General features: G+C 64.0%; 103 protein-coding genes, 2 tRNA genes, 1 other RNA gene and 6 pseudogenes (2 of these 112 only partly in view). 60 read left to right on the top strand and 52 right to left on the bottom strand.

Annotated elements, in window-relative coordinates:
* Window positions 1-408, bottom strand: partial view of a Crp/Fnr family transcriptional regulator gene (locus tag GA0071312_RS02870; RefSeq protein WP_165603940.1) — the 5' portion only. The gene continues 138 nt to the left of window position 1, outside the view; the window shows 408 of its 546 coding nt (coding positions 1-408); the start codon lies at window positions 406-408; the stop codon falls past the left edge of the window.
* A gap of 67 nt (window positions 409-475) precedes the next feature.
* On the opposite strand from GA0071312_RS02870, the gene GA0071312_RS02875 reads away from it, so the two are divergent.
* Window positions 476-1,054: a Spy/CpxP family protein refolding chaperone gene (locus GA0071312_RS02875; RefSeq protein ID WP_074443538.1), complete on the top strand. Its 579-nt coding sequence runs from the start codon at window positions 476-478 to the stop codon at window positions 1,052-1,054.
* Between the two features lie 46 nt (window positions 1,055-1,100).
* Here the strand turns inward: GA0071312_RS02875 and GA0071312_RS02880 are convergent, their stop codons facing one another.
* The 11 genes from GA0071312_RS02880 to GA0071312_RS02930 all read right to left on the bottom strand — a co-directional run bounded on the left by GA0071312_RS02880 (window position 1,101) and on the right by GA0071312_RS02930 (window position 14,399).
* Window positions 1,101-3,215 carry a copper-translocating P-type ATPase gene (locus GA0071312_RS02880; protein WP_083204252.1) on the bottom strand — a complete coding sequence of 705 codons (2,115 nt, stop codon included), beginning with the start codon at window positions 3,213-3,215 and terminating at the stop codon, window positions 1,101-1,103.
* 515 nt (window positions 3,216-3,730) lie between these two features.
* Complete coding sequence (locus tag GA0071312_RS02885; RefSeq protein WP_074443539.1) at window positions 3,731-5,800, bottom strand: acetate--CoA ligase family protein; 2,070 nt, start codon at window positions 5,798-5,800, stop codon at window positions 3,731-3,733.
* Window positions 5,797-6,174 (bottom strand): Zn-ribbon domain-containing OB-fold protein, encoded by a 378-nt coding sequence (locus GA0071312_RS02890; RefSeq protein WP_074443540.1) that lies wholly within the window; start codon window positions 6,172-6,174, stop codon window positions 5,797-5,799. Before GA0071312_RS02890 ends, GA0071312_RS02885 begins: the two co-directional genes overlap by 4 nt.
* Window positions 6,175-6,176: 2 nt before the next feature.
* The gene (locus tag GA0071312_RS02895) at window positions 6,177-7,328 is read right to left on the bottom strand and encodes a thiolase family protein (RefSeq protein ID WP_074443541.1); all 1,152 of its coding nucleotides are present in this window, start codon (window positions 7,326-7,328) and stop codon (window positions 6,177-6,179) included.
* A gap of 101 nt (window positions 7,329-7,429) precedes the next feature.
* Window positions 7,430-8,125, bottom strand: a complete 696-nt coding sequence (locus GA0071312_RS02900) for an RraA family protein (protein ID WP_074444167.1) — start codon at window positions 8,123-8,125, stop codon at window positions 7,430-7,432.
* A gap of 65 nt (window positions 8,126-8,190) precedes the next feature.
* Window positions 8,191-9,237 (bottom strand): LacI family DNA-binding transcriptional regulator, encoded by a 1,047-nt coding sequence (locus GA0071312_RS02905; protein WP_238947069.1) that lies wholly within the window; start codon window positions 9,235-9,237, stop codon window positions 8,191-8,193.
* A gap of 37 nt (window positions 9,238-9,274) precedes the next feature.
* Window positions 9,275-10,801, bottom strand: a complete 1,527-nt coding sequence (locus GA0071312_RS02910) for a tripartite tricarboxylate transporter permease (RefSeq protein ID WP_074443542.1) — start codon at window positions 10,799-10,801, stop codon at window positions 9,275-9,277.
* Window positions 10,798-11,247 (bottom strand): tripartite tricarboxylate transporter TctB family protein, encoded by a 450-nt coding sequence (locus tag GA0071312_RS02915; RefSeq protein WP_083204255.1) that lies wholly within the window; start codon window positions 11,245-11,247, stop codon window positions 10,798-10,800. The genes GA0071312_RS02910 and GA0071312_RS02915 overlap by 4 nt, the downstream gene beginning before the upstream one ends.
* Window positions 11,244-12,419: an alpha-hydroxy acid oxidase gene (locus GA0071312_RS02920; RefSeq protein WP_074443544.1), complete on the bottom strand. Its 1,176-nt coding sequence runs from the start codon at window positions 12,417-12,419 to the stop codon at window positions 11,244-11,246. Before GA0071312_RS02920 ends, GA0071312_RS02915 begins: the two co-directional genes overlap by 4 nt.
* Window positions 12,420-12,432: 13 nt before the next feature.
* The gene (locus tag GA0071312_RS02925) at window positions 12,433-13,362 is read right to left on the bottom strand and encodes an NAD(P)-dependent oxidoreductase (protein ID WP_074443545.1); all 930 of its coding nucleotides are present in this window, start codon (window positions 13,360-13,362) and stop codon (window positions 12,433-12,435) included.
* Window positions 13,363-13,439: 77 nt separating this feature from the next.
* On the bottom strand, window positions 13,440-14,399 hold the full coding sequence (locus GA0071312_RS02930) for a Bug family tripartite tricarboxylate transporter substrate binding protein (RefSeq protein ID WP_074443546.1): 960 nt from the start codon (window positions 14,397-14,399) through the stop codon (window positions 13,440-13,442).
* Between the two features lie 700 nt (window positions 14,400-15,099).
* On the opposite strand from GA0071312_RS02930, the gene GA0071312_RS02935 reads away from it, so the two are divergent.
* Window positions 15,100-15,975 (top strand): beta-keto acid cleavage family enzyme, encoded by an 876-nt coding sequence (locus GA0071312_RS02935; protein ID WP_074444169.1) that lies wholly within the window; start codon window positions 15,100-15,102, stop codon window positions 15,973-15,975.
* A 713-nt stretch (window positions 15,976-16,688) separates the two neighbouring features.
* Window positions 16,689-17,030 carry a hypothetical protein gene (locus tag GA0071312_RS19525; protein WP_131817687.1) on the top strand — a complete coding sequence of 114 codons (342 nt, stop codon included), beginning with the start codon at window positions 16,689-16,691 and terminating at the stop codon, window positions 17,028-17,030.
* 271 nt (window positions 17,031-17,301) lie between these two features.
* On the opposite strand, the gene GA0071312_RS02945 is transcribed toward GA0071312_RS19525, so the two are convergent.
* On the bottom strand, window positions 17,302-19,164 hold the full coding sequence (locus GA0071312_RS02945; RefSeq protein WP_074443548.1) for an ABC transporter ATP-binding protein: 1,863 nt from the start codon (window positions 19,162-19,164) through the stop codon (window positions 17,302-17,304).
* A gap of 150 nt (window positions 19,165-19,314) precedes the next feature.
* On the opposite strand from GA0071312_RS02945, the gene GA0071312_RS02950 reads away from it, so the two are divergent.
* The 11 genes from GA0071312_RS02950 to GA0071312_RS20535 all read left to right on the top strand — a co-directional run bounded on the left by GA0071312_RS02950 (window position 19,315) and on the right by GA0071312_RS20535 (window position 29,200).
* A complete protein-coding gene (locus tag GA0071312_RS02950; RefSeq protein WP_074443549.1) occupies window positions 19,315-20,292 on the top strand; it encodes a LysR family transcriptional regulator in 978 nt (325 codons plus the stop codon).
* A gap of 413 nt (window positions 20,293-20,705) precedes the next feature.
* Window positions 20,706-22,250 carry an ABC transporter substrate-binding protein gene (locus tag GA0071312_RS02955; protein WP_074443550.1) on the top strand — a complete coding sequence of 515 codons (1,545 nt, stop codon included), beginning with the start codon at window positions 20,706-20,708 and terminating at the stop codon, window positions 22,248-22,250.
* A 67-nt stretch (window positions 22,251-22,317) separates the two neighbouring features.
* A complete protein-coding gene (locus GA0071312_RS02960; RefSeq protein WP_074443551.1) occupies window positions 22,318-23,325 on the top strand; it encodes an ABC transporter permease in 1,008 nt (335 codons plus the stop codon).
* A complete protein-coding gene (locus GA0071312_RS02965) occupies window positions 23,288-24,214 on the top strand; it encodes an ABC transporter permease (RefSeq protein ID WP_074443552.1) in 927 nt (308 codons plus the stop codon). The genes GA0071312_RS02960 and GA0071312_RS02965 overlap by 38 nt, the downstream gene beginning before the upstream one ends.
* 4 nt (window positions 24,215-24,218) lie before the next feature.
* Window positions 24,219-25,493, top strand: coding sequence for an MFS transporter (locus tag GA0071312_RS02970; protein WP_074443553.1), 1,275 nt, complete (start codon window positions 24,219-24,221; stop codon window positions 25,491-25,493).
* Window positions 25,486-26,244: an isochorismatase family protein gene (locus GA0071312_RS02975; RefSeq protein WP_074443554.1), complete on the top strand. Its 759-nt coding sequence runs from the start codon at window positions 25,486-25,488 to the stop codon at window positions 26,242-26,244. Before GA0071312_RS02970 ends, GA0071312_RS02975 begins: the two co-directional genes overlap by 8 nt.
* Before the next feature lie 4 nt (window positions 26,245-26,248).
* Window positions 26,249-27,013 carry an isochorismatase family protein gene (locus tag GA0071312_RS02980; RefSeq protein ID WP_074443555.1) on the top strand — a complete coding sequence of 255 codons (765 nt, stop codon included), beginning with the start codon at window positions 26,249-26,251 and terminating at the stop codon, window positions 27,011-27,013.
* Between the two features lie 55 nt (window positions 27,014-27,068).
* Window positions 27,069-27,602, top strand: a complete 534-nt coding sequence (locus GA0071312_RS02985) for a permease (RefSeq protein WP_074443556.1) — start codon at window positions 27,069-27,071, stop codon at window positions 27,600-27,602.
* A complete protein-coding gene (locus GA0071312_RS02990) occupies window positions 27,599-28,111 on the top strand; it encodes a hypothetical protein (RefSeq protein ID WP_074443557.1) in 513 nt (170 codons plus the stop codon). The genes GA0071312_RS02985 and GA0071312_RS02990 overlap by 4 nt, the downstream gene beginning before the upstream one ends.
* 21 nt (window positions 28,112-28,132) lie before the next feature.
* Window positions 28,133-28,846 (top strand): isochorismatase family protein, encoded by a 714-nt coding sequence (locus GA0071312_RS02995; protein ID WP_074443558.1) that lies wholly within the window; start codon window positions 28,133-28,135, stop codon window positions 28,844-28,846.
* Window positions 28,847-28,975: 129 nt separating this feature from the next.
* Window positions 28,976-29,200, top strand: coding sequence for a transposase (locus GA0071312_RS20535; protein WP_420819956.1), 225 nt, complete (start codon window positions 28,976-28,978; stop codon window positions 29,198-29,200).
* Between the two features lie 160 nt (window positions 29,201-29,360).
* Here GA0071312_RS20535 and GA0071312_RS20540 read toward each other — a convergent pair whose 3' ends face one another.
* The gene (locus GA0071312_RS20540) at window positions 29,361-29,645 is read right to left on the bottom strand and encodes a cation efflux transmembrane domain-containing protein (RefSeq protein ID WP_074443559.1); all 285 of its coding nucleotides are present in this window, start codon (window positions 29,643-29,645) and stop codon (window positions 29,361-29,363) included.
* Between the two features lie 284 nt (window positions 29,646-29,929).
* Between GA0071312_RS20540 and GA0071312_RS19530 the strand changes: the two are divergent.
* Window positions 29,930-30,858, top strand: a pseudogene (locus GA0071312_RS19530) (IS3 family transposase); the annotation flags it as partial.
* 62 nt (window positions 30,859-30,920) lie between these two features.
* On the opposite strand, the gene GA0071312_RS03025 reads toward GA0071312_RS19530, so the two are convergent.
* Complete coding sequence (locus tag GA0071312_RS03025; protein ID WP_074443563.1) at window positions 30,921-31,856, bottom strand: LysR substrate-binding domain-containing protein; 936 nt, start codon at window positions 31,854-31,856, stop codon at window positions 30,921-30,923.
* Between the two features lie 139 nt (window positions 31,857-31,995).
* On the opposite strand from GA0071312_RS03025, the pseudogene GA0071312_RS03030 reads away from it, so the two are divergent.
* The 3 genes and pseudogenes from GA0071312_RS03030 to GA0071312_RS03040 form a co-directional block, all read left to right on the top strand.
* Window positions 31,996-32,631: pseudogene (locus GA0071312_RS03030) on the top strand (transposase); the annotation flags it as partial.
* A gap of 84 nt (window positions 32,632-32,715) precedes the next feature.
* Entirely contained in the window at window positions 32,716-33,738 is a 1,023-nt protein-coding gene (locus GA0071312_RS03035) for an IS110 family RNA-guided transposase (protein ID WP_074444170.1), read from the top strand.
* A 264-nt stretch (window positions 33,739-34,002) separates the two neighbouring features.
* Window positions 34,003-34,632 (top strand): annotated as a pseudogene (locus tag GA0071312_RS03040) (transposase); the annotation flags it as partial.
* Window positions 34,633-35,004: 372 nt separating this feature from the next.
* On the opposite strand, the gene GA0071312_RS03045 reads toward GA0071312_RS03040, so the two are convergent.
* From GA0071312_RS03045 to GA0071312_RS03070, 6 genes are all read right to left on the bottom strand, one after another.
* Window positions 35,005-36,210 (bottom strand): IS256 family transposase, encoded by a 1,206-nt coding sequence (locus GA0071312_RS03045; protein WP_074444054.1) that lies wholly within the window; start codon window positions 36,208-36,210, stop codon window positions 35,005-35,007.
* A gap of 311 nt (window positions 36,211-36,521) precedes the next feature.
* Complete coding sequence (locus tag GA0071312_RS03050) at window positions 36,522-38,171, bottom strand: IS1634 family transposase (protein WP_074443290.1); 1,650 nt, start codon at window positions 38,169-38,171, stop codon at window positions 36,522-36,524.
* Window positions 38,172-38,324: 153 nt separating this feature from the next.
* On the bottom strand, window positions 38,325-38,660 hold the full coding sequence (locus tag GA0071312_RS03055) for a very short patch repair endonuclease (RefSeq protein ID WP_476707470.1): 336 nt from the start codon (window positions 38,658-38,660) through the stop codon (window positions 38,325-38,327).
* Between the two features lie 9 nt (window positions 38,661-38,669).
* Window positions 38,670-41,435 (bottom strand): hypothetical protein, encoded by a 2,766-nt coding sequence (locus GA0071312_RS03060; protein WP_238947072.1) that lies wholly within the window; start codon window positions 41,433-41,435, stop codon window positions 38,670-38,672.
* Between the two features lie 475 nt (window positions 41,436-41,910).
* Window positions 41,911-42,936 carry an IS110 family RNA-guided transposase gene (locus GA0071312_RS03065; RefSeq protein ID WP_074443356.1) on the bottom strand — a complete coding sequence of 342 codons (1,026 nt, stop codon included), beginning with the start codon at window positions 42,934-42,936 and terminating at the stop codon, window positions 41,911-41,913.
* A gap of 33 nt (window positions 42,937-42,969) precedes the next feature.
* Complete coding sequence (locus tag GA0071312_RS03070) at window positions 42,970-45,537, bottom strand: hypothetical protein (protein ID WP_238947073.1); 2,568 nt, start codon at window positions 45,535-45,537, stop codon at window positions 42,970-42,972.
* 861 nt (window positions 45,538-46,398) lie between these two features.
* Here GA0071312_RS03070 and GA0071312_RS03080 point away from each other — a divergent pair.
* The 3 genes and pseudogenes from GA0071312_RS03080 to GA0071312_RS03090 all read left to right on the top strand — a co-directional run.
* Window positions 46,399-47,199, top strand: a pseudogene (locus GA0071312_RS03080) (IS256 family transposase); the annotation flags it as partial.
* Window positions 47,200-47,284: 85 nt separating this feature from the next.
* A complete protein-coding gene (locus GA0071312_RS03085) occupies window positions 47,285-48,310 on the top strand; it encodes an IS110 family RNA-guided transposase (RefSeq protein ID WP_074443356.1) in 1,026 nt (341 codons plus the stop codon).
* A 270-nt stretch (window positions 48,311-48,580) separates the two neighbouring features.
* Window positions 48,581-49,048 (top strand): annotated as a pseudogene (locus tag GA0071312_RS03090) (transposase); the annotation flags it as partial.
* Between the two features lie 790 nt (window positions 49,049-49,838).
* Here GA0071312_RS03090 and GA0071312_RS20220 read toward each other — a convergent pair.
* The 6 genes from GA0071312_RS20220 to rsmI form a co-directional block, all read right to left on the bottom strand.
* Complete coding sequence (locus GA0071312_RS20220) at window positions 49,839-51,074, bottom strand: hypothetical protein (protein WP_238947074.1); 1,236 nt, start codon at window positions 51,072-51,074, stop codon at window positions 49,839-49,841.
* Between the two features lie 876 nt (window positions 51,075-51,950).
* A complete protein-coding gene (locus GA0071312_RS03105; protein ID WP_083204265.1) occupies window positions 51,951-53,393 on the bottom strand; it encodes a DNA cytosine methyltransferase in 1,443 nt (480 codons plus the stop codon).
* A gap of 12 nt (window positions 53,394-53,405) precedes the next feature.
* Window positions 53,406-53,588 (bottom strand): type II toxin-antitoxin system prevent-host-death family antitoxin, encoded by a 183-nt coding sequence (locus tag GA0071312_RS03110; RefSeq protein ID WP_013653334.1) that lies wholly within the window; start codon window positions 53,586-53,588, stop codon window positions 53,406-53,408.
* 393 nt (window positions 53,589-53,981) lie between these two features.
* A tRNA-Ser gene (locus tag GA0071312_RS03115) sits at window positions 53,982-54,071 on the bottom strand.
* A 131-nt stretch (window positions 54,072-54,202) separates the two neighbouring features.
* The gene (locus GA0071312_RS03120) at window positions 54,203-54,640 is read right to left on the bottom strand and encodes a YraN family protein (RefSeq protein ID WP_083204266.1); all 438 of its coding nucleotides are present in this window, start codon (window positions 54,638-54,640) and stop codon (window positions 54,203-54,205) included.
* Window positions 54,640-55,650, bottom strand: a complete 1,011-nt coding sequence (gene rsmI, locus GA0071312_RS03125; protein WP_083204268.1) for a 16S rRNA (cytidine(1402)-2'-O)-methyltransferase — start codon at window positions 55,648-55,650, stop codon at window positions 54,640-54,642. Before rsmI ends, GA0071312_RS03120 begins: the two co-directional genes overlap by 1 nt.
* A 190-nt stretch (window positions 55,651-55,840) precedes the next feature.
* On the opposite strand from rsmI, the gene GA0071312_RS03130 reads away from it, so the two are divergent.
* From GA0071312_RS03130 to GA0071312_RS03150, 5 genes are all read left to right on the top strand, one after another.
* Window positions 55,841-57,094, top strand: a complete 1,254-nt coding sequence (locus GA0071312_RS03130) for a penicillin-binding protein activator (protein WP_083204269.1) — start codon at window positions 55,841-55,843, stop codon at window positions 57,092-57,094.
* A 175-nt stretch (window positions 57,095-57,269) separates the two neighbouring features.
* The gene (locus GA0071312_RS03135; RefSeq protein WP_074443565.1) at window positions 57,270-57,461 is read left to right on the top strand and encodes a twin transmembrane helix small protein; all 192 of its coding nucleotides are present in this window, start codon (window positions 57,270-57,272) and stop codon (window positions 57,459-57,461) included.
* A gap of 153 nt (window positions 57,462-57,614) precedes the next feature.
* On the top strand, window positions 57,615-58,823 hold the full coding sequence (locus GA0071312_RS03140) for an aspartate aminotransferase family protein (protein WP_074443566.1): 1,209 nt from the start codon (window positions 57,615-57,617) through the stop codon (window positions 58,821-58,823).
* On the top strand, window positions 58,820-59,788 hold the full coding sequence (gene argF / locus GA0071312_RS03145; RefSeq protein ID WP_074443567.1) for an ornithine carbamoyltransferase: 969 nt from the start codon (window positions 58,820-58,822) through the stop codon (window positions 59,786-59,788). Before GA0071312_RS03140 ends, argF begins: the two co-directional genes overlap by 4 nt.
* Window positions 59,785-60,771, top strand: a complete 987-nt coding sequence (locus GA0071312_RS03150) for an Hsp33 family molecular chaperone (RefSeq protein ID WP_074443568.1) — start codon at window positions 59,785-59,787, stop codon at window positions 60,769-60,771. Before argF ends, GA0071312_RS03150 begins: the two co-directional genes overlap by 4 nt.
* A 25-nt stretch (window positions 60,772-60,796) precedes the next feature.
* Here the strand turns inward: GA0071312_RS03150 and GA0071312_RS03155 are convergent, their stop codons facing one another.
* From GA0071312_RS03155 to yddG, 3 genes are all read right to left on the bottom strand, one after another.
* Entirely contained in the window at window positions 60,797-61,888 is a 1,092-nt protein-coding gene (locus GA0071312_RS03155; protein ID WP_074443569.1) for a 5-(carboxyamino)imidazole ribonucleotide synthase, read from the bottom strand.
* A complete protein-coding gene (gene purE / locus GA0071312_RS03160) occupies window positions 61,885-62,409 on the bottom strand; it encodes a 5-(carboxyamino)imidazole ribonucleotide mutase (protein WP_074443570.1) in 525 nt (174 codons plus the stop codon). Before purE ends, GA0071312_RS03155 begins: the two co-directional genes overlap by 4 nt.
* 103 nt (window positions 62,410-62,512) lie before the next feature.
* The gene (gene yddG, locus GA0071312_RS03165; protein WP_074443571.1) at window positions 62,513-63,394 is read right to left on the bottom strand and encodes an aromatic amino acid exporter YddG; all 882 of its coding nucleotides are present in this window, start codon (window positions 63,392-63,394) and stop codon (window positions 62,513-62,515) included.
* A 300-nt stretch (window positions 63,395-63,694) separates the two neighbouring features.
* Here yddG and GA0071312_RS03175 point away from each other — a divergent pair, with 300 nt between their 5' ends.
* From GA0071312_RS03175 to GA0071312_RS03205, 7 genes are all read left to right on the top strand, one after another.
* Window positions 63,695-64,375 carry a GcrA family cell cycle regulator gene (locus GA0071312_RS03175; protein ID WP_074443573.1) on the top strand — a complete coding sequence of 227 codons (681 nt, stop codon included), beginning with the start codon at window positions 63,695-63,697 and terminating at the stop codon, window positions 64,373-64,375.
* Window positions 64,376-64,576: 201 nt separating this feature from the next.
* Window positions 64,577-66,667: a flagellar biosynthesis protein FlhA gene (flhA, locus tag GA0071312_RS03180; RefSeq protein ID WP_074443574.1), complete on the top strand. Its 2,091-nt coding sequence runs from the start codon at window positions 64,577-64,579 to the stop codon at window positions 66,665-66,667.
* Window positions 66,664-67,419: a flagellar biosynthetic protein FliR gene (locus tag GA0071312_RS03185; protein ID WP_108721789.1), complete on the top strand. Its 756-nt coding sequence runs from the start codon at window positions 66,664-66,666 to the stop codon at window positions 67,417-67,419. Before flhA ends, GA0071312_RS03185 begins: the two co-directional genes overlap by 4 nt.
* A 3-nt stretch (window positions 67,420-67,422) precedes the next feature.
* Complete coding sequence (locus tag GA0071312_RS03190; RefSeq protein ID WP_074443575.1) at window positions 67,423-67,911, top strand: hypothetical protein; 489 nt, start codon at window positions 67,423-67,425, stop codon at window positions 67,909-67,911.
* Between the two features lie 54 nt (window positions 67,912-67,965).
* Entirely contained in the window at window positions 67,966-68,754 is a 789-nt protein-coding gene (locus tag GA0071312_RS03195) for a rod-binding protein (protein ID WP_074443576.1), read from the top strand.
* Between the two features lie 14 nt (window positions 68,755-68,768).
* Window positions 68,769-69,374: a hypothetical protein gene (locus tag GA0071312_RS03200; protein WP_131817688.1), complete on the top strand. Its 606-nt coding sequence runs from the start codon at window positions 68,769-68,771 to the stop codon at window positions 69,372-69,374.
* Window positions 69,371-69,823, top strand: a complete 453-nt coding sequence (locus GA0071312_RS03205; RefSeq protein WP_074443578.1) for a hypothetical protein — start codon at window positions 69,371-69,373, stop codon at window positions 69,821-69,823. Before GA0071312_RS03200 ends, GA0071312_RS03205 begins: the two co-directional genes overlap by 4 nt.
* A 109-nt stretch (window positions 69,824-69,932) precedes the next feature.
* Here the strand turns inward: GA0071312_RS03205 and GA0071312_RS03210 are convergent, their stop codons facing one another.
* The 5 genes and pseudogenes from GA0071312_RS03210 to ftsW all read right to left on the bottom strand — a co-directional run bounded on the left by GA0071312_RS03210 (window position 69,933) and on the right by ftsW (window position 75,331).
* Window positions 69,933-70,655 carry a hypothetical protein gene (locus tag GA0071312_RS03210; RefSeq protein WP_074443579.1) on the bottom strand — a complete coding sequence of 241 codons (723 nt, stop codon included), beginning with the start codon at window positions 70,653-70,655 and terminating at the stop codon, window positions 69,933-69,935.
* Window positions 70,656-70,710: 55 nt separating this feature from the next.
* Window positions 70,711-71,685, bottom strand: a complete 975-nt coding sequence (gene murB, locus GA0071312_RS03215) for a UDP-N-acetylmuramate dehydrogenase (RefSeq protein ID WP_074443580.1) — start codon at window positions 71,683-71,685, stop codon at window positions 70,711-70,713.
* Window positions 71,631-73,048, bottom strand: a pseudogene (gene murC, locus GA0071312_RS03220) (UDP-N-acetylmuramate--L-alanine ligase). Before murC ends, murB begins: the two are co-directional and overlap by 55 nt.
* Before the next feature lie 22 nt (window positions 73,049-73,070).
* Window positions 73,071-74,180 carry an undecaprenyldiphospho-muramoylpentapeptide beta-N-acetylglucosaminyltransferase gene (gene murG, locus GA0071312_RS03225; RefSeq protein WP_074443581.1) on the bottom strand — a complete coding sequence of 370 codons (1,110 nt, stop codon included), beginning with the start codon at window positions 74,178-74,180 and terminating at the stop codon, window positions 73,071-73,073.
* Window positions 74,181-74,182: 2 nt separating this feature from the next.
* Window positions 74,183-75,331, bottom strand: a complete 1,149-nt coding sequence (ftsW, locus tag GA0071312_RS03230; RefSeq protein ID WP_074443582.1) for a putative lipid II flippase FtsW — start codon at window positions 75,329-75,331, stop codon at window positions 74,183-74,185.
* Between the two features lie 260 nt (window positions 75,332-75,591).
* Here ftsW and GA0071312_RS20440 point away from each other — a divergent pair, with 260 nt between their 5' ends.
* From GA0071312_RS20440 to GA0071312_RS19845, 3 genes are read left to right on the top strand one after another with little or no spacing between them, the layout of a single operon-like run.
* A complete protein-coding gene (locus GA0071312_RS20440; RefSeq protein ID WP_275261836.1) occupies window positions 75,592-76,227 on the top strand; it encodes a SidA/IucD/PvdA family monooxygenase in 636 nt (211 codons plus the stop codon).
* Window positions 76,227-76,889, top strand: a complete 663-nt coding sequence (locus GA0071312_RS20445; RefSeq protein ID WP_275261837.1) for a SidA/IucD/PvdA family monooxygenase — start codon at window positions 76,227-76,229, stop codon at window positions 76,887-76,889. The genes GA0071312_RS20440 and GA0071312_RS20445 overlap by 1 nt, the downstream gene beginning before the upstream one ends.
* Before the next feature lie 33 nt (window positions 76,890-76,922).
* Window positions 76,923-77,069, top strand: coding sequence for a hypothetical protein (locus GA0071312_RS19845; protein ID WP_165603942.1), 147 nt, complete (start codon window positions 76,923-76,925; stop codon window positions 77,067-77,069).
* Between the two features lie 39 nt (window positions 77,070-77,108).
* On the opposite strand, the gene GA0071312_RS03240 is transcribed toward GA0071312_RS19845, so the two are convergent.
* From GA0071312_RS03240 to rpe, 3 genes are all read right to left on the bottom strand, one after another.
* A tRNA-Val gene (locus GA0071312_RS03240) sits at window positions 77,109-77,183 on the bottom strand.
* Between the two features lie 34 nt (window positions 77,184-77,217).
* Window positions 77,218-77,739 (bottom strand): hypothetical protein, encoded by a 522-nt coding sequence (locus GA0071312_RS03245; RefSeq protein ID WP_074443583.1) that lies wholly within the window; start codon window positions 77,737-77,739, stop codon window positions 77,218-77,220.
* A gap of 6 nt (window positions 77,740-77,745) precedes the next feature.
* Window positions 77,746-78,435 carry a ribulose-phosphate 3-epimerase gene (rpe, locus tag GA0071312_RS03250; protein WP_074443584.1) on the bottom strand — a complete coding sequence of 230 codons (690 nt, stop codon included), beginning with the start codon at window positions 78,433-78,435 and terminating at the stop codon, window positions 77,746-77,748.
* A gap of 241 nt (window positions 78,436-78,676) precedes the next feature.
* Here rpe and GA0071312_RS03255 point away from each other — a divergent pair, with 241 nt between their 5' ends.
* A complete protein-coding gene (locus GA0071312_RS03255) occupies window positions 78,677-79,891 on the top strand; it encodes a cell wall hydrolase (RefSeq protein WP_074443585.1) in 1,215 nt (404 codons plus the stop codon).
* A gap of 13 nt (window positions 79,892-79,904) precedes the next feature.
* On the opposite strand, the gene GA0071312_RS03260 is transcribed toward GA0071312_RS03255, so the two are convergent.
* Window positions 79,905-80,972: a patatin-like phospholipase family protein gene (locus GA0071312_RS03260; protein ID WP_074443586.1), complete on the bottom strand. Its 1,068-nt coding sequence runs from the start codon at window positions 80,970-80,972 to the stop codon at window positions 79,905-79,907.
* A gap of 115 nt (window positions 80,973-81,087) precedes the next feature.
* Here GA0071312_RS03260 and GA0071312_RS03265 point away from each other — a divergent pair, with 115 nt between their 5' ends.
* Both GA0071312_RS03265 and GA0071312_RS03270 read left to right on the top strand, forming a co-directional pair.
* Window positions 81,088-81,315 carry a hypothetical protein gene (locus tag GA0071312_RS03265; protein ID WP_074443587.1) on the top strand — a complete coding sequence of 76 codons (228 nt, stop codon included), beginning with the start codon at window positions 81,088-81,090 and terminating at the stop codon, window positions 81,313-81,315.
* 461 nt (window positions 81,316-81,776) lie between these two features.
* Window positions 81,777-83,531: a methyl-accepting chemotaxis protein gene (locus GA0071312_RS03270; protein ID WP_074443588.1), complete on the top strand. Its 1,755-nt coding sequence runs from the start codon at window positions 81,777-81,779 to the stop codon at window positions 83,529-83,531.
* Between the two features lie 73 nt (window positions 83,532-83,604).
* On the opposite strand, the gene rpsA is transcribed toward GA0071312_RS03270, so the two are convergent.
* The 9 genes from rpsA to GA0071312_RS03305 form a co-directional block, all read right to left on the bottom strand.
* Window positions 83,605-85,326: a 30S ribosomal protein S1 gene (gene rpsA / locus GA0071312_RS03275; protein WP_074443589.1), complete on the bottom strand. Its 1,722-nt coding sequence runs from the start codon at window positions 85,324-85,326 to the stop codon at window positions 83,605-83,607.
* Window positions 85,327-85,710: 384 nt separating this feature from the next.
* Window positions 85,711-86,391: an exopolysaccharide biosynthesis protein gene (locus GA0071312_RS03280; protein ID WP_074443590.1), complete on the bottom strand. Its 681-nt coding sequence runs from the start codon at window positions 86,389-86,391 to the stop codon at window positions 85,711-85,713.
* Window positions 86,392-86,393: 2 nt separating this feature from the next.
* The gene (locus GA0071312_RS03285; protein ID WP_074443591.1) at window positions 86,394-87,215 is read right to left on the bottom strand and encodes a TIGR00282 family metallophosphoesterase; all 822 of its coding nucleotides are present in this window, start codon (window positions 87,213-87,215) and stop codon (window positions 86,394-86,396) included.
* A 74-nt stretch (window positions 87,216-87,289) separates the two neighbouring features.
* A complete protein-coding gene (locus GA0071312_RS03290; protein WP_238947075.1) occupies window positions 87,290-87,841 on the bottom strand; it encodes a 5-formyltetrahydrofolate cyclo-ligase in 552 nt (183 codons plus the stop codon).
* A gap of 89 nt (window positions 87,842-87,930) precedes the next feature.
* Window positions 87,931-88,086, bottom strand: a non-coding RNA gene (ssrS, locus tag GA0071312_RS03295) — 6S RNA.
* 130 nt (window positions 88,087-88,216) lie between these two features.
* Window positions 88,217-88,372, bottom strand: coding sequence for a hypothetical protein (locus GA0071312_RS19850; RefSeq protein WP_165603943.1), 156 nt, complete (start codon window positions 88,370-88,372; stop codon window positions 88,217-88,219).
* 13 nt (window positions 88,373-88,385) lie between these two features.
* A complete protein-coding gene (locus tag GA0071312_RS03300) occupies window positions 88,386-88,859 on the bottom strand; it encodes a DUF411 domain-containing protein (protein WP_074443592.1) in 474 nt (157 codons plus the stop codon).
* On the bottom strand, window positions 88,856-88,978 hold the full coding sequence (locus GA0071312_RS20450; protein ID WP_275261838.1) for a hypothetical protein: 123 nt from the start codon (window positions 88,976-88,978) through the stop codon (window positions 88,856-88,858). The genes GA0071312_RS03300 and GA0071312_RS20450 overlap by 4 nt, the downstream gene beginning before the upstream one ends.
* Window positions 88,979-89,263: 285 nt before the next feature.
* A complete protein-coding gene (locus GA0071312_RS03305) occupies window positions 89,264-90,160 on the bottom strand; it encodes a LysR family transcriptional regulator (RefSeq protein ID WP_074443593.1) in 897 nt (298 codons plus the stop codon).
* A 115-nt stretch (window positions 90,161-90,275) separates the two neighbouring features.
* Between GA0071312_RS03305 and GA0071312_RS03310 the strand changes: the two genes are divergently transcribed.
* From GA0071312_RS03310 to GA0071312_RS03325, 4 genes are all read left to right on the top strand, one after another.
* Window positions 90,276-91,295 carry a DMT family transporter gene (locus GA0071312_RS03310; protein ID WP_074443594.1) on the top strand — a complete coding sequence of 340 codons (1,020 nt, stop codon included), beginning with the start codon at window positions 90,276-90,278 and terminating at the stop codon, window positions 91,293-91,295.
* Window positions 91,296-91,342: 47 nt separating this feature from the next.
* The gene (locus tag GA0071312_RS03315) at window positions 91,343-92,017 is read left to right on the top strand and encodes a hypothetical protein (protein WP_131817689.1); all 675 of its coding nucleotides are present in this window, start codon (window positions 91,343-91,345) and stop codon (window positions 92,015-92,017) included.
* 81 nt (window positions 92,018-92,098) lie between these two features.
* Complete coding sequence (locus GA0071312_RS03320; RefSeq protein ID WP_074443596.1) at window positions 92,099-93,232, top strand: ISAs1 family transposase; 1,134 nt, start codon at window positions 92,099-92,101, stop codon at window positions 93,230-93,232.
* 90 nt (window positions 93,233-93,322) lie between these two features.
* Window positions 93,323-93,856, top strand: coding sequence for a CBS domain-containing protein (locus tag GA0071312_RS03325; protein WP_131817690.1), 534 nt, complete (start codon window positions 93,323-93,325; stop codon window positions 93,854-93,856).
* Window positions 93,857-93,910: 54 nt separating this feature from the next.
* Here GA0071312_RS03325 and GA0071312_RS03330 read toward each other — a convergent pair whose 3' ends face one another.
* Together GA0071312_RS03330 and GA0071312_RS03335 are read right to left on the bottom strand one after the other, a co-directional pair.
* The gene (locus tag GA0071312_RS03330) at window positions 93,911-95,011 is read right to left on the bottom strand and encodes a 2'-deoxycytidine 5'-triphosphate deaminase (RefSeq protein WP_074443598.1); all 1,101 of its coding nucleotides are present in this window, start codon (window positions 95,009-95,011) and stop codon (window positions 93,911-93,913) included.
* A gap of 86 nt (window positions 95,012-95,097) precedes the next feature.
* On the bottom strand, window positions 95,098-96,162 hold the full coding sequence (locus GA0071312_RS03335; protein WP_074443599.1) for a permease: 1,065 nt from the start codon (window positions 96,160-96,162) through the stop codon (window positions 95,098-95,100).
* A 672-nt stretch (window positions 96,163-96,834) separates the two neighbouring features.
* Here GA0071312_RS03335 and speD point away from each other — a divergent pair.
* The 14 genes from speD to fliQ all read left to right on the top strand — a co-directional run bounded on the left by speD (window position 96,835) and on the right by fliQ (window position 109,573).
* A complete protein-coding gene (speD, locus tag GA0071312_RS03340; protein ID WP_420819947.1) occupies window positions 96,835-97,164 on the top strand; it encodes an adenosylmethionine decarboxylase in 330 nt (109 codons plus the stop codon).
* Window positions 97,161-98,009, top strand: coding sequence for a polyamine aminopropyltransferase (gene speE, locus GA0071312_RS03345; protein ID WP_074443601.1), 849 nt, complete (start codon window positions 97,161-97,163; stop codon window positions 98,007-98,009). The genes speD and speE overlap by 4 nt, the downstream gene beginning before the upstream one ends.
* Before the next feature lie 193 nt (window positions 98,010-98,202).
* Complete coding sequence (locus tag GA0071312_RS03350; protein ID WP_074443602.1) at window positions 98,203-99,222, top strand: 30S ribosomal protein S2; 1,020 nt, start codon at window positions 98,203-98,205, stop codon at window positions 99,220-99,222.
* Between the two features lie 166 nt (window positions 99,223-99,388).
* The gene (tsf, locus tag GA0071312_RS03355) at window positions 99,389-100,312 is read left to right on the top strand and encodes a translation elongation factor Ts (RefSeq protein WP_074443603.1); all 924 of its coding nucleotides are present in this window, start codon (window positions 99,389-99,391) and stop codon (window positions 100,310-100,312) included.
* Between the two features lie 364 nt (window positions 100,313-100,676).
* Window positions 100,677-101,015 (top strand): P-II family nitrogen regulator, encoded by a 339-nt coding sequence (locus GA0071312_RS03360; RefSeq protein ID WP_074443604.1) that lies wholly within the window; start codon window positions 100,677-100,679, stop codon window positions 101,013-101,015.
* A 34-nt stretch (window positions 101,016-101,049) separates the two neighbouring features.
* Complete coding sequence (gene amt / locus GA0071312_RS03365) at window positions 101,050-102,375, top strand: ammonium transporter (RefSeq protein WP_238947128.1); 1,326 nt, start codon at window positions 101,050-101,052, stop codon at window positions 102,373-102,375.
* 242 nt (window positions 102,376-102,617) lie between these two features.
* On the top strand, window positions 102,618-104,051 hold the full coding sequence (locus tag GA0071312_RS03370) for an NAD-dependent succinate-semialdehyde dehydrogenase (RefSeq protein WP_074444178.1): 1,434 nt from the start codon (window positions 102,618-102,620) through the stop codon (window positions 104,049-104,051).
* Between the two features lie 222 nt (window positions 104,052-104,273).
* The gene (locus GA0071312_RS03375; protein ID WP_074443605.1) at window positions 104,274-105,533 is read left to right on the top strand and encodes a flagellar hook protein FlgE; all 1,260 of its coding nucleotides are present in this window, start codon (window positions 104,274-104,276) and stop codon (window positions 105,531-105,533) included.
* 47 nt (window positions 105,534-105,580) lie between these two features.
* Window positions 105,581-106,996 carry a flagellar hook-associated protein FlgK gene (gene flgK, locus GA0071312_RS03380; protein WP_074443606.1) on the top strand — a complete coding sequence of 472 codons (1,416 nt, stop codon included), beginning with the start codon at window positions 105,581-105,583 and terminating at the stop codon, window positions 106,994-106,996.
* A 15-nt stretch (window positions 106,997-107,011) separates the two neighbouring features.
* Window positions 107,012-108,064 (top strand): flagellar hook-associated family protein, encoded by a 1,053-nt coding sequence (locus tag GA0071312_RS03385; RefSeq protein WP_074443607.1) that lies wholly within the window; start codon window positions 107,012-107,014, stop codon window positions 108,062-108,064.
* 7 nt (window positions 108,065-108,071) lie between these two features.
* The gene (gene flaF / locus GA0071312_RS03390; RefSeq protein WP_074443608.1) at window positions 108,072-108,419 is read left to right on the top strand and encodes a flagellar biosynthesis regulator FlaF; all 348 of its coding nucleotides are present in this window, start codon (window positions 108,072-108,074) and stop codon (window positions 108,417-108,419) included.
* Window positions 108,416-108,874 carry a flagellar biosynthesis repressor FlbT gene (flbT, locus tag GA0071312_RS03395; RefSeq protein ID WP_238947076.1) on the top strand — a complete coding sequence of 153 codons (459 nt, stop codon included), beginning with the start codon at window positions 108,416-108,418 and terminating at the stop codon, window positions 108,872-108,874. Before flaF ends, flbT begins: the two co-directional genes overlap by 4 nt.
* A gap of 13 nt (window positions 108,875-108,887) precedes the next feature.
* Window positions 108,888-109,310 (top strand): flagellar hook assembly protein FlgD, encoded by a 423-nt coding sequence (gene flgD, locus GA0071312_RS03400; RefSeq protein WP_074443609.1) that lies wholly within the window; start codon window positions 108,888-108,890, stop codon window positions 109,308-109,310.
* Window positions 109,307-109,573, top strand: a complete 267-nt coding sequence (gene fliQ / locus GA0071312_RS03405) for a flagellar biosynthesis protein FliQ (protein WP_074443610.1) — start codon at window positions 109,307-109,309, stop codon at window positions 109,571-109,573. The genes flgD and fliQ overlap by 4 nt, the downstream gene beginning before the upstream one ends.
* Window positions 109,574-109,582: 9 nt before the next feature.
* Here the strand turns inward: fliQ and GA0071312_RS03410 are convergent, their stop codons facing one another.
* Window positions 109,583-111,067, bottom strand: coding sequence for an ABC transporter substrate-binding protein (locus GA0071312_RS03410; RefSeq protein WP_074443611.1), 1,485 nt, complete (start codon window positions 111,065-111,067; stop codon window positions 109,583-109,585).
* Window positions 111,068-111,306: 239 nt separating this feature from the next.
* Window positions 111,307-111,528 (bottom strand): hypothetical protein, encoded by a 222-nt coding sequence (locus GA0071312_RS19535; RefSeq protein ID WP_131817691.1) that lies wholly within the window; start codon window positions 111,526-111,528, stop codon window positions 111,307-111,309.
* Here GA0071312_RS19535 and GA0071312_RS20225 point away from each other — a divergent pair.
* The 3 genes from GA0071312_RS20225 to GA0071312_RS03430 all read left to right on the top strand — a co-directional run.
* The gene (locus GA0071312_RS20225) at window positions 111,523-112,266 is read left to right on the top strand and encodes an ImuA family protein (RefSeq protein WP_074443613.1); all 744 of its coding nucleotides are present in this window, start codon (window positions 111,523-111,525) and stop codon (window positions 112,264-112,266) included. The genes GA0071312_RS19535 and GA0071312_RS20225 overlap by 6 nt on opposite strands.
* Entirely contained in the window at window positions 112,250-113,809 is a 1,560-nt protein-coding gene (locus GA0071312_RS03425; protein ID WP_275261937.1) for a Y-family DNA polymerase, read from the top strand. Before GA0071312_RS20225 ends, GA0071312_RS03425 begins: the two co-directional genes overlap by 17 nt.
* Window positions 113,810-113,919: 110 nt before the next feature.
* Window positions 113,920-114,099: the 5' portion of a type II toxin-antitoxin system PrlF family antitoxin gene (locus GA0071312_RS03430; protein WP_074443614.1), read on the top strand. 147 nt of this gene lie beyond the right edge of the window; only the first 180 of its 327 coding nucleotides appear in the window; it begins with the start codon at window positions 113,920-113,922; its stop codon lies beyond the right edge, outside the window.

A 114,099-nucleotide genomic window follows, 5' to 3' on the forward strand; every position in this document is an offset into this window, starting at 1 on the left:
GAGGCGATCCGCCAGACGCGGAAGTGAACGGATTTCCGCTTTCAAACGTGCGCCCTGAAGGGCATGCGCGAGGTCCATCGCAAACGCGTTTGCCAGCTCGGAATTGCGTGTCATTTCGGTCCGGAACCAGCGTCGGGGGATGACCGCGACTTCGGCATCGTCGAGCGCCTGCGCATCACAATGATAGGCCGGCGACCAGACCGACGCCTCCGCCAGCATCATGCCCGGGCCGGCAATGTGCAGGAAGAGCGGTGCGCCGCTCTCGCGATTTCGACGAACGAGAACAATCCGGCCCGCACGTACCAGGAAGATTGATTGCACCGGATCACCGGTAAGGAAAAGCCTCTGGCCGGCTGGAAGCGCCTGCGTCCGGGCTTCGGAGAAAACCTGGTCGAGAATGCGTGACATGATCCTGATCATACGCGTGAAAGTGCGCAAGGGATAGAACGCCATCAGATTGACCTGGAGGTACACCATGCTTCGCGTTGCGATTCTGCTCGGCGCCCTGGCCATTCCGTTTGCTGCATCGGCCCAGCACGGGGGGCATTCCCCTTATGCCGGGATGGAAACGCGGGAGATCAAGAGCCTGTCGGAAACCGATATCGAGGAATTGCGCCGCGGTGGAGGCTGGGGCCTGGCGCTCTCGGCGGAACTCAACGGGGTCCCCGGGCCGGCTCATCTGCTTGAGCTGCGCGACGAAATCGGCCTCTCGGGAGAACAGGTGACGGCAATCGAGGCGATCTTCGAGGCAATGCAGGCTGAAGCACGTCTTCTCGGTGAGCAACTGATCGACGCGGAGATGGCGATCGAGGATGCGTTTCGCAATGATGACCTTGATGAGGATACGTTGCGTGAATTGATCGAAAACGCCGAAACGGTCCGTGCCGAACTGCGTTTCGTGCATCTGTCGCGTCATTTGTCGACGCCGCCGCTTCTGACTGAAGAGCAGATTGCCACCTATAATCGCCTGCGCGGATATGGTTCGGATCCGTGTGCGCAGGTGCCGGAAGGCCATGATCCGCAGATGTGGCGTCGCCATAACAACTGCGATTGAGCCGGCGAGGCGGCAATGATCCGCGCAGGTCTTTCCCGCTGCCGCGTCAGATCTTCGTGCGGCGCATGAGCTGGGCGTTGATGGCGACGACGACCGTGCTGGCGCTCATGAACAGGGCACCGACGGCTGGTGACAGGACGATACCCCATGGTGCCAGGACGCCGGCAGCGGCGGGGAGGGCGAGGATGTTGTACCCGGCCGCCAGCCACAGGTTCTGTACCATCTTGCGGCGGTTGAGCCGGCTCAGGCGCAGGATCCGCACGACATCGAAGGGCTGGCTCCTGACGAGAATGATCCCGGCCGACTGAACCGCGACATCCGTTCCGCTGCCGATCGCGATGCCGACATCGGCACGGCTGAGGGCAGGGGCGTCGTTGATGCCGTCCCCGACCATCGCAACCTTGCGGCCCTGCTCCTGAAGCGCGCGAATCCGGTCATCCTTGTTTTCGGGCAGCACGCCGGCAAACCATTCCTCGATGCCCAGATCCTCCGCGACCGCACGGGCCACATCCTCGCTGTCGCCGGTCATCATCACGACGCTGATGCCTTCCTCGCGCAACCGCTGCACGGCTTCCCGGCTGTCCTCGCGGGGGCGATCGGCCATGGCGAATGCGGCGAGGACGGCCTCGTTCCGGACGAGATAGACGACCGTATGCCCCTTCTCGCCCTGGTCCTGCGCGAAGCTGTAAAGTGTCTCGCCTGGCTCCAGATCGAGCCCGTCCAGCATGTTGGGGCCGCCGACACGCCATTGGGTGCCATCGATTTCGGCGCGCACGCCGCGCCCCTTGCTCGCCTCGAAGCCCGAGGCGCGTGGCACGTCGCGTTCTTCCTCCTCGGCGGCGCGGCGCAAGGCGCGGGCGATCATGTGCTCGGAATCGCCCTCTACGGCCGCCGCCAGCGCGACAGCCCGGTTCCGATCCAGATCCTCGGCGGTTTCGATGGCGACCAGGGAATGCTCGCCTTCGGTCAGCGTGCCGGTCTTGTCGAAGACGATGGTGTCGAGCGTCCGCGCTTCCTCCAGCGCCATGCGGTCATGCACGAGGATGCCGGCCTTGGCGCCCATCGCGGTCGTGTTGGCGAGGACGAGCGGCACGGCCAGCCCCAGTGCATGCGGACAGGCGATGACAAGGACGGTGGCCACCCGCCGCAGGATCGAAATATCCCAGCCGAGCACGAACCACCAGGCGATCGCCGTCAGCACTGCGACGCCGATCGCGACATAGAACAAGGCTGCGGCGGCGCGATCGGCCAGCATCTGGCCGCGAGACTTGGCCTCTTGCGCTTCCTCCACGAGCTTCATGATCCCCGCCAGCGTCGTCTCGTCGCCGACGGCCCCCACTTCGATCCGCAAGCTGCCGTCCCCATTGACGGTTCCACCCACGACGTCATCGCCGGATTTCCTGGGAACGGGCCGGGATTCCCCCGTGATCATGGCCTCGTCGACCTCGGATTCCCCCTCGCTGATGGAGCCATCGACCGGAATACTGGCACCGGGGCGCACGAGCACCAAATCGCCTTCGCGCAGTTCGGAGACGGGGATCTCTTCGGTCTTGCCGTCTTCGCCCAGACGTTTCGCCTTGTCGGGGAGAAGCTGTGCCAGCTTGTCGAGCGCGCCCGATGCCTGGCGCACACTGCGCCTTTCGATCCAGTGCCCGAGCAGCATGACGTCGATCAGCGTCACCAGTTCCCAGAAGAAGGCCTCGCCCTTAAGCACGAACACGGTCGCCATGCTGAAAACGAACGCAACCGTGATCGCGAGCGAGATCAGCGCCATCATGCCGGGTTTGCGCGCGCGCAGCTCCGACCAGGCCATCTGGAGGAACGGCAACCCGCCAACGACGAAGACGATCGTCGAGAAAACCGGGCCGACCCAGCCGTCACCCGGGAATGGCGGCAGGCTGAAGCCGAGCCATCCCTGCAGCATCTCGCTGGTCAGGAGAACGGGAATCGACAGGGCGAGACTGATCCAGAACCTGCGCCGGAACATCTGCTCGTGTCCGGAATGATCATGAGAGCCATTGTCATGATCGCCACCATCATGGCCGGAATGACGTTGCGCGGGGCGATCGCTCTGCGAACGATTGCCGGCTTGCTCCTGCGCGGCCTGATCCTCTGCCGCAGGGACGCGATCATGCGTTTCGTCGTGGTTGTTCCGGCTCATCGGAATCCTGCCCGGTTGCTGTGCAATGCAAGTCGTGGCTTGCGCGTGAGCGACAGCCCATGCCCTGCCCGGCACCTGTCGGCATCGGGCGCGACGGGTCAGGGGATGTCATGCCGAACGGGCCAGTCTTTGCTGATCGAAGCGCCCGGAGCCCTTCACGATTCTGCGGCTGCCGTATTTCGCGGTATGACAACTCCCGAGTTTTCAGAAAGTTCTGCGGCTTCATCATACGAGGCTCCTGGACCTGACTCGCAACTCACAGCCCGTGCGCATACGAGGGTCGTTATGCCGGAAAGGCCGGCAAGGGGCTGGTGGCGCGAATCCACCATGGTGAAAGATTATCGAGCCACATCATGCAGGCCGCGCCTCGGTAGCCGGGAGGCTGGCGGCGAAGCTTTCGCAGGGAGAGACCGGACCGATCATCGCGCCGCGCAACCCGTGATGTGGCTTTCCACCCGCAAGTGACGACATGCGACGTTGTTCAACATGACGTGTGCCGTGCTTTGGCTGTGCGATCAGCTCGCCACGCATTCCTCGACCAGTGCGTCCACCGCGACCAGACCCTCGGCATCCGCGATCAGCGGGTTCATGTCGAGGGATCGAATGCGGCGATCCTGCATGATGGCGCCAGCGGCCATGACTGCTTCGACGACACTTTCCCGATCGATCCGGATGCGTCCGCGGATCTCTTCGAACATCGGCGCAAGGCGCAGCTTCGCGAGTTGCGCTGCCACTTCTTCGCGGGTGAAGGGCGGCAGCAGGAGGATGTTGTCGGGCATTGCCTCGACGAGTTCACCGCCATCGCCGACCATGACGACAGGGCCGAAATGCGGGTCGATATGGCCACCGATGACGAGTTCACGCTCGCCGCGCACCATTTCGCCGATCAGGATCCCGGAGATCTCCCAGCCGCCGGCTTTCACCCGGGCCGTAATATCGTCATAGGCGCGCGCGACATCCTCCTCGGTGGAGAGATGTGTCCTGACGAGGCCATGATCGCTCTTGTGGGGGATTTCGGCCGAGCAGGCCTTGAGCACGACCGGGCCGCCATTGCTGCGCAGAAATGCGAGCGCCTGATCGAGGTCCGAACACAGCCGCCTGCGCATGCAGGCAATACCGTATTCCTCCAGGATCGCGAGGGAGCGGCTTTCATCCAGAACACGGGACGCGCGATCGGGGAGCGCTTTCGGGACAAAAGCCTCACGCGATGCCGCAGCCGCGATCTGCTCATGGTGGCGCGTGAACCGGCCAAGCGCCGTGACCGCCTGCTCGTCTGTCGGGAAACAGGGTATGCCCAGTTCGGTGAATGCGGCGCGCACCTTCGGCTGGGGAATCGCCGCCACGAGGGGTATTGCGAACCGATCGACGAAATCGCGCGCATCCCGAGCGAAACGCGGATAATCATAACCCTCGCCGCTCACCGGAATGCCGACGATCAGGGCGTCGACGGCATCGTCCGCACCGAGCGCCGGCAGCACCTGGCCGAACAGCCCGCTATTGCTCAAAAGCGCTGCGGTGATATCGATGGGGTTCACGGTTGCGGCGAATTCGGGAAGGATCTCGCGAAGGTTCGCGACAGTCGCGTCACCCAGCCGCGCAAGCTGGAATCCCTCCCTCTCCGCAGCATCCGCCGAGAGGACGCAGGTCGCTCCCGAATTGCTGACGATCGCCAGATTGCGCCCGCGCGGCGGCGCGGCCTTCAGATAAAGTTCGGCGCAATCCACCAGATCTGCCGTTCCCGTGGCACGCCAGATGCCGATCTTCTCGAAGAACGTGTCCACCAGACGGTCGGAGGTGGCGATCGCGCCGGTATGGGATGCCGCGGCGCGGCGCCCGTCATCCGAACGCCCCGATTTCACGGCGATCAGGCGCACGCCGCGCGCATGCGCGAGACGCGCCGCCTCGGCCAGATTCGCTGGATCGGAAAGGCTTTCGAGATAGAGCAGGACGAGCCTGATATCGGGGTCCTGAACGACGGAAATCGCCAGCTCCGAAACGGTGACATCGACGTCGTTACCGGTCGAATGGACATGGCGGACACCGATCCCGCGCTCGCGCAGCAGGCCATAGGGAACGACGCTCATGGCGCCGCTCTGGCTGATGCAGGCGACCGGACCGTCGGCGGGCGCAGCCTCCAGGAACATCGTCGCGAAGGACAAAACCGCACCATTGCCGAAATTCGCAACGCCGAGGCTGTTGGGCCCGATAAGACGCATGCCGGCCTTGTGCGCGATGGCGCGCATCTCCTGTTCGAGCGCCTTGCCGGCAGCGCCGGTTTCGCCGAATCCGCTGGCCATGATCACCGCTGCGCCCACCCCCAGCTCGGCGCAGGCCGCCACGGCTTCCTTCACCGCAGCGCCGGCCACGGCGATGATCGCCGCATCCGGTGTCTGTGGCAGATCGGAAACGGATTTGTAGGCCTTGAGCCCCTGCACTTCCGTGCGGGCCGGATTGATCGGATAGATCTCACCCTGAAAGCCGAACATGCGCATGAAGCGAATGGGGCGTCCGCCGATCTTGTTGGGGTTGTCCGAGGCGCCGATGATCGCGACGGAGGCGGGGTTGAGCAGGCGGTCAATCGTCATCGGTCTTCATCTCCGGTTGCGGTGAATTGCAGAAGATAGGCCTCGCCGCGTTCCGCAAACGACAGTTCCACATGGTCACCGACTGCGATGCCAGGGCTGCAATTGCCCATCACACGCACGCCCTCCTCGAGATCGACGAGACAGATCCCGTACGGCACGCGCGCGCGGTATTGCGGGTCGGGGGCGATATGGGCCACGGTGATGGCAGCGACGACACCGCGCCCTCCGGCGCGCACCGTTGAAGGGTCCGGGGCGCCGCAGCGCGGGCAGAAATCGCGCGCGAACGCTTCCAGTGCCCCGCATTCCGAACATTTGAAAAGACGCAGCTCGCCCTTGCGGCAGCCTTCGCGATAGAGATCCTTGGCGGTGCCCATTCTCATTCTCCCTGCAAGACCAGACTGACGTGGGACGAGAGCACACCGCCATCGGCGTGAACGAAGCCGCGTGATTTTCCGGCAAGCTGCCGGTCACCCGCCTTGCCACCGATCTGACGCGCGATCTCGGCGATATGCGCCAATCCCCCCGCGACCCCGGAATGGCCGAAGGAGAGCAGCCCGCCATGCGGATTCAGCGGCAGGCCGCCGTCGCGTCCGTAGAGCCCGGCGCGCAGATCGGCGGCCGCCTTGCCGCGAAGCGAGAAACCGATCTCCTCGAGCAGGACGCAGAGCGTGATCGTGAAGGAATCGTAGATCCCCAGAATATCCACCTGATCCGGTCTGATCCCGGCCTGCGCGAAGGCCCGCTGCGCCGCATGGCGCGCGCCGTAATCCGACACATCCGTCGCAGCGCTGATATGCTGGTGCTGATGCGCCTGCCCTGCCCCGGCGATACGCACAGCGCCCTCCCCCGCCACCTTGCCGATGACCAGCGCCACGGCACCGTCGGAGATCGGGCAGCAATCGAGGAGCTTCAGGGGCGTCGCGATCGTTCTGGATGCCAGCACGTCCGCGACCGTCACCGGCTTCGTCAGATGCGCATCGGGATGCGTGGCGGCGTTGTCGCGCATGAGCACGGCAAATTCCGCCAGATCCTCTTCGCAAACGCCGTAGGCGGCCATGTATTGTGACGCAAGCAAGGCGTAATAGGCCGGAATGGTCGCGCCGTAAGGCACTTCATGGAGTGCATGCCCGACCTGCGCGAGCGTCGAGATCGCCCCTTCACGCCCGCCAGGTGCAGTGAGCCGGTTCTCGCCGGCGACGACCAGAACACGCTCCGCCGTTCCCGATTCGACGAGCATCCTGGCGAGCATGACCAGCGCCGCGCCGGTCGCACCACCGACCTGCACGCCATGGCAGTAAATGGGTCTGACACCGAAATGCTCCGCAAAGAGCGTGGCGAGCATCAAATGCGGCATCGCGGTCGAATAACCGGTCAGGACCGCATCGATCGCCGGGCGCGCGGTCCCGGCATCCCGGACAGCTGCCTCGGCAGCCTCGCTCATCAGGGACAGCGTATCCGTACCCTCGAGCCGTCCGAATCGTGTGCTGCCGATGCCCTGGATGAAGGCTGCGGGTCTTGCATCTGCCATACCGGATTTTCCCTTCGGACCAGGCTGCGTCCTGATTGAGGCGATCGGGCGAGGGCTCTGCGGACAAAGCCTCGAAGCTCAGCGCGGGATTTCGCCGTGTCTCACGTGCGCGCCTTCTCGAAGGCCGCCCACGCTTTTTCGAATGCGGAGAAGTCGAAATTCGGGGCGCGCGCCGGGCCGAGGACGATTTCCTCGGTTGCCTGCATCTTCGCGATGGCCTTCGGCAGTTCCGGCAGCACGTCGTCGGGAATGACGAGGGCGCCATGGCGGTCGGCGTGGATGAGCTCGCCCGGGTGGATGGTCAGGCCGAAGACCGTCACCGCGCCCCCGATTTCGCGAACATGGACGAAGGCGTGGCTGGGGCCCACGGAGCCGGCAATGACGGGAAAGCCGTCCGGCAGCGCGTCGAGGTCGCGCATCACGCCGTTCGTCAATGCGCCCCCAATGCCGAATCCCTTGTGGACCGTCGTATTCACCTCGCCCCAGAAAGCCCCGACGCATGCGGGATAATCCACATCCTCGACGACCGCGATGCCGGGGCGCGGCGCTTCGGCCATCATCCTGTAATACGCCATCCGGCGTTCCCTGATGACGCCCGGATCCTCGGCGGGAGGCGTGCGCCCCGCGATCCTCGCGGTGATCGCATGGCCGACGATCGGAGCCGCATTCGCGTGGGACGACAGAACCGTCCCGCGCGTATAACGGTCAAATCCCCGCTTGCCCTGCACGACTTCGATCGCGTTGCAGATTGACGGCGTATCGACGCTCTTCAATGCCGTCATGAGTTCCTGCTGCATTGCCTTGTCCCCCTGCTGCCGTTCCGGGTGCTGCCGGCGCCGCGCGCCGGTGCCCGGTGGTCGATTCATCGAATAGCGTCACCAGCGGTCGAGCGCCTGATGACGAGATCGTTCCTGATCTTTACTTTCGAGACTTCCGCCACCTCCGCGATCTGCGCGGTCAGAATCGCCACCGTCTTGTCGACCATCACCTCGATCGGCTGTCGGACGGTCGTCAGTTCGTAGCTCTTCCAGGATGCGATCGGCACATCGTCATAACCGGCGATAGCGACGTCTTCCGGGATACGAAGCCCAACCTCGAACCGGATGTAATCCATCACCGCGAAGGCCATGTAGTCACTCCCGACGAATATCGCGTCGGGCAGCGTCTTCTCCTGGAAGAGTGTGCGCGCCGCCGCGACGGCCTTGTCGCGCGCATAATCGCCGCCGAGGATTGCGAGCGGCGCGATGCCGGACTCTTCGAGGCCGGCGAGGAATCCGGCGGTTCGGTCGACACCGGTCGAGGCGCCCTGCCAGCCGGCGATATGCGCGATCCGGGAGCGCCCGGTCGAGGCCAGATGCCGCGCGACGTCGCAAGCGCCGCTGTAATTGTCGGAGGTGACCTCGGATACCCGCCTTCCCTGCTGGCTGCGGTTGAGCATAACGATCGGAATCCCCGCAGCCTCACAGCGCCGGGTGATCTTGTCGTCGAGCGATACCGAGGCGGTGACGATCGCATCGACCTGATAATCGAGGAACTCGTCGACAATCGAGCTGACCCTGGACATCGGCTTTTCGGCGAGAAAAACCAGAATATGCAGCCCCTTCTCCTGCAGACGCCGCGACAGGGTCTCGACGAGGATCGAGTAGAACGGGCTCTCCAGATAGGACACGACCAGGCCGATGATCTTGGTCTGGCCGGTATTGAAACTGCGCGCGATGATGTTGGGGCGGTATCCGAGCTTCTCTGCGGCCTCGCGCACACGCGCCGCTGTCGTCGCGGACACGGATGCGCCCTGCCGAAAGGTGCGGCTGACGGCGGACTGGCTGACACCGGCCAGTCTTGCGACATCGATCGAAGTAGCGCGTTTTCCGTTCACCATGCTCTCGGGCCCGAACTCGTTCAGATACATCGCATTTCTGGCAGATGAGCCGGATCGGGACCAGACTTCAGTCATGACGCTGGGTCACATTCCGGTTCCGACCCTTGTCTCGCGCCATCTGCAGCAGCGCGAGAATGATCGGCACGACGATGAGCGCAAGCGTGGCAATCAGCAGCGTCAGGCTGACGGGGCGCGTGACGAAGACATCATAGTCGCCGCGCGACAGGACCAGGGCCCGGCGGAAGTTCTCCTCCAGCATCGGCCCGAGAATGAAGCCGAGCATCAAGGGGGCCGGCTGGAAACCCAGCTTGAAGAGGAACCAGCCAAGCGCCCCGATTGCCGCGACGACATAGACGTCGAACGGGTTCATGCTCGCGCTCAGAGCACCGAATGCGATGAAGATCATGATGGCGGGAAACAGGTAGAGCCGCGGGATCGACAGCACCTTGATCCAGACCCCGATCAGCGGAATGTTGAGAATGACCAGAAAGATGTTGCCCACCACGAAGCTCATCACCAGGCCCCAGAACAGACCCGGTTCCTGGGCGATGAGCAATGGCCCTGGCGCGATACCATGGATGATGAGGGCGCCCAGCATCAGGGCCATGACCGCATCACCCGGAATCCCTAGGGTCAGCGTCGGGATGAAAGCCGTCTGAATGGCAGAGTTGTTGGCCGATTCCGATGCCGACATCCCCTCCAGGGCCCCATGCCCGAATTTCTCGGGATGGCGCGAGATGCGCTTCTCCACCGCATAGGAGATGAACGATGCGATCGTGCCGCCCACACCGGGCAGCGCGCCGAAGAAGCCGCCGATCCCGGCGCCGCGCAACATCGGCGCCGCGGTGGATCGCAGCTCCTTGCGTGTCGGGATCATCGAGCGCCACGTCACCGTGGGCAAGCCCTCCTGCGCGCCCTTCCCGGCTGAGGCGTTGATCACCTCGGTAATCCCGAACAGGCCCATCGCGATCGCGACGAGGCTGATCCCGTCGAGCAGCGAAGCATGCCCGAAGGCGAAGCGCGTGACGCCGGTATGCACATCGGTCCCGATGGTGCCGAGCAACAGGCCGATCACCACCATCACGATGCCCTTCACGCGCGAACCGGTCGACATCGTGCCGGCGGCGGTCAGCGCCAGAGCCATCATCATGACGTAATCGGCCGGCCCGAGCATCAAACCCAGCTGGGAAATGCCGGGTGCCAGGGCAGCAAGGAGCACGAAGCCGATCATCGAGCCGACGAACGAAGCAATCGTCGTGATGAAAAGGGCGAGCCCGCCTTTCCCCTGCTGCGAGAGCGGATACCCGTCGAGGCAGGCGACGGCGGCCGAGGGAACGCCGGGCAGGTTCAGGAGGATCGCCGCCGTCGAGCCGCCATAGACCGTTCCGTAATAGACCCCGGCCAGCATCACCAGCGAGGCCGTCGAATCGATGTAATAGGTCACCGGCAGCAGAAGCGATATCGCCGCGAGAGCGCCGAGGCCGGGTATCACGCCGACGAAGGTCCCCAGCGTCACGCCGGCCAGGCAGTAGAACAGGTTCTCCAGCGTCAATGCCGTCTGAAGACCCAGGGTCACATTGTCGATCAGGTTCATAGCAGACGCCCGAAGAGCCGGAGATTCATGCCGAGTGCGTAGACGAAGATCGCTGCGGCGATCGTTGCCACCGTCACCGACAGGCTGAGTCTTTGAAGAAGCGTGGCGTCACGATGCGCGAAGGAGGCAACGAGGGCCGCGATGAAACTCGCAGGGATCACACCTGCCGGGCGGATCAGGAGCGCGATGAGGATGACGCTCGCAATCGAGAAGACGAAGGCCCTCACTTCGGACCATGACAATGTCACGCCCCCCGCATCCTCGGCATCGGGCACGAAGAAGACCAGGATTCCCAACAGGACAAGCAGAGCCGAGAGCATCTGGGGGAAGAAACCCGGGCCGATCCGCGCAACCGTGCCGAAACCATAGCGCTGCGCGTATAGAAGGACCGCAGCGCCGATACAGGCGATGACCATCCCGGCCAGTCTGTTTTGTCTCAGGATCATGCATGAACTCCACGGTTCAGGGGAGCGGCGCGCTGGAGGACGCCCTCGCAGTGCAGCGCCTCCAGATGCGCCGTTCCCAGCAAGGCCATGTCCGTCAGGAGTTCCCGGCGAATGATGTCGATGACATGGTCGACACCACGCTGTCCGGCGACGGCGGCGCCGTAGAGGAAGGCGCGCCCCGCAAAGACAAATTGCGCGCCGAGTGCGAGCGCCATGAGGACATGCGTGCCGCGCGTAATCCCGCCATCGAAGAAGACCGCGATCCGGTCGCGCGCTGCAGCGATGACGGCTTCGAGGGCTGCGAGCGTCGAGATGGTGTAATCGAGCTGCCGCCCGCCATGGTTCGATACCACGATGGCGTCCATGCCGAGTGCGCAGGCCTCGAGGGCATCCTGCGGATGCAGGATGCCCTTCAGGATCAGCCTGCCGCGCCACCTGTCGCGCAGCCATGACATTGTGCGCCAGGACAGCCTGTCGCGACCGCCACGAAAACCCTGGGGCGGATCTTCGGTGATCCGCGTGCCGATCTCTTCATAGAGGTTGGCGAAACGCGGGATTCCGCGCGTGCGCAGGGTCGGCAGCAAGGTGCCGGCCATCCAGCGCGGATGCAACAGGCCGTCGAGCGCCAGCGAAGGCGTCATCCGGAACGGGATGTCGAAATCCCGTCGCTTGATATTCTCCCGATTGGCCGCCACCGGAACATCGACCGTCACGATCAGATTCGTGATGCCGCAGTTCTCGAGCCGCGTGCAGATGCGATCAATGCGCTCCCTGTCGTCGGGAAAATAGGCCTGATACCAGGCGCCGGGGGCGTGTTTGACCAGCTCCTCCATCGGAACGACCGACGAGGCGCTGATCACATACGGCAAGGCGTTCTCGTGGAACGCCTTTGCGATGAGGACGTCGCAATCATGGCGCATCATGCCGGCGAGACCGGTCGGGGCCATGCCCACGGGCAGGCTGTAGCGCGCACCGAAGAGTTCCGTGGCCATCGAGGGCGCGGACACGTCGCGCAGGATGCGGGAGGTGAATGCGAAGTCGTGGAATGCCGATCTGTTGCGATCGCGGCTGAGCATGTCTTCCGTACCGCCCTGCAGGTATTCCCAGACACAACGCGGAAGCAGCCGTCGCGCGGCCTGTTCATAATCGGAAACCGAGTACATCCGCGACATGACAGCAGCTTTCTCAGACGATGATGTCTTGTTCGAGCAGGGCGCCGTCGAAGAAGCGCACGATATTCGTGGCGGCGTGGACGGCCATGCGCCGGTTAGTTGTGTCGGAAAGCGCCGCGACATGGGGCGTCAGTACGCTTCGCCCATTGTCCGGCAATGACGGGCGCCCCTGCAGCGGCTCCTCTTCGAACACATCCAGACCGACGGCAGCGACATGCCCGGATTCGAGAGCCCGCGTCAGAGCCTGCTCATCAATGAGGCCGCCCCTCGCGGTATTGATGATGATAACACCCGGCTTGCAGGCGAACGGATCGACAAGATAGCGCGTGGCGGGCATCAGCGGCACATGCAAAGTGACGATATCGGCTTGCGCGAGGGCTTGTGGCAGGTCGCTCACGCGTGAGCCGAATTCCGGCTCGGGCGCGGCGACGAGCGCCGGGTCATGATATCCGACATCGCATGCGAACCCGGAAAGCCGCTGCATCACGCCCTGTCCGATCTTGCCGGCGCCGATGACCAGAACCCGCTTGCCGGCAAGATCGGAAATCGTCGGCAGATCGCCGTGCCATTTGCCCGCGCGCACGCTCGCATTCGCCCCGACCAGCCCCTTCAGCGTCGCAAGTATCAGTGCAACCGTATGCTCTGCCACCGCGACGGCATTGGCGCCATTGGTGATCGTCAGCCGGATCCCGCGCCGGCGCAGCGCATCGACATCGACACTGTCATATCCGACGCCATGCCGGGAGACGATCCCCAGACCGGGGGCATGCTCCAGATGATCCGCTGTGAGGGGCCGATACTTGAGAATCGCCCCGGATGCCGTTTGCAACTCTGTCGCGAACCTGTGCGCGTCATTCGATTCCACGACACGGACCTCGAAACGCGGCAGCAGGATATCCAGCCCGCTCTGGTCTATCGGGCCGCAGACAACGATTTTCTCCACGGTGCGCTCCTGGCTGCATCTCGGGAATGGATTGGCCGGCACCGCCTGATGCCGGCCTCGTATCCATCATGTGCCGGTCAGTCGGAGCCTGCCGCGCGTTCCAGCAGCGGGCCGAAGACATCCTCGGCTGTTGCGAGTCGCTCGACGACGGCCTCGTCATCGGTCACGTTCAGGAGAACACCCTGCTCGGCGAGCGCCGCGCGAAGCTCTTCATCCTGCCCGACCACTGCCATGGCCGACCGAAGGCGCTCGACCACATCGTCGGGCGTGCCGGCCGGGGTGACCAGTGTTTGCCAGAACACGGCCTCGAAGAAATCGAGATCCATCGCCTCTTCGACGGTCGGAAGCTCCGGCGCGGCATCGAGCCGGTCCCGTGTCGTGACGGCAATGCCGACCGTGCTCTCCGCCTCGAGGAGCGGAAGCACTTCGAGCGTCGCGGCAAACATCATGTCGATATTGCCGGCGAGCAGATCCTGGCGCGCGGGAGCGCCGCCCTGATAGTGAACGATGGCGAGATCAAGATCGCCGACATCCACCCAGAATTCCGTGGCGAGATGGTTCACGGCGCCGATGCCCGATGTGCCGATGGCATAGGTGTCCGGGTTCTCCCGAATCTTCGCGAGCAGTTCATCCATGGTCGATACTTCGAGCGACGGATGGACGTGCAGGATGAACGCGGAGTCGATCCAGCCGGAAATGTAGGTGAAGTCATCGAGCGTATAATTCACTTCATCCTGGATGAGGTGATTCAGCGCCATGGATACTGCAGCGGCGTAAATCGTATAGCCATCCGGCTCCTGCTCGGCGACCCAGTTGCTCGCCACCGTCGTTCCGGCGCCTGCGCGGTTCTCGATCACGACAGGCTGCCCGAGTTCTTCCGACAGACGCTCTCCGATCAATCGCCCGCTGGTATCGGTCAGGCCACCCGGCGAATAGGGGATGACCAGTGTCACTGGCTGTGTCGGATAATCCGTGGCCCATGCCGCCGTGCTGGCGAGAAGCGCCGAGGCTCCGAGTATGCTCGCGAAAATACGCATCGTTTCCTCCCTTTTTATTCGGCTTGCATGCCGATTGGGCGAAGGATTGACTACGTATGCAAGCAAGTCAATTGCGCAACGAAAGCCCTGTCCGGAGGATGCGACGCGGCGGTGGAGCCGCATCCCGTATCGGGTTCACACCACGCGTCGCAGCGCAGCATGGGCGGTTCCTGATTGTTCACAGGCGGTTTCGCTGCAACGATCGCTGCAATGCAAGGCGCAATCACGAGGGGTTTTGCGCAATATTATTTCGATTTTGGCCATATATGCGAATTCTCGGAATCGCGCATTGGGATCATTCACATATTCGGAGATGAAATTGCTTGAAAACGGCAAGAAAACGCCTTCTTGTGCCGGATTTCGGGTGGTCTCTATCAGTTGATCTGCTTTCCTCGGGTAAAGATCACTTCGAATCGCACCGGGCAGAAATCGCTCTGCTACCGATCTTTATCTGAATGACCTTCGATCCGGAATACCATGTTCGGATTGTGCCGCGTTGCTGCGAAACATATTGCATGGGGATACGCTCCGGATCTTGAGGCTGGAAAAATCCGGTAGCGTTTTGCGCGTGTCCAATGCGTATCTGCCTTGGCGGTCTTTGTGTTTGTTTCGCATAGGCGGTTTGGGCGGATGCGCCTTGGCTTCTGATTGGTCGGATGCATGCTGCTCGTCTTGCATGATTGATATTGGAGACGATGCGATGAGGCCGACGATCCTGAGCTGCGCCGTGACGGGGACGTTTCCGACGCGCGCGCACAACGAGAATCTCCCCGTCACACCGGAGGAAATCGCGGGCGCTTCCATCGACGCCGCGCGGGCCGGCGCCGCGATCTGCCATATTCACGTGCGCGACCCGCAGACGGGGCGCCCGAGCATGGAGCTTGAGTATTATCGCGAGGTCATGCGGCGGATCCGCGAGAGCGACGTGGACCTGATCGTCAACCTGACGACCGGACCGGGCGGGCGCTATGTGCCCGATCCCGAGGACCCGGCCAGGGCCGCGCCCGCCACCACGCTCACCAATGCCCGCATCCGCACCGAGCATGTGGTCGCGCTCAAGCCGGAAATGTGCACCCTCGATCTCAACACGATGTGGTTCGGCGGCGGCGCGGTGATCAACCACCCCGACAGCGTGCGCGAAATGGCGGGTCGGATCTATGCCGCAGGGGTGAAGCCGGAACTCGAGGTCTTCGATACCGGGGACATCAAGCTGGCGAAGGCGCTGATCGCCGACGGCACGCTGCGTCTGCCGGCCCTGTTCCAGCTGGTCATGGGCGTCGACTACGGCATGCCCGCAACGCCGCAGGCGCTGGCCTTCTTCCAGTCGATCCTGCCGCAGGAATGCGAATGGGCGGCCTTCGGTGCGAGCCGCATGGCTTATCCGATGCTCGCGCAGGCCTTCCTGCTTGGCGGCCATTGCCGCATCGGCATGGAGGACACGGTCTATCTTTCACGCGGCGTCAAGACGCCCGACAATGCCGCGCTCGTCGAAAAATCCGTCAAGCTGATCGACCTGCTCGGCGGACGCGTCGCGCGCGTCGCAGAGGCGCGCGAGATCTTGAAACTCGCCGGATGATGCCCGGAATTTGCTGCACTTTATCGCGCGAATGGTCTCTCGGTGCAGGCTCGGCGCCGGAGTGCCAGGTGGACCTTCCGATCGAACAGGGTCATTCGAAAACGCTTGAAGGCCGCTTTCGCATGATCACAGCCATGGTTTAACGGCTCGATGGCGATCTTGCGTTCCGACAAATCAGCCAATGCATTCATTCTCGCACAGATTCTGATCACAGGATTCGGGTTTGGCGCTTCTTGACAAGACAGGCGCGTCCGATGCGCCCCCAGACCCATGGATGACAATGGTGGGCAGATTGCCCCGCCGCAATGCGAAGGTTTTCCCGATCACAAGCACCGTTCGGGGCAAATACCCGTTGATCCGCTGGACTCTTTGAGCGATCTTGCGGCCAAGCTTCAGGACATTCGGGCCATCTTGGCCCAATCAACGGGACCAAGCAATGTTCATTAAGACACGCCGGCTTGCCCACTTGTTATGGCAAGCAACAATAGGACGATCCGGTTTTTTATTTCATGGAAACGACGAGCTATTCAAATCCCTGGCCAAGGATGCAAACGTTTACGGCGAGTATGGCGTTGGGAAATCAACGGTGTGGATTGCCAACAACACTTCCGCGAAAGTGATTGCTGTTGACACTTCAGAAAAATGGATTAATAAAGTAACAAAAAGAACTAAGCGGAGAAAAAATATTTATATACATCACTCTGATCTAGGCGATGTCGGCTTCATGGGGCGACCTAAGAACTATTCAAGGCGCGATTTTTTTTTTCGATTATACAAATTATCTGTGGGATCAAGAAGAAAAACCTGATCTTATCCTGATTGATGGTAGATTCAGAGTCTGTTGCTTCCTGACAAGCCTGAAATTTGCTGAGGAAGGCGCAAAAATCATATTCGATGATTATGTGAATCGACCCCACTATCACGTTGTTGAAAGGCATGTTGCGCGCACTGAAGAATGTGGAAGGCAAGCATTATTTGTTGTACCGCCAAAAGAATGTATTGACCTGCAGGAACTGGATAAGGACATAAATGATTTTCGCAATGTAATGGATTGATATCTGACAACATTCACAGGCAAATCTGGCCCCCAGGCGCACCGGCTCGGTGCCAAGCGGCATCAGACCGCATGGTCAACCTTCTGATCAAACGGAATCAGCCGATACCAGCGCTCATTTCCACACTCGCCGGGATGCCTGCCCTTCCCCACAAGGCAAGGCATCGATGCAACGCGCACCTTCGGAAATTTTTCCTGAACATGCCGGCAGAGAGTGAATGCCCCGCTTGCGCGAAACGGCGACACGGTCGATTGAGAGGGTTCACGCGGAATCAGGACATCTGCAGATAGTGTTCATGGCCGATCTCGATCAGGGGGTGGACGACCGGCGGGTCTCCGAGCGGGCGTACGGGACTGGGGATCTCGGAATGGTCCAGCGCACGTTCGCGCTGCCGCGTGGGGTCTGCGACCGGGACGGAGTCCAGCAATCGACGCGTATAGGCGTGCGCAGGATTGCGAAATACGGCCTCACGCGGACCGATTTCGACGATCTGGCCAAGATACATGACTGCGACACGGTGGCTGATACGCTCGACCACGGCCATGTCATGGCTGATGAAAATCAGCGCAATACCCAATTCGGCCTGAAGCTCGAGCAGCAGGTTCACCACCTGCGCCTGAATCGATACGTCGAGCGCGGAGACCGCCTCATCCGCGACGATGATGCGCGGGTTCAGCATCAGGGCCCGCGCAATCGCGATGCGCTGGCGCTGGCCGCCCGAAAACTCGTGCGGATAGCGTCGTCGGCTGCTGCGCGGCAGGCCCACCCGGTCCAGGAGCATATCGATCCGCGCCGCGCGTTCGACCGGCTTCAACGGCATCAACCGGCGATGGATCATCAGGGGTTCGAGCAGAATGTCTTCCACCGTCATGCGCGGATTCAGCGAGGCATAGGGATCCTGAAAGATCATCTGGATACGGCTGCGGAAGGGTAGCATGAGGTTCGGGCTCAGAGCCGTGACGTTCTGCCCTTCGATGATGATGTCCCCCGCCGTGGGTTCGACGAGTTTCATGATGGATCGTCCGCATGTGGACTTGCCGCAGCCGGACTCGCCGACGAGAGCCAGCGTTTCGCCCTCATGCAGGGAGAAGCTGACTTCCTCGACGGCGTGAACCATGCCGGTGATGTGCCGCAGGATTCCCTTGCGCACGGGAAATCGCGTCGTCAGCTTGTGCACCTCGAGCACCCGGGTGCGGCGCTTGTTGTGGGTTGCGGCCGGGAGCGCCCCAAGCGGGCGCGCGAGGCTCTGCGCATTCGCGGGATCGAGCACGGCGAAGGGCTCGGGTGCCGGCTTTCCGGCCATGCTGCCCAGCCGCGGGATCGCCGAAAGCAGGGCACGGGTATAGTTGTGGCGTGGCGCGGCAAACACCTCTTGCGTCGGGCCGTCCTCGACCTTGCGCCCGTGATACATGACGACCACGCGGTCTGCGACCTCCGCGACGACGCCCATATCATGCGTGATGAAGAGCACCGCCATGCCGATTTCGGCCTGCAGGGATCTGATCAGCTGCAGGATCTGCGCCTGAATGGTGACATCCAGAGCCGTGGTCGGCTCGTCTGCGATCAGCAAGGCCGGGCGGCAGGCAAGCGCGATGGCGATCATCACACGCTGGCGCATGCCGCCGGACAGCTCATGCGGGAACTGCGCAAGACGCTTTTCCGCTTCGGGAATCCGAACGAGCTTCAACGTCTTCAGCGCAATGCGCCGCGCTTCCTTCTCCCCGACGCCCTGATGAAGCCGGATCACCTCGGTAATCTGCTGCCCGATGCCGAGGACAGGATTGAGTGATGTCATCGGCTCCTGGAAAATCATGGAAACCATGTTGCCGCGAAGACGGCGCATCTGCGACTCGGGAAGGCCGACGAGATCGCGCGTTTGCCCGTCCACGCACAGCCGCACCTCGCCCTTGCGTATCTCGCCGCCCATGAAATCGATCAGCCGCATGATCGAGCGGGCGGTGACCGACTTGCCAGACCCGGATTCCCCGACCAACGCCACCGTCTCTCCAGGTCTGATCTGGAAGGACACGTCATCAACGGCGACGACATCACCATCGACACTGGGGAACACGGTCGTAAGGCTGCGAACGTCGAGCAGGGGGGCTGTGCCGATCTTGCGGTCCACATGGTTCATCGCTTGGTCTCCAATGTCATACGGGCCATAAGCACGGGGTTGCGGCGCCGTCGATTGCCGTGAACCATCGCAGCAAGGAGTATGCCAGGATGCACGCTTACCGGTCTCATCGCGTCGCGCCGGTCGACAGCCACCCTCTGGAGGATCAACATGGTGACGGGTAAAGCAGGGGTTTTCTCGACGGAACTGACGACGCGGGCGCTCGAGACGTTCCTGACGGTCTGCGAGACCGGGACCATGAGCGCAGCCGCAGGCGCCCTCGGCATCAGCCAGGCGGCGGTATCGCAACAGACGGCACGGATCGAGCGGATTCTCGATGTGCGCCTGTTCGAGCGGACCGGTGCCGTGCTGATCCTGACGCCGGCCGGCCTGCAGCTGCGCTACCATGCGATCCGGATCCTTGAAGCCGCCCATCAGGCAGAAGTCGCAATGCTGCGCTATCAGGGGGTGCTGGTGCCGCGCATCAGCATCGGATTGATGGAGACGATGGCCGATGTGCTGGAACTGCCGATCATCGAGACGCTCAAGCCATTGGCGGAGCAGATCACGATCGCCGCGTTGCCGCAGCCCAAATTCGAAGAAGCCCTGCTGGATGGTCGCCACGATATCGTCGTGCTCGCGCAGGACGGCATGGTCGAGGGGATGCGGTGGTTCGAACTGGTGACGGAGCCGGGCGTCCTGCTCGCACCCAAGGGCTTCTTTCGCGGCGAAGTCGCGATCGAAGCACTGGCCGAGAGGCTGCCCATGGTGCGCTTCAGTTCCCAGCGCAGGCTGGCGCGTCTGATCGACACCTACCTGCGGCGTATCACGCTGGGTGTTCCCCGGCGCTTCGAGTTCGACCGGGTATCGATGATCGCGCATACCGTGGCGGCGGGCGATGCCTGGGCGATCACGACGCCTTATGGGCTGCTGCAGGCCGGTGACAACCTCGAGCGGATCGACGTTCATCCCCTGCCGGCGCCGGGGCTGAGCCGAACGATCGTTCTCGGTGCGCGCGGCGCGGAGCTCCTGAACATTCCCGACAAACTCGCACAGCAATGTCGTCTGGCCTTGCGCCGCGCCCGCGACACCCGGATCTCTCGCTTCGCCCCGAGGACTGTTCAGGACATTCGAATTCCCGGAAGCTGACGCCCACCAGAGCAAAACAAGGCGATTCCATGGGCAGGGGGCATAATATGAACTTATGATCCAAATTAACTTATTGAATTAACTATCTTTATAGCTTTCCAGCCGCCTTTGCAACGGCGCTCTTCATGCCCATGAATCAATCAGACCGTCAGGCCCGCGCCATCGCCGGCGAGCCGGCGAGCGCGATGCCGTGCCCTCTGTCGGACGCGACCGGGGGATGGATTGGGCGCCAGGCCACAAATTCATATAAAATATCAATTAAAACAATGGCTTAAAATAAATAAAGATAAGTTGGCACGGCTTGTGCAATGCATCAATCGAGCGCGCTACCTTCCACAGCCCAACCTTATTCCGCAGCGGGCGGGCGAGGCGGCAGGCAGCAGAAACAGATGCAAACCACAGGAGGTTCTATAATGCCAGCTAAACGCAGCTTCGCGATCGCCCGCAGCCTCGGGGCCACAGCCATGCTCGGCGCAGCCGTGGGTCTTGCCGGCCCGGCCAGCGCCACAGACGACCCGGCGCCCACGCGTGTGACCGTCGCCGTGACCGAGACGATCGCGGGTCATAACCCCCATGCCGACAGCGTCTCGCTGATGAACGGCATCTGGTGCAAGGTCTATGGTTGCCTGGTCACCTATGATTTCGAGACCGGCACATTCGATTCCTACATGCTGGAAAGCTGGGGCCTCAAGGATCCCGACGAGCCGACCGTCTGGGCACTCGAGATCAAGGACGGTCTCATGCGTCACAACGGCGAGCAGCTGGTGGCCGCCGATATTGCCCATTCCATCGACCGCATTGCCAACGATCCGAACTCGCGACAGACGCAGAATGTGCGCCAGGTGGTCGAAGTGCGGGTCATCGACGATCTCAATCTGGAAGTCGTCACGGACCAGCCCATGGTGACGCTGCCGACATACATGCAGAACTGGATCGTCACGTCCAAGGCGCTCTACGACGAATACGGACCCGAAGTGGCGGATCGCGAGCATCCGCACGGTATCGGACCGTATCGCCTCGCGGATCTCAGCATCGGCAACTACCTCGTCCTGGAGAAAGTCCCCGATCATCCGCGTGCGCATCCCGACAATCCCGACGAGGTGATGCTGCGTATCATGCCCGAGCCGGAGCAGCGGGTGACGGCCCTGATGAACGGTGAAGTGCAGGTGGCCCAGTTCATACCGCCACAGCTGGTTCAGCGGGTCGATCAGGCGTCGCATCTGGATATCGCCTGGGTTGATGCCATGGAGATCATGTTCCTCGCCATGAATCCCGAGACCCCGCCCTGGGATGATGTTCGCGCCCGCCAGGCGGTCGCTCATGCCGTCAATCGCGACGCGCTGGTGCGGGCCCTTCTGGGCGGACAGGCGACGATCCTGAACGGGCCTGCCGGCCCCGGTGTCGTCGGTTACGACCCCGACATGCCCACTTTCTATGAATACGACCCCGAGAAGGCGCGTTCCTTGCTCGAAGAAGCCGGGCTGGTCGGCGTCGAGGTGGATTATTACGCGACGGTGGGTCGCTACATCGCGGATCGCCAGATCAGCGAAGCCATCGTGCCCATGCTGGAGGAAGTGGGCTTCAAGGTGAACTTCAATACGCCGGAATGGTCCACGCTCTGGGCCGATGTGCAGGATGGTGGCGTGCCGTTCTACTATATGGGTCGCGGCAGTGTCGTGGATCCGTCCGCCGCGCTGTCGCAGTATTTCGAGACCGGCGGATCGCCGCGCATCGCCTATTCGAACCCGGAGCTGGACGAATTGTTCCGGCTCGAGCGCGCCGAATTCGATCCCGATCAACGCAACACGCTGCTGCGGGAGGTCTTCACGCTGCTCGCCGAGGATGCGCCGGCCCATTTCCTGTGGCGCCACCGCATGGCCTGGGGCGTGTCGAAAGACATCGCATACGCACCACGCCCCGATGCCCGGCTCGAGGCCTGGGACATCTTCGTCCGCTGAACCCCGCTCCAGCCGCGCACCTGTGGGTGTGCGGCTGCCCCTTCAGCGCCGTTGACGGAGATCGCCCATGCTCGCCTATACCGCCAAGCGCCTGATCGGCACGGTACCGGTCCTGCTGCTCATCACCCTGCTGGTATTCGCCATGATGCACGCCGCGCCCGGTGACCCGGCCACGATGCTGGTCAACGAGGAGGCGACACCGGAGGAAATTGCCGAGGTCCGGGCACGATGGGGCCTCGACCAGCCGATGCTCGTGCAATACCTGCGCTTCATCGCCGCCGCACTGACGCTCGATTTCGGCGAGAGTTTTCGTTACGGCGTCCCGGTTGCCGAGCTGATTGCAGAGCGCTTTCCCGCAACGCTGGAACTGGCGGTCTATGCCACCCTGATCGCGGTGATCATCGCGGTGCCGCTCGGTGTCTGGGCCGGCTCGCGCCCCAATTCCTGGATCGACAGCGCTGGCTCGTTCTTCGGATTCTTCGGCATCTCGATGCCGAATTTCTGGATGGCCATCATGCTGATCCTGCTGGTGGCCGGAACCTTCAACCTGCTTCCGTCAAGCGGTCGCGCCACCTGGGGCATCGAGGTGCCCACCATGACCGGTTTTCGCACCGTGGACGCGTTGATCGCCGGCAACTGGCCCGCCTTTCGCGATGCCATGGCGCATCTGCTGCTGCCCGCCTTCGTGCTCGGCATCAACATGACCGGTATCCTGATGCGCATCACCCGGTCCTCGATCATGGAGCAGATGAACGAGGATTACATCATGACGGCGCGCGCCAAGGGCCTGAGCGGGCGGCTGGTGCTGTGGCGCCACGGGCTGCGCAATGCGCTGGTGACGATCATCACCATCGTCGGCCTCGAATTCGGCGCCCTGCTGTCGGGTTCGATCATCGTCGAGACCATCTTTGCATGGCCCGGCATCGGGGCGCTTCTCCTGCAAGGCCTCGGCGCGCGGGATTATCCCCTGATCACCGGCGTGGTGATGGTCTACACGCTCCTCTTCATCTTCGTGAACCTGTTGGTGGACATCCTCTATGCCTCAATCGATCCCCGCATCAACCTCGACCGCTGAAGCGGCAGGGGCAGAAGCTGCACGGCTGAAATCGGCGCGTCTGCGCGCCGTGCTGCGTCCCTGGCTGACGGTGAAGGCCGTATCCGCGATTGTCGTTCTGACGGTGTTCATCGCCTTTGCCCTGTTCGCGCCGTTTCTCGTGCCCTTCGACCCCAACCGTCAGAATCTCCTGATGGCCCTCACGCCACCGCAATATTTCGACGGGCCCCATTTTCTGGGCACCGATCACGTCGGCCGCGACATCCTGAGCCGCATCATCTACGGCGCGCGCATATCCCTGCTCATCGCGGTCGCGGTGGTCGTCTTCTCCGGGATCGTCGGTATCGTTCTGGGGCTGGTCTCCGGCTATTTCGGCGGCTGGGTGGATTTCGCCATCCAGAAGCTGCTCGAAGTCTTCTGGGCCTTTCCGCCGCTGCTTCTGGCCATCACCATCGTCGCGTTCTTCGGCCAGGGGCTGGCGGTGCTGATCGTCGCGCTCGCGATACAGCGATGGATTCCCTATTGCCGCGTGGCGCGCGCCAACACGCTCAGCCTGAAGGAGCATGAATTCGTCATGGCCGCCCGCTCGCTCGGCGCCGGGCATACACGCATCGTCGCGCGGCATATCGCGCCCAACCTGATGCAATCGGCCCTGATCATCGGCACTTTTGCCATGGCCACGGCGATCCTGGCCGAGGCCGCTCTCAGCTTCCTCGGCCTCGGCGTGCCGCCCCACATTCCCACCTGGGGCGCGATGCTGTCCGATGCGCGCTCCTATATCTCGACATCGTGGTGGATGTCGCTGTTTCCGGGCCTGTGCATCTTCCTGACCGTGCTGGCCATCAACCTGCTGGGCGATGCGCTGCGCGACAATCTCGACCCGCGCCTGCGCCGGTCGGGCAAGGCCTGATCCCGTGGAAGCGCCCCTCCCCGATGCGATCAGGGCTGCCCGGGGCTGGCGCGGCGTCCTGCGCGATGTGCCGGGCCTGCCTTTCATCATGGTCACCGTCGCGTTGCACATGATGATGTTCGGCATGCTGACGCCGGTCATGGCGCTGTACGCGCAGGGTTTCGGTATCGGCGAATGGCAGATCGGGCTGATGATCACCGTCTTCGCCATCGGTCGTCTGGCCGCCGACATTCCCGCCGGTCACGCCGCCGCGCGCATCGGGCTGGCCCCGCTTCTGTGGGGTGGCCCATTGCTGTGTGGTCTTGGATCGGTGATCGGGGCGCTCGGTCCGGATTACACGGTGGTCCTTGCGGGTCGCATGCTGCAGGGCGTCGGATCGGGTATCTACATGACCGCCGCCACCATATTCTGCGCCCGCGCCAGTTCACCCGCAAACCGTGGTCGGGTCATGGCCCTGTTCCAGGGAGCGTTGCTCTCGGGAGCGGCCGCCGGCCCGGCTCTGGGCGGGTTTGCGGCGGGGCTGATGGGACTGAACGGGCCGTTCTGGGTGGCCGGGGCGATCGGGCTCGTCACCGCGCTCTATGCCTTCTTCGCCTTCAGGCGCAGCGATGAAACCGGCGCACCGGGCCGGGTCAGGCACGGGCTGCGCGGCGCATCAGCCTTGCTGCTGATGCTGCCGTTCCTGTGCGTGCTGCTCGTCAATCTGGCGATCTTTCTGACGCGCACGGCGGCACAATGGCAGATGATCCCGCTGATGGCCGCCGATCGCTTCGGCATGGGGGCGGATGCGATCGGACTGGCCCTGACGCTGTCCGCGCTGACGAATCTCGCCGTCCTGCCGCTGGCCGGCATCCTCGTCGATACCGTGCCGCGCGGGCGCATCATCGTCGTCTCGCTGCTGGCTGCCGCAGCGGCCCTGGTCCTGATCGTATGGGCCGATTCCACCGTGGCTTTCTATCTGGGCATGATCGGGATGGGGGCAGCAACCGGACTCGGCGGCCCCGCCGTCGCCGCGCATGCGGTCGATGTCGTGCCCGAGGAAGCCATCGGCCCGGCCATGGGAATGTTACGTTTCGCCGGCGACTGCGGATACCTGATCGGGCCGCTTTCGCTCGGCCTGCTGGTCGACATGGCACTGGTCGGCCATGGCGGCGCAATTCTCATCAACGCTGCGCTGCTCGCAGGCTGCAGCCTGATCTTCGCCCTGTTTGCCGGCGCGCCCGTGCGCCCGGGCGAGCCCGCCCCGCTACGATCTCACAGAGGAGAGAACCATGACTGAACGGATCTGGGACAAGTTTCTGACAGAGCGCGACAAGGCTGTGTTTGCCGCATCGGGCTACGGCGCGCAGGGCGCCTGGGGTGAGCGCCCGGCGCTGCTGGTGATCGACGTCAACTACGCCTTCTGTGGCGAGCAACCGACGCCGATCCTCGAATCGATCAGGAAGTGGCGTACCAGCTGCGGTGAGGATGCGTGGGAGGCGATACCCGTCATCCAGCGCCTGATCGGGACCTGCCACGAACGGGCGATTCCGGTGATCTATACCACCGGCCAGCGCCGCGCCGACAAATGGGATAGCGGATCATGGAACTGGAAGAACAACCGCGGATCCGAGGCGCCGAAGGTCGATGGTTCGAACCGTGACGGCAATGCCATCATGGACGAGATCGCCCCCGGCCCGCGTGATCTCGTGGCGCTGAAGCAGAAGCCCTCGGGTTTCTTTGGCACGCCGCTGCAATCCTGGCTTCAGCTTCTGGGTTGCGACAGCGTGATCGTGACGGGGACGACGACTTCCGGCTGTGTTCGCGCAACCGTGCTGGATGCCTTTTCGCAAAATTTCCGCGTCACAGTGGTCGAGGACGGCTGTTTCGACCGCGCCCAGGCCTCCCACGCCATCAACCTGTGCGACATGAACGCGAAATACGCCAACGTCCTCCACAGCGAGGAGGTACTCGAATACCTGCGCGGCGTGCCGCAAGGGCTGTTCGACCTGCCCTCGGGCGTCGGCATGACACAGAAAGCAGCGGAGTAGAACCATGCAAGACGAGACCAACCACAGCTGGGATCCGTTCCTGACCGAGCGCGACAAGGCGGTGTTCAAGGCAAGCGGCTTCGGCGCCACCGGCGGCTTCGGCAAGCGCCCGGCAATCCTCGTGATCGATATCAATTACGCGTTCACGGGCGAGCGGCGCGAGCCCATCCTGGAGAGCATCAGGCACTGGTCGAATTCCTGCGGCGAAGATGCCTGGGACGCGCTCCCCCATGTTCAGAAGCTCCTCGATGCCGGGCGCAGCAAGGGCCTTCCAGTGATCTATACCACTGGCGTGCGCCGCCCCGACGGCTGGGACGGCGGCTCCTGGCTATGGAAGAACAGCCGCGGCGGCGAGCGCAAGCAGACCCGCGACACACAGGCCCGGGATGGCAACGAGATCAACGCGCTGATCGCACCGCAGCCGCAAGACATCATGGTCTACAAGCAGAAACCCTCGGGTTTCGCCGGTACGCCGCTGTTGTCCTACCTGACATTGCTGCGTGCCGACAGCGTCATCGTCGTCGGCACCACGACCTCGGGATGTGTGAGGGCGACCGTGATCGATGCCTTCTCGAACAATTTCCGCGTCGCGGTCATGGAGGAAGGCTGTTTCGATCGCAGCCAGGCGAGCCATGCCATCAACCTCTGCGACATGCATGCGAAATACGCGGATGTGGTGAGCACGCGAACCACTCTCGATTTCATCGAGGGCTTGCCTGACGGCCTGTTCGCCAGGACGGCGCCGCAGGTCACCCAGGCTGCCGAGTAACGCGCAAGCGGTGCGGCGCAAGAGCCGTCGCACCGCAATTCGAGGACATCGACGGATGAAGATCAAGACGGCGGACTGGGTGTTCGTGGGCGTGGCGCTCGCTTCGGGGGCTGCGTGCTGGACGCTGCTCGGACCATCCGGGGTCCGCGCAGGACTAAGCGATGCGGGCGATCTTTTGCTCATGATCATGCCCCAGCTCGGCGCCGGTCTGCTGATCGGCGGCCTCGTACAGCAATTTGTGGATCGCGAGCGTGTGGCCGCGATGCTCGGGCAGAATTCCGGCTTTCGGGGGCTGGGCCTCGCCTCCGTGGCCGGGATGCTGACGCCCGGCGGCCCCTTCGCCTCGTTCCCGCTTGTCTATGCGCTGTGGGTCGCCGGCGCCGATGCGGGCGCGCTGATCGCCTTCATCACCGCATGGTCGCTGATCGGCATCAACCGCCTCGTCATCTGGGAACTGCCCTTCATGGGGGCCGATTTCGCGCTTCTCCGGTTTTTCGTCAGCCTGCCGTTACCCATCCTGGCGGGGCTGATCGCACGCTGGCTGGTTCTGGCAACGCCACTGAAGATTCGCGAGGCACCGCGCTCATGACCCCGGTTGCCCTCATCCTGTGGAGTATCGTAGCGGCAATGGCGGCAATGGTCGGGGCGCGCAAGGGTGCAGCGGGGCTGCGCGGCGCGGGAGCCTTCGCCTTAGGCCAGGCATCCGTATTGCTGATCAGGCTGCCGATGGCCCTGCTTGCCGCTTCCTTTCTCACGCAGATTCTTCCGACCGACAAAGTCGCTGCCGTCCTGGGGCCTGAAACAGGCTTCCCGGGCATTCTGCTCGCATCCGTGGTCGGCGGATTGCTGCCGGGCGGGCCGATGCTGTCGTTCCCGCTGGCACTCGTCGTCTGGCAATCGGGCGCCGGCGAGGCCCAGACGGTGGCCTTGCTGGCCGGATGGTCGGTCTTCGCCATGCATCGGATGCTGGCTTTCGAGGCTCCGATCATGGGGTGGCGCTTTGTTGCGTTGCGCCTGTTGTCGAGCAGCGCCCTGCCCTTGATGGCCGGGCTGCTGGCTGCCGCAGTGTTGGGGCTGCTCGATATTCTGTTCCTCTGAAAACCCAAAAGGAGAAATACCATGACACCCGATCGTTTCGAAGATCATTGCTGGAAAGATGCCGTACCGCAGGACCTGATCGACCTGTATGCGCCGTATGCGCGCGAGACCTTCGTCGGGCCGAAGCCAGCGCTGTTGTGCATCGACTTCTACAATATCGTCTATCGTGGCGGCGCAAGAAATCCGTTGGAAATCCAGGATGAGCATCCCAATACATGCGGAATGTATGCGCATGCAAGCATCGAGCCGACGCAGAAACTGATCGCGGCGGCGCGTCTGGCCGGCGTACCGATCTTCTATTGCACGCAGGATTTCCGCCCCATGAACCGCCCGCCCGGGGTGGGCTCGACGAAGCGTCAAAAGGTTGCGTGGAAGAAAGAGGATTTCGATATCTACGAGCCTCTCGCTCCGCAGGATGGCGATGTCGTGATCTACAAGCAACGTGCCAGCATCTTTCAGGGAACACCAATCGTATCGCACCTGAATTATCTGGGCGTGCAAAGCCTGATCGTCTGCGGTGAAAGCACGTCCGGCTGCGTGCGCGCATCATGCGTCGATGCGTATTCGAACGGCTTCCACGTCTCGCTGGTGGAGGAATGCACGTTCGACCGGCATGAGCTGATTCACAAGATCAATCTCTTCGATCTGCACCACAAATACGTCGACGTCATGCAGCTTGATGAGGTTGTGCAGCATCTGGACGGCATGGGCCAGGGCAGGATTGCAGCTGAATAGGGAAGCGAGCCCCTCATATCCTCGGCTCTTGATTGTGGCCCGGGGCTTCTCGCTGACAGCGAAGAGCCCCGGGCGCCGATTCCGCCTTGAGAGTATCCGCGTGATCTGACGGATGCGGAATGAGGCCTGATCGAGCCGCTTGTCCCGCCGGCACGTCGGGGAGGCCGTCGCCGGAGCGTGGATATCCCGGCGGTTTTGCAAGGTCTCCTTTACGTTCTGGAGATCGGCTGTCGGTGGCGGCATCTGCCCAGGGTTTTTTACGCGGCGCAGCACGGTCTGGGCGTGTTTCGATATCTGGCGCCACGATGGCACGCTCGATCGGATTCACGCGATGCTTTATCTGACGCTGCGTGAGGCCGAAGGGCGCGATGGCCCACCCGAAGCGGGCATAGTCGACAGCCAGTCGCTGAAATCGGCTGCAGCACATGACCATCGGCCCGCCTTCGTCCGGGTCTCGCTGGCGCGCAACGATCTGCGGCGGTGGCTGTTCGAGGCAATTCGGGTGCGGGACCGATCACGAACGGTGTGCGGCCGCGCGGGACTTCCGCGCCTCGGACAGTATTTCGAAGGCCTCGCGAATGACGTAAATCCCGATCCCTGCGCCGACGATAAGATCAAGCGCGCGGATCTCAGTAACGAGAACGGCGACACCGGAAACGATCACGGCCATGTTGGCGACGAGATCCGCACGGGTGAAGATCCATGTCGCCCGGAGATGGACTTCGCCGTCGCGATATCGGCTGAGGAGCTTGAGAACCGTGGCGTTCACCGCGAGAGCGATGGACGCGACGAAGACCATCAGGAGACCCCCGGGTAGCTCGCCGGAGATCGCGCGCCGCGCGACATTCCCAAGGCGGCGCCGGCCCCGGCTGTCGCCGCTTAGAGCATTGCGGCATCGTCATCGAAAAACAGGGCCCGGGCACATCTGCGTGCCGATGCCTGGCGGGCGTTATACGATCTCTGACAACATCTCGAATTTTCGAGTCCCCGAGCACGTCAAGGCGGACCAGGGTATGCAATTGCTGTGACCCCCGATAACTCGTCCATCTGATGCTCGAGTCCGGCCCAACCAGAGGACCGGACATGAAGCGATCGAGATTCACCAAGGAGCAGATCATCGCGATCCTGCGGGAGCAGGAGAGCGGAGCGAAGATCACGGACCTGTGCCGCCGGCATGGGATCAGCAGCGCCACGTTCTACGCCTGGAAGGCGAAGTTCGGGGGAATGGAGCCTTCGGAAGCCAAGAGGCTGAAGGCGCTTGAGGACGAGAACGCGAAGCTGAAGCGGCTCTTGGCCGAGACGATGCGCGACAACACGGCGTTGAAGGATCTGCTTTCAAAAAAGTGGTGACGCCCGCCGGGAGTCGTGAAGCGGTCGCCTATCTCAAGGAGCATTACGAGATGAGCGAACGGCGGGCGTGTTCAGTCCCGGGCGTGGATCGATCGTCGGTGCGGTATCGACACAGGCGACCCGATGACGCCGGGCTGCGCGAAGCCTTGCGCAATACGCCGAGAAGCACCGGCGGTTCGGCTATCGGCGGCTGCATGTGATCCTGAGTCGCGACGGCCATGTGATGAACCGCAAGCGCACCCAGAGGCTCTACCGCGAGGAGGGTCTGGCAGTCCGGCGATGGCGGGGCCGCAAGCGCGCCCTCGGCACCCGCGCGCCGCTTGTCACCGAGGCGTGGCCAACGCCCGATGGTCGGTGGATTTCATGCAGGACCAGTTCGCCGATGGACGCCGCTTCCGGATCCTCCATGTGCTGGACGACGTCACGAAGGAGTGTCTCGCGTTGATCGTCGACACCTCGATCTCGGACCGAAGGGTGGTGCGCGAACTGACAGCGTTGATCGAGCGGCGCGGGAAGCCCGGGGTGATCGTGTCGGACAACGGCACCGAGTTCACCTCGAACGCGATCCTGGACTGGGCCAGCAAGGCGCAGGTGAAGTGGCACTACATCGACCCGGCAAGCCCATGCAGAATGGCAATGCCGAGGCGTTCAACCGCCGGATGGGCTTTGGGGGTCACAGCAACAAGGGTGGCCATGTCCACCGCTCCGGCACTGCCGCAGCGGCCTATCCTTCCGCCGCTCCGGCTTCCGCACAAATCCAGGCATGAAGAATGTCGACATTGACGGGGTCATTGCTGACCGGGCCTCGAACGAGGAAATAGCGGAAGTCGGCCTGCTTCATGTGATGATTGTCGAGGACTGAAACGAGACGGCCGGCGGCCAGATCTTCCTCGACATTCGCCCGGCTGACGAGAGCGATTCCGAGCTCGGATATCGCCGCTTCAATCGCCATCATCTCGTTCGCGAAGTGGTGCCCCCTTTCCGCATGCGGATGGCGAATCCCGGCCGCCTGCAACCACATACTCCAATTCGGTACCGCGTCTCGGCCACCTCTCCAATCGGTATGAATCAGCGCGAAGTTCTGCAACTGTGAGATGTCATCCAGGCCGTCGCGCTTTTGTAACAATCTCGGGCTCACCACAGCGTGGTATGCGCCACTCATGAGCGGTGTCACATGCAGGCCCGGATAGTTTCCCTTGCCATAGCGTATTCCGATATCAGCCTGGCCATGACGAAGATCAAGGAGTTCGTCCGTCGCATCGATACGGACCTCGATATCGGGATAACGTTCCTGGAAACGCTCCAGACGCGGCACCAACCACTTCATACAAAACGACAATGGCGCGGTGACCACGAGCCAGTCACGCCGGGTATCATGGGCAATCACTTCGCAGGCGCGGCTGATATCGAGCAATGCCTTTGAAAGAAGTGGCGCGCTCAACGCGCCGATCCGAGTGAGTGCCAGAGAACGCGCCCTGCGTTCGAACAGCTTGATGTCGAAATAATCCTCCAGGAGCTTGATCTGCTGACTGATCGCCGCCGGCGTCACGTTCAGCTCCTGCGCAGCCATTTTGAAACTCACGTGTCTGGCCGCAGCCTCGAAAGCGCGCAGCCAGTTGAGCGGAGGGATCGGTGATGTCGGTCGTCTCTTGCTGGGCATAGTCAGACTAATTCAAGCGTTAGATATCTTAGCCCGCATTATGCACGGAGGTCTGGCGGATGTAGCGCAAGCCGTTGAAATAGCGTAAGATTTGGGTGCTAACGCCGAATCTTGCAGTTTCACGGAGGCCACATCCGCCATGAATGATCCTACGCTGCCGCTGGAGGGTTTGTCACCCGTGAATGGCAAGGCCATCGTCGCCCGGTTTGACGGCGGCAGCCTGTCATCGGATAGCGGCCTGATCGCTCTGGCGGAGGTGGACAAGCGCTTGCGTGTTGCCGCGACGCTGGCTGCATGTATCGATGATCCGCGGCGCCCCGATATGATCTCCCACAGGCTCGACGAGATGATCGGCTTCCGGATGGGCATGATCGCCGCCGGCTATGAAGATGCCAATGACGCCTCCCGCCTGCGGACCGATCCCCTCTTCAAGATGGCCGGGGGCAGACTTCCCTGTGATGAGGATCTTGCTTCCCAATCAACAATCTGCCGCCTGGAGAACCGGCCCGACCGGCGCATGCTTCTGGCCATGGGTCATGCCATGATCGGCCTGTATTGCCGCTCGTTCCGGACAGTGCCGTCGCAGATCGTGCTCGATATCGACGACACCTTCGATACCGTTCACGGGGAGCAGCAATTGCGGCTGTTCAACGCGCATCACGATGCATACGGCTTCCAGCCGATCGTGGTGTTCGATGACGAGGGTCGTTTCGTCCGGTCAATCCGCCGGCACTGGCCCCATACCCGGATCCTGATCAGGGGTGACAGTCACTATTGATGGAGTGGATGCCCCCACCCGACGGCATCGCAATGTGCCAAAATGGTGATGCTGAAGTCATCACAGAAGGAGGAGGCATCCATGGGTGAGATTAGCATCGTTGGCGTCGACCTGGCAAAGCAGGTTCTCCAGGTTCATGGGGCAGCGGCCGATGGACAGGTGCTGTTCCGCAAGAAGCTGTCACGGGCGCAGTTTGCGAAGTTCATGGCGTCGCTGCCGCCTTGTGTGGTGGCGATGGAGGCATGCGCAACGGCGCACTATTGGGGTCGTGAGCTCTCCCGTCTGGGTCATGAAGTGCGGCTGATCCCGCCCATTTACGTGAAGCCATTCGTCAAGCGGCAAAAGAACGATGCCGCTGATGCTGAGGCCGTGGCCGAAGCTGCGCAGCGTCCGACCATGCGTACCGTGGCGGTGAAGACGGCGGACCAACAGGCACGGGCAATGTTGTTCCGCACCCGGGATCTGCTGGTCGGCCAGCGAACCCGTCTGGTGAACGCCCTACGCGGGCATCTTGCTGAGCACGGCATCATAATCGGTCAAGGCGTTGGCAATATCGCTCGCTTTGCTGCCTGCCTCGATCAGGACACGCTTCCGGACCTGGTTCGCGATCTCGGGCGGCTTTACCTCGATCAGATTGCTCAAATCAGCGACGAGATCGACAAGCTCGATAAGCGGATCGCAACTGCAGCCAGGGAAAACAGCACAGCACGCCGGCTGCAGACGATGCCGGGAATCGGCCCGGTCTGCGCCCTGGCGATCGCATCCTTTGCACCGGAGATGCGGGAATTCCGCCGTGGGCGCGATTTTGCGGCGTGGCTTGGCCTCGTTCCACGACAGCACTCCTCCGGTGGCAAGCAAAAGCTTGGTCGCACTTCCAAGATGGGTCAGCGCGATATTCGACGCCTGCTGATCATCGGCGCCATGTCTGTCGTGCATTGGAGGGGCCGGCACGGTGGCCGACCGGGATCGTGGTTATCGCGCATGCTCGCACGCAAACCACGCAAACTGGTCGCCATCGCACTGGCGAACAAAATGGCGCGTATGATCTGGGCCATGCTCGCCGGCGAGACTGATTACAGGGATCCGACCGGCGCGATCTGCTGAACGCGGCTGTCGGAGCCTCGGGGATGTGAGGAGGGCAATGACCTGAATGGGCAAATGATCGATCAGATCCGGGTCGGGTAAACCAGTGGAGTGCAACGAGCCTCGAGCTCGCCCTATTGATTTGGTACCTGATCCGCGTATCACCATCCCGGCCCGCGGCGTGCGAAAGCCGCACTTGTGAGGCCTGAAACATGACCGCACCCGATCACGCGCTCAGACAGGCAAAAAAATCCTTGCATCAAAGGGGGCATCCAAACATGCGCTCCCGAGGTGCTCGACTGGTGCCGGGCGAACGGCATTGCCTTCATCTTCGGCGTGGCGACCACCAGCACGCTGCGCAAACGCGTGGCAACTGTCGAGGCCAGCACGACCCGGCGCTTCGAGAGGGCAAAGACACAGACCAAGGTCAGACGCTTCAAGGAATTCCATGACGGGGCGGCGAGCTGGAGCCGTACCGAGCGGATCATCGCGCGTGTCGAGGTCGGGTCGCAGGGTTGCGACACGCGCTTCATCGTGACCAATCTCCCGGGTGGACGCGCCAGGACCTTGTATGAGCGCGTCTATTGCCGTCGCGGCATGGCCGAGAACCACATCAAGTCCTGGAAGACCCATCTCGCCGCCGACCGCACCTCGTGCAGCAAGGCGACGGCAAACCAGTTCCGGCTGTTCCTGCATGCGGGGGCCTACTGGCTCATGTGGGGGCTGCGTGCGGCGATGCCGAAACGTGCGGCCTTGCGCCTGGCGCAGTTCGACACCTTGCGTGTGCGCCTCATCAAGATCGCCGCCCGCGTGGTCGAAATGAAGACGCGGATCTGCCTGCATCTGCCGACATCATGTCCCGACCATGCGATCCTGCGCATCGTGCTGAGCCGGATACCACGTCTCGCCATGTAGCCACCGGGGACGTTGGCGCCCCTTTTGAACCCCGCGACCGCAACCTGCAAACCCCGCCCCTTACACCATCTCCACCACCGAAAAGCGGCGGGGCGGGTCACCCTGCGCCGGCTTCTCGAAAAATCCAACCACCCGGCGACACGCGCCCATGATCAGGCTGCGATGCATAAAGGCGGCTAGCACGGATGTTGGAACCGTTTCCATTGGACTGGTGGGAGCAGCGAGCAGCCCGCGCCTAGCCGAGGCCTGGGGTTCAGGGGCCATTCAGATGGATACGGCTTAGTTTCCCGGCGGAGCTCCCACGAATCGTTCAGGGCAAATTGGTCGCGTCCGTCAAGCTGGTGTAATTTTCTGGATGGCCTGAGGTCATGATCAGGCGGCTTTTGTGGTTATGCTGAGGATGGGATCGATCTCTTCCTTGTCGATCTGTGCGAATGCCTCGACCATCATGTAGCGGCTTGATGTCTGCCATTCGTCATTCTGCTCGAAGAGCACGGCGCCGATCAAACGCATGATGGATGCTTCATTGGGGAAGATCCCGACGACGTCGGCGCGTCGCTTGACCTCCTTGTTCAGACGTTCAATTGGGTTCGTGCTGTGCAGTTTGGTGCGATGCTGGCGCGGGAATGACATGTAGGCCAGCACGTCGTGCTCGCTGGCATCCATGAGATCGGCCAGTTTTGGCCAGCGCGGGCGCAGTTGCTCTGCGACCTTGCGCCAGGTTTCGCCGGCATGGGTGCGGTCGGGTTGATCGAAGGCCTGTCGGATGGCAGCGGCGACGACAGTATGCTGACCACGCGAGACATGGGCCAGGGCGTTGCGCATCCAGTGGACGCGACAGCGTTGCCAGGTTGCTTCGAAGACCCGGGCGATGGCGGCTTTGAGGCCTGTATGCGCGTCGCTGATGACCAGTCTGACGCCCCCCAGGCCGCGAACGCGCAGGGATCGAAGGAACTCGGTCCAGAATGTCTCGGCCTCGGACGGGCCGATACCGAGGCCGATGATCTCACGGCGTCCCTCGGTGTTGGCGGCCACGGCGATTATTGCGGCGACTGGTACGATCCGTCCGCCCTGGCGCACCTTCAGATAGGTGGCGTCGAGCCAGAGATAGGGCCATTCGCCGGTGAGCGGGCGGTTCAGGAACTCGCCGACACGTTCGTCGATGTCCTTGCACAGCTTCGACACCGTGCTCTTCGAAATGCCGCTCAGCCCCATGGCCTGCACCAGCTCATCGACGCGACGGGTCGAGACACCACTGATCCACGCCTCCTGGATGACGGCCACCAGCGCCTGTTCCGAGGTCTTGCGCGCTTCGAGAAAGCCCGGGAAGTAACTGCCTTGACGCAGCTTGGGAACCCGCAGGTTCAGCGTGCCCAGACGGGTATCGAGAGCGCGCTCTCGATACCCGTTACGCCACGTCGTGCGTTCGCCGCTGCGCTCGTGCTTGCCAGCGCCGATCAGGCCTTCGACATCCGCCTCCATGATCAGCTGCAGGACGGCCTCGGCAACGCTGCGCAGAAAGTCTCCCTGATCGTGCTTGGCCAGAAGTTCGGACAGGTCCATGTTCGTCTTGGTCATCGGGGTCTCCATGTGGTCCGGGGTTGAAGTCAGCAAACTCCACCTCGACCATACACCTCGATGGCCACCCAGGATCACACCGTTGACGGCACTGAAATTACACCAGCTCCTTGGACGCTACCGGCAAATTTCATCCGCGACTCTGCGCACAGCCCCAGCCACCTGATTTGCGGACCTCAACTCGCACTCCCAGACGACGATTACCCTCCATCCTAACCCAACTTAAACACCTGATTTCCGATAATTATGAATTTTCAATGGGATAGGGGGCGCCTTCGCGCTTTTAGCACCACGGTCGGAGGGTCGTGCGGTCAAGCAGCTTCGGTTTCGGCGATGTTCGGCGGCAGCGCCACGCCGACGGCGCGGAATACCGGCCCGACCTGACCGCTTACCGGGGTACGGATGGCAATGCTGCGTCCGTCCTTTTCGATTTTGCCGCTCTGCAGGCGGTCGAGATCACGCAGGAGCGGGCGCCACTCGGGTTTGATCCCGGCTTCGGTGCAGCGGTCGAACAGCTCCTTGTGCAGCATCAGGGCGAGGAAGGAGCAGAAGACGTGGCCGCGGATGGCGGCATCGGATGAATGGAAGATCGGACGTGTCGAGAGCGTCGCCTTGGCGACACGAAACAGCGTCTCGACGGTGAGCAGGTCCCGGTAGCGCAGCATCGCCTGAAGCGGAGAAATCCTCGCGTTGGTGCGCAGGACGAAGATCCCGTCATAGCGGGCTTCCTCGGCGATCTTGCCGGCATCGATCTCGAAGGCATCACGCGTCGTGGTGTTGAGATAACGCCTGTAGGCGGAGTTGCCGACGAGGGCCTTGTCGCCCTTCTTCAACTGCGTATCGAGGGCAGCGATGATGGCCTGGCGGTCCTCGCGGTCCTTCTCGGCCTGCGCCTCGTTGCGGCAGACGATGTAGCGGACCCCGTCGACGACGACCTCCTTGGCGAAGAGCTGCGTCTCGCCCTGGCTGCGCTCGACGAGGAGCGGCGTGAGGGGTTGCGGATCGTCGAGAACCCGGCGCATGCGTGCGTCGGTGCGCTCGCGCACACCCAACACATATTCCAGACCCTGTTCCTCTAGCGCCGTGATCGTGGCCTGCGAGATCATGCCCCGATCCGCCACGATGCAGGCTCGGGTGATACCGAAACGGCTGCGCAGCCGCTGCACGATCGGCAGCAGGATGGCGACATCGGCGGTGTTACCTGGCATCATCTCGGTGCAGACCGGGCGGCCATCGGCATCGACGATGACGGCGAGGATCATCTGGTTGAGATCAGGGCGATGGTCCTTGGAATAGCCCCGTGCCCCCAGCGTCTCGCCGCCTTCGCCGTGGAAGGACAGGGAGGTCGTGTCCATGAAGACGATGGAGAGATCGGTAAACAGGTCGCGCCGGCGCGCAAACAGCGCCTCCTCGATCACGTCCTTGACGGTACGCGGCGAAAAGGGCGTCGCATCCTTCTGCTCGTCCTTTGGCAGATCTTCTCCGAGCCAGGCCATGGCCCGATAGAAATGGTGCAGCGACAGATCGTCGGCACCGGGAATGTCGTAATCCTGCATCCAGGACGCGCAGTCGCGATCCGAGCCGGAGACGAACAGACGGTGCAGCGTCGCGGTGAACACGGCCCGCTCCACCGGGAATTCGAAGCCGCGTTCCCCAAGCTGATCAGCGATCACCTGATCGATGCCGAGTTGCTGCCACAGGCGCCCGAAGAGCAGCGGCCCGCCGATGCGACGAGCTTCGTATCGCGCCACATCACCGTTGTTGATGGCATCCAGGACCATGGCCCGTTCCGTGAACCGTCCGACCGAGGCGGCCAGGCGATCGAGATCCTTGCTGGCGAGAACCGTTTCCTTGCGTCCGAGATTGCGGATGATGCGCTGCTTCGTGCGGCCACCCTCGCGGACATTCTCCACAAGGTAGATGTAGGTGTAGCCATTGATGGTCTTCTCGCGCACGAACATGCCGAATTAGCATCTCAGAAACCTCCATTCGTCAAGCAATGAAACGCCTATTCTTACATTATTTAGCACCACACAAACTGACGCCCACCGACCCCACCTCAATAACATCAATGGCTTACGGAAAAATGTTCCCGCTTCGTCCAATTCAACTGTTCAACTTGGGCATGACCTTTCGAGCTGTTCCCTAGTCCGCGCATCGCGCACAACATTTCGGTCGAACTTCTCTACCCAAAACTCAGTATTGGTCTTTGGCGTGGTGGCGACCTTGCAGCCTCGATGGCGGTGCCAGAAACAGCCGTGGACGAAGATGACAGTCTTATAGCGCGGCAGGACGATATCAGGCTTGCCTGGCAAGCCCTTGCTGTGAAGCCTGAACCTGAAGCCGAGGGCGTGCATAGCGCGACGTAGCGCAACTTCCGGCGCAGTGTTCGACGAGCGGATCCGCGACATGCGCTCCGATCGCTCCGAAGGGCTCAGGAAATCGACCACCGCGTCTTCCTACTGCTCAGCAGCTTCCCGGGTCCGTATGTGCTCGAAGAATGGGTAGCCCCTTATGAATTCGCCTGGGCCATCGAAAGACTTGTAGAGGCATTGGTGGTTTCCCAGGCCCTTTATGCGCTCCGCCATTTCGGCCGCGGTAGCCGTTAGGCCCAAAGCCGACAGTTCGGCGGTCGTTATGTTAGGTACTTTATGAATGAACCAAGTAAGCAGTGGCTCCCGGTAGTCGGTGCCACCAGACTTGAAATGCCGAAGATACTGGGAGGCCAAGATGACGCCGGTCCCGAATTCACGCCCCTGAAGCAGTAGCTTTCTCAGCACGTCAAACTCATAGCGCATGATGTTGTCTGCTTCGTCGACAAGTAAGTAGGAATCGATTGCTCGCAGCTGCGGATCCTTACCAAGAAAGGGCCGCTTTGGGGTCCGGAGCATGTTCTCATAGAACATGTTCAGCAGTACGGCGACGAGCATATTTTTGCTGTGGTCGTCCTGACCAAGAGCATCAAGCGCGATAACGACGACTCCGTCGAGGAAAGTGTCGAACTGTACAGTTTTTGATTGATCTTCCTCGAAAATCTCCATGTCGAGCATGTCGCCGATGATCGACATCGGGGAGTCGGGCTTACCGTCGACAATTTCGTGGTAGGCGGTGTGCACCTCGCGCAGTGTAGGTGGAATGCCCGGAGCTGCTCCATCATAGGCTTCCTTGACCGCACGCTTCAGCTTGTCACGCTGCACAGTGCCAATCCCAGAATAGATCTTTCCGAGCACATCGGCAAAGAACCGGAACCGATCAAACCACGGTGCAGGGACGTCGCCGCTAGTACGAGTGTCGAATAGGTTCAGGGGTATGCGGTGCGGCCGGACGACGCGGGCGCCAGTGGCGGCGACAAAGTCGTCGCTACTGTAGTCCCGCTTGTAGTCGAAGATGAGGAATCTCGGTGGATGCCCGCGGTTCTCTGGACCCGACGACGCGATTTGGGCGATCAGGGATTTCAGCAGCTGTGTTTTGCCAGTGCCGAGGTCGCCCACTACACCGATGTTGAGCTGGTTGAGGCGAGTGTCCGATATGTTCAGCTCGAGGTCGCGGGGGCGAAAGCCATCGATCGTCTTCCCGACATCAAGTATGACACCCTTGCTCACGGGCTCTGGGGGGCGTTGGTCGCCTTCTCCGCGCAATGGTTGGGCGGGCGAAGGCATGACCTCGAGATCCTCACTAGTCACCCCAACCTGATCTGGAACCCCGGCAGGCGCTGCCTCCTCGGGAGCATCTGCGGTGGCCCGAGTTTCAGCTTCGGGCCCTGAGCCTGGCATTAGCTGCCAGTCGTCCAGACGCGCTCGAACCGTATCGTAGAACGCAGCCGGGTCGCCAGCCACTACCTCACCGGCGTCCCCGCGACCGATTACTATGGTCTCCTCAAAGCCATCGTTGTCGAAGTCCTGCGGCTTGCTCGAGGGGTTGTCGTCCAGAATGATCAGTCGCCCGCGAGTATCGACCTCCACGCAGTTGCTTCCGTCGAGGATTGCGCGGGCAATTCGCTCGTGGAACTCGGACCATCGTGCAGTGTGGCCGACGACGTCAGGATGTTGACTGTACACGCGCAGCCCAAAACCGATCATCGAAAGAAGCAAGTGCTGGTAAGCAATGGCCCACAGCCGAGGCTGTTCGTCGTGGCGCTGCATTGCGGACAGGAGGTGTGACAGCGCTTTTGCTTGATCGAGCGCCTCGACTGCCTCGTTGGCGCTGAAACGGGAAGTTGGCCGGCACTTGACTTCGATCGGCGTGATCTTAACCCGGACATTTCCACCCGAGAGATCGATGCCAACAACGACAAGGTCTGGCCGAAGTTGCGTTAGGTCGCCCCGTTCCTTTCCGAGAGCTCGGCAAAGGTCCCCAATGTAGCCGCGAAACGGATCGACGGGCACGACAATCGCAATAGTGGCGTCCTCGGCCGTTCCCCCAATTACAGGCAAAAGTCCGTCGCCTATGTGATGGTCGCCTCGGAAGCGGTCCTGAAGGAGACGCACGCCCACGAATATTCCGAGGTCCCCCGTTGCCCCGCTGTCGTCGCCCGCGAGGCCCTTTATGGTCGGGATACCGCGCCGCGCGACCTCCAAAAGGACGTCCTGCACTTTCTCCGGGTCCAGTTGGTCGCAGCCAGGCAGCCGCGCAAGAGCGAGCGACAGCGAGTCCCGGTCCGCGTCGGTAACCTGGGACAAAAGGTAGTAGCCATTCGTGTCACCCGCTCTATGGGAATAAGATGGTAGGTCGAAGTCCCAAAGATAGGCACCGTCGAGCCAGCCACCGAGGAAGCAAGCTGGGTCGATTGCCGCCGATGACACCGCGACGAAGTCGGTACGGCGCTCCCTGAGCATATGCTGGATCTCGTGAACGTTTGGCGCGAACTGCAAGCCCGTACGGAGTGACCCTAGGTTCTCCACCGCGGAAAGCAGGGCCGCAACCTTGTCGAGCAGAATATCGCCAGTGGGTTCGGATGTAGTCGACTGGCGAGACTCGGCGAGGAACGCACCCGGCAGTTGCCTTCTGACGCGATGCCTGATCATCCCCCCAGCGCTGAGAGGCGTACGGCCGTCCATGCTTTCTGAACGGGGCTCAGACATATCCAACTGGGCGATGATGCCAAGGTCCGGTACTGCGCCCGCGGGTTGGCCGGAATACCACCGGACACTATTGCCGGTGTCCTCCGACAGGTTCGAGAGCGTCGCCTCATCTGGCCGTGAACCATGCGGGCGGTCGTCAAACACCTCTACGAACCTGGGGCCGACGGACCTACTCCTTGGCCTCCGGGAATCCTCCTGAAACCGCGAGGTACACCATTCCACCAGCCCTTCATTGCACGCGTCCGTAGTTCCGCCCGCGCTCGAGACTGCAACTGCTACGACAGGCTTCGCCGAAAGCAAGTCGGACACGTCGTCGAGGGCGCGCATGACTTGCGCGGCACTGAACCCATGTATGGATGCCCCCGTTCGTGCAAGAGGTTTCTGCTCGGCTCAAGCGCGTGATCGGGTGCGGTCATGTATCAGGCCTTGAGATGCGGCTCTGAACGGACCGCGGGCCAGTATGGAGATACGCGGATCGAGTGCACATCAACAGCGCGAGCTCGAGGCTCTTTGGGTTCAAATGCTTTTCTCGATCCCGATCTGACCGATCGTTTGCCCTTACCTTGCTGTCGACTTCCTCACACGCCCAACGGCCCGGCTGCCTCGGCTGATGTCGTCATCAGACCGCGGCGACCGGACCCCTGAAGTTCTCTCCCCGCGTCGACATCGCCCAGATCCCGCGCGCCATCTTATTGGCCAGCGCGATGGCGACGACCATGCGTGGCTTGCGGGCCAGCATGCGTGCGAGCCAACTGCCTTCCGGCGCGCCCTTCCTGACGGCCCAGCGGACCACCGACATCGCGCCGATGATCAGGAGACGCCGTATGTCGCGCTGCCCCATCTTGGACGTTCGTCCGAGGATCTGCTTCCCACCGGTCGATCGCTGGACAGGGACGAGCCCCGTCCAGGCTGCGAAGTCGCGTCCACGCCTGAACGTCTCCATCGGCGGGGCGAAGGTCTGGACCGCCATCGCAGTCAGCGGGCCCACGCCAGGCATGGTCATCAGTCGTGCGGTGTCTTCTTCCCGCGCCGCTTCGCGCTTCAGCACCTTGTCGAGATCCGCGATCCTGCCGGAGAGCAGTTCGATCTGCTCGAGATAGAGGCGCCCCAGCTCGATCACGAGCGTCTCGAGACGCGAGCCGGCTGCCTCCAGCGCGTCCGCCAGCACCTTGACATGAGCCGGCCCCTGCGGCGCTATGAGGCCGTGCTCGGCGAGGTGGCCCCGCAGTGCGTTGATGAGCTGCGTGCGCTGCTTGACGAGGAGGTCCCGCGTCCGGAAAGCCATCGCCTTCGCCTGCTGCGCCTCGGATTTGACCGCGACGAAGCGCATGGTCGGGCGACCCGCCGCCTCGGCTATCGCCTCTGCGTCGGCCGCGTCGTTCTTCTGCCGCTTGACGAACGGCTTGACGTAGATCGGCGGGATCAGGCGGACCTCGTGACCGAGCTCGCCGATCGCGCGGCCCCACTCGTGGGCCGTCGCACACGCTTCCATAGCAACGATGCAGCGCGGCTGCTTGGCAAAGAAGCCGAGAACCTGCGAGCGACCCAGCTTCTTGCGGAAGCCGACGCTACCGTCCGCTCGCGCGCCGTGCGCCTGGAAGACCCGCTTTGCGAGGTCAAGGCCGATGATGCTAATGTTGTCCATGGATGCTTCCTCCTCTCGTGAATGACCTGCAGATCACCACGTTGGCACATTGCGATGCCGTTGGGAGGGGGCATCCAATCCATCAACAGAGATTCCCCCGACTTTGATGCCGAAGACATCGCCGAATGGTGCTGCCAGCGAGCGCTCCGGCAGTTTCTCGAGCTCTCGCCCGTTCCAAAGAACAGACCAGTAGTCAGTGCCGTTCTCGACCGCCAAAAAGTTTACCTGGTCAACACCGGCGGGCGACCGAAGGTGGAGAGACAGAATATCTGGCACGCAATCAGGATCTAGGACGCTTGCAGCTGGGCAAGGTTTCCCAGCCTCGTCCGCCTCGACGAGGATGCGCTGGGCCGTAACATGCCAGCCTACGCGCAGTGGGTGCATGGGCGAGAGCAAGATTGCGACCGGCTCGCGCGCGAGGCTCCGCCCGCTGGCGTCTAAAGTCGATATTGCCAGGACGTCTGCCCAGCAAGCAACCTCTGGATCTGACGCGATCCACCTATGGTAGGCATCCACATATTTTTCGACTGTCGATGCAAACTGATCGTCACGCAGCGCCCACTCGCCCAATCGTGCAGTCTCGAACACTCCCGACTGGTCTCCGTCGCCGCGAATATGCTGCGCAATCTCCTCGCGGGCTTCCAGAAACTCGGCTGGAGGATTGAATTCAACTGGCGCCGGACGGCAATCTTGAATGAACGATCCGCGAGAGAGGATTGGTCCGCTACCGGTGTTCCAGTTCGGCGGCGACCAGTGGTCTCCATAGTCTTCCGCCAGAACGATTGGCTGGTATGAGGACCGGATCGATTCGGGGGAGAGTATCCAGTCTTGAAGCATCGTCGTTCTGACGGCCCGGTTAACGGTGACAACAGCCTTGGCATCGAAGCCTTCCAACTGGCGCCGGTTGACCTTTATTAAGCGTTCGAACTCGCTCCGGCAGCCCACCTCCGGGACATCATCGCAAGTGATGAATGTGCGGCAGGTCTCGCGCGCGAGTTTGCCATCCTTCCCAACGCGCGAGAAATGCAGGTCAAGCTGACAGTTGCCGTCGGCTTCGATTTCCGACCGGTAGATATCGGGCGTTGCTTGACGGAGGGTGACAAGTGTTGGTGCGCTTGCATTTCCATCTCCCTGATCGGCCGAGACATGGGCTGACACATCGATAGTAACGCCAGGAGAAACAAAAACGAGCAACTCGTACCGCCCTGGTCCCGGTACGCTGAGGCCTGCCTCCCAGTCAGCTCCCGCGCCTCTGCCACGCTTCGCGGGCTTGCGAGGTGGTGTCCACTTGCGGGCAACTCGGCAGGCCACGACGATTCCTGGTTGCCACGTGGCAAGCGAAACAACTTTGATTGACGCGGGCTTGAAGCCCTGCGCCATCGCCCTGTAGGTCAGCGGCAGCTTATGGGTTGGCGGCGTCGGGTCGGTTAGGGTGTCGACGCTGCCTGCGGCCACGTCCCCGATCAATCCATTGCCAGCCGCAGGCGTACGGTTGACCCCGATCCGGCTACCGTTCGGGTCGCCGCCGTTTGTCTCTATCCGCAAATCTACCTGACCAGACACGATCACGGGTATGGACTTGCCTAGCGCCGCCAGCGAGTTGCTGCAGGTCATGGCGATGTCACCGTCAGGATCGCCGTCAGGCGATCCCTCTGCCAGCAATTCAGTCCATTTCTCGACGTCGAGAGCGACCCACCAATCAGGCGCCGCCGGCAAGGCAAGTTGTCCTGCGGGACGATAGTAGGCTGGCGTTGCCCGTTCGAACGTAGTGGCAACCTCACAAACTGAGCGGACGTGCTCCAGATAAGCCGCGAGATGTCTCTGGTCCTCATCGCTCGCGCCGTCTGACAGCCGTTCGACGCTCCTTCGAAACCCCTCTGACATTGCCTCGGCAATACTCTTGAGTGTCCCGATCTGTTCCCTGGCAGAAAGCACGCCGGTGCGCATCGGCGGGAAGCCGCATGCAAGGCTTATGGCTACGCCAGGCTCGAGTCCTGAGGCGGCATCGATGGAAAACAGACGGGACAGTACCCGCCATGCGCCCTCGCGTGGTGAGGTCCCGGCTTCTACTTCGTCGGCCGCCCGCGCTGCAGCCTCCACTAGCCGCCTGCCATCCTCGACAAGCGCGTCGGGTACGCCTGCCTGGGATAACGCTTGCACCACAAGGCTTTGGACGAAGCTGTCGTCCCACCAAGCTTCAAAAGTCGTATTCCCGCCGTTGTTGTTTTCAGCAACACCGAACTTGTCTGTGGTACTGCCAACCGACAGGATGCTGTGCTCGCCAGGGGGTATGAGCGCGACGAAGCTCGCTGATCTTGGCAAGTTGCGAAGATCAAGTAGGTGATCCTCGTCGCACCAGCCAGATACCCCAACGGCTGGATTGCCCTCCGGAAGCTCGTCCCGCGGGACTTGCAAGAGAAACGGCAGGTCTGTCAACGCTAAGCTATCCACCTGCCTGGTGAGCTCGTCGAAAACTTGAAACATCAGTTCGTGCGGCGGCCCAAGGAATATCAGGCGTATTTCGCGGGCGCCTTCGACGGCTGCGCTAGCACCGATCCGCGATCGGATGCGATCCGCCAATGCCGATGCTAACTTATTCATTCATTGGCCCCTTTAGTGGTGTTCTGGCGGAACGGCGGGACCAGCAGCATGCCGCTCTCAGCGTCCGGGCTATCCAGAACCAACCCTAGCATCCGGAGTTGGTGGCCGAGCTCGTTCTGGGGGATGTCGCGATGGTCCATCGCAACGCCGTACTGGGCTAGGTGTTGCGCTAGCCTATGCACCGAGCGTGGACCCGCGACGCCAGAGAGCGCGCAATGAACGAGGGCGATGGTCGCTACCGGGCCGGGCGAGACAATCCATGGGCTGTTTGTGTGTGGTCCTTGCTTGCGCAGCAAGAATCCCTGATCATAGCCTCTTAGGCGTGGGTTGGCTGTCTGGCGCTGTTGAAGGCTGTAGGTAACAAACTCGTTTATGTTCGACCCTATGCCCTTGCGACATAGGAGGGTTCTGGTCTCACGGTCTACAAGATCATCGACCGTATCGCGGATGTCCGAGGAGCGCGCGCCCGTGCAAAAGCTCCGAATCTGGTCGCATACTTCTGCTAATCCATTGGCAGATCCTAGCACATCGGCTGGCGTCGCACCGGCTTCCTCCAGAGCCCAAAGGGTCGCATTGATTCCTAGTCTGGCCGTAAGGTAGCGGGAGATGCTGTCCCGGATTCCGGGTAGCGGCTTGTTTGAAAGCGGCAAAAACGAAAACCGATCAGGAAACATGCGTGCTCGGGCGTGGGAGGCGGATTCTGGCCCAGCACCATTCAGCGCTTCAGAAAGGCACGTCCAGACGCGCGAGTGCACCTCGCAGAGCGAGCTATACGCGAATCTGGGTGACGCAGTTTGAGGAGGTGGCGTATCGTGGCGGGTGCTGAAGCCTGCCAGAACTTCCAAAAGGAACGATACGCCTATGAAAGATGATATCACGATTACCCCGCTGTACCAGCCCGGATCTGTTGCGGATCCTCTGACAGAAATTGCCCGTGACGGCGCCCGCAGGATGCTTGCGGCGGCACTTCGGGCCGAAGCCGATACCTTTGTGGAGCAATATGCCGAGGAGGCTTTGCCGGATGGCCGGCAACGGATCGTCCGGCATGGTTATGGGCCACAGCGCAGCATTCAGACCGGCATCGGTCCGCTCGACGTGCGCCGCCCGAAAGTCCGCGACCGGGCCACCGATATGCCCGCGGAGAAGAAGGTCCGCTTCACCTCAAGCATCCTGCCGAAATGGGCCCGGCGGTCGAAAAGCCTCGATGCCCTGCTGCCGGTGCTCTATCTGCGCGGGATCTCCACCGGCGATTTCCAGGAAGCGCTGTCAGCGTTGCTCGGGGTAGATGCACCGAACCTGTCGCCTGGTGTCATCTCCCGTCTGACGGGCGATTGGCAGCAGGAATACGATCGCTGGCAGGGCCGTGATCTCTCGGCCCGGCGGTATGTCTATATCTGGGCCGACGGTGTCTATCTGCAGGCCCGCATGGAACCGCAGGCCGAGTGCATACTGGTCATTCTCGGCGCCACGCCGGAGGGGAAGAAGGAGCTCGTCGGCTTCCAGGTCGGCATGCGCGAGAGCGCGCAGAGCTGGCGCGAACTGTTGGTCGACATCAAGGCCCGCGGCCTCAAGGTGCCGCCCGAGATCGCCGTGGGCGATGGCGGCATGGGGTTCTGGAAGGCCCTCGACGAGGTCTTCCCGGGAACGCATCATCAGCGCTGTTGATGGATTGGATGCCCCCTCCCAACGGCATCGCAATGTGCCAACGTGGTGATCTGCAGGTCATTCACGAGAGGAGGAAGCATCCATGGACAACATTAGCATCATCGGCCTTGACCTCGCAAAGCGGGTCTTCCAGGCGCACGGCGCGCGAGCGGACGGTAGCGTCGGCTTCCGCAAGAAGCTGGGTCGCTCGCAGGTTCTCGGCTTCTTTGCCAAGCAGCCGCGCTGCATCGTTGCTATGGAAGCGTGTGCGACGGCCCACGAGTGGGGCCGCGCGATCGGCGAGCTCGGTCACGAGGTCCGCCTGATCCCGCCGATCTACGTCAAGCCGTTCGTCAAGCGGCAGAAGAACGACGCGGCCGACGCAGAGGCGATAGCCGAGGCGGCGGGTCGCCCGACCATGCGCTTCGTCGCGGTCAAATCCGAGGCGCAGCAGGCGAAGGCGATGGCTTTCCGGACGCGGGACCTCCTCGTCAAGCAGCGCACGCAGCTCATCAACGCACTGCGGGGCCACCTCGCCGAGCACGGCCTCATAGCGCCGCAGGGGCCGGCTCATGTCAAGGTGCTGGCGGACGCGCTGGAGGCAGCCGGCTCGCGTCTCGAGACGCTCGTGATCGAGCTGGGGCGCCTCTATCTCGAGCAGATCGAACTGCTCTCCGGCAGGATCGCGGATCTCGACAAGGTGCTGAAGCGCGAAGCGGCGCGGGAAGAAGACACCGCACGACTGATGACCATGCCTGGCGTGGGCCCGCTGACTGCGATGGCGGTCCAGACCTTCGCCCCGCCGATGGAGACGTTCAGGCGTGGACGCGACTTCGCAGCCTGGACGGGGCTCGTCCCTGTCCAGCGATCGACCGGTGGGAAGCAGATCCTCGGACGAACGTCCAAGATGGGGCAGCGCGACATACGGCGTCTCCTGATCATCGGCGCGATGTCGGTGGTCCGCTGGGCCGTCAGGAAGGGCGCGCCGGAAGGCAGTTGGCTCGCACGCATGCTGGCCCGCAAGCCACGCATGGTCGTCGCCATCGCGCTGGCCAATAAGATGGCGCGCGGGATCTGGGCGATGTCGACGCGGGGAGAGAACTTCAGGGGTCCGGTCGCCGCGGTCTGATGACGACATCAGCCGAGGCAGCCGGGCCGTTGGGCGTGTGAGGAAGTCGACAGCAAGGTAAGGGCAAACGATCGGTCAGATCGGGATCGAGAAAAGCATTTGAACCCAAAGAGCCTCGAGCTCGCGCTGTTGATGTGCACTCGATCCGCGTATCTCCATACTGGCCCGCGGTCCGTTCAGAGCCGCATCTCAAGGCCTGATACATGACCGCACCCGATCACGCGCTTGAGCCGAGCAGAAACCTCTTGCACGAACGGGGGCATCCATACATGGGTTCACAAGACGGCTAACGTCCTGAACAAGTTCCCGAAATCCATGCAGCCGGCGGTGAAGGCCGATCTGCGCGAGATCTGGCAGGCCGAAACCCGCGCCGCGGCGGAAACCGCCATCGACACCTTCGCCGAGAAATACGGCGCCAAATACGAGAAGGCCGTGACCTGTCTCACCAAAGACCGCGAAGCCTTGCTGGCATTCTACGGTTTCCCCGCCGATCACTGGGATCACCTGCGCACCGGCAATCCGATCGAGAGCGTGTTCGCCACCGTCAGGCATCGAACCGTGCGGACCAAGGGAGCATTGTCGCAGAAGACCGCGAAGCTCATGGTCTTCAAGCTCGTTCAGGCCGCCGCAAAGACATGGCGCCGCCTGAAGGGCGCGAAGCAGTTGCCAATGGTCATCGAAGGTGTCAGATTCACCAACGGTGTCGCCGTAAACGGCACCAAAAACCGCGCCGCCTGATCAGGCCGTATCACCCAAAATCCCGCATAGCTCTCGCAGAGCCATATAACGTGTGCCACCGTTCCGAGGCGCAGTACGGCCTCAAGGAGGCTTGTCCACTGCCGCCGCGTCAGTAGGTCCTTTGCTGCGATGACTGAATTGAGATCTTGTACAAACTGGCGTGCAGGAAATGCCCCGCCGCCTACGTCAGGGCAGTCCGGCATCGCTTCAGGCGGAGCCGGCACGAATTTCCAGTTGGGCTCCGGCAGCCATGCCTCCACCTCCGACTGAAGGAACCGGGCGAAGATGTCGTCATCATCGCGGACTGCAAGCGCTTCGAACAAGTACCTCCACGTCGCTTCCGCTGCTGACCGGTTGCGTGAACCCAGCCAGACCATTCGTCGGACCAGCATTCCAGGAGTCCATGGGTTACCTGCTAGCCTGGGCGAGCCGGAAAACAGGGCCAGCTGTGGCACTAGAGGAGTCACTTGTAGGAAGCGTTTGGCGGACTGGTTCGACCGTTTGGGACTCTCGAGTACCGCGTTCAGCAGAGTGTCAAAAGCGTCCGGATCGAGCGTGCCGTTGGACGGTTTGGATGCCTTTTCGCGAGCTTTCCTGATCAGCGCTTGCAGCCTGGTGCCTTGCGGGGGCACGGAACGCTCGTTTACCCCGGGCAGCCCGATCACCCGATAGAGTGATGACAGGACCACTTCGGACGTCGCATACTCTGGGGCTGGCGACATTGCCAGCGCGCCTTTGCCATAAGCAGCATGCGACTTGCCCCAAGGAGCGTCCCGGAAGTCCGCAAGGCTCATGGGCGGTTGCTCCTGCCGACCATACCGAATCCTAAGCGCCTTTTCTCAATCGTTACGCCGCTGCCTAACCGGATTTCGGCACGACGAAGAACATTTACATCCCGTACGATTGGGCCAGCGAGGCGTGCTCCTGTGGTGTCGAGTAGCGCGAGAACTGAACGCGGGAGTGAGGCATAGGACATGCCTCGCTCGATATCCTTGACCGCCTTGAACAAGTCATAGGTCAAGGCAACGTCTTGCGCCGAATTACCCTCTCCCACCTCGAGAAAGCGCAATGGAGCCGCTGGTCGCCCGTCCGCGGCGGCGTGAGCGGGCTGCACATGCCGCCTCGGCACGACGAGCAATGCCTGCACGTTCGAAGGAGGAAGCGGCTGGCCAAAGGTTGTGGTCAGGGAAACCTCAAACTCCTGGTTTTTGTTGAGCAACAGCTCAATCTCACGTGCTACTTCGAACAGGCTGTCGTCTTTTTTGTCTTCCACGACTGCCTGAAATTCACGCAGGACGGAGGCATCAAGAACGGTCATTGTGCGAGCCCCGATTGACCTACGCACCAGCCGGCAGGAGAAGTCGCGCACCATCCTTTGGATCCGAGTCGCGGTTGCGGGGCGCTTCTTTCGAACATCCTGCCGAGAAAGAAAGGTATCCAGCTCGGCCAGTCGGCGCAGGAGCTCGACCTCAAGCGCCGTTAGGATTCGTGACTTGCGAACATGCTCTAAGCCCTCGGCGACTGAGCGGCTAAAGCGCGTATCGATGTCGCGGAGCCGGTAGTTCGTATTGCGACTGACCTCGACAGTGGTGTCGGGGGAAGCGAGAGCTGGGTCGAGAAGGCCCGAGAAGCTGTCCAATACCCCTTCGATCATAGTAGGCAGGTAAGGAGATCGTCTGGAGCTCAAGAACCAGTGCAATCCCATTGCGGTGTTGTTGTCTTGAAGCCCAAGCTCCTTGATGTCCTTAAGCAAAGACGGCCCGGCCTCTCGGTCCCAAAGGTGGAACAGCGCATGATGGTACTGGGCAGCAACTAGCTCGAAGATAGCCGAGGATGTCCTCGACGACGGCTTGGCCTTGCGGACGGCCTGCTCGTCCGCAACGGACAATTTCGCGGCCCAGGCGCATGGCATGAGGTCAGACTCCCGCGTCTCGTGGCGGTGGCCTGCGAGCAGATACGAGAACAGCGAAAAGAGGTCACGGAAGCTCCAGCGCTTTCCGCTGCCAAGTTCATACCAGCGCAACATTGCGAGCAATCCTGTTTGCTCGCGGGGGTGCGAGAGCTGTTCTCGGCTGGTGCAGAACGGGCATCGCTGACCAGCCTCGCACTCGCCATAAGAGGGCCACAAGCTCGTTTGGATCGCTTGCCGGAGGACCTGCTCAGCTGGTGGCGGATCCCCGTCATCCGTGGAAACCAGCAGAGACTCCATGTCCATCGGCCAGACGGCGATATCCGGGTGTCCCCCAAGGGGCCAGCACGACGGCGCGTCGGGAAGAAGGCTGACCGCCCGGGTTACCCTTTCCAGCAATGTGCGCAATGCGGGCTGATCTGTTTCCGCGGCCAATATAAGCGCGTCGTCTAGCACACCGCGGTTTACGCAGCAAAGATACAGCCCGGTCGCGCCGTCGGCTAGCGCGCTACCAAGTTCCTGAAGCAAAAGCTCAGCTGCTGACTTGCCCGTGGCGCCGGCAACAACGGAGGCATCTTGCACGATCGACAGTGCAATGTCTCCGCGTGGGGGCCGAGCTAGTCGACCGGCGTCGACGGAGACTAAACGAGGCACCTTGCCTTCTGTAGGACTAAATCTGCTCGCGAGTTCCCCTAACAGGGCACCCCCGCAATTAAGCGAGGCGTCAAGCCATCCCATAGTCGTTTCGATCGCCTCGGTCTTCCCGTTGCCGGGACCGCCTACGAGCAGGACCACGCGTGGTGCCTCTGGGATCCCCCTGCCAACTTCGGCGCACCACCGATCGAGCTTGGCCAGAAGGTTCGTCTTAAAAACTCGTTCTCCCGGCCGGCCACTTGACTCATCGAAGGGACGGCGCACGCCTCCTGACCGGTTGCCGGCCCAGTCAAGAAGCTGCGCGGGAAACCGCGGTGCAAGCATACCTTCAGTCACACGCTACTCCGCTGCCGCTACGGTGCGCAGCTCGCTTGTTGCAAAGTCCGCTTGCGCAAGCTCAATTTCCTTCAGCGCCTGCGATACTGCCATCCCGATTACACGCGCCAGATACGGTGGCACGGCATTGCCGACTTGAGTATACCGCGGGCACTCGCGTGTCCGCCGGTCGCCCCCTGTTGTGTATTTGCCCTTAAACAAAAACCAATCAGGGAACGACTGAATGCGCGCACTTTCTCGGACCGTAAGGATCCTTGGCTCTGAATAATGCAGTACATCGTCAGGCAGAGTCGTAATCGTTGGCGCCGGCTCAGTCGGGGACATGGGGTATATTCGGTGCTTCTTGAGACCATATCCGAGGCGCGCCTCGTCGTTCATCCGGACGCCCTTGCGACATTCCAGGAGTATCCGGGCAAACCTTTGGCGAACTTCATCTCGGTGGCGCGCTAGCCGCATGCTGTTAGGCGTGCCCGAGGCGCCCTGACGCATGAGCTCTTGGTAGGTCGTCATAGCTGAGCGGGGCGTGGCCTCGAAAAAACCACGCGGCGATTGGGCATCGGTGCAGGGCACCATTGGGCGATCTCCAATCTCCAAGTCGGAGATCGCATCCGCGGCAGATATGACCTCGCCTACCCCGAGTTCCCGCAGCTGCTGACACCGTGCTTCTTCTAGCAACGCAAAGACGCGATCGATGCCGCCAGCAAGAAATGGCAAAAGACCTTTTCGTATGCCGATGGCGATAAGCCTGGAACGCTTCTGCGGTACTCCGAAGCGGGACGCATCCAAGAGTTCGGCTTTCACCACATAACCGGCGGCATCGAGACTATCAGCCAACCTCTCGTAAAAGGATTGCTTTCGCGGCGAGCGCCCCGATTGCAGGTCAACCACGGCCCCACTCTTATGGGCTACCTGCATGCCCGGGACGTTTTCTAGGACCAGCACGTTCGGCTGCAGGGCTTCAACGACTTCAACATACTTGTTGAAGAGTAGGTTCCGGGGATCGTCCTCTATTCTCCGTCCCGCGAAGCTAAATCCCTGACAGGGGGGGGCACCGGCTAGAACCTCGACCTCGCCGCGCAGTTGCTCGAGTTGTTCCTTGTGCTCTCCGAGGACCTCATCGATACCCCACGCCCGCTGGTCCAGCCAGGACGGCCACATGAAGCGGTATGCTTCTGGCGAGTCATCCCCAATGAAATTGGTGGAGAACGTCTCAAATGCCATATCGTCGCGCTCTATTGCAAAGAGGCCACGCATCCCCGCCAGAGAAAGCCCGAGAGACAGCCCTCCACAGCCAGAAAACAAGTCCACAAACTTTCGCGCCTGCTTGACCTCGTCAAACTCGCCTGCATCCTTGCCGAGTGCTTCGCGCAGCGTCCTGCCGCCAGCCGAGCCCCCAAGCCCGGTCAGGTCAGCCAGCAATCCATCCTTTTGCGCCCGTCTGGCCATTGCCTCTTACCCTCAACTTTCCCGAGGCTCGACAGTCGCTGCGTCACTCAGCGCCGTCAGCCGTTCGAACTCTTCCACGGCCACGACCACCACAACCGGGCGGCCGTGTTTCTCGATCACCACCGGTTCGGCTCGGGCGGTGTCGATGAGCAGGCCGAACTGATGCTTCGCGTCCCGTGCGGACATGGCCTTCATGGCATTGCTCCCCGCTTTGGGTCACAATGAACAAAAGAGTCCGATATCACAATCAGGAAGTCGTTGGGATCGACGACCATTGCTGCGACGGACAAAGGATACTTTGATGCGCCAAGTCGCAGTGAACGGGCGTTGGATCTCAGGAGCTTTTGGTGAACGCCCCTGACATCGAAGTGCATAGCCGCGACGCTCTATTATTGTTGTCTTTCCAGTACTTTGAAGAGAATTCACCAAATCCGCGCAGTCATCAGGTCCAGAGAATATCGGCCATGAGAGACCGCCTCCGGGCTTCCGGGCACCGGGGTCGGTGTTCAGCCCGTCCCGCATAACCCTCGAAAACAACGGAAAAATCTGGCCGCAGCCGGATGGAGAGAACGCTTTCGCGGGGGCAAGTGGCGGAGGGAGAGGGATTCGAACCCTCGATACGGTTTCCCGTATACACGCGTTCCAGGCGTGCGCCTTAAACCACTCGGCCACCCCTCCGGCGGGACATTCGCGCCACTGGCTTGGTGACGCATCCGGTCTGCGCTGCGGTGTATACCGCATGTCCGGCCAAGCGCAAGGGTCGGGGCGCGGGTTGCCTGAAAAATTCGCGACGGGCCTGCGTCGGCGCGTCAATCCGCAATGGCAAAGGCATCGATTTCGTGATGCGGCAGGGCGGACGGGGTGACGTAGACGGCATCGGCGCGCAGGGTGAAGCCGGTGCTCCAGGGGTTCCTGGCGCGCCAGGCACGCACCGCGCGGTTGAACAGCCGATGCTTGCGCGCGCCGATCGCGGCCTGCGCCAGATCGAGCCGCGCGCGGGCCTTCACCTCGACGAAGATCACCGTTGCGCCGCGTTTCATGATCAGATCGATCTCGCCGCCCGAAGCCGCAAAACGGCGTTCGAGCGGGCGGTAGCCCTTGCAGATCAGAAACCCCATCGCCAGCCATTCGGCGAGATGGCCGCGCAACAATGCCCGGCGGCGCTTGCGTTTGCGCGTGGCACCCTGCCCGGTTTGCGTGCTCTGCCCATAATCGGCATCACGCCCGCCTTGCCGGTCGCTGCGCATCAGGCGCCATCCCCCGATGTGCCGCGTGCAAGTGCGATGGCGCGGGCATAGACTTCGCGTTTGGGCAGGCCCAGCCGCGCCGCCACGATCGCGGCGGCATCCTTGACCCGGTGGGAGGCAAGCGCCTCGCCCAGGGCGATATCGAGATCGCCCAGCGCATCGGCACGCCGGTCCTCCTCCGCCGCCTCGCCGATCAGCACCACGATCTCCCCCCGGGGTGGGCCTTCTTCGGCGAATTGCGCCGCGAGTTCCGCGAGGCTGCCCCGGCGCACGGTCTCGAACATCTTGGTCAGTTCACGTGCCACGACGGCCGGACGCGGGCCGAGCACCGCCGCGGCATCCGCCAGCATGGCCGGCAGACGCTTCGCTGATTCGAACAGCATCAGCGTGCCCGGAATCGTCGAAAGCGCCGCCAGCCGGTTGCAGCGCGCCCCGGATTTCGACGGCAGAAAGCCTTCGAAGAAGAAGCGGTCGCTCGGCAGGCCCGAGACCACCAGTGCCGTCAGCACCGAGGAGGGGCCCGGAATCGGCGTGACCGGCAAACCTTCCGCGATGGCGGCCTGGACGAGCTTGTAGCCGGGATCGGAGACGAGCGGCGTGCCCGCATCGGAGACGAGCGCCAGCGCCTCTCCGGCCTTCAACCGCGCGATCATGCGCGTGCGCACGCTCTCCGCTGAATGCTCATGATAGGCGACGAGCGGCGTGGTGATGCCGTAATGCGCCATCAGCCGGCGGGTGATACGCGTATCCTCGGCGAGGACCGCGTTCGCTGCGGCGAGAATGCGCAGGGCGCGCAGCGAAACATCCTCGAGATTGCCGATCGGCGTCGCCACGACATAAAGCCCGGACGAAAGGGGCCCTGTCTCGGCGGCGAGGCCGAAGGCAGTGAACACGCCGTGGCGCCCGGCACCCTGCGAAGTGGCTGCGCCCGGCACACCGCCGCCAATCGCCTCCGTCCGGGCCGGGTTTTGCGCCGTCACGGGGCGATTCTGAATCGGCGGCTTCGCCATCTTTATCATCTCCCGGCAATGGTCACGGCGGCGGGCCCCCTGGCTGTCCTTGCCGGATTCGGGTGGTTTTGCGCATTCGTGACTTGACACGCGTATGAAATCGTTAACCAAACCATTAACGTGTCGGTGTTAAATGTCGACCGCATCCGTAACCAAGGCGCCGCCTGACCGCAAGACGAGGGATGACCCCATGACCGCGCCCCGCCGCCCCGGCAATCTTCCGCTTCCGCTCGTGACGCCTGCCGCAGATGGCGCGCGCCGGCATCGCCTGCCGAGCCGCCGCCTCGTCGCGGGTCTCCTCACCGGCGGGTTGGGACTGACCCTGGCCGGCTGCGTCACGCCCTTCTCCGGACAGCCCCCGGGGCTCGTCGGTGGCGGCCCGCAGGACGATGACGACGATTCCATCGGTGACGGCACAGTGCGCGTGGCGCTGATCCTGCCGCTTTCCGCATCAGGGGCCGGCGGTGCGGCCGCGCGCGATCTGCGCAACGCCGCCGAGATGGCGCTCACGGAATTCGACGATCCGCAGATCCGGCTGGTCGTCAAGGATGACAGAGGCGCGGCTTCCGAGGCGCGCAGCGCCGCGCAGGACGCGATTGCGGAAGGGGCCGAGCTGGTTCTCGGCCCGCTCTTCGCGGCTTCCGTGCAATCGGCAGGTGACGTCGCGCGCGAGAATCGCGTCCCGATGATCGCCTTCTCGACCGATGCCTCGGTGGCGCGCCAAGGCGTCTATCTGATGGGTTTCCTGCCGCGTGACGAGGTGGCGCGCATCGCTGCCCATGCCGCACGCGAAAACCGCCGCGATATCGCCGCGCTGATCCCCGAGAGCGGCTATGGCGAGGTGGCGGAGGCCGCCTTCCGGCGGGCTGCCGATGCGCGTGGTCTGCGCATCATTGCACAGGAGCGCTATCGTCCCGGGTCACCCCAGGATGCTGTCGGGCGCCTGTCGAACGCCATTGCCGGCTCATCGCCGCGCGCCGATGCGCTGTTCATTCCTGACACGCCCGATTCGATGCCCGCTGTGGGGCGCGCGCTGTCGCAGGCGAATTTCGATCCCGCCCGAGTCAAGCCGATTGGCACCGGGGTCTGGAACGATCCGTCGGTGCTGTCATTGCCGGCGCTGCGCGGGGGCTGGTTCGCCGCGCCGCCCCAGGCCGGCTTCGATGCTTTCGCGCAGCGCTTTCGCGAGCGTTTCGGCTCTGATCCCGTGCGGATCGCCAGTCTCGCCTATGACGCCGTCTCCCTCGCGGCGGCGCTGACGCGCACCCAGGGTGAGCAGCGTTTCGCAGAAGGAATCCTCACCGACAGTTCCGGTTTTGCCGGCGCCGATGGCGTCTTCCGCTTCAATCAGGATGGAAGCAATGATCGCGGCTATGCGGTCTACGAGGTGCGCGACGGCGAGGCGGCGACGATTTCGCCCGCGCCGCAATCCCTGGAAGCCTGAGGGCAGGGTCGCTCGGAATCCGGGGTGCCGGGAGGGAGATGTCTGGCGGGGGTTGCCGAGGACGCCCCTGCGACCAATATGCCGGGAAAATTCGCGCAAGGCCGTGCGCGCATGAGATGATGTGCTCTGCGGCGGGAGGAGGCCCCTGAGGGGCCGTTTTGAAGGTTCGAGGCAGATGAACACTTTCAGCGATGTCTTCGTGCTCGTGGCAGTCGGCGCCGTGGTTCTGGTGCTGGTGCTCGGCCTGATCAACATGATGCGTGGCGGCTCGGCCAGCACCTCGCAGAACCTGATGCGTGCGCGTGTGCTGCTGCAGGCTCTCGCCCTCGTCGTGATCATGGGCGTGGTCTGGTACCGGGCGCTGTAGAACGACGCGCGGATAGCGTATATCCGCGTGATGTGCCAAGATTACATTGACAGAGCAGGTCTGGATCATACAATCCGAGCGCCGCCCCTTTCGGGCGGCTCTTTGTTTTGCGATCCGCCCGAGGCGGAGCAGTCAGCGAGAAGGAACAGTTCCGTGAATTCGCCCCTCGTCCCGAATTACGCCCGCGTGCCGCTCGCCTTCGAAAGAGGCGAAGGATCCTGGCTCGTGACGCGACGCGGGGAGCGATATCTTGACTTCGGTTCCGGCATCGCCGTCAACAATCTGGGCCATGCCCATCCCCGGCTCGTCGAGGCGCTGAAGGCGCAGGCGGAAAAGCTCTGGCACGTCTCCAATATCTTCGAGATTCCGGAAGGTGAACGGCTGGCGCAGCGTCTGGCGGATCACAGCTTCGCCGATCAGGTGATGTTCTGCAATTCCGGTGCGGAAGCCAATGAGGCCGCCATCAAGATGGCGCGGCGCTATCATTATCTGAAGGGCCAACGCGAGCGCTATCGCATCCTCACCTTCGAGAACGCCTTTCACGGGCGCACCCTCGGGACCATCGCCGCCGGCGGTCAGGCGAAGTATCTGGAAGGTTTCGGGCCGAAGGCGGAGGGGTTCGACCAGGTCCCCTTCGGTGATCACGAGGCGATGCGCGCTGCCGTGACGGCGCAGACGGCTGCGATCATGATCGAGCCGATCCAGGGTGAGGGCGGCGTGCGGGCCGTACCGCATGTCTGCCTGCGCGGGTTGCGGGAATTGTGCGACGAGACCGGCATGCTCCTGATCTATGACGAGGTCCAGACCGGCTTCGGGCGCACCGGCAAGCTGTTCGGTTACGAATGGGCCGGTGTCGCGCCCGACATCATGTCCGTGGCCAAGGCACTCGGCGGCGGCTTCCCCGTCGGTGCGGTTCTCGCCACGGCGGATGCGGCAACCGGCCTGACGGCGGGCAGCCACGGCACCACCTTCGGCGGCAATCCGCTCGCCATGGCGGTCGGCAATGCGGTGCTCGACGTCATGCTGGAGCCGGGCTTCCTCGATCAGGTCAGCCGTTCCGGCCTGCTGCTGCGCCAGCGCCTCGCCGCGTTGGGCGACCGCTTCCCCGACATCATCGGCGAGATCCGCGGTACGGCGCTGATGACGGGCCTGCGGCTCAATGTGCCCAATGCCGATTTCGTCGCCGCCACGCGGGCACAGCATCTTCTGTGCATCCCCGCCGGCGACAATGTCGTGCGGCTCTATCCGCCGCTGACCATCAGCGAAGCCGATCTGCTGGAAGGCGTGCAGCGCATCGAAGCCGCCTGTATCGCCCTCCAGGACAATATGCCGGCAACGGCAAAGGCGGGAGCTTCGGCATGAATGACAGCATGATCCCTCCCCGGACGAAGCCACGCCATTTCACCGATCTCGCCGTCATGGACGGGGCCGAGCTGCGCCGCATTCTCGCGCTCGGCGCGGCGATCAAGGCGAAGCGTCGCAAGGGCACGCCGTCAGTGGTGAAGCCGCTCGCCGGCAAGACGCTGGCCATGGTCTTCGACAAGCCCTCGACGCGCACGCGCGTCTCCTTCGATGTCGGCATGCGCGAACTGGGCGGTGAGACGCTGATGCTCACGGGCACCGAGATGCAGCTCGGGCGCGGCGAGACCATCGCCGATACCGCCCGCGTGCTCTCACGCTATGTCGATGCGATCATGATCCGCATCCTCGAGCAGGAGGCGATGCAGGAGCTGGCCGACAATGCCGAGGTTCCGGTGATCAACGGGCTCACCAAGGACACGCATCCCTGCCAGATCATGGCGGATGTGATGACGTTCGAGGAGCATCGCGGATCGATTGCCGGCGCCACGGTGGCCTGGACGGGCGATTCGAACAACGTGCTCACTTCCTGGATCCATGCGGCGGCGCGTTTCGACTTCACCATCAACGTCGCCACCCCGGCGGAACTCGCGCCGCCGGCGGAGATCGTCGCCTGGGCCAGCGCCAACGGCGCGCGTCTCAATCTGACCACCGATCCGCGCGCGGCGGTCTCCGGCGTCCAGGCCGTCGTCACCGATTGCTGGGTCTCGATGGGTGACGAGGATGAAGGGCGGCGCCATAACCTGCTCAAACCCTATCAGGTCGATACCGATCTGATGGCGCTTGCCGACAAGGACGCATTGTTCATGCATTGCCTGCCCGCCCATCGCGGTGAGGAAGTGACCGATGCCGTGATCGACGGTCCGCATTCCGTCGTCTTCGACGAGGCAGAGAACCGTCTGCATGCCCAGAAGGGCGTGCTGGCCTGGTGTTTCGGCCTCGAGGCGGGTCTGTGGGAGGCGGTATGAGTGTGCCGTTCGACGGCGCCGACGACCTGATCCTGCCCTTCGCGGTCGAGCCCCTCGATCTGCGGGGGCGGGTGGTACGGCTCGGCCCGGCCATCGATACCATGATCAAGCGCCACGGCTATCCCGAAGCCGTGGCGCGCGTCCTCGGCGAGGCTGCGGCGCTGACGGCGTTGCTCGGCTCCGCCTTGAAGTTCGAAGGGCGCTTCCAGCTCCAGACCCGCACGGACGGGCCGGTCGAAATGATCGTGGTCGACTTCGACACCCCCGATCGCCTGCGCGCCTTCATCCGCTTTGATGCGCAGCGTGTGGCGCAAAGCGTCGCGGCGGGTGAGGGTGATGCCGCGCGGTTGATCGGCCATGGCCATCTTGCCATGACGATCGATCAGGGCCCGGCCATGAACCGTTATCAGGGCGTGGTCCCGATGGAGGGCCAGAGCCTCGAAGAGGCGGCACATCAGTATTTCCGTCAATCGGAGCAGATCCCGACGCGCGTGCGCCTCGCCGTGGCCGAGCAGGTCGGTGAATCCGGCTCGACCTGGCGGGCGGGCGGGCTGCTCGCCCAGTTCATGCCCGCCTCCATCGACCGCCAGCGCCAGGCCGATCTCGATCCGGGCGATGCGCCGGCCGGGGCCGTGGCGGATTCGGGTGGCGGCGAGGATGATGCCTGGCGCGAAGGCCGGGCGCTGGTCGATACCATCGCCGATCACGAACTCGTCGATCCCGGCCTGTCGAGCGAGCGCCTGCTCTATCGCCTGTTCCACGAACGTGGTGTACGCGCCTTCTCCGGCCAGCCAGTACGCGAGGGATGCAATTGTACGCGCGATCGCATCATGCGCATGCTCGCTAGCTTTTCCGCGCCTGAGCGCAAGGACATGGTCCGCGAGGATGGGCGCATCGGCGTCACCTGCGAATTCTGCTCACGCCAGTACGAGCTCTCCCCGGAGGAGTTCGAAGCCGCGGTCGAGGACGGCGGCGAGGGTTGAGACCGAAGTGCAGGGAAGGCGCACGCTACTCCGGATCGCGCAAAAGCGTCACATGGCCCATCTTGCGTCCGGGGCGCGCCTCTTCCTTGCCGTAGAGCGTCAGACGCGCCTGCGGATCGGCGAGATGATGCTGCCAGGTCTCGACATCGTCGCCGATCAGGTTGCGCATTGCGACCCGCCCGTAGCGCCCGGCAGGGCCCAGTGGCCAGCCGCAGACGGCGCGGACATGCTGCTCGAATTGCGAGGTCTGCGCGCCGAAATCGGTCCAGTGCCCGGAATTGTGCACGCGGGGAGCGATTTCGTTGACGACGAGGGACTCGGCTCCCGCCGCGTCGCGGGTGAGAAACAGCTCGACCGCGAAGACGCCGACATAATCGAGCGCGCCGGCGATGGCATGGGCGATCTCGCGCGCCTGCTGCGCCGTTGCGGCGCTGACAGCGGCGGGCACGCTGGTCAGGGCGAGGATGTGGTTCTCGTGGCGGTTCTCGCAGATGTCGAAGGCCGCGAAGCTGCCATCGGGCGCGCGGGCGGCGACGACGGAGAGCTCACAGACGAAATCGACGAAGCCTTCCAGAATGGAGGGCGCCCCCTTCATCGCAGCAAGCGCGCCATCCGCATCACCCGCTTTGCGGATCGCGGCCTGGCCCTTGCCATCATAGCCGAAACGGCGCGTCTTCAGGATGGCGGGCATGCCGATGGCGGCAAGCGCGGCCTGAAGGTCGCCGGCATCGTCCACGGGGCGGAACGGGGCGGTGGCTATGCCGAGATCGGCGATGAAGCGTTTCTCGGCAAGGCGATCCTGGCTCGTGGCGAGCGCGCCCACGCCGGGGCGCAACGGCACCAGACCGGCGACCAGCGCGGCGGCCTCGCGCGGCACGTTCTCGAATTCATAGGTGGCGACGTCGACGCTCCCGGCGAAACTCCTCAGCGCCGCTTCGTCGGTGAAGGGCGCGCAGGTCGTGGCATCGGCCAGCGCGAAGGCGGGGCTCGCCGGCGTATCGTTGAAGACATGCACCTTGAGCCCGAGCCGCGCGGCGGCAGAGGCGATCATGCGCCCGAGCTGGCCGCCCCCGAGAATGCCGAGCGTGGCGCCCGGCGCGATGATCGTCTCTTTCATGATGCCTCCGAGGGGCGCTCCGAGGGGCGTTCCGCGACACTTTCGCCCTGCGCCTGCCGCCACAGGTCGAGCCGCCCGGCCAGCGCGTCGTCGTTGAGCGCGAGCACGGCGGCGGCGAGGAGCGCCGCGTTGACGGCGCCCGCGCGCCCGATCGCCAGCGTGCCCACAGGTATGCCAGCGGGCATCTGCACGATGGAGAGCAGCGAATCCTGCCCCGACAGCGCCTTCGATTCCACCGGCACGCCGAAGACCGGCAACGGCGTCAGCGCCGCTGTCATGCCAGGCAGATGCGCCGCCCCGCCCGCGCCGGCGATGATCACCTTGAACCCCGCCGCGCGCGCGTCCTGCGCGAACTGATAGAGCCGCTCGGGCGTACGGTGCGCGGAGACGATGCGGGTGTCATGCGCAATGCCGAGCGCGTCGAGCGTTTCCGCCGCATGGCGCATCGTCGCCCAGTCGGACTGGCTGCCCATGATGATGGCGACCGGCGCCGCTTCGCCGTCTTCACTGTGCTGCTTCATCCTCGCGCCTCGCGCCATTGCCTGAAAGCGAGGTGGATAAACGAGGCGGGGCCGCATCACAAGTGCATGACGCTGCGTGGCCCGTGCAATATCCCGGCAGGCCTCAGCGGGCGCCGGCGGGGCGACGCCGCAATTTGTCCTGCGAGGCGACCAATGCACCGGCGACGATCAGGAAACAGGCGACCCACAGCGTCATGCTCGCCTGCGCGAAACCGGCGAGGATCAGCGTGAAGGTGGAGATCACCGGTGCCGAATAGGCGCCCACGCCGAGCAGCCGGATATCGCCGCGCTTGCAGCCGATATCCCAGGCATAGAAGGCGGCGCCGACCGGACCGAGGCCCAGCGCCAGGACCGCAGCCCATTGCACGGTATCCTCCGGCCAGATCGTCGTCTCGAAGGCGAGATGGGTGACGATGCCGAGCAGTGACGCGCCGATGCAGAAGCCGGTCACCGCATCGGTGGGGACGCTGGTAAACCGGCGCGAGAGCACGGAATAGCCGGACCAGAACAGGGCCGAGCCCATGGCGCAGAGATAGCCAGGCCAATGCTGCCCGAGATCGCCGCCGCTGTCGCCTCCCGACAGCACCACCACCCCGCCGAAGCCGATCACCGCGCCGATGCAATGATGGCTGCGCAGCCGCTCGTCCGGGAGCAGGCCGGAGAAGAGAACGATCAGCAATGGCCAGAGATAGTTGATCAGCGTCGCCTCCGCCGGCGGGGCGAGTTTGAGCGCGGCAAAGAACAGTGCGTGGAAGCCGAACAGCCCGCCGATCCCGAACGCATAGACCCGCCAGCTCTGGCGCAAAGCCGCACGGCGATGCGGCTGCGCGATCATCACCGCGAGCCCGAGCGCACCGCCGATGGCGAAACACATGGCGTTGAGCTGGAAGGGCGGGATCGCGCCGGTCGCGGCGGTAAACAGGGCGAGCAATCCCCAGGACAGGATGGCGAGGCTGCCGATGGCGGTGGCGAGAGCGGGTGACATGGGATCCCTGAGTCAAAAGCACGCACAGCTTTGCGACGGACTGCGCTGTGACGCAAGAAGCAGGAACAGGACTTCAGCAAAACCGCGAGATTCCATCACGGAAAACTTCTCCTGTTGAAAACGAATCAGTGTGCCGAGGGACTCTTGCGCCCGAGTCACCGCCTTGTGTAGGGTCTCAATCATCAGATCAGTCATCTGATGCGGCGAATTCCCCAGCCTTCGCAAGCAGGGCGCGCGATCGTGAGCGATCGTCCGCGAGGGAGAGGGATTCTGGGAACGGCGAGCCCGCGAGGAGGCGGCATGACGGATACGAGCGCGACCTGGAACGACGAACGCGTCGAGCAGCTCAAGAAGCTCTGGGCCGAAGGCAAGAGCGCCAGCCAGATCGCGGCGGAGATCGGCGGCATCAGCCGCAACGCGGTGATCGGCAAGGTCCACCGCCTCGGTCTCGCCGGGCGCCCCAAGGCCGGAAGCGCCGGTGGTGGGCGCAGCCGTAGCGGTAACGGCGAGGCGAAAGCCGGCGATGCAGGCGCCCAGGCGGCGACTCCGGCAAATGCGGAGCCTGCGGCATCCGCGCAGGAAGCAGCCAATGCGGCGCCGGCGGAGCGCACGGATCGCCGGGCCGGCACACAGGATGCAACGCCCGGCAACACGCCCTCCACGCGCAATGCCGAGGCGGCTTCTGCAGGCAGGGCCGCTCCGGCAGGCTTGCAGGGCAGGGATTTCGGCGTGACCGGCAGCGCTGGCGCAGCGCCACGCAGCGGCAAGGTCGAGCCCGTGCCGGAATTCGAGCAGCATGTCACCATCATGGAACTGCGCGAGGGCATGTGCCGCTGGCCGATCGGCGATCCGACCTCGGCCGAATTCCGCTTCTGCGGTGCGCGCGCCGATATCGGGGTGCCCTATTGCACTCACCACGCGCGTATTGCCTATCAGCCCGCAGCCGACCGGCGGCGCGAGCGCAAGGCCGCCAACGGCTGATCCGGAAAACCGGGCTTGCACGGGACTGAAGCGGGGGCGCCTGAGCGCCCCTTTTTCATGCGTGACGACACGGGCTGCGTGACAACACGGGCCGTGACCAAACCCGCCGCAACGCCACTTTCGCACAAGCCTCGGCGGCGAGATTGCTTTCGTATTCTGGCGCCGGTTGCGTGATCCGGCGCGCCGGGCACGGGGGCATTCATGAGTCAGGCGGTCGCGGGTGAGGGCATCGGTCTCGTGCAGAGGCGCGGGATGGAAGTGAGCTTTGCTGCCGGCATCGTTCTGATCCTCACCATTCTCTTCCTGCCGATCCCGAAATTCATCATCGATATGGGGCTTGCGATCTCGATCGCGCTCTCGGTGCTGATCCTGATGGTGGCGCTCTGGATCAACAAGCCGCTGGAATTCTCCGCCTTCCCCACCGTCCTTCTGATCGCCACCATGTTGCGGCTGGCACTCAACGTGGCGACAACGCGGCTGATCCTCGCCAATGGCGACGAGGGCGGCGCAGCGGCGGGCCATATCATCGACGGTTTTGCGCAGATGGTGATGAGCGGCGATTTCGTCATCGGCATCATCGTCTTCGTGATCCTGGTCACGGTGAATTTTCTCGTCATCACCAAGGGCGCCACGCGTATCGCGGAGGTCGGCGCGCGCTTTACACTCGACGCCATACCCGGCAAGCAGATGGCCATCGATGCCGATCTCTCCGCCGGCATCATCGACGAAAAGGAAGCCCAGCGCCGCCGGCGCGAGCTCGAGGAGGAAAGCTCCTTCTTCGGCTCCATGGACGGCGCTTCGAAATTCGTGCGCGGCGACGCCATTGCCGGGATCATCATCACGGCGGTGAACCTGTTCGGCGGCATCATCATCGGTACCACCCGCCACGGCATGCAGCTCGGCGAGGCGGCGGACGTGTTTACGCGGCTCTCGGTGGGTGACGGGCTGGTCACGCAGATCCCCGCGCTGATCGTGGCGCTCGCCGCAGGCCTGCTGGTCTCGAAGGGCTCGACACGCGGTGCCGCCGAACAGGCGGTGCTGGGCCAGCTCGGCGCCTATCCGCGTGCGCTTTTCGTGGCAGCCAGCGTGATGGTCCTGCTTGGCCTCACCCCGGGCCTGCCCGGGTTGCCGCTGTTTGCGCTCGCCGCCCTGCTTGGCTTCGTCGCCTGGATCGTGCCCCGCAAACGCGCCGAGAGCGAAGCCCGCAAGGCCGAAGAGGCGAAGGCCGAGGAGGTGCGCGTTCAGGAGGAGAGCCGCGACTCGGTCAAGGAATCGCTCAAGACGGCGGAGATCGAACTCATTCTGGGCAAGCAGCTCGCCACCGAACTGCTGACCGCCCACGGCGAACTCGCCGCCCGCGTCGGCAAGATGCGCCGCAAGTTCGCGCGTCAATACGGCTTCGTCGTGCCCGAGATCAAGCTCTCGGATTCTCTCGTTCTCGCCCCGAAATCCTACGAGATCCGGATTCACGGCACAGCAGTGGCAAGCAGTGCCCTGCGGGTCGGCGAAGTGCTGGTGATCACCGGCGATGCCGGCAAGCCGGACGTCCCGGGTGATCCCGTGCGCGAACCGGCCTTCGGCATGAATGCCATGTGGGTCTCGGAGAGCTATGCGGCGGAAGTGCGCCGGGAGGGATTCACGCCGGTGGACATCGTCTCGGTGCTGCTGACGCATCTCTCGGAGACCATCCGCAACAACCTGCCTTCGCTGCTCTCCTACAAGGACATGCGCGCCCTGCTCGACCGGCTCGACCCGGAATACAAGCGCCTGATCGACGATATCTGCCCGGCGCAGATCTCCTATTCCGGGCTGCAGGGCGTGCTCAAGCTGCTGCTCGCCGAGCGCGTCTCGATCCGCAACCTGCATCTGATCCTCGAAGCCATCGCCGAGATCGCGCCGCATGTGCGCCGCTCCGAGCAGGTGGTCGAGCATGTGCGCATGCGCATGGGACAGCAGATCTGCGGCGATCTCACCGAAGGCGGCGCGCTCAAGGTGCTGCGGCTCGGCACGCGCTGGGATCTCGCCTTCCATCAGGCGGTCAAGCGCGACGCCAAGGGCGAGGTGATCGAGTTCGACATCGACCCGCGCCAGCTCGAGGAATTCGGCCAGGCCGCCTCCGCCGCCATCAAGGAGCGCATGGCGCAGGGCCACAACTTCGCCCTCGTCGCCGCCCCCGATGCACGCCCCTATGTGCGCATGGTGATCGAGCGCCTCTTCGCCACCCTGCCCGTGCTCTCGCATGTGGAGATCCCGCGCGGGGTCGAGGTGGAGACGCTGGGCGCGATCTCGTGAGCCTGATCTCCACCGACATGATCCTCGCCACCTTCGTGGTCTTCTGCCGCGTGGGAGCCTGCCTGATGATCATGCCGGGTTTCTCCTCCGCCCGGATTCCGGTGCAGGTGCGGCTCTTCGTGGTGATCGGGCTGAGCCTCGCCATGAGCCCGATGCTGATGCCGGACATCATGCCCGCTATTGCCGGGACGGGCCTTGCCGGCCTCGTCGGGCTGATCGTGACGGAGAGCCTGATCGGTGCGCAGTTCGGGCTGGTCGGGCGCCTGTTCTTCCTCGCGCTCCAGACCATCGGCCAGGCGATCGCCATGTTCATGGGTTTCGGCATGATGGCCGGCGTGGCCATCGACGAGCCCGACCCGGTTCCCGCCCTGACATCCTTCATGATGCTCTCGGCAACGGCATTGCTGTTCATTACCGACCAGCACTGGGAGATCATACGCGGGCTCACGGGGACCTATGTCCTGCTGCCGCCCATGGGCGGCTTCGACGCGCAATTCTCGCTGATTCGCATTGCCGATACGCTCGCGGAAGCCTTCGTGCTGGCGCTGCAGATCGCCTCGCCCTTTCTGGTCTTCTCCTTCCTGCTGAATTTCGCCATGGGCGTGATGAACAAGATGATCCCCCAGGTGCCGGTCTATTTCATCTCCTTGCCCTACATGATCATGGGCGGTTTGCTGATCTTCTATTTTCTCTCGGACGAAATCTTCGTGCTGTTCAACCAGCGCTTCGGCGCCTGGCTCGCGGGAGGCTGATCGGTGGGTGAGGCAGGCGAACGGCTGAGACGGCTCAAACGGCTACAGGATGTGCAAAAGCAGCGCCATCGGCTGGAGGAATGGAAGCTCGCGCGCCTGCGCCAGGAGGAGAACGGGCTGCGCAAGGCGCAGGAAGAGGTGCTCGATGCACTCAATGCCGACCATCCCCTGCACGGGCTGTTTCTCGCCGGCCTCGGTGCGCGGGTCGGCAGTCTGGGGCGTGCCATCTCCGCGAAACAGCGCGCGGGCGCGCAACAGGCGGTGAAGACGCTGGAGCAGGGGCGCCGGCAGGACGTCGCCGAAAAATTCGTCCGCCGCGCCCGGCGCGATGCCGACGAAGAGGAGCGGCGCAGGGATTTCCTCGATTACCTCGATCGCCACCTCGCGCAAACCGGTGAGGAGCCATCGCTGGCCGCGCCGGCCCCGGCGTCCGGCGACGCGCCCGACGGCAATGCTTCGGTGCGCAAGCCTGGCGTAAGCGCCGGGCTCTAACGTGGAACCCGTCACGTTCGCCTGTCCGATCCACGATGCAGGAGGTTGGAGCCGATGATCAACCCGCCTTCGGATATCATTCTCGATGTCGCGCGCGCGGCCGATCCCGGCAAGCAGGCCAGGGCGACGCAACGCCTGGCCACGCTGGCCGGTGACGGATCGGGAAATCCGCATGCCTTCGCCGCGGCGATGGAGAATTCCGGAAAAGATTCGGTCACCGCGCAAACGCCGTTTCGCGCCGCCGAGGCGCGCATCGCCATGCAGAACCGTGATGCGCTCGGTGCGGCGGGCAACGCCGGTTCACCTGCCGGCAGCGCCGATCTGCGCAATCGCCTCGACCCGCTGGCCGCTGCCGGCAACGGGGCCGACGCGTCGCGGCAGGCGCCGACAGCCGGCAATCAGCCGATGACGCCGGAACAGGAATTCGAGGCCTTCATTCTGCGCAGCTTCGTCGAGACCATGCTGCCCGACGATGCGACCGCCTCCTACGGCTCCGGCACGGCGGGTGATATCTGGAAGGGCATGCAGGCTGAGCAGATCGGCAATGCAATGGCCCGCTCCGGCGGTATCGGCATCGCCGAACAATTGGCGAAGCTGCATCCCGACGATGCCCCGGCAGGGAAGGCTGGCGGCTTCGGCGTGACGCCGACACAGGCTGCAGCCACGCTGCAGGCTTCCGCTTCCGGCGACGGGGATGCCGGCATGATCGAGCGTCTGATGGCTGGGACGGGCGATGCCGGAGCCCGCCCGGCGCTCGACGAGGTCGCGGCGGGCGACGACATCTTTTCTGATCCCCATGAAGCCAGCCTCTTCTTTGCCGGCTTATGGCGTAATGGCGGCTGAGGCGAAGCATCATCATGAGATTCCATTCGCAGGACCAGACGAACATGCCAGCGGCGTTGACGAAGCCGGCGCGTAAGCCAAAGCAGGAAACGGATGACCCGGGACTGCTCTCGGCGGGGTTCTCGCAAGAGGCCGCGCCGGTGATGGCTGTGCCGGCTACTCTTCCGGTATGCGGGCCATCCGGTTCCGGGCGCCAGATGAGCCCCGCAGCGCATACCGCGCTCGCGGTCGCGCAGCGGCTGGAGGCGCTCTTGCGCGAGGAAATCACCTTGTTGCGCGGCGCCTCGGTGGACACGCTCAAGCAGATGAACCACCGCAAGAGCCAGTGCCTGCTCGAACTGAGCCGGGCGGCGCGGGCGCTGGGCGACGAGCCGGCCCCGCCGGCACTCGAACAGGGGCTCGATCGCCTCAAGCAGGTCGTCGCCGACAATCAGCAGACCCTGTCGACCCATATCGTCGCGGTACGCGACATAGCCGGGCTGATCGCCGAGGTCATGCAGGCGCATGAATCGGACGGCACCTATGCCGATCGCCCGGCACCACGGCCGCCGCTGGGCGGGGCGCATGCTGCCGATTCCGGCGGCGCGCCCCGGCCTGATCAGAAAGGTGCAAAGCCATGATGCGCATGATCCTGGCCGGATTCTGGCTCTGTCTGGTGACGCTGGCCTCGGGCTATGGCGCGGTGGAATACTTCACCCGCCAGGCCGGCGCGGCGACGGAGGATTCCGGCTATTTTCAGGGCATCACCTACGAGACGACCCGCACCATGACGGTGCCCGTCATCACGGACGGGGCCGTCGAGGGATACGTGGTGGCGCAATTCGTCTATACGGCGCAGAGCAGCACATTGCAGGCGCTGGGCGTGCCGGCAGAATCCTTCATCATGGACGAGGCCTTCCACCACATCTTTACCAGCGAGGATATCGATTTTCGCGAACTGCGCCGCTTCGACAGCCGCGCTTTCCTCGCGCAACTCACGGAGCGGGTGAATGCCCGCCTGGAGGGCCCGGTCATACGCGAGATGCTGATCGAGGAGTTCAATTTCGTCGACGACAGCCAGTTGCGCTGACGCGGCGCGAGCGCTGACGATTCGGGCGCATGCCGGGTTATCCGGCTCGAAGCCGCCGCGATCCATGCGACCCGCCGCGACGACGGCCAGTACGGCCGCGCGACCGGTCTCAGCTGCGCTCAGCCTCGACGCAGCCTTCTTCCTCGAGGCCGGCGATGAGATCCTGTGCTTCGTTGCGCAGCATGATGAAGCGCTCCAGCCTGTCGAGGGTCTCGACGGCCTCGGTGCGCAGACGGAGGAGCTCGAGCAGATCGTTGCGATCACTGCGGGTGATGCGCGCTTTCAGGATGGTCTGGCGCTCGGTTTCGAGGGCTTCGTAGAGGCGCGTCTGCTCAGGGGAGCGACGCTCGATGCGGATCTGGTCGACGAAAGTCGCAGCCAGCGCATCGCAGCGCTCCTGGCCCGAAAGCCCAGCCCCGCCATCGGGGCGCGCGACCGGACAATATTGCCCGCGCCAGCCCGCGACGATCGAGCGACCCTCGTCGAGGGTGCGCAGGGCACGCCGGATCGCGCGATCGAAATCACGCATCTCACGGCTGCGCAGCATGGTAAGCAATTCTTCCAGCCGCGCCTCGGGCGGGCGGGTCTCGTCATCCATCAACGCTTCGAAGGTCGCCAGAACGGCGGTCTGCTCGTCGTAGAGCGCCTCGATGCGCATGTTTTCGGTGAGTTCCTCGGCATAGTCGAGGGCGAAATTCATGCAGTATTGCGGCTCCTGCCCGGTGCGCGCATCGGCATTTGCCGCCATCCCGATGGCGGCGAGACCCAGAACCAGCGCGATGACGCCCGCGCGACGGAAACGACCCGTGATCATGTCCGCAAGATGGCTCATCCCCGACATTTCGGCAAGATGCAGATCGGCACGTCACGCAGCCTTGATCATGCGCTCAACCCGGCAGGCCGATGCGGCGTATCTCCCAGATGAGTTCGACGCCGCTCGTCTCATGCACCTTTCGGCGCACGTCCTCGCCCAGCGCCTCGATATCGGCGGCTGTGGCATGGCCGTGATTGATCAGGAAATTGCAATGCATCGGCGAGACCTGCGCATCGCCGATCTGCAGCCCGCGACAGCCGGCAGCGTCGATCAGTTCCCAGGCCTTCATCCCGGGCGGGTTCCTGAAGGTGGAGCCGCCGGTGCGGGTATTGACGGGCTGTGTCGACGAGCGCGCCTCGGTGATTTCCTGCATGCGCGCGAGCAGCGCCTGCGGATCGCCGGGATAGCCCTGGAACAGCGCCTGGGTGAAGATCATGTCGACCGCAACCGCGCTGTGGCGATACGCAAAACCCATCGCCGCATTGTCGAGCACGTGCACCGCGCCCATATTGTCGAGGGCCCGCACTTCGACGAGCACATCCTTCACTTCGCCGCCATAGGCCCCGCCATTCATGCGCAAGGCTCCGCCGATGGCGCCGGGAATGCCACGCAGGAAGGTGAGCCCGTCGATCCCCGCTTCCGCCGCGATGCGCGCGACCTTCACATCCGCCGCGCCCGTACCGGCGCGCACGCGATGGCCGTCTTCGACCGCAATCTGCGCAAAACCCCGCCCGAGCCGGATCAGCACGCCGGGCAGGCCACCGTCGCGGATCAGCAGGTTGGAGCCACGACCGATCACCGTCAGCGGCAGATCCGGCGGCCGGTTCGCAAGAAACAGCGCCAGATCCGCTTCGTCGGCGGGCTCGAACAGGAGCTGCGCCGGCCCGCCGGTGCGAAACCAGGACAAGGGCGCTGCCGGCGCATTCGCCGTGAGCGTGCCGCGCAGATCCGGTATCGCGGCGCGGATGTCCTGCCTGCGATCGGGAAAGCCGCTCACCTGCGCTCTCCCGTCAGTGCGATGAGCTGATCGGGCAGGGCATAAGCCCATTGCGTGATATTGCCGGCGCCCAGAAACATGACGTAATCGCCGGGCCCGGCCAGATCCGCGATGATGGCGGGCAGATCGTCGGGCTTGTCCAGCGACATCACCGAGCGATGTCCGCGCGTCTTCAGCCCGGTGACCAGCCCGTCGCGATCGGCGCCGGGAATATGGGCCTCCCCCGCCGCATAGACATCGGCCACGATCACCGTATCGGCATCGTTGAAGCAGGTGCAGAAGTCGTCGAACAGCGCCTTCAGGCGGGTATGGCGATGCGGCTGCACGATGGCGATGACCTTGCCCTCGGCGGAGGCGCGGGCGGCCTTGAGCACGGCGGCAATCTCCACCGGGTGATGGCCGTAATCGTCGAAGATGGTGGCGCCGTTCCATGCCCCCGTGCGGGTGAAGCGTCGCTTGACGCCACCGAAACCGGCCAGCGCGTCGCGGATCGCATCCGGGCTCATGCCCAGTTCATAGGCGAGTGCAAGCGCGCCGACGGCGTTGAGCATGTTGTGATGGCCGGGCATCGGCATGACGAGATCGGGGATCTCCACGCTCTCGGCCCTCTTGCGGTCGTGGATCGTCACGCTGAACCGGCTGCGCCCGCCGGTCAGATCGATATCATGCACCCGCACATCCGCCTGCCGGTTGGTGCCGTAGGTCACGATCCGCCGGTCCTCGATGCGCCCGACGAGATCCTGCACCGCCGGATGATCGATGCACATCACCGCGAAACCGTAGAACGGGATGTTCTCGATGAAAGTGAAGAACGCCGCCTTGACCGCGTCATAGGTCTCGAAATGATCGAGATGCTCGGCATCGATATTGGTGACGATGGCATAGTCGCAGGGCAGCTTCAGGAAGGTGCCGTCGGATTCATCGGCCTCGACCACCATCCAGTCTCCCTTGCCCATGCGGGCATTGGTGCCATAGGCGTTGATGATGCCGCCATTGATCACCGTCGGATCGAAATTCCCGCCTTCCAGCAGGGTGGCGACGATGGAGGTGGTGGTGGTCTTGCCGTGGGTGCCGGCGATGGCGATCGCGGTCTTGAGCCGCATCAGTTCCGCGAGCATCTCGGCGCGGCGCACCACGGGCAGGCGCAATTCACGCGCGGCGGCGAGTTCGGGATTGTCGCGCCGGATCGCGGTGGAGACGACGACGACTTCCGCGTCCTGAACGTTTTCGGCCGCATGGCCGGTGAAGGTGGCAATGCCTTTCTTCGCGAGCCGCGCCACATTGGCATTGCCGACCGAGGCATCCGAGCCCTGCACCGTATAGCCGAGATTGTGCATCACCTCGGCGATGCCCGACATGCCGATCCCCCGATACCGATGAAATGGATGGGGCCGAGTTTCGGGGGCAGTTTCATGATGCTTCTCTCGTTCGGGCGCTCAGCCCTGCTTGCTGGCAAGATGCATGACCAGATCGGCGAGGCGCTCCGCCGCATCCGGTATGCCTGCGCTCTTGGCCGCCTGCGCCGCTTTCGTCAAGCCTTCCGGATCGGCCAGACGCGAGGTGAGCTCCTGCGCCAGACGCTGTGGCGTAAATTCCGTTTGTGGAAGCATCAGGGCAGCGCCGGTATCGGAAAGCAGCGCGGCATTGGCTGCCTGGTCCTGATCAAGGGCGCCGGGCAGGGGCACAAGGATGGCCGGTCGCCCGATCACGGCGAGCTCCGAAACGGTCGAGGCGCCAGAGCGCGATATGACGAGATGCGACCGCGCGATACGCCCGGGCAGATCCCGGAAGAAGGGCGCGATCTCGGCGCTGACGCCGTTTTGCGCATAGACATCGCGCACGCGTTCCAGATCTTCGGGCCGCGCCTGCTGCGTGATGCGGATGCGCGCGCGCAACTCCGGCGTGAGCAGCGCGATGGCCTGTGGCACGATATCCGACATGATCCGCGCGCCCTGGCTGCCGCCGAAAGCGAGCAGGTTCAGCGGCGCGTCGTCCGTCGCGGCGGGATAGGGGATCTGTGCTGCTTCCAGTACGTTCGCACGTACCGGATTGCCCGTCATCACGATTTTCGCCTTCATCGCGTCGGATATGCCGCGCAGCTCCGGCACGCTCGACGCCAGATGCGTCACGCGCCCGGCGAGAAAGCGGTTGGCGCGCCCGATCACACCGTTCTGCTCATGCAGAACCGTCCTGCAGCCTGCAAGACTGCCCGCGAGCAGGGGCGGGACGGTGGGATAGCCGCCGAACCCGACCACGACATCCGGTCGCGCCCGCGCGATCAGCCGGCGCGCCCGGAAGAACCCGCGTGCGAGCGTCACCAGCGCCTTGAGCGCCGCCACGGGCGAGCGTCCGGAGGGCGTCGCGGCGGGGATGGCGACGACTTCGTTGGCGGGGAAGCGCTCGGCCAGTTCCCCGATGCGGTTGTCGGTCACCAGCACGATGCCGCAGCCGCGTGCGCGCAGGATGCCGGCCAGTGCCTCGGCGGGGAAGAGATGCCCGCCCGTGCCGCCGGCGGAGATCATCACGAGGGGCTTGTCGGCACGCATGGTCAGGCTCCGGCGGGGCGCGGCACATAGGCGCGCGGATGCAGCCGCGAACGCGGGCGCTTGCGTGTCAGGGCGATCAGGAAGCCGGCGGCGAGCGCGAGCGAGAACAGCGACGAGCCGCCATAGGAGATGAAGGGCAGGGTCATGCCCTTGGCGGGAAGGAGATTGACATTGACCATCATGTTGATGCTGGCCTGCAACCCGAACAACAGCAACAGCCCGGACACTGCGAGCCGCGAAAAGGCATCCTCGTTGCGGCCTGCCAGCAACAGGCCCCGCAGCACGATGAAGGCATAGATCATCACGATGACGAGGCAGATCGCGATGCCGAATTCCTCCGCCGTCACCGCGAAGATGAAATCGGTATGGGCATCGGGCAGCACACGCTTGACCGTACCCTCGCCCGGCCCTTGCCCGAGCCAGCCGCCGCGTGCGAAGGATTCGAGCGCCATGTCGACCTGAAAGGTATCGCCGGATTCACTGTCGAGAAAGCGGGTGATGCGTTCGCGCACATGCGGCAGCAGATTATAGGCGCTGATGATGCCGATCACGCCGACCCCGCCGAGCCCCATCACCCAGAACCAGTGCAGACCGGCGATGAAGAACATCCCGGCCCAGATGGCGGTGATCAGCATGGTCTGGCCGAAATCCGGCTGCAGGATCAGGGGCGTGATCGTCAGAGGCAGCAGCGCGAAGGCAATCCAGACCGCCGGCAGATCCGGCCGCCGTGCCGCTTCGGAAAAGGCCCAGGCGGTGAGGATCACGAAGGCCGGCTTGACGAATTCCGAGGGTTGGACGCTCACGCCCATCAGCGATATCCAGCGATGCGCGCCCTTGATCTCGGGCCCGTACTGGATCGCGGCCACGACCAGCACCATGCCGATGACATAGGTGGCCAGCGCAAGCCGGCGGATCAGCCTTGCATCGAGGAAGGAGATCGTCACCAGCAGCATCAGCGCCGGCAACAGGAACAGCGCCTGCCGCTCGACGAAATGGAAGGTCGAGAGCCCGATCCGCGAGGCGACCGGGGGCCCGCCACCCATCAGCATGACGAGACCGATCACCATCAGCCCGAACAGGGCGGCCAGCAATGACCGATCGATCGTCCACCACCAATCGCCGACGAGCGAGCGCTGCGCACGCGAGACCATGCTTCATCCCCGAAATCACGCCGAACGGACCGGCTCCCCGACGGAAGCCTCTGACGGACAGCCATGACGCGATTGTGGTGAACGGCTGGTTAAGAAGGACTGAAGAAGGCGCATGATCGCCCGGATGTGGCGCGGCTGCAAGCGCAACAGGAGCAAACCGGACTTGACAGATAATACACTTGTTACGGGCATTAAACTATTTTGCAACCATTAAAGGGCAACGTCTCAGTTGGTTCACCTGCGAAGCGAGGAGCGGTCGCGTGCCACGGACAACAGAAATCCATGATCTTCTCGGCATCGGTCTTGGCCCCGCCAATCTCGCGCTCGCACTGGCGCTTGATCCGCACATGATGCGGTTTCGGTTTCTGGAGCGAAAGCCCCGGTTCGGCTGGCATGAGGGCATGCTTCTGGAAGACGCGACCATGCAGGTCTCCTTCCTCAAGGACCTTGTCACCCAGCGCGATCCGACCAGCCCATACAGTTTCCTCTGCTATCTGAAGGAGCGTGGCAGGCTCAGCGCCTTCCTGAACCTGCGGGAGTTCAATCCGACCCGGCGCGAATTCCACGATTATCTCGCCTGGTGCGCCGGGCATGTCGCCGAGCATGTGGACTACGATACCGAGGTGCTTGGAATCGATCTGGCGCCGATCTCCGATCGTGCGGGACCGGGAGGAACGCTCAGCGTGAAGGTCCGCAGCGGCAGCTATGTCAGGCAGATTCATGCACGCAACATTTCCCTCGCTCTGGGTCTGAAACCGCGCATGCCGGAGGGAATCGTCGCGGATCGCCGGATCTGGCATTCCGGCGATCTGCTGCACCGCCTTGAAGGCCTCACCCCCCCGAGGGCGCACGCTATGCCGTCATCGGCGCCGGGCAGAGCGCCGCCGAAACGGTGATGCATCTGCTCACGCGCGACCCCCAGGCGCAGGTTCATGCGGTGATGACACCTTTCGGATTTCTGCCTGCGGACGATTCCGCCTTCGTCAACGAGATTTTCGATGCCGAGAGCGTGGATGCCTTCTTCGCCATGTCGCAGGACCTGCGCGCGCAGCTACTGGATCGCCATGCCAATACCAATTACGGGGTCGCTGATCCGGAGATCATCGCAGCCCTCTATCGTGCGACCTACAAGGACCGTGTCTCCGGAAGGCAGCGCCTGCATCTGGAGCGCCTGACGCGCCTCGTCCATGCCGCGCATGACGGTGCCGGGCTTGCACTCACGCTGAGCGATCCGACCGGCGCGCAGCACCGCAGCCTCGGGGTGGATTATCTCGTCTGCGCCACCGGTTACAGCCCCGTCGCGCCCGAGAGCCTGTTCAGCGATGCCTTGCGGGAATTGCTCCGCACCAATGCGCAGGGCAAGCCGCAGCTCGGGCGCGACTATCGCGTCGCCACCGACCCACGCCTGAGCGCCGGAATCTATATCCAGGGCGATTGCGAGAACAGCCACGGGCTCACGGCGACCCTGCTCTCGAATCTCGCCATCCGCGCCGGCGAGATCAGCGAAAGCCTGACCCGACATGCCGGGGCGCGCCATTTCGCTGATGTCGGCACCTGAACCCGGCATTCCCCGGATGGCGAGGCAACGCGTATGGACATCTTCGCATTCTACGAAAACGACATCGACGCCTACGATCTGCGCTGCCACCCCTTCGCACCGGCGGGTGCGCCGGCAGGGACCGTATTCAGGCACGAGGTGATCGGGAACGCGGAAGAACGGCAGGCGGCAAATGCGTGATGCAGCTTGCAGGATATCGGCCTCGCTATTGTCCGAAAATGGTGGGCGCGACAGGGATTGAACCTGTGACCCTTCGCGTGTGAAGCGAATGCTCTCCCGCTGAGCTACGCGCCCGATGGCGATTTCGTATGTCGTGTCGCGCCCCGCGTCAAGTCCGGTTTTCGCGCCGATGACGGCGCAGCAGGGTCAGGCCGAGGATGAGCGCGATCAGCGGCAGCGGCCAGGGCCAGAGATAGGCCGGGGCGAAGACGGCGACATATCCCGCCGCCACGAACGTCAGCCGGTGAATCAGATGGCGCAGGTGGTGCGGATCGCCCGGATCGGTGATAAGGCCCTCCAGTTCCGCAGCGCTGTGAAACACCGCGAATCCGGCATAGAGTGCGATGAGAAACACCGGCGCGGCGAGGACGAGCCCCCAGAGCAGGCGCGTAGGACGTCCAACGCGGCGCAAAAAGAGGGCCGCGAAGAGCATCAGCAGAAGTGCCGCGAGCGCGCCCGCCACCCCGAACAGCGCGATCAGCGCCTCGGTGCGCGGGTTGATCGGCTCGCCACGCTCCAGCACGCGCAGATAAACCAGCGCCGCAGCAGCGAGACCGGCCAGGGCGATACGCCAGGCGCTGCCGCCGATAATCGTGCCGAGATTGCGAAGACCGCCTCGCCCGCGCGTCATCGCCGCTCAGCCAGCCGATGCGCGGGCATTCTGCGCCGCGTCGCGGATGGCGGCGATGTTGCCGGCATAGGCCTCCTGCCCGCCCTTGAACACGGCGGAACCGGCGACGAGCACATTGGCACCTGCCGCGACGACGTCCGGGGCCGTCTGCGCCGTGACGCCGCCATCGATCTCGATCTCGATCGGACGATCCCCGATCATGGCGCGCACCTGCGCGATCTTGGGCACGACCGAGGCAATGAAGGCCTGGCCGCCGAAACCGGGATTGACCGTCATCAGGCAGACCAGATCGACCATGTCGAGAAGCGGTGCGACAGCCTCCGCCGGCGTACCGGGATTGAGCGCGATCCCGGCCTTGCAGCCAAGCGCGCGAATCGCCTGCAGGCTGCGATGGGTATGGGGGCCGGCTTCGGCATGAATGGTGATCACCTGCGCACCCGCATCGGCGAAGGCTGAGAGATAGGGATCGACTGGCGCGATCATCAGATGTACGTCGAAGACCTGTGTGGTGGCCGGGCGGATCGCCTTGATGATCGGCGGTCCGAAGGTCAGATTGGGCACGAAATGCCCGTCCATCACATCGATATGAATCCAGTCGGCACCGGCCTCGACGACGCTCTCGACTTCGGCGCCGAGGCGCGCGAAATCGGCGGAGAGGATGGAGGGGGCGATGCGCAGCGGGCTTGGTTCGGTCATCCGGGCAATCCCAATGGTGGCGCCTTTGTGGACGCTGACTATCCTGCGCAGGCGCTATCATGCGCGCGCGCGCCGCGCAACTGCGACCGGGCGCGCCTTCCGGTGAAGCGGACAAGCCGCGCCATCGCCTTAACGCTTTTTGAACCTTGATTCGCGATCCTTGATGAAAGCGGCACGGTGTGTCGCCCGTGTCACGAGTATCGAGGGTGTTCGCGTGCGTCGGCGTCGGAAATTCTTCGGAATGCGGTGGGTCTGCGCCACCGTTGCGCCATGGGCGCTCGGCGGGGGCATGCTCGTCTCCTTCACCGCCGTGGCGAGCAACGACGTCTCCGATATCGGCCATACCATCCGTGAAACGGGTCGCATCGGCGCGATCACCGCGAGTGACCAGCTGATCACCCCGCCGCGCGTGACCAATCTGCGCGCCCTGCCCGGATCGACGGCGCTGACCGCGCCCGCCGCCCGCAAGGCCTCCCTGCGTTTCAGCCTGCCCGATGACGCCCTGCGCACGGATCTGGTGCGCCCGCCCCGCTTCGAGCCGAAAGACGGCGCCTTCGAGGGTGAGACACCCGAGCTGAACCGCGACAACAAGGGCGATCCCTATCTGCCGCTGCGCCCGACCCTGAGTCGGCTGGGGCGTGATCTCGAGAACGAAGACCCCCATCTGCGCGCCCTTTCGGGCGCAACGGACATGCTGCCGGCGCTGGAGCGCGGCGGCGCCCTGCCGGGCGAGCTCAACCTCAAGCAGAGCTTCGAACGCCCGCCGCAGCCGACCACGACCGATCGCGCCACGGCGGAGCGCTCGCCGCTTGCCGCCGAACAGGGATCATCCGGGATCGGCAAGGCCGGGGGCATTACGCCGGATCGCGACGGCGCCACCCCTTCCGTGGCGCGGGTGGAAGCCTTCGCGGCGATGACGCCGGTCACCCATAGCTGGAACCCGGTCGAGGTCACCGCCCTGCCGGTGACCCTGCCCGCCGGCGCCTCGCGCTTCGTGCGCCGTTATCCGAACCAGCCACATTACGGCGCCCTGATCGATCCCGGCAAGCGCGAAGCGGAAATGCGCTGCCTCGCGGAGGCGATCTATTTCGAGGCGCGCAGCGAGCCGGAGCTCGGCCAGGCCGCCGTGGCGCAGGTGGTGATGAACCGCGTGGCCAGCAGCCTCTATCCGGATTCGGTCTGCGGCGTCGTCTACCAGAACCGTCACCGGCATCTGGCGTGCCAGTTCACTTTCACCTGCGAGGGCCGCGCCCTGCGCATCCGCGAGCCGGCGCCGTGGCGGCGCGCCGAGCGCATTGCGCAGGAAACCATCAGCGGCACGAGTTTCATCGAGAGCGTTGGTCTCGCCACGCATTATCACGCCGATTACGTCAATCCGCGCTGGGCCCGCGCGCTCCTGCGCCGCGACAAGATCGGCCGCCACATCTTCTACCAGCTGCGCCCCGGCCAGCGCTGAGGCGACGCCCCCCTCAATCGATCTGCGGGCGCAGATCCAGCGTGGCGCGCTTGCCGATATCGTCGTAATGGCGCTCCAGCCAGGCCCGCCCCGCTGCATGGCCGCGATCCTTCAGGGTCTTGATCGTGCTCCAGTCGGGGCGGATGCGCGAAGAGGCGGCGAAATCGTCGAGATAGCCCGTCGGCTCGACCCGGTGCATCAGGACGCGCTTGTAATCCTCATGCGAAAGCTTGCCCTCGTCGATCAGCCGGGTGACGAATTCGATGGCGCGCAATTCCTTCACGAGGCTCGCATTGAAGGTGATCTCCGAGAGCCGGTTCGCGATTTCGCGGGCCGTGCGCGGCGTCTCGCGGTGTTCGATCGGGTTGATCTGCACCAGAAGGATGTCATCCGCCGCCACCCCGTAGAACAGCGGATAGAGCGGCGGATTGCCCATATAGCCGCCATCCCAATAGGGCACCCCGTCGATCTCGACCGCCTTGAAGACCTGCGGCAGGCAGGCGGAGGCGAGCAGATGATCGACGGTGAGTTCCTCGCGGGAAAAGACCTTGAGCTTGCCGGTCCAGACATTGGTCGCGGCGATACACAGCTTGACCTTGGGGCAGGCTCGGACATTCTCGAAATTGATCAGATCCGCCAGCGCATCGCGCAGGGGATTGGCGTCGAGGGGGTTGGAATCGTAGGGGTTGGAGAATTTCTTGAAGGATTCGAGCCACATCCGTCCGAACGAGTCTTCATCATACCAGAATCCCATCATCCGGTCGAAGACGCCCCGCTGCATCGGTGAGAGCTGCCCGCCGAGGCTGACGCGCTGCCAGAAGGCTTCGAGCCCGGCACGCGCGCCTTCCGGGCCGCCCTCCTGCCAGCCATCGGCAAGCGCGATCGCGTTCATCGCCCCGGCGGAGGCGCCGGAAATTGCCTCGATGGCGAGACGCCCGTCCTCGAGGATGGCGTCGAGCACGCCCCAGGTGAAGGCGCCGTGCGAGCCGCCGCCCTGGAGGGCGAGGCTGATCGTCTTTTCCGCCTTCGGGCCGATGAGCCCGCGCGGCCCCTCTGCGAGAGATGGTGCTCGTCCGCTCATGTGATCCTCCCGATGGCATGCCGGAAACCGTTTCGCGCCGCGATCTCGCCGCAGCGCAATAGACAGTCATATAGGCACGCCCCGTCGCGTCTTTCCAGAACTGCGTGATGCGGTAATGCGGTGCGCGCTTGTGATCGCCCGTCGGATCGGCAAGGATCAGGAATCCAGAGGCAATCCGGCGCTGGGCGCCATGGCGGAGACGCCGGCCCCGCACATTGCCGGCTGGACGGGCGGGCGGGTCCATCTGCGCATCCTTTCCAATCTCGCCGATCGGCATCTGACGCGCGCGGGCCTTATGGAAGGATGCCCTAAAGCATCATGCCGTCAGGTGGATACCGGCTGACGGAAAGAAATGATGCGCCGGATAATGACCTGGAGCGCCCGGCCTGACTCCGTCAGGTCGGAACGTGCTCCAGAGCATCATGCCGTCAGGTGGATACCGGCTGACGGAAAGAAATGATGCGCCGGATAATGACCTGGAGCGCCCGGCCTGACTCCGTCAGGTCGGAACGTGCTCCAGAGCATCATGCCGTCAGGTGGATACCGGCTGACGGAAAGTGCTCTAAGACCATCGTCTTAAGACCTTCGGTGCATTTGATAAAATTCAGCTTGCTGAAAGAAAACTGCCCGGAAATTTACATTTCTCAGCGGAAGCTGAAGCGATGAATTCGTTTTTCAACGTATTTTTGATATTTTTGAAGATATATGGCGCGGATCAATTCACAACCAAAGTATAGATTCTCATAAAGAATCGGTAATATTCTTTCTCTGCCAGCAAGCGATTCGCTTTGGCATGGAGGAGCTATGACGAGTCCCACGCAAGATTTTGGCAAGGAACAGTCGCGCATCGTCGACTCGACGCACAGCATCGATTCCGCGCAGCCGGAGAACGATGCCGGGCATGTCCGTCATCTCGAAGAGACGATCGGCGTCATCGAGGCCGATATTCGCGCAGCAATCGGCGCCGTGGTCGCCGCCGTCGATGATTCGGGGGCGCAGATGAAGCGGGCGCGCGCCGATCTCGACGAGATCGGCGGGGCCAACAGACAACTCAACGAAGCAGCCGCCGAGGCGGGGACGCGCAGCGATGCCGTCTCGCAGGCGACGGATACGATCGCACAGGCCTCGCGCGGGATCGACGAGGCGATGCTGCAGGCGACGGCCTGTCTCGATGCCGCGACACGCCAGGTCGCGGAAGCGCACGGCCTGCTGGGTCGCCTGTCCGATGCCAGCACGGCCATTGCCGGTGTCGTTGACGCCATCGCCGCCGTTGCCAAACAGACGAACCTGTTGGCGCTCAACGCCACGATCGAAGCCGCACGTGCCGGCGAGGCCGGGAGGGGTTTCGCCGTCGTGGCCGGCGAAGTGAAGGCCCTGTCGCAGGAAGTCTCACGCTCTGCCGACGATATTCGCGAGCGCATCGGACTTCTCGCCGCCACGGCGCAGGAGACGATGGCGGCAGTGGGCGGCGCCAACGCGGCGATCACGGAACTCGCCCCTCTCGTGGTGCGCGCGCGCGAAGGCAGCGAGGAACAATCATCGGCGCTCGCAGCCGTGGCGCGCGACTCCAACGAGGGCGCGCGCTGCGTGAGCGCGGTTCGCGCCCGCGCCGGTGATGTCGACGCGGCGCTGGGCAGCTGTTTCGCGCGTATGGATGTGGCGGGCGAGAATGCCGGGCGGGCCGCAGCGGCGGCTTCGTCGCTTACCGACAGGTTCGTCGCGGTCATCCGCCAGAGCGAGATCGGTGACCGGCGGCGCCATGACCGCTATCCCGTCGAACTTGAGGTCAGCGGCCAGATCGGCGGGCAGCCCGTCACCAGCCGCAGCATCGACATCTCGCGCGGCGGCATGCTGCTTGATGCGAGCGGGGTCGGTGACGGCATCATGCCGGGCAGTGAGGCCCGCCTTGCGATCGGCGGCATCGGCACGGTCCGTGCGCATGTCGTCGGTGTCAGCCGGATGGGCCTGCATTGCGCTTTCGACGATGAGGATCCGGCCATCCGCGCCGCGATCGAGGCGAAGCTCGCCGCGATCGCGGGCGAATACCGTCCCCTCGTGGCGCGCGCCCAGGCCATCGCGCAAGAGGTGGCGCAGGCCATCGAAGGGCTCGTCGGCGCCGGCAGCCTGAGCCGTGAGGCCGCTTTCGATACGCGCTATGTGCCGTTGCCCGCAACCGATCCGCAGCAATACGAGACCGCCTTCACGCAGGCTTTCGAGGGCGTTCTCCCCGCCATCATCGAGCCCCCGCTGAGCGAGGACAAGCGCCTGACCTTCTGCCTCGCCATCGACCGCAACGGTTATATCCCGGTGCATAACCGCGCCTTCTCGCAGCCCCAGCGCCCGGATGATCCGGTCTGGAACGCAGCGCATTGCCGCAACAAGCGGATTTTCGATGATCGCGCCGGCATCACGGCGGCGCGATCCACCCGCGACTTCGTGGTCCAGGCCTATGCCCGCGACATGGGCGGCGGCAAGGTGGTGATGATGCGCGAGGTCGATGCGCCGATCCGCATCTTCGGGCGCCATTGGGGCGGTCTGCGCATGGCCTACCGGCTCTGACCGATGGGCCTCATGAAAAAGCCCCCGCGGGCATGAACCCGCGGGGGCCGAAAAGCGGCTCTGGCGAACCTGCTTACTTGTTTTCTTCTTCCTCGCCGGACTGCGTCTGCTTCTTCAGCGCAGCACCGAGGATGTCGCCGAGCGAAGCGCCGGAATCGGTGGAGCCGAACTGTGCGATCGCCTCCTTCTCCTCGGCCACTTCGAGCGCCTTGATCGACAGCGTGACACGGCGCGCCTTGCGGTCGAACTGGGTGACGCGGGCATCGATCTTGTCACCGGCGGAGAAGCGCTCGGGGCGCTGGTCGGCGCGGTCGCGGGCAAGTTCGGCGCGGCGGATGAAGGCGCTGAGATCGGTATCGACGATCTTGACGTCGATGCCGGCATCCTTCACTTCCACGACCTCGCAGGTCACGACCTGACCCTTGCGGATCTCACCCGCATCGGCGAAGGGATCGCCGGCGAGCTGCTTGATGCCAAGCGAGATGCGCTCCTTGTCGACATCGACGTCGAGCACCTGGGCGCGAACCATGTCGCCCTTCTTGAACTCGTCGATAACCTGCTCGCCGGGACGGTTCCAGTCGAGATCCGACAGGTGGACCATGCCGTCGACATCGCCTTCGAGACCGATGAACAGACCGAATTCGGTCTTGTTCTTGACCTCGCCCTCGACCTCGGAACCGACGGGATGCTTCTCGGCGAAGGCCTCCCACGGATTCTGCAGGGTCTGCTTGAGACCGAGCGAGATGCGGCGCTTGACCGGATCGACCTCGAGAATGACCACGTCCACTTCCTGCGATGTGGAGACGATCTTGCCCGGATGAACGTTCTTCTTCGTCCAGGACATCTCGGAGACGTGGATCAGGCCTTCGATGCCCGGCTCCAGCTCGACGAAGGCACCGTAATCGGTAATGTTGGTCACGCGGCCCGTGAAGCGCGCATCGACCGGATAGCGGGCCTCGATGCCCTCCCACGGATCGGCGAGCAGCTGCTTGATGCCGAGCGAGATGCGGTGTGTCTCATGGTTGATCTTGATGATCTTGACCTGGACGTTCTGGCCGATCTGCACCACTTCCGACGGATGGTTGACGCGGCGCCAGGCCATGTCGGTGACGTGGAGCAGGCCGTCGATGCCACCGAGATCGACGAAGGCGCCGTATTCGGTGATGTTCTTGACGACACCCTCGATGACCTGACCCTCTTCGAGATTGGCCACCAGCTCCGAACGCTGTTCGGCGCGGCTCTCCTCGAGCACGGTACGGCGCGACACGACGATATTGCCGCGGCGACGGTCCATCTTCAGGATCTGGAAGGGCTGCGGCACGCCCATCAGCGGCGTGATGTCGCGCACGGGGCGGATATCGACCTGCGAGCGCGGCAGGAAGGCCACGGCGCCGTCGAGATCGACGGTGTAGCCGCCCTTGACCTGGTTGAAGATCAGGCCCTGGACGCGCTCATTGGCCTCGAAGGCCTTCTCGAGCTTGATCCAACTTTCCTCGCGGCGCGCCTTCTCGCGGGAGATGACGGCCTCGCCGAGGGCATTCTCGATGCGGTCGACATAGACCTCGACTTCGGCACCAACTTCGATCGGTTCGTCACGGCCGGGGCCGTTGAATTCCTTGAGGGCCACACGGCCTTCGGTCTTGGCGCCGATATCGATGACCGCGACGTCCTTCTCGATGGCGACGACCTTGCCCTTGACGACGGCGCCTTCGGCGACTTCGTTGCTGCGGAAGGATTCCTCGAGGAGGGCGGCGAAATCTTCGCGGCTGGGCGCGTATTGGGTTTGAGCTGACATTCGTTCTCCTGATGCTCTCGCGAGCAATTGCGCCGACGGCTGGTGTTGCGTGCCATCCCCGTTCGTCGCGGGCCGCGCATGTATGCGTGACCCTGGCCACTCTCGCTGGAGCGGGCCGGCGCGTCGACGACGAACGAAGACGGATATCACGACCCGGCGGGCGCTCTGGCACCATCCGGAACCGGGATCGCGCACGGATAACGGAAACAGCCTTGCGATGCAAGGCTTTCCGCAACGCCCTCGCTGCAAGCCCCGTCACCGGTCGCACCGGCGCTCGGTACCGAGCCGCCCGGCGCTCAGTAACCCACCGCCCGGCGCTCAGTAACCCACCGCCCGGCGCTCAGTAACCCACCGCCCGGCGCTCAGTAACCCACCGCCCGGCGCTCAGTAACCCACCGCCCGGCTCATGGCCACCAGAGCAAAATGGATGAGCGTGCTGGTCAGGATCACCGTATAGGCGATGCCGGCCAGCCCCGCGAGGATGCCGAAGCCGAGCACCAGCCCGTCCTCCTGCAGGATGGCCATGGAGAGGATCACCAGAGCGATCGAGGGCACCCAGTTGGTGCCGGGCAGCGGCAGGATCACGCATAGCGCGAGAATCACGGCGAAGACGCCGATCAACCGGTCGCCACGCGCGCCGAACAGGGCCGTATGGCGCGGGCGCAGGAGCTTCTCCACCCGTTGCAGGCGCGGCTCGGCCACATCGATGATCTTGCGGAACGTGGCGACGCGGAAGCGCTTGTCGAGAATGCGCCGGGGCAGCCACGGTTTCTTGAAACCGAGCGCAAGCTGCACGGCGAAGAGCAGCACGGGCAGACCGAAGACCGAGTTCATGCCCGGCGGGGCCGGGAGGCAATTGGGCAGGCTGAAAAGGATGATGACGAAGCCGAAGGCACGCTCGCCGAAAGCCTCGATGATCTCGCGCACGCTGATCGTGTCACCCGGCGCCGTTTCGATCAAGGCGCGCAGGACGAGGGAGACGCGCTTGTGCTCCATCGCCTCGTGCAGGAGGCGGGCGCGCCGGCTGGCCAGTCCCTCGCAGCGCTGATCGCCGGGCGAATCCATGCTCAATCCCAGAAATCAGGCAGGGCAGGCGGCAGATGCGGCCCGAGGCGCAACGCGGCGCAACGGGTGGCGAGGCCGGTCGCATCATCGGTCTCGACCGCGAGTCCCGCAAGCGCACCCTCGCCCTGCGCCGCCTCCAATCGCGATCCCGGCGTCTTCTGCAGGAAGCGCCGCAAGGGCTCGTCCTTGCCCATGCCAAGCACGGAATCGTAATCGCCGCACATGCCGAGATCCGAAATATAGGCCGTGCCGCCCGGCAGCACCCGGTAATCGGCGGTGGGAACATGGGTATGCGTGCCGACGACGAGGCTGGCGCGTCCGTCGCAGAAATGCCCCATCGCCTGCTTCTCGCTGGTCGCCTCGGCGTGAAAATCGACGATGACGGCATCAGCGCCATAGCCCAGCGGACAATCCGCGAGCGCTTCCTCGACCCGGGTGAAGGGGCAATCCATCGCATCCATGAAGATGCGTCCCATCGCGTTGACCACGAGCACCCGGGCCCCGCGCGCCGTCTCCACCATCGTTGCCCCGCGTCCCGGCGTCCCGGACGGGAAGGTGGCCGGACGCACGAGCCGATGTTCGCGCTCGATGAAGACGAGCGCTTCGCGCTGGTCGAAAGCATGATTGCCCAGCGTGATCGCGTCGACACCTGCCGCGAAGAGGTCTTCGCAGATCGCCTCGGTGATGCCGAACCCGCCGGCGGCATTCTCGCCGTTGATGATGACGCAATCGAGAGCCCAGCGATCGCGCAGACCGGGGAGATGCCCGGTCACGGCTTCGCGACCGGGACGTCCGACGACATCACCGAGAAACAGAAGGCGCATCCGTTCAGGCCCTTCTGGCCGTCGCCGCGAAGGGGCAACGAGTTCTGGCGGGCATCGTGCCACTTGCACGGGTATCAGTCACACAAGGTCTCCGTTTCGGTCACGATGCAGTCGAGACGCCGGTCATGCGGCTCTGCGGGGATGCTCTCGGCGCGCTGTATGTCGAAAGCAAGGCCGATGGTGGTGACAGGCTTTTCCAGCGTCAAGGCTGCAATGGCGCGATCGTAATGCCCCTTGCCGTAGCCGATACGGTTACGGGCGCGATCGAAACGCGAAAGCGGCATCACCAGGATATCCGGGATGAGTGCCTCGCTCTCCTCGGATGGTGCGCTGACGCCGAAAGCGCCGCGAATCAGGGGCTCGCCGGGTTGCCAGCGCAGAAAGATCAGACGCGGATCGCGCACCAGCGGCAGGGCGAGGGTGAATCCGCGCTGCGCGAGCGCCCCGAGCAGCGGGAGAGTGTCGACTTCCGAGCGTATCGGCGCATAGCCGGACACGATGCGCCGCTGCGCATGGGCAGCATCGCATACGGGCAGGGCGAGAACGCGCTGCGCAATCAGACGCGATGCCTTTTCGCGATAGGCGTGATCAAGCGCGTCGCGCCCGGCGAGGCCGGCACGGCGCAAAACTTCCTTCTCGGCGGCTCTGTCGTTCAGGGCTGGCCTCTTCGCGGATGACCCCGCGATGATGCGGGCAGCGGACGGGAACGAAAACGTGCGGTGCCGCGATGGCCGTTGGAGATGCGATCCCGGGAACCTACAGCGTAGGTGGGCGCCGTGTGTCCCGGTCCACGGACCGGGTCAGGGACAGCTCCCTTCAGGATCATTAAGGCCCCGGGGAAAAATTCTCCTGACGCACCCCGCAGCACCGCTTCGCGAATGTAATGTCGCCCGGTGCATTCGCAAAGGGCTATTTCGACATGGCGCGCAGGAATACGGGCATGGCCGATTGCGTGACCGATTGCATGGCCGATCCGACGGCCGGTTTCATGACGTGCGCGATCAGCTGCGCAGATACTTGATCAGCGCGGCGATGCCGAGGCCGAGCAGCAGGAGGACGAGGATCCAGGTGATCGCCATGCTGATCCCCATGCCCGTCCCCATGCCCGTCCCCATGCCCCAGAAGGCGCTGCCGCCATGCATGGTTTCGTTCATCATTGCGATGGTTCCCTCATGGGTCGGTGCGGGCCACGCCGCGATAGCGCGCGAACGATTCGGAACGGCTGCCCTCGAAGAGGACGACCGCGTAGGCATCATCCTCCATGCCCGGTACTTCCATGCCCGGTGAGCCGATCGGCATGCCCGGGACACTGATCCCCGTGGCATCGGGGCGCTCCCGCAGAAGGCGCGTGACCGCCTCGGCGGGAACATGGCCTTCGACCACGTAACCGGCGATTTCAGCGGTATGGCACGAGGCGAGCCCCGGGGGCACGCCGAGCCGCGCCTTGATGCGGTTGATCTGCGAGGTCGCACGGGTCTCCACGGCGAAGCCTGCTTCTCGCATATGTCCGACCCATGCGCTGCAGCAGCCGCAGCCGGGATCGTAATGCACGATCATGGTTTCTGCAGCCGGGGCAGCAAATGCCGGCATCGTGGCGATCGCGAAAGCAGCCCCGCTTCCGGCCAGAAAACGGCGTCGGTTCATGATGGTTGCTCCTGGTGATGAACGTGTGCGCGATCAAGCGCGAAGATGGCGGCGGCAAGCATGACTGCAATCGCTGCAATGGAATAGATGAGACGATGCACGACAAGCCGTTGTTCCATCCTCGACCCTCCAGGGCACGCTGCAAATCGCGCGTGCAACGAACCTTGGGGCAGTCAACCCTCCGAAGCCCGCTGACCATGCCATGCGCAACACCTTGTTCACGCACGGCCATCAAGGTCATAGACCTTCCCGCCGTGGTAAACTCAAGGGGCAATCGCGCCATCCGATCAACTTCGAGGACCGCTGGCGAAGCGCGATGATTTCTTCCCACTGCAAACGACACATCGCTATCCGCACGAAGCGCAGACGACCAATCAATATTCCGCGATACCCCTCCCGCCGGATCATCCTTTCCCATCCAGAACCGCCCGCAATCCCTGCTCCAGCGCCTGCATCAGGGCGCGGACGGGGCGGGGGGTGAGGCGGCGCGCGGGGGTGACCAGGCGGATATCGGCGCTCTGCGCCTGCTCCCAGCCCGGCAGGACCCGGACGAGCCGCCCCGCTACGACCTCGCCCTGCACATCCCAGCTCGATTTCAGCGCGACGCCAAGACCGGCGATGCAGAGTCGGGTAAGGGCATCGCCGGACAGGTTCGTCACACGCCGGCGCGGAGTGACGCTCGCCTGTGCGCCATCCGGTCCCCGCAGGCTCCAGCGCAGGGCATCGCCGAGCCAGAGCCCTTCATGCGCGGCAAGATCAGCGGGCGCGGAGATCGGCGCATGCTTCTCCAGATAATCCGGCGCAGCGACGAGAATGCGCCGGTTGCGGGCGACGCGACGGATGATGTGGTGATCGGCATCGTGGCCGCCGATGCGAAGCGCGATGTCGATCTGGTCGCGATCGAGATCCTGGAAAGCGTCCGAGAGGTGGAGTTCGATACTGACTCCGGGATGTGCGCGCAGGAAACCGGCGAGAATCGGCGCCACCGCGATTTCGCCCAGCCGCGTGGGCGCGGCCAGGCTGACATGGCCCGACAGCGCGTCGCCCTCCGTCTCCTTCTCGGAGAATGCCCGCGCCGCGAGGGTGAGCCCGCGTGCCTCCCCGAGCTTGAGCCGGCCCGCTGTCGTCAGATGCAACCCGGTCGGCAGCCGGTTGAACAGACGTTGCCCGAGCCCCTCCTCCAGCCTGTCGAGCCGGCGCGAGATGCTCGACACCGCCTGTCCGCGCCGGCGCGCCACAGCCGAGAAGCTGCCATGGCGTGCGAGGGCTTCGAAGAGTTCGAGATCGCCGATCAGATCCATGTCCGCGCCGTTTTGCAGGTTTTGCGTTTGATGCAACACCTTTTAGCATAGAGCCTTTATTCCGCAAAAGCGGCCTGCCCCGCATGCTCCGGCCAGCCCATACCGGAGTGCGACCATGACCATCTCACCCCCGCGCCGCCCGCGTTCCGCGCCGCGATACAGCAAGCCGGTGCTCCTCTTCCTCTGCGGCGCCTTCGTCGTTCTGTGGAGTTCGGGATTCGTCGGGGCCAAATACGGCCTCGACCATGCCGGAACCTTCACGCTGCTGTTCTGGCGCTACCTCCTCGTCGTGGCCGTGCTCGGCCTGCTCGTCACGCTGATGCGGCAATGGCGGCCCCTGACGCGGACTGAGTGGACGCGCCATGCGGTGATCGGCGCACTCGCCCATGCGGGCTGGCTCGCCGCCGTTCTGGGCGCGATCGATCTCGGGCTCTCGGCAGGCCTTGCCGCCTTCATCACCGCCCTGCAGCCGATCATGACCGGCGCTTTGTCCGCCCGGATGACGGGTGAGCGGGTAGGGTATCGTGAATGGGCGGGGCTGGTGCTCGGTGTGGGTGCGGTCGCGCTCGTCATCGGTGACGGGATCGCGCTCGGCGGTCCACTTGCGGCCTATGCGTTGCCGTTCCTCGCAGTGGCGGCGATCACGATCGCCTCTCTCGTCGATCGCGCGGCGCATGTGGCATGCGATGCTCAGGCAGCGAAACCGGCCACGCCGCTACTCTTCGTCACCTTCATCCATGCCTTGGCTTCGCTCGCCGTCCTCGCACCACTTGCCGTAGGGCTGGAGGGGCTCGAAGCGCAATGGGGCGGTGAACTGGTCTTCGCGATCATCTGGCTCGGCCTTGTGGTCTCGCTCGCAGCCTACGGGCTGATGTTCGCCCTGCTGCGCCGCCTGCCCGCAGCCCGGGTCGCGAGCCTGACCTATCTCGCGCCGCCGGTGACGATGGTGATTGCGTGGTTCGTCTTCCGCGAGAGCCTGACGCCGATGGCGGCGCTCGGGCTCGTCATCGCCGCCATGGCCGTCGCGCTCACCCTGAGCGGCAGGCAGGCCGTCGCCGTTGGTAACGATGACGGCGCATCACCGTTGACGGAGGAACCCGACCCGGTCGTCAGACGAAATGCTTCGACAGCTTGAGGCCCTGGGCCTGATAATTCGAGCCTGTACGCGACCGAGACGAGTGCGTGCAGGCATCTTTCATCTGCGCTGAGAGAATCACAATCCAAGATGCATCTAAGGGCGCATTGAAAATCATTGCGCGCCCGAACAAATCACGCCAAAAAACAAAACACCAGGTGGGGACTGGCCCGCCCTGGTGCTCTGATCTGGCGTCGATGGCGCATGGCAAGCCAGTGGGGCCGCTTCGACTGCTATGGAAAAAAAATACTGGCGCGATGGCCGAAAGTCAAGATTCCTATCCGTATGACCCTGAGGTCATTGCTGCTCTCAGGGCCTCGCTTTCGGAGCCGCGTTTCTCCACCTATCTGTCCAAGGCAAACGGCGATGAGGCTTTTGCCTTCGCCCTGTATCTCTACAATGCCAGACTCGCGGAAGCGTTTCTGTTTCCTCTTGGGGTTTCGGAAATCACGCTCCGCAATGCCGTGGACGGTGTTCTTGTCCGGCGTTTCGGCGCAAATTGGCAAGTCGACGCTGAATTCCGGGACGGCATGCTCACTCCGGAGAGTCGGGGCGCACTCAACAAGGCCATGGATCGGGCGGGGTCAGGGGATCGCGGGAAGCTTATCGCAGAACTGACCTTTGACTTCTGGTCCAACCTGTTCCGGGTTGATTACGCGGATTTCTGGCGAACGCATGCGAACATCGCTTTTCCGGGATTGGTGCGGGGTGAAGGACGCTAGGGGAATCGCATTTGAGAATTTTGTGTGGCGTGTTGGGATAAAATGGATTCTTGAGGGGCTTTCATGCATTGGGAGCCTTCGATGTCAGGATCGTGGTTTGAAGCGGCTTTTTCGGCTCTGCCGGACCCGCGAACCGGAAATGCCAAGCGCCATGAGCTTCTTGAGGTCTTGACGATTGCACTGACTGCGGCGGTTTGCGGGGCGGAGCATTGCTCGGACTTCGCGGATTTCGCGGTTGATCGGGAAGCGTTGTTCCGGGAGTTTCTGGAGCTGCGAAACGGTGTTCCGAGCCACGACACGTTCTCGCGGGTGTTCCGGCTTCTCGACCCGAGCGCCTTTGCGATGTGCTTCGGGCGGTTCGTAGACGAGTTGGGCGCGGCGGGCGAGGGCGTGGTGGCGATTGACGGCAAGACGCTGCGCCGGTCGTTCGACGCTGCGGCGGGGCGCTCGCCGCTGGCCGTGGTGTCCGCCTTCGCCTCGGCGACCTCAACCGTGATCGGCCAGACGGGCTTTCGCGCCGCCGACGGCGACAGCGAGATCGTCGCGGCGCGCGCATTGTTGCGCTGCCTCGATTTGACAGGCCAACTCGTGACTGCGGACGCCATCCATTGCCAGAGCGAGACCGCGCAGACGATCCTTGATCGCGGTGGAGACTATCTCCTGCGGTTGAAGGCGAACCGACCGGCGCTGCACGAGATGGTCGCGACATACTTCGCCGATGGACAGATCCGGGCCGCGCTCCCGACATGCGCCACGACGGATGCCGATCATGGCCGGGTCGAGACGCGCCGCGCCTTCGTTACCCACGACCTCGCCTGGCTGCGCGGCTCCAGATCCGCGTGCACCGAGCCGGTTCTCCTGCCGGGGCTTGCCTGCCTGGGAATGATAGAGAGCACCGTGACGCGCGGCGGCAAGACCACGACCACCCGCCACTACCACGTCGCCTCCCGCCAACTCACCCCAGAAGCCTACCTCGCTGCCGCGCGATCCCACTGGTCAATCGAAAACGGTCTCCATTGGGTCCTCGACATGACTTTCGACGAGGATCGCGCCCGCAACAGAAAGGATAACGGCCCAGAAAACCTCGCCATCCTCCGAAAACTCGCCCTCAACGTTCTCAAACGCGCCAGACCCAAAATCTCTATCCGACGAAAAAGAAAACGCTCCGGATGGTCCGACGACTTCGCACGATCCGTCATCGGCCAAATGCGATAGCCCTATGAAGGACGCCGAGAAATCCAGGCCATCGTCAAAGAAATCAACCGGTTGCGGAATCGTGTGGCGCATCACGAACCGATCCTCGATATGAATGCGGCCGACCTCCGCGCCAAAATGATCCGTTTCGTGGCACTCAGGTGCCCGACAACATCAAACTGGATGCGCCATCATTCCACGATCAGCAATGTCATACGAACACGTCCGAACAAATCTGGATCTGATTCCGTCACGCTCGCGAGCCGAGCCGACAAGCGTTTTGTCATCGTCGAAAGGACGACCAATCTGAACAATCTGGCCGGCGACGACGTGCGACGATGCTCGGCCTTCGTCTGCGTCGAGAATGGAAGGGTAGCGGGCGCCTTCACGCACCGGGATATAGCCCGGTATCTTCTCCGGGAAGCTTTGGAAGCCGGGGGTATCTTCGACCTCAACGACCACACAGTGGGGCAGTTGCTGCGCGAGCCGGCGAACGAGGAGGGCTGGCACATCGTTCCCGCGAACCAATCTTTCTCTGCTCTGGCAGAACTCCTGAAACAGTCGAAAACACAAATCATCATCGCCGTCGATCCGGCAAACAACATGCCGCTCGGCGTCGTGTTGCGCGCGCACCGGCGCTATTAGTCTCGCCTGTTTCCCGCAGTTCTTGCTTGCGGGTATTGGTCGTGACGTAGCCGCCTAGACGAAATGCTTCGACAGCTTGAGGCCCTGGGCCTGATAATTCGAGCCTGCGCCCGCGCCGTAGAGCACGTCCGGGCGTTCGGCCATGCGCTCATAGACGAGGCGGCCCACGGTCTGGCCGTCTTCGAGGATGAAGGGAACGTCGCGCGAGCGCACTTCGAGCACGGCGCGGGCGCCGGCGCCGCCGGCCCCGGCATGGCCGAAGCCGGGATCGAAGAAGCCGGCATAATGCACCCGGAATTCGCCGACCAGCGGGTCGAAGGGCACCATCTCGGCGGCGTAATCGGGCGGCACATGAACCGCCTCTTTTGATGCCAGGATGTAGAACTGGCCGGGATCGAGGATCAGATCGGCGCGGCCCGTATTATAAAGCGGCTCCCAGTAATCGGCGGCGCGGCAGGAACCCGGTTCATCCACGTCGACCAGCGCGGTGTGGCGCTTGGCGCGGTAGCCGACGAGTTTGTCGGGGCCGAAACCGGCGAGATCGACGCTCACCGCAACGCCTTCCTGGAAGGAGGGCTCGGAACTGGTGACGAGGCTTTCGCGCTTATGCAGCTCTGCGAGTTCGCGGTCGCTCAGGCGTACCTCGCCGCGCCGCAGCCGCAATTGTGAGAGGCGCGAGCCCATCCGCACCCGGACCGGGAAGGTGCGCGGGGAGATTTCGGCATAGAGCGGGCCGGTATAGCCGGGCTCGATTGCGTCGAATTCACGGGCGCGGTCGGTGATCACGCGGGTGAAGACGTCAATGCGCCCGGTCGAGCTCTTGGGATTGGCGGAAGCCGAAAGGCCGGCGGGCAGGGCGAGGCTCTCCTGCAATTCCGCGATATAGACGCAGCCCGTCTCCAGAAGTACGGGTTTCGTCAGATCGATCTCGTGCAGGGCGAGATAGGCGAGGCAGTCTCCGACCCTGCGCCCCGGCCCGGGCAGGAAGCTCGCGCGCACGCGATAGGCCTTTGCGCCGAGCCGCAGATCGAGGCTCGCGGGCTGGATCTGGTCGCCCGCATAGGGCGTCAGCGGCGCGATGGCCCCTTCATCCGTCAGGGCGGCGATCACCTTCGCCGGCTGGATTCCGTCACGCAATGGCACCTGCGCCCCCATCTGTGCGCCTCACGGCAAAAAGCCCGTCACGCCTTCTTCCTAGGCGCGACGGGCCTTGTGTGCAACCGCGTTATGGGCGGCGGGACTCAGCCGAGGGCGAGCTGGAACAGCAATCCGGAAACGAGCGCGCCGGTCACCGCGATGATGATATAGAGCGCGAAGACCGGAGGACGCGCCAGCGCCCAGACCGCGATCGCGGCGGGGATCGAGGTGACGCCGCCGGCAAGCAGGAAGGCCATTGCCGCGCCGGACGCCATCCCGCCGTCGACCAGACCGGAAACCAGTCCCAGCGCGGCATAGCCATTGAGATAGGCGGGGATCCCGACCAGCACGGCGGTGGGAATGGCGAAGGCGTTGCCACTGCCCAGTGCCGATTCGATCATCGCGGCGGGGATATAGGTGCTCATCAGGAATTCCAGCGCGAAGGCCAGCGTCATCCAGCGCGCCAGGAACAGCGTGACGCGTCCGAATTCGCCGGCGAAGACACTGCGACGCTCGGCTTTCTGCCAGAAGGCCCAGTCAGTCGGCTTGCGGGTGCGCACCCGTCCGCCGGCACAGCCGCCATTGCCGACACCGTCACGCAAGGGATCGCTGAGCCAGCCACGCTGTCCGAGGGCCAGCGTGAGATAACCGCCGACGGCACCGATCCCGATCGCCGCGATCGTCTTGCCGATGGCAAACGGCAGACCCATCACGCTGGCGGTGACGAAGAACATGGTCGGATCCATCAGCGGGGAGGCGATCCAGAACGCCATGACTGCCGCGAGCGGCACGCCCATGGCGAGGAGTGCCGCGACGAGGGGTATCACGCCGCAGGAACAGAAGGGCGAGAGCCCGCCGAACAGGGCGGCCAGCGCGATCATGGTCACAGCATTGCCCTGGAACACGTCGGCGATGAGATTGTCGGCGCCGCTCGCCTTCGCATAGGCGGCGATCGCCACCGCCGCGAGCAGGAAGGGGGCGATGCCTGCGATGGCATCGACCACGAAAGCCCCCATCGGCACCAGCTCGTTGCGATCGAGCAGGGCGACGCCGGCGAAGATGAGGAGGATGGCGAGGATGACGCGGTCGAAGCCCGCGAGCCGTTGCCGGAGGACGGCGAGGCGCGTCGGCGGAGCGAGGGGGAGCGGCGTGGATGTGGGAGCGGACATGACGGATCCTGATCGTGAATGTGTGTCCCATACGGGATAGCAAAGCTGCGCCCCACGCGTCAACGGTATTTCTACAAATATCGAAATAATGTTTTCGTTACGGAATCCCGAAAGCGCGTGCAAGCCGTTTAACGGCCAGCGAAAAAACCGTTTTCGGGGGCGCGAAATTCATTGACTTTCCGGCCCATCGCCGCGATATGTGCAGTCGGTCGCACATGTGCGGCTTTCCCTTTTTCGTCCGAGATCAACATGGACTGCCACCCTAGGCGCGGCCTGGCTGCCAGCAAGGACAGCCAGGCCCTCGAAAATCAGGTGTCATATCGCGTCCGATCGCGGATGGCGTGCGGGTGAGCCGGTCTCGCCCTTCTCGCCATCGCCGGATCGGGCCGATGGTTTTGAGAAGAGGCAACGATGAGACCGAACCAGATCAGCTTCAGTGACAATCGGAGTATGGCGGCGCGCACGCGCCGGATCACGATTGCGATGAACCCCCTGACGCACTCCCACTACATCCACGTTCTGTAATCCCGCTGGCCAGAAGGATCGACCGGCATGACGCTTTCCCTGACGCACTCCGCCCGCCCCGCCTCCGTCATGGACGAGGCTCGCGAAGACCACTTCATCCGCCGCGACGGCCGCGTTTTTGCCGGTACGCATCTGATCATCGAAGTCGTGAACGGTCACGGGCTCGATGATGAAGATCGCATCGAGCGCGCCTTTCGCGATTGCGTCGATGAATGCGGCGCGACGCTGCTGCACATCCACACCCACAAGTTCAGCCCCCAGGGCGTGAGCGGCGTGGCGGTGCTCGCGGAAAGCCATATCTCGGTTCATACCTGGCCGGAAATCGGCTACGGCGCCTTCGACGTGTTCATGTGCGGCGATGCCGATCCCTGGCGCGCCGTCGACGTGCTCAAGGCCGCTTTCCGCACCAGCGACGTGCGCGTGCGCGAATTGCTGCGCGGCGAGGGTCTCGTCGATGCGGTGGAGCATGCGGCATGACGGAATGGATGCGCGAGACGCTGCATGACGACCACGCGCAGGCCCTGCGCGTGGACGCGGTGCTCTATGACAGCGCGACCGATCACCAGCGACTGCGGGTCTTCGAGAATGCGCGATTCGGGCGCGTTCTCACCCTCGACGACGTGGTGCAGACCACCGAAGGCGACAATTTCATCTATCACGAGATGCTCACCCATGTGCCGATCTTCGCGCATGGATCCGTGGAACGCGTGCTGATCATCGGCGGCGGTGACGGCGGCATGGCCCGCGAGGTGCTGCGCCACGCAGGCGTGCGCCACGTCACCATGGTCGAGATCGATGCCGGCGTGGTGGAATTCTCCAGGCAGTATCTGCCGCGCCTCTCCAACGGCGCTTTCGACGATCCCCGCCTTGAGCTCGTCATCGCTGACGGCGCCGTCTTCATGCGCGAGACGGACCAGACATTCGACGTGATCATCGTCGATTCGACCGATCCGATCGGCCCCGGCGAGGTGCTCTTCACCGATCATTTCTACGGCCATGCGAAGCGCGCGCTCAATCCCGGCGGCATTCTGGTGACGCAGAACGGCGTACCCTTCATGCAGCCCGATGAACTGATCGGCACGATGCGCGCCTTCAGCGCGCTGTTTGCCGATTGGGGCTGCTATCTGGCGACGGTGCCAACCTATGCCGGCGGGCCGATGGCATTCGGCTGGGGCACGGATGGCGATGCCCGCAAGGTATCGCTGGAGATCTTGCAGGCGCGCCATGCCGAAGCCGGGTTCACGGCGGATTACTACACGCCCGAAGTGCATCTGGCCGCTTTCGCCCTTCCGGGCTACGTGAAACGGCTCATGCCGGGCTGAAACCCCGGCGCATGACCGGAACCGGTCGGTCTGGAATCGAATCCTTGCAATCGGGCGCGCGAAGCCTTATACGCGCGCTCATCCCACACGCGGAGCAGCGTCGGCGGCAGACCCGTCGTCACGCAATCCCGGTGGCCGTCCTGCTCAAGGGCGGTTCACGGCTTCGCGGAGGTCACAACCGGAGCATAAAAGAATGGCACTTCCCGATTTCTCCATGCGTCAGCTTCTCGAAGCCGGCGCCCATTTCGGCCACCAGTCCCACCGCTGGAACCCGAAGATGCTTCCCTACATCTTCGGCACCCGCAACAACATCCACATCATCGACCTGGCCCAGACCGTGCCGGCCTTGTATCGCGCCCTTCAGGCGGTCAGCGATACGGTGGCCAAGGGCGGTCGCGTGCTGATCGTCGGCACCAAGCGTCAGGCGCAGGACGCCGTCGCGGATGCGGCACGCCGCTCGGCGCAGTACTATGTCAATGCCCGCTGGCTCGGCGGCATGCTGACCAACTGGAAGACGATCTCCGGCTCGATCGCGCGACTGCGCAAGGTCGACGAGATCCTCGAAGGCGGCGGCCAGGGGCTGACCAAGAAAGAGCGCCTGATGCTCGCCCGCGAGAAGGAAAAGCTCGAGCGCGCCCTTGGCGGCATCAAGGATATGGGCGGCGTTCCGGATCTGATCTTCGTGATCGATACCAACAAGGAGCAACTCGCCATCAAGGAAGCCCAGCGTCTGGGCATCCCGGTCGCGGCCGTGGTGGATACGAACTGCGATCCCGACGGTATCGCCTTCCCGGTTCCGGCCAATGACGACGCGGCCCGCGCCATCGCGCTGTATTGCGATCTGATCGCCCGCGCGGCGATCGACGGCATCTCCCGCGGCCAGGGCGATGTCGGCGTCGATGTCGGCGCCTCCGAGGCCCCGATGGTCGAAGAGCTGCCGGCGGAAGTCGCCACCAGCTCGGAGCAGACCGACACGTTCGAGGCGCTCGCCGCCCCGCGTGGTGCGCCGGACGACCTGACCAAGCTGAACGGCGTCGGCCCGGAGCTCGAGACCACGCTCAACGATGGCGGTATCTTCCATTACTGGCAGATCGCGGCGATGAACGAGGCCGATATCGCGAAGGTCGATGCCGATCTCAAGCTCAACGGCAAGATCACGCAGAACGGCTGGGTCGCTCAGGCCAGGGCGCTGATCGAAGACGCTGCGGCGTAAGGCTTCGTCATACACGCGTCATCAACGCGTGTTGCGCCTGCAGCGCCCGCTCTGCCGCGTGGCCTGCATGCGCTTGCGCGCAGACGCATCGTTGTTGATTCCGTTTGTGTAACCCGGCGGCCGGAGCATGGCGCCGGGTTCCCCCATGACCAGGAAAGGAAGAGCCATGGCGAACATTTCCGCCGCTCTGGTGAAGGAACTGCGCGACAAGACCGGCGCAGGCATGATGGACTGCAAGAAGGCCCTCGGCGAGACCGACGGCGATATCGAAGCCGCCGTCGACTGGCTGCGCACCAAGGGGCTGGCCAAGGCCGCCAAGAAGGCCGGGCGCGTCGCGGCCGAAGGCCTCGTCGGCATCGCCGTTTCCGGTTCGCAGGCTGCCGTGGTCGAGGTCAATTCCGAGACCGACTTCGTCGCCCGCAACGAGCAGTTCCAGGGATTCGTCGCCGAGACCGCAAAGGCCGCGCTCGCCACCGATGGCAGCCTCGAGGCGCTGCAGGCGGCAAAGCTCGCCGCCGGAGCGAGTGTCGAGGATACGATCAAGGAACTCATCGCCACGATCGGCGAGAACATGACCCTGCGCCGCGTTGACAAGGTCACCGTCCCGGATGGTGTCGTCGCCGCCTACATGCACAATGCGGTGGCCGAGGGGCTGGGCAAGATCGGCGTGCTGGTCGCCCTCGAATCGACCGGCGACAAGGCGTTCCTCAACACGCTCGGGCGCCAGATTGCCATGCATGTCGCCGCTGTGAATCCCATTGCGGTGGATGCATCGGGCGTCGACGCGGCCACGATCGAGCGTGAATCGGCGATCCTGCGCGAGAAGAATGCCGGCAAGCCAGACCACGTCATGGCCAAGATCGTCGAGAGCGGCGTGAAATCCTACCTCAAGGAAGTCACCCTGCTCGACCAGCCCTTCGTGCACGATTCGTCGAAGACCGTCGCGCAGGTGCTCAAGGAAGCCGAAAGCAAGGCCGGCGCGCCTGTGACGCTTACCGGTTTCGTGCGCTATGCGCTCGGCGAGGGCATCGAAAAGGAAGAGAGCGACTTCGCGGCCGAAGTCGCCGCCCAGGCCGGCGTCAAGGGCTGACGGCTGCGATCCGATGGTCTTGGAAAGGGCGTCCTGCGGGGCGCCCTTTTTGCGTTCCGGCGCCTGCCGGCGTCGCCTTCAGCGCGCATGCCTGCCGTTTTTCCATGCAAGGCCGCGCTGCCTAATTTTTAATCAGGCGACTATTAAGCAAGCTTTTACCTGCCGCCTGTTTTTGCGGCAGCGCCTCGGAATCCACCCTGCAACCCCTGATTCCGGGGAATTTGCCGCGTCGCAGCGATGACGGCCCGACTTGGCACGGCACTTGTTTGCAGATGTCCCCGGGACGCGGCGGTCCGATGATCCGCCGTCTCACGTCAACGCGTCCGCACGCAAGAAGCCTGCGGCATCGAAGGGGGCAAAACCCATGAAAATCGTGATGGCCATCATCAAGCCGTTCAAGCTGGAGGAGGTGCGCGATGCGCTCACCGCTCTCGGCGTGCACGGCCTGACCGTGACCGAAGTGAAGGGATACGGGCGCCAGAAAGGGCACACCGAAATCTATCGCGGCGCCGAATACGCCGTGAGCTTCCTGCCGAAGATCAAGGTCGAGGTCGCCGTAGCCGACGACCAGGTTCAGGGCGCGATCGACGCCATCGCCCAGGCGGCCCGTACGGGCCAGATCGGCGACGGCAAGATCTTCGTCGTTCCGCTCGAGAAAGCCGTGCGCATCCGCACCGGCGAAACCGATTCCGATGCGCTCTGAGCGCTCCAGTGAAGCCTTCTCAGGAGTTTACGTGATGGTTCAACGTCTTTTGACACGCAGCGCTGGTGCCGCTCTGGCGCTCGGCCTGATGAGCGCCGCCGCCCTGGCGCAGGACGCGGAGGGCTCGACTGCAGTCCCCGCTGACGGCCAGTTCGTCTTCAACACGCTGCTCTTCCTTATCGGCGGTTTTCTCGTGATGTGGATGGCCGCCGGCTTCGCCATGCTCGAAGCCGGGATGGTACGCTCCAAGAACGTCTCGATGCAGTGCCTCAAGAATATCGGCCTGTATTCCACCGCCGGCCTGATGTACTGGATCATCGGCTACAATCTCATGTATGCCGGTGTCGATGGCGGCTTCTTCGGCACGCCGGGGCCCATCTCGATCCCCGACCCGGCCGCTGATACCGGTGACTACGCAGCCGCCTCCGACTGGTTCTTCCAGATGGTGTTCTGCGCCACCACAGCCTCGATCGTCTCCGGCACCATCGCCGAGCGCATGAAGCTCAGCTCCTTCCTGATCTTCGTGGTGATCCTCACGGGTATTCTCTACCCGATCACCGGCGCCTGGCAGTGGGGCGGCGGCTGGCTCGCCGAGATGGGCTTCTCCGACTTTGCCGGTTCGACGCTGGTGCACTCCGTGGGCGGCTGGGCGGCTCTGACGGGTGCGCTGATCATCGGTGCGCGCAAGGGCAAGTATTCCGAGGACGGCAAGGTCAACGCCCTGCCGGGCTCCTCGATGCCGCTGGCGACGCTGGGCACCTTCATCCTCTGGCTCGGCTGGTTCGGCTTCAACGGCGGCTCTCAGCTCGCCATGGGCACGATCGAAGACGCTTCCTCGGTAGCCAAGATCTTCATGAACACCAACCTTGCCGCAGCCGGTGGTGTGGTTGCCGCGATCATCCTCAGCCAGATCATCTACAAGAAGGTCGATCTCACCTTCGCCCTCAACGGTGCTCTGGCGGGCCTGGTCTCGATCACGGCCGAGCCGCTGGCACCTTCCGCGGGCCTGTCGGTTGTGATCGGTGCCGTGGGTGGTGCAATCGTGGTCTTCGCGGTGCCGCTGCTCGACAAGCTGAAGATCGATGACGTCGTCGGCGCCATTCCGGTCCACCTGCTTGCGGGTATCTGGGGTACGCTGATCGTGCCGCTGTCGAATGACGGCACCAGCTTCGGCACCCAGATCGTCGGTATCGCTGCGATCGGCGCCTTCACCGTGGTCGCCTCCGGCATCGTCTGGATGATCATCAAGGCCATCATCGGCTTGCGCGTCAGCGACGAGGAGGAGAGCCTGGGGCTCGACAAGGTCGAGGTCGGTGTGGAGGCCTATCCGGAATTCGCTTCCGGCGCCGGGCGCATCTGATCACACGCCCGAGCATCCTGAAGAAACCGAAGCGTCGCGCCCCGTGCGCGGCGCTTCCTTTTTGCACGGCTCGGCAATGCCGGGTTGGCGTCGTGAATGGCACATGGACCGGCCAGGTCGCACGGCTGTTGCATGGCGTGTTTCTGCCAAGATGGTGAGTGCATGGCGCGGGGGTGACGGATCCGGCGCGGAGTTGCTACCTGTTGCGCAACGAAGCACACAGCGATGGAGTGGACGAAGCCATGTATCCGCAGGTCGAATTGCATATTGCCGGCAAATGGCGCGGCGCCGCCTCCGGCGAGACGATGGACATCATCAACCCCGCCACCGGCGACGCCATCGGCGCATTGCCCGTCGCCACCATCGCCGATCTCGACGAGGCGCTCGAAGCCGCCGGGAAGGGCTTTGCCACCTGGCGCGCGATCGGCGCCTTCGATCGCTACAAGATCATGCGCAAGGCGGCCGAATTGCTGCGCGAGCGCGCCGAGACGATCGCGGCGATCATGACCACGGAACAGGGCAAGCCGCTCGCGGAAGCGCTGATGGAGACGCGCGGCGCTGCCGATACGATCGACTGGTTCGCCGAGGAGGCGCGCCGCGCCTATGGCCGCATCGTCCCCGCGCGCGCTTCCGATGTGATGCAGATGGTGATCAAGGAGCCGGTCGGCCCCGTCGCGGCCTTCACGCCGTGGAACTTCCCGATCAACCAGGCGGTGCGCAAGGTCTCCGGTGCGCTGGCCGCTGGCTGCTCGGTCGTGCTCAAGGGCCCGGAAGATACGCCGGGCAGTTGCGCCGAACTGATCAAGGCCTTCAACGATGCGGGTGTGCCCGACAATGTGCTCAACCTCGTCTTCGGCAATCCGGCGCAGATTTCGGAATACCTGATTCCGCATCCGGTCATCCGCAAGATCTCCTTCACCGGCTCCACGGCGATCGGCAAGCAGCTCGCTGCGCTCGCCGGCGCGCATATGAAGCGCGTGACCATGGAGCTGGGCGGCCATGCGCCCTCGATCGTCTTCAAGGACGCCAATCTGGAGAAGGCCCTCAAGGTGCTCTCGGCCAACAAGTACCGCAATGCCGGCCAGGTCTGCGTCTCGCCGACGCGTTTCCTCGTGCATGAGAGCGTGTTCGACAAGTTCGTCGACGAATTCGTCACGATCTCGAAGAATCTCAATGTCGGCGATGGCCACGACCCGAAGACCAGCATGGGTCCGCTGGCGCATTCGCGCAGGATCGACGCGATGGAATCCTTCGTCGCCGATGCCGAGGCCAAGGGCGCGGAACTGCGCACCGGCGGCAAGCGGATCGGCAATCGCGGCTATTTCTTCGAGCCGACGGTCTTCACCAACCTCCCGATGGATTCCAGGATCATGAACGAGGAGCCCTTCGGGCCGATCGCGGCGATCCAGAAATTCTCGGATGACGAGGAGGCTTTCGCGGAAGCCAACCGCCTGCCCTACGGGCTCGCGGCTTATGCCTATACCGAATCCGGAACCACGGCCCGCGCGCTGGCCGAGCGGGTCGAGAGCGGCATGATCTCGATCAACCATCACGGCATCGCTCTTCCGGAGACACCCTTCGGCGGCGTCAAGGATTCGGGCTATGGTTCCGAGGGCGGCCTCGAAGCAATCGAGGCCTATCTCAATACCAAGTTCGTGACGAAGAGCGGCCTTTGAGTCGATTCTTTCAGTAGGGAGCTATCATTACGCCGCCCGCTATCAAGACGGGCGGCGTTTTATTTGAAATTTATTCAAATTGCGATGAATTGAATCGCGTCTTCAATTACGAATACAGCCACACGCAAGCCTCCTCTGTTGAACTGCCATGGATCGCGCCATCCGCCCCCGCCAGGAGCGGGTCGCAGCGCAGCAGGTTCGCAGACCGCAGGGAGTTTCGCGATGAGCATTTACGGTACGATGAGGACCGGCGTATCCGGCATGGCTGCCCAGGCCAACCGGATCGGCGTTGTGGCCGACAACATGGCCAATGTGAACACTACCGGTTACAAGCGTTCCTCAACGCAGTTTTCCTCCTTCATTCTGAATTCGCAGGCGGGAAGCTACAATTCCGGCGGTGTGGAGACCGATATCCGGCAGCATGTGACCCAGCAGGGCGCGATGCAATACACCACCTCGACCACCGATCTCGCGGTCAACGGCAACGGCTTCTTCGTCGTCTCGGATGCCGGCGGCACTCCATTCCTGACCCGCGCCGGCTCCTTCGTTCCCGATGGCGAAGGCAATCTGATCAATGCTGGCGGCTTCCAGCTGATGGGTTATCCGCTGGCCGACGGCGATCCCGACGTCGTGGTCAATGCGATGGCCGGGCTGGAGCCGGTCAACATCACCCAGAACGCACTTGAGGCCACGCCTTCGACGGAAGGTATTTTCGGCGCCAACCTGCCCTCCAACGCCAATATCGTCCCCGCGGGCAGCCTTCCCTCGGATAATGTGCCAGGATCCGTCTTCGAGGCGAAATCTTCGCTCGTTGCGTATGACAATCTGGGCAACGAGGTCGTGCTCGACGTCTATTTCACCAAGACAGCCGCCAATGAATGGGAAGTCTCGGTCTTCGATCAGGCCGAGGCCGGCCCGGGTGGCGGCTTCCCCTATGGTGCCGGGCCGCTCGATACCCAGACCCTGGTCTTCGACCCGGCAAATGGTCGCCTTGATGGTGCTTCGCCCGACGGGTTGAACTTCGCCGTCCCAGATGGCCAGGCACTCGAACTCGACCTCTCCGCCATGACACAGGTCGCCGCCGATTACACAGTGATGCGTGCGGATGTGAACGGCAATGCCCCGAGCGCCGTGCGCGGCGTGGAATTTTCCTCCGACGGTACGCTCTATGCCGTGTTCGAGAACGGTGACCGGCGCGCCACCCACCGCGTTCCGCTCGCGGATGTGCGCAGCCCGGACAATCTGATCGCCACGGCGGGCAATGTCTTCTCGGTGGGCATCGATTCCGGCGACGTCACCATGGGCTTCCCCGGTGAGGGCGGCATGGGTTCGATGGTCACCAGTGCGGTCGAGCAGTCGAATGTCGATCTCGCTGACGAGCTCACCAACATGATCGAGGCCCAGCGCGGCTATCAGGCCAATTCCAAGGTCTTCCAGACCGGCTCGGATCTGCTCGAAGTGCTGGTCAACCTGAAGCGATGATGCGCCGGCAAAGCTGTCGCCATGCCTGAAACCGGGATCACGTCACCATGAACCTCTCCGTCGCCCTGTCCTCCGCGCAATCGGCGCTCTCCGCCACATCGACGCAGACATCGATCATCTCGCGCAACATCTCGGGCGCGGCCGATCCCGGCTATTCCCGCAAGATGGGACTGACCTCATCAATGGGTCTCGGCGGCGTCAAGCTCGTCTCGGTCGGCCGTGCCGCCGATACCGCGCTGCACGCCCGCATGCTGGAGGCGAATTCCGGCGCCTCCGCGCAACAGGCGCTGCTCGAAGGCTTCGAGACGCTTGCGCGCACGGTCGACGATCCGCAGTTGAACCAGTCCGTATCCGCCTCGCTCGGCAAGCTCACCGACGCGCTGCAGATGCAGGCGGAATCGCCCGGTGATCCGGTGCTCGGAGCCGCGACGCTGTCGGCGGCCTATGATCTCACGGGCACGCTCAACAATGCGGCGCAGACCACGCAGGGCGCCCGGGCCGAAGCGGATGCGGCCATGGCCGATTCGGTGGATCGCATCAATGAGCTGCTCACCCGTTTCGAAGGTGCCAACCGCGCCATCGTCGTGGGTACGCAATCGGGCACCGATGTCAGCGACGAGCTTGATACGCGCGACCGGATCCTTGACGAGCTGTCGCAGGAGGTGGGCATCTCCACCGTCACCCGCGCCGGCAACGACATGGTGATCTATACCGATAGCGGCGTCACGCTGTTCGAGAAATCCGCGCGCACGATCAGTTTCAACCGCACCTTCGCCTATGATGCCGGCACGACCGGCGCCGCCGTCTTCGCCGACGGGGTGCCCCTGACCGGGGCCGGCGCGAGCATGGGCATCAAGAGCGGTGCGCTCCACGGGCATGCGACTTTGCGCGATGAGGTGGCGCCGCAATACCAGCTTCAGCTGGACGAGATCGCCCGGGGGCTGGTCCATGCCTTCGGCGAACCCGCCCCCGGCGGGGCAGCGGGGATCTTCGTCGATCCCGGCCCGGCCGGCCCTGGTCTCGCGGCCCGTATCGGCGTTTCTCCCGATGTCGATCCCGCACTCGGCGGTGATCTCGCCCGCCTGCGCGACGGTGTGACCGTCAATTTCAACCCCGCCGGAGACGCCGCCTTCTCCGACCGGATCCACGCCATGCTGGAGGCGCTGGAGGCACCGCAGGGTTTCGACCCGGCGACGGGGATCAATCCCAACACGACCCTGTCGCGCTTCGCCTCCTCTTCCGTGAGCTGGCTCGAAGCCGGGCGCCAGCAGGCATCGCAGGAAGCCTCCTTCCGCGACACCATGCTCGAGCGCACGCGCGAATCCCTGTCCAACGTCACCGGCGTCAATCTGGACGAGGAACTGGCCCTGATGATGGAGCTGGAGCGCTCCTACGGCGCCTCCGCGCGCATCATCAGTACCGTCGACACCATGCTGCAATCGCTGCTCGCGGCGACGCGCTGATCCGGGGATGAACCGATGAAGACGAGTTTCGTATCCACACAGGCCATCGCGGATTCGACGCGCATGTCGATGATCCGGATGCAGGGCGAACTGGCCAAGGCCTCCAAGGAGCTCTCCTCCGGACGCCTGGCCGATATCGGCCAGGGGCTCGGCAGCCGCACCGGTCACGCAGTCCAGTTGCGGCATGAACTGTCGCAGCTGGAGACGATCCGCGACACCAACGGCCTGGTGCAATCGCGGCTCGATACCTCCCAGGCGGCCCTGAAGGGGCTGCTGGGCACGGCGGAGGACTTCATGAGCACGCTCGTCGCCATGCGCGACGGCGCCATCGCGGGCTCCGCCATCAAGCCGCAGGCGGATCTCAATCTGAAGGAATTGTCCGGCGCGCTGAACGCCAATCTGAACGGGCAGTTCCTGTTCTCCGGCATCAATACCGATGTGAAGCCGATGGCGAGCTATGAAGCCGATCCGCCTTCGGCGCCGAAAGCGGCGCTCGATGCGGCCTTCACCGCCGAATTCGGCTTCGCCCAGGATGATCCCGCCGTCGCGACGATCGATCCGGCGACGATGCAGGGCTTCCTGGACGGCGCCTATTCGGATCTTTTCCTTGATGATGCGCAATGGGAGGGCACCTGGTCGGACGCCTCCTCGCGCAATGTGCGCAGCCGCATCGCAACGAACGAGCTGATCGAGACGTCCGCCAATGCCAATGAGACACCGTTCCGGCAATTGGCAATGGCCTATACCGCCATCTCCGATCTCGGCCTCGGCGAGCTCGGGCGCGGCGCTTCGCAGGCGGTGATCGACAAGGCGATCGCCTCGGTCAGCGAGGCGATCCAGGGACTGACCTCGGTCAAGGCGCGGCTCGGCGTCTCGCAGAACCGGGTCGCCGCAGCCGATGAACGTCTGTCCATCCAGCGCGACATCATCAACCAGCAGATCGTCGATCTGGAGAATGTCGACCCCTACGAGACTGCGACCAAGGTCAACAGCCTGATGACGCAGGTCGAGATGTCCTACAGCCTGACGGCCCGGATCCGTCAGCTTTCGCTCCTGAAATTCACGTGAGGTGCCGATGTACCAGTTCACTTACGCCGAAATCGTCGATGATGCGGCTTCCGATGCGCGGGGGCGGGAGCGGCGCGCGGTCAAGCGCGGCGTCGAACTGCTTGAACAGGCGCAGGTCGCGGGCATCCGCTCGCGCGAGACCGTCGAGGCGCTGCATTATCTGCGCAGCCTCTGGAGCATCCTGATCGAGGATCTGGCCCAGCCGGAAAACGATCTGCCGGAGGCGCTGCGCGCCGATCTGATCTCGATCGGGATCTGGGTCTTGCGCGAGGTCGAGCAGATCCGGCTGGAGCGCTGTGACGATCTGCAGAACCTCATCGACATCAACACCATGATCAGCGAGGGCCTGAAATGAAGCCGCGTGGAGAAACCGGGCGTTCCGGCCAGTCGGGTACGATGCGGCTCGCGCTGAAGCCGCAGGAGCGCCTCTTCGTCAACGGCGCGGTGCTGCGGGTCGACCGCAAGGTCGGAATCGAACTGCTCAACGACGTCACCTTCCTGATGGAAAACCATGTGCTCCAGCCCGAGGAGACGACGACGCCGCTGCGCCAGCTCTATTTCGTCGTGCAGACCATGCTGATCGATCCGCTGCAGGCGGCCCGCTCACGGGGCCTGTTCGACGATCTGTTCGCGCCCACATTACGCTCCTTCACCAATCACGAGATCATCGACGGGCTTCTGGATCTGCGTGCGGCCATCGATCAGGGGCGCTGTTTCGACGGGCTGAAGATCCTGCGCGGCCTGTTTGCCCGTGAAGCCGAAATCATTGGTGAGAACCGGGCGCGGGCCCGGGCTTTCGCCGCAGCCTGAGGAGACAACCGACATGATGGTCAATCCGACACAGGCCCCGCCCGGCGGTGCCGAGAGCCAGACAGGTGCGGGTCAGGTGCAGGAGCGCAGCACCGACATGGATTACGATGCCTTCCTGCGCTTGCTGATCGCCGAAATGAAGCATCAGGATCCGCTCGATCCCACGGACGCATCGGAATACGTCTCCCAATTCGCCTCCTTCTCGGTGGTCGAGCAGGCGATCCAGACCAACCGCAAGCTGGATGATCTGCTCGCGGGTCTGTCGCTCTCGCAATCGGGCGGCCTGATCGGGCGCCATGTCACTTCCGGGGACGGATCGGTCTCCGGCGAGATCGAATCGGTACGCCTGACCGACCAGGGCCCCCATGCCACGCTCAGCGACGGGCGCAGCCTGCTGGTCGGCCCGGGGGTGACCATTACCGGCGCGCCGTCATGAACGCGGTCGACGCCCTCGACATGATTCGCGACGCGATCTGGGTGGTGATCGCGGGATCGGGCCCGATCGTCGGCGTCGCCATGCTGGTGGGCGTGGTCATCGCCCTGCTCCAGGCGCTGACGCAGATTCAGGAAATGACGCTCACCTTCATCCCGAAGATCGTCGCCATCCTGCTGATGTTTCTGGTCAGCGCGCCCTTCGTCGGCGCGCAGATCTATGGCTTCACCGAGCGGGTCTACGGCTATATCGAGACGGGCTTCTGATCCTGCCTGTCAGGCTGCCGCCACCGGCAGCGCCGGCAGGGCGGCAGGATCGATCACCGCGTCGCGGGGCAAGCGGAAAGCGGGATGGTGGCCGGCGAGACCGGTGATGCGGGCCGGATTATAGAGCGTCAGCCAGGGCGGATCCGCCTGCATCAGGCGATAGGCCTGTGCGTAATGCGCCGCGCGGCGGGTCTCGTCCGGCTCGGCGCGTCCGGCATCGATCGCCGCCTCGACCCCCGGTGAGGCATAGCCCTGCCACCAGGCGCCACGCACGCGTTGATCGAGCTTCTCGACCAGCACGCGAAAGGTCGAGAGCGGGCTCGAATCGAACACGCAAAGATCGCCGATCTCCTTGCGACGCACCTGATGCGCATAGGCTTCGCGCTCGCCATGGCTGCGGATCTCGATGCTGATGCCGAAGGCCGAGAGCTGCGCGCGCAGGCCTTCGGAAAGCGCCTGCGCCTCATCAGGCAGGCGCGTCGGCGTATCGAGGGTGAGGGCGAGACCGTTTGCGTGCCCGGCCTGCGCCAGCAGCGCACGGGCCTGATCGGGGTCGTATAGCGGGTCGTGAAGCGGATGCTCTTCGCCTTGCGCCTGCGGTGCACCGAAATGCAGCGGGCTGATGAAGCCGGGCATAACCTGCCCCGCCCCGCCGGCCGCGTCGCGCAGGAGCGCACCGCGATCGATCGCGAGGGAGAGCGCGCGCCGCGTCAGCGGATTATCGAGCGGGCCATGCGCGGCATTCATCATGAAAATGATCGCCACCGGGGTGAGGCTCTCCACCCGCGTCGCCCCGTGTTGCGCAAGCACCGTGCTGGCCGGCGGATCGAGATCGGTCGCAGCCTGCGCCTGCCCTGCGACGAGGGCGTCGAGGCGCCGCGCGCGGTCCGGCTCGGCCAGGACGCGGATCGCCTCATTGGTGGGCCGGCGCCCGCGATATTCCGCGAAGCGGGTGAGCAGCAGCTGCCCCGCGCCGTATTCCGCCAGACGAAACGGCCCGCTGCCCGGCGCGGCCGCGATCCTGCCGGCATCGAGGGCGTCGAGCCCGGCGGGGGAGAGGATGAAGGCCTGGGCGAGGATGTCGAGCAGATCCGCCATCGGCGCGCCCAGCCTGATGGTGAGGCTGTGGGGGTCATCGACACGGATATCGGCATCGCCGAGATAGGCCCGCCAGACCGCCGGCGAGCCCAGCGCATAACCCTTGTCGGGGCGCGCCATGCGCTCCAGCGAGGTCTTCACCGCCTGCGCATCGCAGGCCATCCCGTCATGAAAGACGGTGCCCGGGCGCAGGCGAAAGCGCCAGATGCAGGCATCGGGAGAGACCTGCCAGTTCCGGGCGAGGCGGGGGCGAAACCCGCGCGGACCGTAGCCGACAAGCGTCTCGTAGAGCGCCCGGTAGAGCGCGAGCTCATCCGCCCCGTCGGTGCAATCATGCGGATCACGCAGGGGAAGACGTGCCTGCATCAGGGTGAAGGGTCGCGTCTGTTCGAACATGCAGCGTCTCGTCGATGGTGTGTCCGGGGAGAGTAGAGCATCACCGCGCCAGGAGGATAGCGGCGCGTGGCGCGTATCGGGAAATTTCGTCACGGGCGGGATCGGGCGCTGGCAGGATGCTTGACTCGCCCGGGTGGAGATGGAATCAGATAGTGATCATTTAAAGAACATAAAGGGATCAAAAAGTGATGTTGTCTGGTCGCGCGCCCGCCACTGACAATGCGCTCGCAGATGCTGCGTCATCCGCCGCGCAGGATGCCGCAAAGGATGCTGCTCAGGATCTCGCGCAGTTGCGGGCGCGAGGGGTTTTGCGGCGGGCGGTTGAGGCTTTCGGGGAATCTTGCGGGGAATCTTGCGGGGAGTCGCATGCGGCGCGCGCCGAAGCCGGCGATCATGCGCCCCTCGATCATGACGCGGTCGATGCGGTGCTGGGAGGCGGGCTTGCGCGCGGCGCCGTGCACGAGATCCTCGCGGAGGAGGCCGGCGATTGCGGCGCTGCGCATGGGTTCGCACTGGCGCTGGCCCTGCGGCTCAATCGCGGCGGGGCGATGCTCTGGATCCAGGAGGAGCGCGCCCGGGCTGAGGACGGGGCGCCCTATCCGCAGGGGATCGCCATGATGGCGGGGAAAACCATGGCGGGAAACAGTATGGCGGGAAGGGCCTTCGATCCCGCCCGCATCATCATGCTGCGCACCCGCGATGCCCGCAGCACGCTCTGGGCGATGGAGCAGGGTTTGCGCTGTCCGGGACTCGATACGGTTCTGGCAGAAGTGACCGGGCTCGCCGGAGCCTGCGATCTCACCGCCTCGCGCCGGCTGGTTCTGGCGGCGCGCGAGGGAGGCGCGACGGGTTTGCTGGTCCAGGCCGGCAGCGGGGCGCGCGATCTGAAGATCGCCAGCGCCGCGCGGACACGCTGGCTGATCGGCGCGCATCAAAGCCGGCGCGGCCTCGCCGGCGAGCCGGGCCGGGCGGCCTGGCGCCTGCATCTGGCCCGCCATCGCGGCGGGCGCGAGGGACGCTGGCTGAGGGAATGGGATCATGAGCACGGGCGTTTCAGCGCAATCGGGGCAGGAGAAGGGGCAGCCGCAGCACGATCAGGCGCATCACAAGCGCTATCTGGCGATCTTCCTGCCCTTTCTCGTGAGCGAGCGGATCAGACGCGAGGGGGGGCTGCGAGACGGGGTGCTGCCGCGCGCTGATGCGAATCCCGCCGCATCCTCTTCCGGCTCCCCCCCCGTCCCGCGCCCTCTCGTCACCACTTGCGAGACGCGCGGCGCCCTGCGCCTCGCCGCCACCGATCCCGTGGCCCTGCGACGCGGCCTGCGGGCGGGGATGGCGCTCACCGATGCCCGCGCACGCCATCCCGATCTGATCGCCCTGCCCGACGATCCGGCAGCCGATCGTGCCCTTCTGGAGCGCCTCGCCGACTGGGCGCGGCGCTACACTCCGCTTCTGGCGCAGGACCCGCCCGACGCACTGGTGCTCGACATGACCGGCGCCGCGCATCTGTTCGGCGGCGAGGAAGCACTCCTTGCCGATATCCGCGCCCGCCTGACCGCGATGGGCTTCACCCCCCGTCTCGCCATTGCCGGCACGCCGGAGGCCGCCGCCGCGCTGACGCGCGCAAGGCGCGACAAGGCGGGCGCTCGCGATCCGATCATCGCAAGCGGCACCGAGGAAGCGGCCTTGCGGCCTCTGTCGCTGCGGGCCCTGCGCGTCGCTCCCGAGACCTGCGAGGCGCTGGAGCGGATGGGCCTGCGCCGGGTCGAGGATATTCTCTTGCGCCCGCGCGCGCCCTTTGCCGCCCGGTTCGGCGCGGATCTGCTCGCGCGCATCGATGCGGCTCTGGGACGCCTGCGCTCAGGCATCGGTGCGCGGATCGAGGCGCCGGCCTATCTTGCCGAGCGTCGTTTCTTCGAGCCGATTCTGGCCAGTGAGGATGTCGCGCGCACGCTGGAGCGGCTGGCGGAAGAGCTCTGCGCCATGCTCACCCGCCACGGCGAGGGCGCGACGCGGCTGGAATACATGCTGTTTCGTGTCGATGGCGCGGTGCGGCGCATCAGCCTGCAGTCAGGGCGTCCGGTGCGCGATCCCGACCGGATCATGCTGCTTTTCCGCGAAAGGCTCGCCGGCCTGCACGATGCCCTCGATGTGGGCCACGGCTTTGATCTCGCCCGGCTCAGCGCCATCGCCGTCGGGCGCCTCGACGAAACGAGCCTCCGGCTTGACGGGCGTGCGCGCGGGCAGGCGCTGGCCCGGCTGATCGATACGCTCGGCGCCCGGCTCGGCGAGGAACGCGTGCGTATTCCCGTTGCCGGCGATGCGCATCTGCCGGAAGAGGCCGCGCGCCTGCGCCGCCCCTTCGAACGCCCCGCTTCCGGGCGCACCACCGCCCGTTCCTCAACCCGTTCCGCACCCTGGCTCCCCCCCTCTTCCTGGCTCGCCACCGCCGCGCCGGATCGCCCGATCCGCCTGTTCGACCAGCCCGAACCGATCGAGGCGCTGGCCGGCGTCCCCGACGGTCCGCCCCTGCGCTTTCGCTGGCGCCGCGTCCTGCACGAGACCATCGCCTATGAAGGCCCCGAGCGCATCGCGCCGCCCTGGTGGCGCGGCGGGCGGCTGACGCGGGATTATTTCTGCGTCGAAGACCGCGCGGGCCGCCGCTTCTGGCTCTTCCGCCACGGCCTCTATGCCCGCGAGACGCAAAGCCCGCGCTGGTATCTGCACGGGTTGTTCGGGTGAGGGTGTTGGAGCGTCAAGGCACAGCGTCCGAAGGCCCTACATTGAAACAGCAATGCACTTGCATTACAATAATGCCATATCCTTTCGCCGGAAACGGAGGCTGCCGCGACATGTCCGCGCGCACACACGAAACCTCGAAGCTCACCGATCGCTATCAGACGACGGTGCCGCGTGGCGTACGCAAGCAACTTGCGCTCAGCAAGGGCGATCAATTGCGCTACTGCATCGAGCCCGATGGCCGGGTTTATATCGAGCCCGTATCTGCATCAGAGAGCGACCCGGCTCTCGGC

The sequence above is a fragment of the Saliniramus fredricksonii genome (assembly GCF_900094735.1).
GTDB classification, from domain to species: Bacteria; Pseudomonadota; Alphaproteobacteria; order Rhizobiales; family Beijerinckiaceae; genus Saliniramus; species Saliniramus fredricksonii.

Excerpts from the sequence above, each read along its gene's own strand:
- GA0071312_RS19845 (WP_165603942.1), top strand. The coding sequence starts at position 76,923 with ATGGACATCTTCGCATTCTACGAAAACGACATCGACGCCTACGATCTG.
- GA0071312_RS03110 (WP_013653334.1), bottom strand. The coding sequence starts at position 53,588 with ATGAAGGCCATGTCCGCACGGGACGCGAAGCATCAGTTCGGCCTGCTC.
- flgD (WP_074443609.1), top strand. The coding sequence starts at position 108,888 with ATGATGGTCAATCCGACACAGGCCCCGCCCGGCGGTGCCGAGAGCCAG.
- ftsW (WP_074443582.1), bottom strand. The coding sequence starts at position 75,331 with ATGGTCTCGCGTGCGCAGCGCTCGCTCGTCGGCGATTGGTGGTGGACG.
- GA0071312_RS03375 (WP_074443605.1), top strand. The coding sequence starts at position 104,274 with ATGAGCATTTACGGTACGATGAGGACCGGCGTATCCGGCATGGCTGCC.
- murB (WP_074443580.1), bottom strand. The coding sequence starts at position 71,685 with ATGGGCTTATGCCCTGCCCGATCAGCTCATCGCACTGACGGGAGAGCG.
- GA0071312_RS20540 (WP_074443559.1), bottom strand. The coding sequence starts at position 29,645 with ATGGTCTTCGTCGCGTCCATCGCTCTCGCGGTGAACGCCACGGTTCTC.
- GA0071312_RS03155 (WP_074443569.1), bottom strand. The coding sequence starts at position 61,888 with ATGAAAGAGACGATCATCGCGCCGGGCGCCACGCTCGGCATTCTCGGG.
- yddG (WP_074443571.1), bottom strand. The coding sequence starts at position 63,394 with ATGTCACCCGCTCTCGCCACCGCCATCGGCAGCCTCGCCATCCTGTCC.
- GA0071312_RS03245 (WP_074443583.1), bottom strand. The coding sequence starts at position 77,739 with ATGACGCGCGGGCGAGGCGGTCTTCGCAATCTCGGCACGATTATCGGC.
- GA0071312_RS19525 (WP_131817687.1), top strand. The coding sequence starts at position 16,689 with ATGTCGGCTTCATGGGGCGACCTAAGAACTATTCAAGGCGCGATTTTT.
- argF (WP_074443567.1), top strand. The coding sequence starts at position 58,820 with ATGAATGACAGCATGATCCCTCCCCGGACGAAGCCACGCCATTTCACC.
- GA0071312_RS03035 (WP_074444170.1), top strand. The coding sequence starts at position 32,716 with ATGGGTGAGATTAGCATCGTTGGCGTCGACCTGGCAAAGCAGGTTCTC.
- GA0071312_RS03370 (WP_074444178.1), top strand. The coding sequence starts at position 102,618 with ATGTATCCGCAGGTCGAATTGCATATTGCCGGCAAATGGCGCGGCGCC.
- GA0071312_RS03205 (WP_074443578.1), top strand. The coding sequence starts at position 69,371 with ATGATGCGCATGATCCTGGCCGGATTCTGGCTCTGTCTGGTGACGCTG.
- GA0071312_RS03280 (WP_074443590.1), bottom strand. The coding sequence starts at position 86,391 with ATGGATTCGCCCGGCGATCAGCGCTGCGAGGGACTGGCCAGCCGGCGC.
- GA0071312_RS03320 (WP_074443596.1), top strand. The coding sequence starts at position 92,099 with ATGTCAGGATCGTGGTTTGAAGCGGCTTTTTCGGCTCTGCCGGACCCG.
- GA0071312_RS03385 (WP_074443607.1), top strand. The coding sequence starts at position 107,012 with ATGAAGACGAGTTTCGTATCCACACAGGCCATCGCGGATTCGACGCGC.
- speE (WP_074443601.1), top strand. The coding sequence starts at position 97,161 with ATGACGGAATGGATGCGCGAGACGCTGCATGACGACCACGCGCAGGCC.
- GA0071312_RS03305 (WP_074443593.1), bottom strand. The coding sequence starts at position 90,160 with ATGGATCTGATCGGCGATCTCGAACTCTTCGAAGCCCTCGCACGCCAT.
- GA0071312_RS03410 (WP_074443611.1), bottom strand. The coding sequence starts at position 111,067 with ATGTTCGAACAGACGCGACCCTTCACCCTGATGCAGGCACGTCTTCCC.
- flaF (WP_074443608.1), top strand. The coding sequence starts at position 108,072 with ATGTACCAGTTCACTTACGCCGAAATCGTCGATGATGCGGCTTCCGAT.
- GA0071312_RS02995 (WP_074443558.1), top strand. The coding sequence starts at position 28,133 with ATGACACCCGATCGTTTCGAAGATCATTGCTGGAAAGATGCCGTACCG.
- murG (WP_074443581.1), bottom strand. The coding sequence starts at position 74,180 with ATGCGTGCCGACAAGCCCCTCGTGATGATCTCCGCCGGCGGCACGGGC.
- GA0071312_RS02945 (WP_074443548.1), bottom strand. The coding sequence starts at position 19,164 with ATGAACCATGTGGACCGCAAGATCGGCACAGCCCCCCTGCTCGACGTT.
- GA0071312_RS03285 (WP_074443591.1), bottom strand. The coding sequence starts at position 87,215 with ATGCGCCTTCTGTTTCTCGGTGATGTCGTCGGACGTCCCGGTCGCGAA.
- GA0071312_RS02905 (WP_238947069.1), bottom strand. The coding sequence starts at position 9,237 with ATGTATCTGAACGAGTTCGGGCCCGAGAGCATGGTGAACGGAAAACGC.
- GA0071312_RS19850 (WP_165603943.1), bottom strand. The coding sequence starts at position 88,372 with ATGATGAACGAAACCATGCATGGCGGCAGCGCCTTCTGGGGCATGGGG.
- tsf (WP_074443603.1), top strand. The coding sequence starts at position 99,389 with ATGGCGAACATTTCCGCCGCTCTGGTGAAGGAACTGCGCGACAAGACC.
- GA0071312_RS02975 (WP_074443554.1), top strand. The coding sequence starts at position 25,486 with ATGACTGAACGGATCTGGGACAAGTTTCTGACAGAGCGCGACAAGGCT.
- GA0071312_RS02955 (WP_074443550.1), top strand. The coding sequence starts at position 20,706 with ATGCCAGCTAAACGCAGCTTCGCGATCGCCCGCAGCCTCGGGGCCACA.
- GA0071312_RS03065 (WP_074443356.1), bottom strand. The coding sequence starts at position 42,936 with ATGGACAACATTAGCATCATCGGCCTTGACCTCGCAAAGCGGGTCTTC.
- GA0071312_RS20220 (WP_238947074.1), bottom strand. The coding sequence starts at position 51,074 with ATGTTGCGCTGGTATGAACTTGGCAGCGGAAAGCGCTGGAGCTTCCGT.
- GA0071312_RS03175 (WP_074443573.1), top strand. The coding sequence starts at position 63,695 with ATGACGGATACGAGCGCGACCTGGAACGACGAACGCGTCGAGCAGCTC.
- GA0071312_RS03330 (WP_074443598.1), bottom strand. The coding sequence starts at position 95,011 with ATGGGGGCGCAGGTGCCATTGCGTGACGGAATCCAGCCGGCGAAGGTG.
- GA0071312_RS02980 (WP_074443555.1), top strand. The coding sequence starts at position 26,249 with ATGCAAGACGAGACCAACCACAGCTGGGATCCGTTCCTGACCGAGCGC.
- rpsA (WP_074443589.1), bottom strand. The coding sequence starts at position 85,326 with ATGTCAGCTCAAACCCAATACGCGCCCAGCCGCGAAGATTTCGCCGCC.
- GA0071312_RS03025 (WP_074443563.1), bottom strand. The coding sequence starts at position 31,856 with ATGCCCAGCAAGAGACGACCGACATCACCGATCCCTCCGCTCAACTGG.
- GA0071312_RS03310 (WP_074443594.1), top strand. The coding sequence starts at position 90,276 with ATGACCATCTCACCCCCGCGCCGCCCGCGTTCCGCGCCGCGATACAGC.
- GA0071312_RS03150 (WP_074443568.1), top strand. The coding sequence starts at position 59,785 with ATGAGTGTGCCGTTCGACGGCGCCGACGACCTGATCCTGCCCTTCGCG.
- GA0071312_RS02960 (WP_074443551.1), top strand. The coding sequence starts at position 22,318 with ATGCTCGCCTATACCGCCAAGCGCCTGATCGGCACGGTACCGGTCCTG.
- GA0071312_RS02875 (WP_074443538.1), top strand. The coding sequence starts at position 476 with ATGCTTCGCGTTGCGATTCTGCTCGGCGCCCTGGCCATTCCGTTTGCT.
- GA0071312_RS20445 (WP_275261837.1), top strand. The coding sequence starts at position 76,227 with ATGCATCTGCTCACGCGCGACCCCCAGGCGCAGGTTCATGCGGTGATG.
- GA0071312_RS02950 (WP_074443549.1), top strand. The coding sequence starts at position 19,315 with ATGGTGACGGGTAAAGCAGGGGTTTTCTCGACGGAACTGACGACGCGG.
- rsmI (WP_083204268.1), bottom strand. The coding sequence starts at position 55,650 with ATGGCGAAGCCGCCGATTCAGAATCGCCCCGTGACGGCGCAAAACCCG.
- flbT (WP_238947076.1), top strand. The coding sequence starts at position 108,416 with ATGAAGCCGCGTGGAGAAACCGGGCGTTCCGGCCAGTCGGGTACGATG.
- GA0071312_RS02935 (WP_074444169.1), top strand. The coding sequence starts at position 15,100 with ATGAGGCCGACGATCCTGAGCTGCGCCGTGACGGGGACGTTTCCGACG.
- GA0071312_RS03200 (WP_131817688.1), top strand. The coding sequence starts at position 68,769 with ATGAGATTCCATTCGCAGGACCAGACGAACATGCCAGCGGCGTTGACG.
- GA0071312_RS02930 (WP_074443546.1), bottom strand. The coding sequence starts at position 14,399 with ATGCGTATTTTCGCGAGCATACTCGGAGCCTCGGCGCTTCTCGCCAGC.
- GA0071312_RS02880 (WP_083204252.1), bottom strand. The coding sequence starts at position 3,215 with ATGAGCCGGAACAACCACGACGAAACGCATGATCGCGTCCCTGCGGCA.
- GA0071312_RS03255 (WP_074443585.1), top strand. The coding sequence starts at position 78,677 with ATGCGGTGGGTCTGCGCCACCGTTGCGCCATGGGCGCTCGGCGGGGGC.
- GA0071312_RS02990 (WP_074443557.1), top strand. The coding sequence starts at position 27,599 with ATGACCCCGGTTGCCCTCATCCTGTGGAGTATCGTAGCGGCAATGGCG.
- GA0071312_RS02890 (WP_074443540.1), bottom strand. The coding sequence starts at position 6,174 with ATGGGCACCGCCAAGGATCTCTATCGCGAAGGCTGCCGCAAGGGCGAG.
- GA0071312_RS03260 (WP_074443586.1), bottom strand. The coding sequence starts at position 80,972 with ATGAGCGGACGAGCACCATCTCTCGCAGAGGGGCCGCGCGGGCTCATC.
- GA0071312_RS03265 (WP_074443587.1), top strand. The coding sequence starts at position 81,088 with ATGCGGTGCGCGCTTGTGATCGCCCGTCGGATCGGCAAGGATCAGGAA.
- GA0071312_RS03085 (WP_074443356.1), top strand. The coding sequence starts at position 47,285 with ATGGACAACATTAGCATCATCGGCCTTGACCTCGCAAAGCGGGTCTTC.
- GA0071312_RS03105 (WP_083204265.1), bottom strand. The coding sequence starts at position 53,393 with ATGGCCAGACGGGCGCAAAAGGATGGATTGCTGGCTGACCTGACCGGG.
- GA0071312_RS03135 (WP_074443565.1), top strand. The coding sequence starts at position 57,270 with ATGAACACTTTCAGCGATGTCTTCGTGCTCGTGGCAGTCGGCGCCGTG.
- GA0071312_RS20450 (WP_275261838.1), bottom strand. The coding sequence starts at position 88,978 with ATGGAACAACGGCTTGTCGTGCATCGTCTCATCTATTCCATTGCAGCG.
- GA0071312_RS02885 (WP_074443539.1), bottom strand. The coding sequence starts at position 5,800 with ATGACGATTGACCGCCTGCTCAACCCCGCCTCCGTCGCGATCATCGGC.
- GA0071312_RS02915 (WP_083204255.1), bottom strand. The coding sequence starts at position 11,247 with ATGATCCTGAGACAAAACAGACTGGCCGGGATGGTCATCGCCTGTATC.
- amt (WP_238947128.1), top strand. The coding sequence starts at position 101,050 with ATGGTTCAACGTCTTTTGACACGCAGCGCTGGTGCCGCTCTGGCGCTC.
- GA0071312_RS03050 (WP_074443290.1), bottom strand. The coding sequence starts at position 38,171 with ATGTTCGTGCGCGAGAAGACCATCAATGGCTACACCTACATCTACCTT.
- GA0071312_RS03335 (WP_074443599.1), bottom strand. The coding sequence starts at position 96,162 with ATGTCCGCTCCCACATCCACGCCGCTCCCCCTCGCTCCGCCGACGCGC.
- GA0071312_RS03210 (WP_074443579.1), bottom strand. The coding sequence starts at position 70,655 with ATGAGCCATCTTGCGGACATGATCACGGGTCGTTTCCGTCGCGCGGGC.
- GA0071312_RS03270 (WP_074443588.1), top strand. The coding sequence starts at position 81,777 with ATGACGAGTCCCACGCAAGATTTTGGCAAGGAACAGTCGCGCATCGTC.
- GA0071312_RS02895 (WP_074443541.1), bottom strand. The coding sequence starts at position 7,328 with ATGGCAGATGCAAGACCCGCAGCCTTCATCCAGGGCATCGGCAGCACA.
- GA0071312_RS02965 (WP_074443552.1), top strand. The coding sequence starts at position 23,288 with ATGCCTCAATCGATCCCCGCATCAACCTCGACCGCTGAAGCGGCAGGG.
- GA0071312_RS03070 (WP_238947073.1), bottom strand. The coding sequence starts at position 45,537 with ATGAATAAGTTAGCATCGGCATTGGCGGATCGCATCCGATCGCGGATC.
- purE (WP_074443570.1), bottom strand. The coding sequence starts at position 62,409 with ATGAAGCAGCACAGTGAAGACGGCGAAGCGGCGCCGGTCGCCATCATC.
- GA0071312_RS02985 (WP_074443556.1), top strand. The coding sequence starts at position 27,069 with ATGAAGATCAAGACGGCGGACTGGGTGTTCGTGGGCGTGGCGCTCGCT.
- GA0071312_RS03130 (WP_083204269.1), top strand. The coding sequence starts at position 55,841 with ATGACCGCGCCCCGCCGCCCCGGCAATCTTCCGCTTCCGCTCGTGACG.
- GA0071312_RS02920 (WP_074443544.1), bottom strand. The coding sequence starts at position 12,419 with ATGTCGCGGATGTACTCGGTTTCCGATTATGAACAGGCCGCGCGACGG.
- GA0071312_RS03195 (WP_074443576.1), top strand. The coding sequence starts at position 67,966 with ATGATCAACCCGCCTTCGGATATCATTCTCGATGTCGCGCGCGCGGCC.
- fliQ (WP_074443610.1), top strand. The coding sequence starts at position 109,307 with ATGAACGCGGTCGACGCCCTCGACATGATTCGCGACGCGATCTGGGTG.
- GA0071312_RS03325 (WP_131817690.1), top strand. The coding sequence starts at position 93,323 with ATGAATGCGGCCGACCTCCGCGCCAAAATGATCCGTTTCGTGGCACTC.
- flgK (WP_074443606.1), top strand. The coding sequence starts at position 105,581 with ATGAACCTCTCCGTCGCCCTGTCCTCCGCGCAATCGGCGCTCTCCGCC.
- GA0071312_RS03120 (WP_083204266.1), bottom strand. The coding sequence starts at position 54,640 with ATGCGCAGCGACCGGCAAGGCGGGCGTGATGCCGATTATGGGCAGAGC.
- GA0071312_RS03045 (WP_074444054.1), bottom strand. The coding sequence starts at position 36,210 with ATGACCAAGACGAACATGGACCTGTCCGAACTTCTGGCCAAGCACGAT.
- flhA (WP_074443574.1), top strand. The coding sequence starts at position 64,577 with ATGAGTCAGGCGGTCGCGGGTGAGGGCATCGGTCTCGTGCAGAGGCGC.
- GA0071312_RS03360 (WP_074443604.1), top strand. The coding sequence starts at position 100,677 with ATGAAAATCGTGATGGCCATCATCAAGCCGTTCAAGCTGGAGGAGGTG.
- GA0071312_RS03350 (WP_074443602.1), top strand. The coding sequence starts at position 98,203 with ATGGCACTTCCCGATTTCTCCATGCGTCAGCTTCTCGAAGCCGGCGCC.
- GA0071312_RS02910 (WP_074443542.1), bottom strand. The coding sequence starts at position 10,801 with ATGAACCTGATCGACAATGTGACCCTGGGTCTTCAGACGGCATTGACG.
- GA0071312_RS02900 (WP_074444167.1), bottom strand. The coding sequence starts at position 8,125 with ATGCAGCAGGAACTCATGACGGCATTGAAGAGCGTCGATACGCCGTCA.
- GA0071312_RS03300 (WP_074443592.1), bottom strand. The coding sequence starts at position 88,859 with ATGAACCGACGCCGTTTTCTGGCCGGAAGCGGGGCTGCTTTCGCGATC.
- rpe (WP_074443584.1), bottom strand. The coding sequence starts at position 78,435 with ATGACCGAACCAAGCCCGCTGCGCATCGCCCCCTCCATCCTCTCCGCC.